The organism is Bradyrhizobium sp. Pha-3, assembly GCF_042258325.1.
Classification (GTDB): domain Bacteria; phylum Pseudomonadota; class Alphaproteobacteria; order Rhizobiales; family Xanthobacteraceae; genus Bradyrhizobium; species Bradyrhizobium elkanii.
Window position 1 is genome coordinate 3,469,963 of record NZ_CP170151.1, and the last position, 112,533, is coordinate 3,582,495.

Below are 112,533 nucleotides of genomic sequence, written 5' to 3' on the forward strand. Positions count from 1 at the left end.
CTGCACCAGATAGGTTTCTTCATTGGTGCAGCGTGACGAGGTGATGCCGCCGACCGCGTCGCGGCCGTATTTCTGCTGGATGCCCTTGAATTTCGCGGCGGCGAAATTCAGCGCCTCGTCCCACGACACTTCCTGCCAGGGATCCTCGATCCGCTCGCGGATCATCGGCTTCAGGATGCGCTCTTTGTGGGTGGTGTAGCCCCAGGCGAAGCGGCCCTTGACGCAAGAATGGCCGCGATTGGCCTTGCCGTCCTTCCACGGCACCATGCGCACCACTTCCTCGCCGCGCATCTCGGCCTTGAAGGCGCAGCCGACGCCGCAATAGGCGCAGGTGGTGACGACCGAGTGTTCGGGCTGCCCGATCTCGATCACGGATTTCTCGGTCAGCGTCGCGGTCGGGCAGGCCTGCACGCAGGCGCCGCAGGACACGCATTCCGAGCCGAGGAAGCTTTCGTTCATGCCGGGCGAGACGCGGCTGTCGAAGCCGCGGCCGGAGATCGTCAGCGCGAAGGTGCCTTGTACCTCCTCGCAGGCGCGGACGCAGCGCGAGCAGACGATGCACTTCGAGGGATCGTAGGTGAAGTACGGATTGGACTCGTCCTTCGGCATCCAGTTGTCGTTTTCGCAGCCGTGCGATTTGGCGAAGACGTGGTTCTCACCTTCATAACCGTAGCGCACGTCGCGCAGGCCGACCGCGCCCGCCATGTCCTGCAATTCGCAGTCGCCATTCGCGGCGCAGGTCAGGCAGTCCAGCGGGTGGTCGGAGATGTAGAGCTCCATCACGCCCTTGCGCAGCTTCTTCAGCCGCTCGCTCTGGGTGTGCACGACGAGGCCGGGCATGACCGGCGTCGTGCAGGAGGCGGGCGTGCCGGCGCGGCCCTCGATCTCGACGAGGCAGAGCCGGCAGGAGCCGAAGGCGTCGACCATGTCGGTCGCGCAGAGCTTTGGAATCTGGGTGCCGGCTTCCATCGCCGCGCGCATGATCGAGGTGCCCTCGGGCACCGTGATCTGATTGCCGTCGATGGTCAGCGTGACCATCGTCTCGGATTTGGATTTGGGCGTGCCGAAATCGGTTTCCTGGATCAGCGACATCGTGATTTCCTTGCTATTCCGCGGCCTGCAGGTGGGCCGGTGCGGGACCTACATCTCCGCCGAAATCTTCCCGGAAGTGTTTCAGTGCGCTCATCACGGGGTAGGGCGTGAAGCCGCCGAGTGCGCACAGCGAGCCGAATTTCATGGTGTTGCAGAGGTCTTCGACGACAGCGAGGTTTTCCGCCACGCGCTCGCCATTGATGATCTTGTTGATGGTCTCGACGCCGCGGGTCGAGCCGATCCGGCACGGCGTGCACTTGCCGCAGGATTCGACCGCGCAGAATTCCATCGCAAAGCGGGCCTGCTTCGCCATGTCGACGCTGTCGTCGAACACCACGATCCCGCCATGGCCGATCAGGCCGTCGCGTGCGGCGAATGCCTCGTAGTCGAACGGCGTGTCGAACAGCGCGCGGGGGAAATAGGCGCCGAGCGGACCGCCAACCTGCACCGCGCGCACCTCGCGTCCGGTGAAGGTGCCGCCGCCGATCTCGTCGACGAGATCGCCGAGCGTGACGCCGAACGCGGTCTCGAACAGCCCGCCATATTTGATATTGCCGGCGAGCTGGATCGGCATCGTGCCGCGTGAGCGGCCCATGCCGAAATCGGCGTAGGCCTCGGCGCCGTTGTCGAGGATGAAGGGGATCGCCGCGAACGACAGCACGTTGTTGATCACGCTCGGGCGGCCGAACAGGCCCTTATGCGCCGGCAGCGGCGGCTTGGCCCGCACGATGCCGCGGCGGCCCTCGAGGCTTTCCAGCAGCGAGGTTTCTTCGCCGCAGACATAGGCGCCGGCGCCGACGCGCACCTCGAGATCGAACTCATGGGCGGAGCCGCCGATGCGCTTGCCGAGCAAGCCGGCGCGGCGGGCGGCCACGATCGCCGCGTTCATCGCCTCGACCGCGTGCGGATATTCCGAGCGGATGTAGATGTAGCCCTTGGTGGCGCCTACCGTGATACCTGCGATCGTCATGCCCTCGATCACGACGAAGGGGTCGCCTTCCATGATCATGCGATCGGCGAAGGTGCCGCTGTCGCCTTCGTCGGCGTTGCAGACGATGTATTTGCGGTCCGCGCTGGCCTGCGCCACGGTCTTCCACTTGATGCCGGTGGGAAAGCCGGCGCCGCCGCGGCCGCGCAGACCGGACGTCGTGACGTCGGCGAGGATCTGGTCGGAGGTCAGCGTCAGCGCCCGCTCCAGGCCCTTGTAGCCGCCATGGGCGCGGTAGTCGTCGACCGAGCGCGGATCGATCACGCCGCAGCGGGCGAAGGTCAGCCGGGTCTGGCGCTTCAGCCAGGGAATCTGGTCCGTGGCACCAAGCCGCAGCGCGTGCTGGCCGCTGCCGGCCATCGCGTCGAGCAGGGACGGGACGTCGGCCGGGCTGATCGGACCGAACGCGACGCGGCCTTGTGCGGTCGCCAGTTCGACCATCGGCTCCAGCCAATAGAGGCCGCGCGAACCGGTTCTGACGATCTCGATCGGCATGCCGCGTCCTGCTGCGGCCTGCTCGAAGGCGAGGGCGACATCGTCGGCGCCGACGGCGACCGCGCCGGCGTCGCGGGCGATGAAGATTCGCATCGTCATCGCTGTGCCTCCGCGACCAGCGCGTCGATCCGCGCTTCATCGAGTCGGCCGACCACGCGGCCGTCCAGCATCGCCGAGGGCGCGGTGGCGCACAGCCCGAGGCAGTAGATCGGCTCCAGCGTCACGCGATCATCCGCCGTGGTATGCCCCAGGGCAACGCCGAGCCTGGCTTCCGCGCGCGCCGCCAGCGCGTCGCCGCCGGCGGCCTGGCAGGCCTCGGCGCGGCACAGCTTGAGGACGTGGCGTCCGGCAGGCTGCTTCCGGAAATCATGGTAGAAGGTGAAGACGCCGTGCACCTCGGCGCGCGACAAATTGAGCGCTTCCGCCACCATCGGGATCGCCGGCTCCGGCACGTAGCCGAAGGCTTCCTGCAGCGCGTGCAGGATCACCAGCGTGGCGCCTTCGAGCCCGGCATGCTCGGCGATGATTTCAGCGCCGCGCGCCTTGTCCCAAGGTTCGTATCCCACCGTCATCAGCGCTTCTCACGATCAGTTCTTGCTTCGCACATGAGAGTTGGAATCCTTCGAAACATCAATAAAGCTGTCTCATGCGGCGATTGCGAAACGCGATTAATAGCGTTGCCGAATGGGCCGATCCCGGATCGTAATAATGTTCTGGAATCACGCACTTCCGGGGCGCTTTGGATTTCGGGATCGCACCCCGATCGTGCTACCTATGGACGTGTTGGGCTGCCGCTCGGGGCGCCGTTTTCCGAAGGGATTTGAACCTTGATCGACAAGCTGGAACTTCTGCTGGCGCTGGCCAAGGAGCGGCATTTCGGCCGGGCCGCGGAGGCGTGCGGCGTCACCCAGCCGACGATGTCGACCAGTCTCAAGCAGCTCGAGGAAATCCTCGGCGTCATGCTGGTGCAGCGCGGATCCCGCTTCCAGGGCTTCACGCCGGAAGGGGAGCGGACGCTGGACTGGGCGCGGCGCATCGTCGGCGATACGCGCGCGATGAAGCAGGAGATCAACAGTCTCAAGGACAAGCTGTCGGGCGAGATCCGGATCGCGGCGATCCCGACCGCGCTCGGCATGGTGGCCTCGCTGACCACGCCGTTCCGGGCGCGCCATCCCGACGTGCGTTTCCGGATCCAGTCGTGCACGTCGGCCGACGTGCTCGGCCTGCTCGAGAATCTCGAGGTCGATGCCGGGCTGACCTACATCGAGAACGAGCCGATCGGCAAGGTCCGCACCATCCCGCTCTACAATGAGAGCTATCGCTTGCTGACGGCGCCGGATGCGATGTTCGGCGACCGCAAGCAGGTGACGTGGAAGGAAGTCGGCACCGTGCCGCTCTGTCTGCTGACGCCCGACATGCAGAATCGCCGCATCATCGATCGCGCGCTGACCTCGGTCGGCGCGGAGGCGACGCCGACGCTGACGTCGAACTCGCTGCTCGTGCTCTACACCCATGTGAAGACCGGCCGCTGGGCCAGCGTGATGCCGGCCAAGCTCGCCGAGACGCTCGGCCTTGCGGATGCCGTGCGCAGCATTCCGATCATCGATCCGGTCGTGGACTACAGCATTGGCCTCGTGATCCCGCAGCGCGATCCGATGACGCCGCTGATCGCAGCCTTGGTGCAGGTCGCACGCGAGGTCGCGCCGACGCTCGAGAGCGCGTAGCTCCGGCATTCCCCCGCGGCCGTTCCGCCACGGTTCCGGCACAGCAGCAAGCGACCACGCGTTGTGTGGTTGCGTTGAAGCAAGTCCTGGTGTTCAGCCGGCGGACAATCTTCGCTTGCTCGCAGCAAGGATGGAACTCAGCGCCGGCTCGGCGGTTGCATTGCGGCGTCCCGGTCAGCGAGCAGGAGCTGCTTTGAATCGTCGCCAGTTACTCCACGGATCGGCCGTGTTGCCGACACTCATGTTCTTGCCAAAGCGCCAGGCCGCCGCAGCGAGCGCGACGGACGCACCCTTCAACCCCGCCATGGTCAGGGAGCTTGCGCGCAATCTCGCCAGCAAGTCGTTCGAGGCGCCGGACGAGAAGTTGCCGAACGGCCTGACGGACCTGAACTACGACCAGTACCGCACGATCCGCTTCGCGTCCGAGCGCGCACTGTGGCGCGGCGCGAAGCTGCCGTTCGAAGCGCAGTTCTTCCACCGCGGCTTCTTCTACAAGAACAAGGTCAATATCTTCGAGGTCGCCGACGGCAAGGTCAGCGAAGTCAAATACAGCAAGGACATGTTTTCGTTCGGCGAGACCGTGCCTGACTTCACCGAGACCGACCTCGGCTTTGCCGGATTTCGGATCCATGCGCCGATCAACAAGCCGGACTATTACGACGAGGTCTGCGTCTTCCTCGGCGCGAGCTATTTCCGCGCCGTCGCCAAGGACGAGACCTACGGCCTGTCGGCGCGCGGCCTGTCGATCGATACCGGCGAGGCCAAGGGCGAGGAGTTTCCGTTCTTCAAGGCGTTCTGGCTCGAGCGCCCGGTGCCCAACGCGACCTCGCTGGTCATTCACGCCTTGCTCGACAGCAAGAGCTGCGCGGCGAGCTATCGGTTCACGATCAGGCCCGGAGCCACCACGGTGTTCGATGTCGAGGCATCGCTCTATCCGCGCGCCGATCTCGAGCATGCCGGCCTTGCGCCGATGACGAGCATGTTCTTCTTCGGGCCCAACGATCGCAACGAGGTCGACGACTTCAGGCCGTCCGTGCACGATTCCGACGGGCTTGCGATCTACAACGGCAAGGGCGAGAGCCTGTGGCGCCCGCTGAGCAATCCGCGCGACCTCCAGATCAGCACGTTCCAGGACGTCAATCCGCATGGCTTCGGGCTGATGCAGCGCGAGAAGAATTTCTTCGCCTATCAGGACATCGAATCGCGCTTCGAGAAGCGTCCGAGCCTGTGGGTCGAGCCGATCGGCGACTGGGGCGAGGGCGCAGTCATCCTGTTCGAGATCCCGACCAAGGAAGAGATCCACGACAACATCGCCGCGTTCTGGCGGCCGAAGGCGCCGCCCAAGGCCAAGAGCGAGACCAATTTCACCTATCGCCTGCATTGGGGGCCGGATGCGCCGAAGCCGCATTCGCTCGCGCGCTTCACGCGCAGCGGCATCGGCGCCCACGGCGAGAACAGCAAGCTGTTCGTGCTCGACCTGTTCGGGGACAATCTGAAGGGGATCGATCCCAATAGCGTCAAGGGCGTCGTGACGGCCGAGAAGTCCGAGATCACGAACGTCGTCACGCAGCCGAATCCGAATACCGGCGGATGGCGGCTCAGCTTCCAGTGCGCCGTCAAGAAGGACCCGATCGAGCTGCGCGCGCATCTGGCGCAAGATGACAAGCCGCTCTCCGAGATCTGGGTCTATCGATGGGCGCCATAATCACGTCTCCTCAGTCCGACGTCGCCACGGCGGCCGACGGCTTCCTGCCGCAAGAGAGCCCGCTTGCGATGTCGGCGGCCGACCTCGGCCGGCCGCCGCATGCGGTAAGCAAGCCGGTGTCGGTCGGCGCGGGCATGTTCATGCGCCGCGCGTTTATCCTGGTGCTGACGGCGGCGCTGACCGGTGCCGGCGCCTACGAGATGTATATGGTGGTCCAGGTCGGCGGCGTGACGATCATGGAAGGCATGGTGCTGGTGCTGTTCGTTGCGCTGCTCGCCTGGATCGCGTTTTCGTTCGCTTCGGCGCTCGCCGGCTTCTTCGCTCTGCTTCGGCGCAACGGCAATGCCCTGCCGGTCCGCGACGATGGTCCCTTGCCGCAGCTCGCGAGCCGGACCGCGGTGCTGCTCCCGACCTACAACGAGAATCCGCATCAATTGATGGCGCGTTTGCACGCTATCTACGAGTCCGTCGAGGCGACCGGGCAGGGCGAGAGCTTCGACTGGTTCGTGCTCAGCGACACCCGCGATCCCGATATCTGGATCGCCGAGGAACGGGCGTTCCTCGAACTGTGCGAGGCCTGCGGCACGCAGCGGCTGTTCTACCGGCATCGCGCCGACAATACGGCGCGCAAGTCCGGCAATGTCGGCGAGTGGATCACGCGGTTCGGCGGCGCCTACCGGTTCATGATCGTGCTCGACGCCGACAGCCTGATGTCCGGCGACACCATGGTGCGGATGGTTCACGCCATGGAGACCAATCCGCAGGCGGCGCTGCTGCAGACGCTGCCCGTCATCGTCAACGCGCGCAGCCTGTTCAGCCGCCTGCAGCAGTTTGCCGGCCGGCTCTACGGACCGATGGTCGCCGCCGGCGTTGCGTGGTGGCACGGCTCCGAGGGCAATTATTGGGGGCACAATGCCATCATCAGGATCGAGGCATTTGCGCAGCAGGCGGGCCTGCCCGAACTGTCCGGACGCAAGCCGTTCGGCGGACATATCCTGAGCCACGATTTTGTCGAGGCGGCGCTGATGCGGCGCGCCGGCTGGGGCATCTACATGGCGCCGATGCTCGGCGGCAGCTTTGAGGAGGTGCCGCCGTCGCTATTGGATTTTGCCGCGCGCGACCGGCGCTGGTGCCAGGGCAATCTGCAGCATCTCGCCGTGCTGAGGACGCGCCGGCTGCACTGGATCTCGCGGCTGCATTTCATGACCGGGATCGGCTCCTACATCACCGCGCCGCTCTGGCTGTCGTTCCTGCTGCTCGGTATCCTGATCTCGTTGCAGGCGCGCTTCATTCGCCCCGAATATTTTCCGAAGGGTTTTTCGCTGTTCCCGAACTGGCCGGCGCAGGATCCGGTGCTCGCCGCCTGGGTGTTTGGCCTCACCATGGCGCTGCTGATCGTGCCGAAGCTGCTCGGCTTCATCCTGTTGCTGACACGGTCGGACGTGCGCCGGCAATTCGGCGGCGGCTTCCGGGCGTTGACGGGCGTGATCGCCGAAGTGCTGATCTCGGCGATGATCGCGCCGGTCATGATGGTGTTCCAGTCGATCGCCGTCGTCGAGATCCTGCTCGGCCGGGACGCGGGCTGGCAGACACAGCGGCGCGACGACGGCGCGGTCGAACGGCGGGAGCTGTATCGGAAGTACGGCGTCCCGACCGCCTGCGGCGTCGCAATGGCGATCAGCGCCTGGGCGGTGTCATTGCCGCTGCTGCTGTGGATGTCGCCGGTCATCGTCGGCCTGTTGTTTGCGATTCCGATCGGCGCCTGGACCGCGAGGCCCGCGATGCACGCGCTGTTCGTGACGCCGGAGGAGGTGAAGCCGCCGCGCGTCCTGGTCCGCGCCAACGAGCTGGCGGCGTCGCCGGCGCACGCATCGGCCCCTGCGCTCGCGACGTTGCGGCAGGATTCCGGGCTGCTGCATCGCCATCTCTCGTCGCTGCCGCCGGCACGGCGCGGCGGTCCGGGCGAGATCGATCTTCACCTCGCGGTGGCGCGTGCGCGGATCGAGGCAAGCGACAGCTTCGACCAGGCGGTCCGCCATCTCACGCCTCGCGAGACGCTGGCCGTGCTCGGTGATGCCGCGCTGCTGGAAGGAGTGCTGGCGAAGTAGCGTGGGGTGTCAGGCCGCTTCCGGCAGCTTCGTCTGCAGGGACCGCGGATCGCGCGGCAGCGTGACGCGCACGACGGTGCCGACGCCGAGCTTGGAGCGCAGCCGCATCGAGCCGCCGTGCAGATTGGTGAGCGAGCGCGCGATCGCAAGTCCGAGACCGGAGCCCTGGTAGCTCTTGGTGAGCTGGCTCTCGACCTGTTCGAACGGCTTGCCGAGCCGGCGCAGCGATTCCGGCGCGATGCCGATGCCGCTGTCGGCGATCAACAGCACGATCGAGTCGTCCAGCATCTGGCCGCGCACCAGCACGCGGCCGTGGTCGGGCGTGAACTTCACGGCATTGGAGAGCAGGTTGACGATGATCTGCTTGACCGCGCGGCGGTCTGCGACGACCGAGATCGTGCTTTCGATATCCGATTCCAGCGACAGCCCCTTGTGCTCGGCGCGGCCGGAGACCACCCGCAGCGACTCCGCGAGGATGCCGGAGAGGTCGAGCGGCTCCATGTCGAACTTCATGCGGCCGGCCTCGATCTTCGACATGTCGAGAATGTCGTTGATCACCTCGAGCAGGTATTTCCCCGACGTCAGGATGTCGTGGCAGTACTCCGCGTACTTGTCCGAGCCGAGCGTGCCGAACAGGCCAGAGCCCATGATCTCGGAGAAGCCGATGATGGCGTTGAGCGGCGTGCGCAGCTCATGGCTCATATTGGCGAGGAATTTCGACTTCGCGGCGTTGGCGTCCTCGGCGCGGGTTTTTTCCTGCGAATATTTTTCGGCGAGGTCGGCGAGCTCGACGGCCTGCCGCTCCAGCTCGGCTTGCGAGCGCTGCAGGTCGATCACGGTGGCGCGCAGGCGCAGGTCGTTGTCGACCAGCTTCTGCTCGTGCGCCTTGATGCGGGTGATGTCGGTGCCGACGGAGACGTAGCCGCCGTCCTTGGTGCGGCGCTCGCTGATGTGCAGCCAGCTGCCGTCGTCGAGCTGGGCCTCGAAGGTGCGGGCGCCGGGCGCCGGCACGCCGCTCTCGTGCAGGCGGGTGCGAACCTCGGGCATGCTGCCGACCTCGATCACGGTCTCGTAGGAGGTGCCGGGGCTGACGGCGGAATCGGGCAGCTTGTGCAGCCGCTGGAAGTGCGAGTTGCAGAGCACGAGGCGGTCGTCGGCATCCCAGAGCACGAAGGCCTCGGGAATGGTCTCGATCGCGTCGCGCAGCCGGAGGTCGGCTTCCACCGACTTCTCGGCGAGGCTCTTCTGCTCGGTGACGTCGATGGCGATGCCGATCAAATGCAGGCCGCTGTCGGCCGCGGCGTGGCTGAGCTCGCAGCGCACCCGCAGCCAGATCCAGTGGCCGCCGACATGACGCATGCGGAAGCTCTGGTCGATGTGATCGATCTTGCCCGAGATCAGCTGCTCGGCGATGTCGAACAGGTTGATGTCGTCGGAGTTGACCAGCGCGTTGACCTCGCCGAAGGTGAGGAGGTCGTTGCGGGTGTCGAGGCCGAGCAGGGTGAACATCGACTGCGACCAGAAGATCCTGCCGCGTGACAGGTCCCAGTCCCACAATCCGCAGCGGCCGCGGTTGAGCGCGGTGTCGATCCGGCCGCGCACGGCGTCGTTGATCAGGTCGCCCTCGCGGGCGCGGGTCGATTGCCAGTGGAACGCGAAGCCGAGGATCAGCACCACGAAGCTCGTGGTCGCCGACAGCGTCACCGAGAGCGCGGCGTCCGATCCCCAGATCGGCTCGTTCATCTCCTGGATGACGACGACCTGGCCGGGCAGCGACTTGACGAGCTGCGAGATCGCCAGCGCGCCGGTGCCGCCGGGCAGCGTCATGTCGCTGACCGTGCCCTGCTGGCCGGGCGCGACGAGCAGCTGCGCGGTGGAGACGATGTCGAGGATGCGGTCGTTCTCGCCGGCGCCATCGACCGGCACGCGCGCCAGCACGCGGTGATCGGCACTGGTGATGATGACGTGGCGGCCGTAGGCGATGCCCCAGGACGGGATCAGGTCCGGCAGCAGCTCCTGCATCCGCTCGATGTTGGCGAGCCGGTCGCGCCGCACCGAGGTCAGGCGATCGAGACGTTCGGCGAGGATGTCGGACAGCGCGGCGAGGTCGCGCTTCATCGCGCCGCGCTTCTGCCGGTTCTGGTCGATCACCTGGACGAAGGCGCCGAGGCAGATCGTGATGAGGAAGGCGATGATGAGGGTAGGGACAGCGCGGCGCAGTGCAGGCTCGGCCGTCAAGAGCCTGTGATAGGCCGGTTTCGCGATCGACTGCGCCAATCCCTTGATCGAATCGGATTGGACGCACGCGTTCGCTGCATGCGCGCGCGCCATGCCTTAGACCCCCGCTCTAAGCTGATTTTTTACCCGGTTCGGATGCTCCCCACGATGCATCCGAATCATGATCATTTGAATCCAGATTTCCGGGACTGTCGAGAGTCAACGATTCGTTAATGCGAAAAAATTCTTGTCCCGGAGAGAATCATGCAGCGCAAAGTGAGTCCGAAACAGGAACGGCTCCGTAGAATTACGCGCGCGTCGGCTCTGCGTGACTGATCACTCGCTTCACGGTGGGGAACGCACGGCGCAGTTTGCGTTCGATCTCGTCGACGCTTTCGTGCACCTTGATCACACTCATCGAAGGCCGGGCGCGGCAATGGAAGTTGACGATCTCGCCGGCGTCGGTGTTGCGGACCCGCACATTGTGGATGTCATGGATCGCGCCGCCATCGGCAAAGCCGGTCAGCGCCGCCTTGATGGCTTCGACGCGGTCCGGCGCGGCGTCGGTTCCCCACGGCAGTTCCGGCTCGAGTGGCTCGATATGGGTGTCGACCTCGACGTCCTCGCCGAAATCCTCGCGGATCGCGCGCTCGAGCTCGTGGGCGATGTCGTGCGCCGCGTCCAGCGCCATGTCGCCGTCGACCTCGAGGTCGATGCCGACGATCAGCTTGCCGCCGATGTCGTGCACGGTGACGTGGTGGATGGCGAGGCCGGAATTGCGCGCGATCACCATGATGCGCTCGCGCACGCTCTCATTATCGCGCGCCACCGGCACCGCGGTGAAGGTGAGGTCGGCGTCGCCGAACGTCTTGGTCACCGCCGCCTGCGCCCTGCGCTTGATGTCCTCGACGCGGTCGATCGGGTAGGTGCGCGGCACCTTGGCGATGGCATCGATGAAATGCGTCGCACCGACCATACGGACGCGCAACCGGTCGACATCGACCACCCCCGGCACGGCCTTGATGGCGGCGGTGGCCTTTTCCTGCGCGCCTTCGGGCGCGCGGTCGAGCAGGGTCTCGACCGTCTCCCGCGCCATGCGCAGGCCGAGCAGCGCGATCATCACCGCGACCGCGATCGCCGCTGCGGCGTCGCCCCACCAGAAGCCGAAGCCGGCCAGCACCAGGCCGACAATGACGGCGGTCGAGCCCATCACGTCGGAGGCGAAATGCAGTGCGTCTGCCGCCAGCGCCTGGCTCTTGGTGTCGCGCGCGGCGCGGTGCAGCGCGCGGGCCCGCCACAGATTGACGCCGATATCGATGACCAGAACGACAAAGGGAATGGCCGATATCGACGGCGGCGGCGCGCCCTCGCGCAGATGGCTGTAGGCCTGGACCAGGATGCCGCCGGCCAGCACATAGAGCAGCGCGATGATGCCGAGCGCCGAGACGCTCTCGAACTTGCCGTGGCCGTAATGATGCTCGGCATCGGCCGGCTGGTCGGACACCCGCACCACCGCCCAGGTGATGATGGTGGCGACCAGGTCGATCGACGAGTGCAGTGCCTCCGAGATCAGCGCCAGCGATCCGATCGCGATGCCGACGACGAACTTCGCCACCGCCATGCTGCCGCTGGCGAGGATCGAGATCGCGGCGACCGATGTCTTGCTGGAGGGGGCGCTGGTCTTTGAAGAGCTCATGGGCGGCGGTGTAGCAGGGAGTTGGTGAACATCAAGTGTCATTCGCCACGCGCAATCGCCACTCAGTTGCAATTGCATCCTTGCGCCAAAATCATGCCGTCGTCCTGGCGAAAGCCAGGACCCATCACCACAGGGTTGTGTTGTTGAAGTGAGCTGGTGCAATTGCATCGCCTCATGACTCGCATTCGGGGTGATGGGTCCTGGCTTTCGCCAGGACGACACTGGATGCGTTGCGCCGCGAAACCCATCAGTTGTTTCCGCGCGGTAACGTGAAGTTTCGCTTCGCTCTACCCATCCTACGGACCCGCCGGTTTTTTATCCGAAGCCGGCACTTGCTATTTAAAGACCAATCAGTCTATATATCGGTAATGAACAGCCAAACCCCAGTGCACTCGCCCCGTGGGCGCCCGCGAAGCTTCGGCATGGAGGCCGCTGTCGAGCGCGCCATGAATGTGTTCTGGTCGCGCGGCTATCACGCCACGGCGCTGCCGGACCTGCTGCGTGCGACGAAGCTCTCGCGCGGCAGCCTTTACGCCGCTTTCGGCGACAAGCACTCGCTGTTCCTGCGGGCACTCGATCGCTACATTGCCGATGCCCTGACGCGGATGGATGATGAACTCGACCCCCGCAGAGATCCGGTCGACGGCCTGCGAGCCTACCTTGCCGGCTACGTTGAACGCGCGTGCGGGGCCAATGGCCGGCGCGGCTGCCTGTTGGTGGCGACGGCGATGGAACTGGCTGGCCAGGATGCCGAGGTTGGCCGTCGCTTCGCGAGCTTCTTCAAGATCATGGAGGCCAGGGTGGCGGACGCATTTTCCCGTGCGGAGACCGCGGGCAGATTGGCCGATGGCGTCGAGCCTTCGAGTGCCGCCCGAATTCTGATCTGTTTCCTTTGGGGGTTGCGAGTGGTCGCCAAAACGGCGGCGGCGCGCACCACGTCGCAAGCCACTGCCGACGCGCTGCTCGATCGCTTCATCAAATAAGCAACTGTTGGAATGACCCTTGATGTCCTCTGGACGTCTGCGCGATCGGCGTGCCGATATATGGACCGATCGGTCTTGAAAGGAAAGATGCGATGTCTGCCATCCAGATCGTCTGCGCGGTGGCCGTTCCCTTGCTCTGGGGCTATCAGTTCGTGGTCATCAAGGTCGGCGTCACCGAGTTTCCGCCGCTGTTCTTCCTCGCACTGCGCTTCCTGGCCATCGCGCTGCTGCTTGTTCCGTTCGTCAGAAGGCCGACACGCCAACAGTTCGGCCCTGTCGCGGCTATTTCGGTCTTCCTTGGCGGACTGAACTTCGGCCTGTTCTATGTCGGCCTTGGGCTCGGCTCGGGAAGCATGTCGGCCGTCGCCTATCAACTCGCGCCGCCTTTCACCGTGCTGCTCGCCTGGCCGCTGCTCGCGGAGCGGCCGTCCCTCATCACATCCGCCGGCGTGGTACTGGCGTTCGTCGGCGTGGTGGTGCTGGCGGCGGGGCCGGGGCTGTCGGCAAACGCGCTTCCGCTGTTGCTCGTGGTTGCTGCCGCCTTCGCATTCGCGGTGTCCACCGTCCTGACGAAACGCTACGGTCCGTTTGATCCCCTGATGCTGATGGGGTGGTCGTCGCTGCTCACGGTGCCGCAGGTCATGCTGATGTCGCTGCTGCTTGAATATGGACAAGCGGCGAGCCTTGTCGCGGCTGATCGACGTGGCTGGCTGGCACTGGCCTACACCGTTTTCATCGGAGGCATCGCCGGGTTCGGCCTGTGGTTCTGGCTGATCGCCCGCTGCTCCATGGCCCGCGTCGCACCGTTCGGGCTGCTGCTGCCGGTGTTCGCGTTGATCTCGAGCGTGCTGTTCCTTGGCGACCAGGTGACGCCGAAACTGGTTGTCGGCGGACTGCTCGCGATCTCCGGCGTCGCCATCACGCAGGTGAGACCGAGCACGTAGCGCGGACCAACGCGGTAGCTGTAGGATGGGTAGAGCGCAGCGAAACCCATCGTCTCGCTGCACGGATACATCGATGGGTTTCGCTTCGCTCTACCCATCCTACGCAGCCGTGCGTGCCGACTACAGCGTCGCCACGATCTTGCCGAGGTGACTGTTTGCTTCCGTGTGTTCGAACGCTTTGCCGATGTCGGCGAATTTGTAGACCTGATCGATCGGCAGCTGCAGCTTGCGCGCCTCGATCGCGGGCCAGATGTCCTTGCGCACCTCGTCGAAGATCGCGCGGATCTGCTCGATCGAGCAAGTGCGGAAGTTGACGCTGATATGCTGGTCATGCGCTGTCGAAGACAGCTCCATTCAGTCATTTTGCTGACGCATTCTCTGTCTTAGTCGGGCGAGAAACTGAAAACGCTGTGTGAGGACCGCCTCGGTTCTCACAACGGTTCCGTCGCCGGAATTGGCACGAATCCGCAAAGAATTGGCACGCGTTAGCGCCTCCGCGTTCGCTTGACCATGTTTTGCGGCATCGGGAACCGGAAGATCGAAGAAAATCAATCAAGGAGTTATGATGCTGTTCGGCTCGAGCGCCGCGATTTGCGGCGCCCTGGTTGCGCTCGCCTTTTCTGGCACCGCTGCTCGAAGTGAAATCGCTGCGGTTCATTCAAGCGCCGTCGTCAATGCCGCGTGTGGGGACGCAATCGTTGGCGCGGCATCCATGTACAATCCGTTCAAGCCCGGCAAGGAGGAGGGCGGTCCGAGCACAGCCTCCGGCGAGCGCTATGATCACTCGGTCTGGGCGGCTGCCATCAAAACGAGTTTGCGTGGGAAGTTTGGTGGGGTCCAATTTGGCGCGAGGCCGAAATATGCCCTCGTCGAGGCTGTCGGCAAGAAGGTCATCGTGAAGATAAATGACGTGGGGCCGTTACGGCCTGGCCGCATCATCGACCTCAATGAGCGGACGATGCGCTATTTCGATCCAAGCCTGGAGCTTGGAGTCATTGGTGGCGTCAAGGTCAGCCCGCTTGCGGGGGACTATTGGATTCCCGGACCGGTCGGTTGAACACCGCACGCGAAAGAGCCAGGGCGTAGCACGTAGCAGGCGCGGATCAGTCCACCGGGTCCGCGCGAAGCGCGGTCCGATGACAGGCTCCGGCATCATCCGCCGTTGCATCCGGCGAATGATGGCGGATTGCGCTTCGCTGATCCGTCCTTCGCTCGCAATGACGATGATAATCGCCGGAGCCTGCTGCTACAGCGTCACCACGATCTTGCCGAGATGCTTGTTGGCTTCCATGTGCTCGAACGCCTTGCCGATGTCGGCGAATTTGTAGACCTGGTCGATCGGCAGCTGCAGCTTGCGTGCCTCGACCGCCGGCCAGATGTCCTTGCGCACCTCGTCGAAGATCGCGCGGATCTCCTCGATCGAGCGGGTGCGGAAGGTGACGCCGATATACTGGATGCGGCGCGCCGCATGCAGGTCGAAGTTGAAGTCGCCATGGGTGCCGCCGAGCCGGCCGACATTGACGATGTGGCCCTTGACCTTGGTCGCCTTGAGGTTCTGGTTCGCGACGGGCCCCGAGATCTGATCGACGATCAGATCGACGCCTTCGCCATTGGTCGCCTGCAGCACCTGATCGACCCAGCCGGGATCCTTCGAGTCCACCGCGAGATCGGCGCCGAATTCCTTCAGCCGGCCGCGGCGCATCGGGTCGGTCGATGAGCCCACCACGAGCCTGGCGCCCTTCAGCTTGGCGATCTGCATCGCCATCAGCCCGACGCCGGAGCTCGCGCCCTGGATCAGCACCGTCTGGCCCGGCTGCAGCGCGCCATTGGTGACAACGGCGTTGTGCATGGTGGCGAGCGCGACGGGCAGGGTTGCGGCCTCGTCGAAATTCATGTTCGAGGGCGCGCGGAACAGCCGGCCGTGATCGGCCAGCGTGTATTCGGCGAATGCCGCGCCGCCGGAGCCCATGATCTTGTCGCCGACCTTGACGCCTTTGGCATCGGGGCCGAGCTCGGCGACCTCGCCGGCCCATTCCATGCCGAGCACGGTGCCGAGACCGCCGGCCGCGCCGTGGACATGGCCCTTGGTCATGCCGAGATCGGCGCGGTTCAGCCCGCAGGCATGGACCTTGACCAGCACCTGGGTGCCCTTCGGCACGGGCTTCGCAACGTCGGTGATTTCTGGGCCGTTGGCTCCGTACACATAGGCTTTCATGGGGGTATTCCCTTCGGTCTGAATCCTCATGGTGAGGAGCGCGTCTTCGCGCGTCTCGAACCATGAGGCCCGACTGTGGCCTCATCCTTCGAGACGCTTGCTTCGTAAGCTCCTCAGGATGAGGAGATAGAGCCGCGCGCGATCAAATCGCTTATTCCGCGGCCTGGCGCTTGGCGCCGGACATCATGGCTTCCAGCCGCTCGCGGATGATCGCTTCCGCTTCGTGGACGATGCGCGACACCAGCTCGGCGCAGGACGGAATGTCGTGGATCAGGCCCTGCACCTGGCCGGCCGACCAGATGCCTTCGTCGGCATCGCCTGACGCGTAGACCATCTTGCCGCGAGCGCCGGCGACCAGCTCGCGCACGTCCTCGAACTTGGCGCCCTCCTTTTCCATCTGCACGACCTTGGTCGAGATCGCGTTCTTGGCGACGCGCGAGGTGTTGCGCATGGTGCGGAAGATCAGCTCGGTCTCGCGCTCGTCATTGGCGACGATGCGTTCCTTCACGAGCCGGTGGATCGGGCTCTCCCTGGTGCACATGAAGCGCGTGCCCATGTTGATGCCTTCGGCGCCGAGCGCGAGCGCAGCGACCAGGCCGCGCGCATCGCCGAAGCCGCCCGAGGCGATCATCGGGATCTTCACCTTGTCGGCGGCGGCGGGGATCAGGATCAGGCCGGGGGTGTCGTCCTCGCCGGGATGGCCGGCGCATTCAAAGCCGTCGATCGAGATCGCGTCGGCGCCCATCCGCTCGGCGGAGAGCGCATGGCGCACGCTGGTGCATTTGTGCAGCACCTTGATGCCGTGCTTCTTGAACTCGTCGACATGTTCCTGCGGCTTGTTGCCGGCGGTCTCGACGATCTTGATGCCGCTCTCGATGATGGCCTGGCGATATTCGGCGTAGGGCGGCGGCTTGATCGCGGGCAGGATGGTCAGGTTGACGCCGAACGGCTTGTCGGTCAGCTCGCGGCAGCGCGCGATTTCCTTGCGCAGATCGTCCGGCGTCGGCTGCGTCAGTGCGGTGATCATGCCGAGTGCGCCGGCATTGGCGACGGCCGCAACCAATTCGGCGCGCCCGACCCATTGCATGCCGCCCTGCACGATCGGGTGGTCGACGCCAAACATCTCGGTGAAACGTGTCTTGATCATTCTGCCCTCGTTTCCATCGGAATTTTCCGTGACGCGGACGGTGGCGCACGGTGTTGTTATGGGATGTCGAGGGAAGGATGCAGTCCTGTCGGGCAATTGTCTACCGGCGAGCTGCGGCGCGCCCATGCGGAAATGACGGGCCGCGGCGGTCAGGCGAGGGCGGGACGGAAATCTTTCGTCATCTGTTCAGGCGCTCGTGATCGAACACGCAGCGCCTGGCTGAGAGCAAGGCAAAGCAGGCGCTAGTTACGCCGGCACGGCGTCTTTCTTCGACGCGGCGGTCTCCTCGTCGAACGCGGCCGCGATGTCGCGCATGCTGACGACGCCGATCAGGCTGTAATTGTCGATGACCGGCACGTGACGAATGTGGTGCTTGGTCATGAGATGACGGATGTGCTCGAGCGTGTCGCTCGATGTGCAGGAGACGAGTTGCTGCACCGAGACGAATTGCGACACCTTCATGCTCGCGCCGGCCGCACCGTGCTCGGCGATCGCGCGCACCACGTCGCGCTCGGTGAACATGCCGACGGCGGTGTTGCCCTCGGTGCGAACGACATCCTTGACCACGAGCGCGCTGATATTGCTGGCGCGCATCAGTTGCGCGGCAATCGCGACGGTCTCGTTCATGCGCACCGTGGCGACGCGGGGGGTCTTCTTGCGCAGGATATCTCCGACTTGCATGGCAACCTCCTTGGTTATCGTTGACTGGAGTCTGGTATACAAAATACCAATTGTCAACGTGGCTGTCGCAGGAATCTACCATCAGGAAACGTCTTAAATAGGCAGGTTTGCTGACGTTTCCGACGATTGTGAGCGACGAGGGCGATCTGCTGCGATAAGCGTTCTGGTATCTGGCATCCCTGTCTTTGGCAAAAGACCTTGGCAAAAGAAAAGAGGCGCACCGAAATGCGCCTCCATCAGTCTCCGGGGAAATGTCGGGACCAAGCGGTCCTGATCGGATGGTCTTTGGCCAAGCCGTCTTCTTAAGCCGTCTTGTTAAGCCGTTTTGGCGCTCGTCGCGGTCTCTTCCGCGGCGGCAACCTCGTTACCGTTGATGAAGGCGCGGCGCATCGGCTTGATCACGAACAGCGCCATTAGCGCCGCGGTGGCGTTGAGCGCGACCGCGATCACGAATACCGCCTGCCAGCCATAGCTGGCGGCAACGATGCTGGCGGCAGGCACCAAGAGCGCTGCGGTGCCCTTCGCGGTGTAGAGCATGCCGTTGTTGGTGGTCGCGAACTTCGAGCCGAAGGTGTCGCCGCAGGTCGCCGGAAACAGTGAGTAGATCTCGCCGAACACGCCGAAATAGACCGCGGTCGCCAGCACGAACACCACCGGGTTGTGACCCCAGGTGGACAGCGTGAGCAGCATCAGCGCGCCGGTGCCGAACGCGATGAACATGGTGTGCTCGCGGCCGATGTTGTCGGAGACCCAGCCGAAGAACGGCCGTCCGAAACCGTCGAAGATGCGGTCGAGCGAGATCGCGAAGGTCAGCGCGGCCATCTGGAAGCCGGCGAGCGTGACCGGCGTGTTCGCGATCTTGTAGTCGTGCGCGATCGGCGCGATCTGCGCCGCCGCCATCAGGCCGCCGGCGGCGACCATCACGAACACCAGATACATCACCCAGAAGATCGGGCTGCGCAGCACCTGCGGCGGCGTGAAGTCGACCTTGGTCTGCGGCAGATTGAGCTGCTTCTTCTTCGGCGGGATCGAGACCGCGGGCGGCTGGATGAAGAAGGCGAGCAGGAAGACGATCAATCCCTGTCCGATGCCGAAATCGAAGAACGCCGTCTGATAGCCGCTCGCGGCGATCATCTTTGCAATCGGCACCACGGTGAGCGCGGCGCCGGCGCCGAAGCCGGCCGCGGTTGCGCCGGCGGCGAGGCCGCGGCGATCGGGAAACCACTTCAGCGCGTTGCCGACGCAGGTGCCGTACACCGCGCCGGCGCCGATGCCGCCGAACACCGCGGCGGTGTAGAGCAAGGCGAGCGAGTCGGCATAGGAGTTCAACACCCAGGCGAGCGCGATCATGATGCCGCCGAACATGATGACGAGCCGCGGGCCGTATTTGTCGACGAACCACGCCTCGACCGGCACCAGCCAGGTCTCCGTCACCACGAAGATCGTGAAGGCGAACTGGATCGCCGCGCGGCCCCAGTGGTGCGCGCCGTCGATCGGATCGACGAACAGCGTCCAGCCGTATTGCAGGTTCGCGATCATCGCCATGCAGACGATGCCCATGACGAGCTGCAGCCAGCGGAAGCCGCTGGACGAAGGTTGAGCTTGTGTGACGGCAGTATTGCTGGAAACCATCAAGTCCTCCCGAGCGCGCTGGTCTTGTGACCGAGTGTCGCAATTATTGTGGCGGATCGTCGTAAGCGCTCGGCGGAAGTTGGTATACTATATTCCAGAATGCAAGCCCTTCATTCTGCTGCAACGCAGCAAATCTGCCCTCCGACGCGCCGCTCCGAATGGCCTCCTCCTAACGGCAAAACGAAAAGCGCCCGGCTTTTGACCGGGCGCTTCGCAAGCGATGGTGGAGGGCGGTTGCTTAAGCCGTAGCCGAGGACTTCGCGACCACGATTTTTCGCCAGGGCTTGAGCAGCGCGATCGCGAGCAGCGAGGCGAGGATGTTGGCGCCTGCCGCGATGATGAACACCTTGTCCCAGTTACCCGACGATTGCTGCATGTAGTTGGCGATCGGCACCAGCAGCGCCGCGGTGCCCTTCGCGGTGTAGAGCAGGCCCGCATTCGTGGTGGCGAACTTGGCGCCGAACGTATCGGTGCAGGTCGAGGGGAACAGCGAGTAGATCTCGCCCCAGGCAAAGAACACGAAACCCGAGAGCAGCACGAACCAAACCGGGTCGTGTCCCCAGAGGTAGAGCATCCAGATGCCGATGCCTTCCATGCCGAAGGCGATGAACATCGTGTTCTCGCGGCCGATCATGTCGGAGATCCAGCCGAAGAACGGACGCGTCAGACCGTTGAGGACGCGGTCGATGGTCGCCGCGAAGGTCACGGCCGTCATCGTCACCGCCATCAGCGTGACCGGCACGCTGTCGACCTTCCAGTCGACCGCGATCGGCTTCAGGTTCGCCGTCACCATCAGGCCGCCCGCGCCGACGATCACGAACATGAAGTACATCAGCCAGAAAATCGGCTGCCGCAGCACTTCGGTCGGCTGATAGTTGCGTCGGGTCTGGATGATATTGGCATTCGCCACGACGGCCGGCACCTGTCCGGCCTTCGGCGCCAGCAGGAAGAAGGAGAGCAGCACGATGATGATGCCCTGGCCGAGACCGAAATAGAGGAAGGTGGTCTGGAAGCCGGAGTCCTTGATCATCGCCTGGATCGGCGCGACCGTGAGCGCCGAGCCTGCGCCGAAGCCGGCAGCGGTGATGCCCGCGGCAAGTCCGCGTTTATCCGGAAACCATTTCAGCGCATTGCCGACGCAGGTGCCGTAGACGCCGCCGGCGCCGATGCCGGCGATGATCATGCCGAGATAGTAGCCGTTCAGTGTCGTCGCCTGCGCGTTGATCACCCAGCCGAGCGCGCAGAGGATGCCGCCGACCAGCACGACGATGCGCGGACCGTATTTGTCGACGAACCAGCCTTCGACCGGCACCAGCCAAGTCTCGAACAGCACGAACAGCGTGAAGGCCCATTGGATCGATGCGCGATCCCATCCGAATTTCTTCTGGATGTCGGGGACGAAGAATGTCCACCCGTATTGATAATTTGCGATCATCACCATCGCGGCGACGCCGATCGCGAGTTGCGTCCAGCGATAGGTGTCGCTGACACGCGCGGCCGCAGGGGCCGCAGTTGCCTGAACCATGTCCGACATAGATCCTCCCAGTGCGCCCCTTGTCGTTGCTTATGAGCGCGCGACGGCCATCTTGGTATCCGATATGCCAAGGTTCAAGCTGTCGCAGGGGCAGCGCGCGCTTATGCCGCACAGGACTCAGCCCCGGCACCCCGGGAGACTAGTTCAGCGCACAAGGAAATGGCCCCGAAAATCGGGGCCATTGGTCGAAGGTTCAATGTCAGGTCGCATCTCGCGACGAAAGCTGCATCCGGCGGAGAGCGCCGGAAATCCCTTGGCTTAGAGGCCGAAGCGCGGCAGGTCGCCGTTGCGATTCGAGATCTCCGCGCTCTTCATCAGCAGGCGGTCGATCGAGGCCAGCAGGCGGCCGAACAGGGTGGAGGAGGGCGCGAGCGTCAGTGCAGTGGTCTTGGACATTGGTGTCCCCTTTCATTGGAGGCCAGCAATGGGCCGGCTCATCATCTGCAGCCAAACTATGTATACCAGATGCCAGATACAACGAACTTGTTTGCATAGCAGCATTCACGACTGTGCAATGCAGCAAAATCGGCTGATCGGCATCCCGGATTGGCGTGGAAGGGGGAGCAGCCCGGCGGCGCCGCCGGGTCAGAATTTCCAGCTAAAACTGGCCTTTACCGAGTGATCCTGGACCCGGTCGGCAAGCTGGCCGACATAAGGCGATGCCGATGCTGGCCTGCGGCGTGACCCGCAGGTCGAGCCCGCCTTCGACCAGCGCCGCGTTCCGCGCCAGCGGGACGCCGGCCACGGGTGAATCCGGTTCCCAGGCTCTGGAACGCGAGCGCCGCCGTCGGGGTGACGTCGCCGAAGGCGTAGTGCCAGGCCACCGAGGCGCGCGGCGTCAGCTGCATGCCGTTGGTGAGGGCGAAGCTGGTGGCAATGCGGGCGCCGAGCGAGGAGTAGCCGACATCCTGTCCGAGATGTTGCCGCCGAAGGTGTAAGTGTCGGAGCGGTTGACGGCGAGCGTGCCGTTGTTGGTGGTCACGGTTGTCGGCCATCGCGTGGTGGGACGGCCGGCGTTCAGCGACGAGGAGCGCGACCGGATGCAAGGTTTTCGTCCGCACATCCTACGCGGCTACCGCCAGGCGCAGGAGCGAACGCTGGCGGCGCTGACGCCGAGCGATCGCCTGCGGCTGGCATTTCCCGCGCTGACGCCGCGCCAGATCGAGGTGGCGTCTTGGATCGCCCAGGGCAAGTCGAACGAGGAGATCGCTGCTATCCTCGGCGTCGGGCTCGATGCCGTGAAGGCGCACGTCAAGGCGATCAACAGCAAGATCGATTCCGACAGCCGGCGCGCCGCGATCGTCATCGCCCACACCACGCCGCCCTTCGCCGATCTGCCGCCGCTGTGGAAGCTCGGCGTGGAAGGCTGAGGGCGGGCGGCTAGTGTCCCGAATCCGAAGTTCGCATCATTTGCCGCACTTTCGGAGCGAGCTTCGGATTCGATAAGGACACTAGCAAACTTATGATTCTAGTGTGCTTTATGAATGCGAAGTTCGTGAAAGTGGCTGCCGCGAAATCGCACGAACTTCGCATTCAGCACACGAGTTCATAAAAGAAGGCCGCCCAAATGCGGCGGCCTCGAGTGAGCGGGTTTGCTTTTCTTCTTGGCCGATGAAGGGTCGGGGCCAAGTCCCTTCACCGCATTCGCTTCACCGCGTCCAGTCTTCGCCGGCGCACAGCGTTCCCATGCAGCCGCGCACGTTCAGCGTGCCCGGCGAGACCAGCGTCACCGAGCTCTCATAGGTCTTGCCGTCATCGGCGTTGTAGATCCGGCCGGCCCATTTGTTCGGTCCGGCGGACTGCATGTTGATGAACAGCGACATGCCCATCACCGGCCGGGTGCGCTGGCCGGGATCGGCGTTCTTGTCGTCGAGCTGCGGCTTGCCGGTGGCTTTATCCCTCGGCTCCTTCAACCAGACGACGCGGCCGCACAGCGCGCTGCCGCAGCGGTGGACCTTGATCCTGGCGTCGCCGGACTGGGTCAGCCAGACGCCGGCCGGATCGTTGGCCTTGTCGCTCGCCTTGGCGGCATCGGCGGGGCTGCCGAGCAGCGGGATGTGGAACGCGGCCACGATCAGGCGGCGCGTGAGGTGAGCGTGGATCAATTGCTTCAAAGCCTTGCGCAGGCCGTTTTGGTCTGGGATTACCGTCATCATCCACCTTCTTCATGAAAAATTTCATGATAAACATGAAGTAAATCACGTTTAAGGTTGAGTCAATGACATTGCCTAGGCATGATGCAATCCGGCCGTAACGGCTTTTTTGGCAAAGAATTTTTCGGATGGGTGCGATGGGGAAATCGGTTCGTGAGCAGCGCCAGCTCTGGTTTCGCAGGCTCGATCGGGCGTTCTGGTTGATCTGGGCGGCGCTGCCGGTGGTGTTGTGGCTGGCCTATTACCGCACCACCACGGCGTCGGCGACGATCGCCGAGAGCCTGATCGGCGAGCAGGCGAAGTGCGCGGCCATCGTCGCCAACCCGCTCACCATGTCGGCCAAGGGCCAGGTGCTGTTCTGGTCGCTGTTCGCGCTTGGGGTATCGTTTTACGCCGTGCTGATCGGCATCCTACATCGCATGGTCAACCGATTCGCCAACGGGCGGATCTTCGTGTCCGAAACGCTGCAGGGTGTCTGGTGGATGGGGATCTTCCTGGTGGTCTGGCCGTTTGTGGATACGATCACGACCGTTGCGGTGACCTATGCGCTGTATCAACTCGGCGACATCAAGTTCTTCCTGCCGAGCTACGGCGTCGACGTCGGCAACGTCGCGGGCGGCGTGTTTCTGATGGCGCTGAAATTCGTGATCGAGCAGGCCATCCTGTTGCAGTCCGAAAACGATCTGACGATCTGAGGGTGATGCTTGTGCCCATCGTGGTGAACCTCGATGTCATGCTCGCAAAGCGCAAGCGCCGCCTCGGAGACCTCGCGGACGCGATCGGCATTTCGATCCAGAACCTGTCGATCCTGAAGACCGGCAAGGCCAAGGCGATGCGCTTCTCGACGCTGTCGGCAATCTGCCGCGAGCTGGACTGCCGGCCGGGGGATATTCTGGAATATGTGCCGGGCGATGAGGGCGGCGACGACGGCGGCGAGGGCGGTTGATCGGGGAGGAGGATTGATTACGGATCATCAGCCGCGTCCCTGGCCGAGCCGATGGACGCTCTGGTGGCGTTGTTGGACATGTCCGGCTCGCGCGTCGTCGATCGGCTATGGGATTGTCTGAAGGCGCTGGTGAGGCTGATGCGCTAATGGCCGGTATTCCGGAGGGCCTCCAAATTATTCGATATGAGCAACGCAGCAGCGTCTCCGTTGCTGTGGGCTAGATGGTTTCTGCAGGACACATAGATGCCAACGAATTTGGAAATGCCGCGCCCAGATGAATGGACGGGCGACCTGTTTGAGTTCATCGAAGATTGCTGGAACAACTCGATAGCTGTAGTCGGCAATAACAATGTCATTGCTGCCCGTATGTCGGCTATCGACATTATCTTCCATCAGGTAGTGCAGGGGCTGAAGCCAAAGCAAGCTGAGCTTCTCGTACCAGTGATGCTGCTCTTGCGGTCTTTCAGCGCTTTTAGAGCTGCCGTTATGATCGGGCTATCGCTTCCCGCTGAAAGCTTCGCTCTACAGCGCTCGTGCTTGGAGCATGCAGGGTACGCGAAGTTGATCGCGACGGATATCAAGCTGTCCCGCCTATGGGTGCAGCGAGACGAAAATCTTGCGGAAATCCGCAAGCAGTTTACTAACCGAGCGGTTCGGGACGCTATCGAGAAGGACGACAGGGAAGTCGCCAAGGTCTACCAGGAACTCTACGAACGAAGCATCGACTTCGGGGCACATCCAAACGAAAAGGCTGTCCTGGGGAGCGTGGTGCCAGGCACGCTCGACACGGGCAACCTGATGATCACCATGCTTGGAGGCGAGAGTGTGCAGCTGTACCACAGCTTACGCAGCTGCGCTCAAGTTGGCATCTGCAGCCTAAAAATATTCAATCTCGTATTCCCGGCGCATTTCGCGACGCACGATTTCGCCAACAAGATCGTTGCTGCTTCACGGTCCTTCTAGCTTGCACCAATCCGGTGTCGGACTGCGCAGCAGTGTCTCGTCAATCAAACGCAAAAATGGCCGCGGTTTCCCGCGGCCATTTGTGTCTTGCTTGAGTGCGAGCCTTTACTCGGCCGCCTGCTTGCGCGGCGGGTCGAGCGCGCCGGAGTCGTGGATCTCGGCGACCTGGTGATCGCTGAAGCCGAGCACCTCGCGCAGGATCTCGTCGGTGTGCTCGCCGAGCAGCGGCGAGCGCTGAACGTCGCTCGGCGAATCCGACAGCTTGATCGGGTTGCCGACCGAGACGTACTTGCCGCGGGTCGGGTGATCGACCTCGACCACGGTGCCGGTCGCGCGCAGCGACTGATCTTCCGCGATCTCCTTCATCGACAGGATCGGGCCGCACGGGATGTCGTCCTTGTTGAGGATCTCCATCGCCTCGAACTTGGTCTTGGTCATCGTCCACTGCTCGATGCGGCCGAAGATCTCGTTGAGGCGCGGCAGGCGGGCCGGCGGTTTGGCGTAGTTCGGATCGGTCTTCCAGGTCGGCTCGCCGATCACGTCGCAGATCTTCTCCCAGACCGGGGCCTGGGTGATGAAGTAGATGTAGGCGTTCGGATCGGTCTCCCAGCCCTTGCACTTCAGGATGCGGCCGGGCTGGCCGCCGCCGGAATCGTTGCCGGCGCGCGGCACGGCATCGCCGAACGGAATGCCTTCGCCGAACTGGCTGTATTCCTTCAGCGGACCGTGGGCGAGGCGCTGCTGGTCGCGCAGCTTGACGCGGGCGAGGTTGAGCACGCCGTCCTGCATCGCGGCGGTGACACGCTGGCCCTTGCCGGAGTGGGTGCGCTGGTACAGCGCGGTGACGATGCCGAGCGCGAGATGCAGACCGGTGCCGCTGTCGCCGATCTGCGCGCCGGTGACCAGCGGCAGGCCGTCGCGGAAGCCGGTGGTCGAGGCGGCGCCGCCGGTGCACTGCGCGACGTTCTCGTAGACCTTGCAGTCTTCATACGGGCCCGGGCCGAAGCCCTTGATCGAGGCGACGATCATCTTCGGGTTGATGGCCTGGATCTTCTCCCAGGGGAAGCCCATGCGATCGAGCACGCCGGGGCCGAAATTCTCGACCAGCACGTCGCACTGCTTGATCAGCGCGGTCAACACTTCCTTGCCCTTCGGGTTCTTGGTGTCGAGCGTGATCGAGCGCTTGTTGTGGTTCAGCATGGTGAAATACAGGCTGTCCACGTTCGGGATGTCCTGCAGCTGGCCGCGCGTGATGTCGCCGACGCCGGGACGCTCGACCTTGATCACGTCGGCGCCGAACCAGGCCAGCAATTGCGTGCAGGTCGGACCCGACTGGACGTGGGTGAAATCGAGAATGCGAACGCCCTTCAGCGCCTTGGTCATAATGTGTGCTCCGTACTCTGTCTGCCCCTGCACCCGCAGGGAGTGATGGGGTTAGGGGTTACTTCTTCTTCTGCAGAACGCTCTGCGGATTGAGGTTGCCGATGCGGCCGCTCTCCGAGCCCGCCGCCGGATCGATCACCGCGTTGATCAGCGTCGGCTTGCCGGAATCCAGCGCCGCATTGACCGCGCGCTTCAACTCGTCCGGCGAGGTGGCGTTGACGCCGACGCCGCCGAAGGCTTCCATCATCTTGTCGTAGCGCGAGCCCCTGACGAACACGGTGGTCGCCGGATCGTCGCCGGCACTGTTGACGTCGGTGCCGCGATAGATGCCGTCATTGTTGAAGATCACGACGCAGATCGGCAGCTTGTAGCGGCAGATGGTCTCGACCTCCATGCCGGAGAAGCCGAACGCGCTGTCGCCTTCGACCGCGAGCACGGGCAGGCCGGTCTCGACCGCAGCGGCGATCGAATAGCCCATGCCGATGCCCATCACGCCCCAGGTGCCGACGTCGAGCCGCTTGCGCGGCTTGTGCATGTCGACGACACCGCGGGCGAGGTCGAGCGTGTTGGCGCCCTCGTTGACGAAGATGGTGTCCGGACGTTCCGCGATGATGGCGCGCAGCGCGCCGAGTGCGCCGTGGTAGTCCATCGGCGAAGCGTTGCTCATCAGCTTCGGCGCCATCTTGGCGACGTTTTCGTCGCGCTTCTTGGCGATGGTCGAGAGCCAGTCGGAGGGCGCCGCGGTCCAGTTCGCGCCCATGGCGTCGAGGAACGCCGACACGCAGGAGCCGATATCGCCGACCACGGGCGCGACGATCTCGACGTTGGAATCCATTTCCTTCGGCTCGATGTCGACCTGGATGAACTTCTTCGGAGCTTCACCCCAGGTCTTGCCCTTGCCATGCGAGAGCAGCCAGTTGAGGCGGGCGCCGATCAGCATGACGACGTCGGCTTCCTTCAGCACGGTCGAGCGCGCCGCACCGGCGCATTGCGGATGCAGATCGGGCAGCAGGCCCTTGGCCATGCTCATCGGCAGGAACGGCACGCCGCTCTTCTCGACGAAATTCTTGATCGCCTCGTCGGCCTGCGCATAGGCCGCGCCCTTGCCGAGGATGATGAGCGGGCGTTTTGCGCTCTTCAGGACGTCCAGTGCGCGCTTGACCGAAGACGGGGAGGGGATCTGCTCGGGCGCGGCGTCGATCACCTTGACCAGCGACTTCTGACCGGCGTCGGCGTTCATCACCTGCGAGAACAGCTTTGCGGGCAGGTCGAGATAGACGCCGCCCGGACGGCCCGACACCGCGGCGCGGATCGCGCGCGCGAGGCCGATGCCGATGTCCTGGGCGTGCAGCACGCGGAACGCGGCCTTGCACAGCGGCTTGGCGATCGCGAGCTGATCCATCTCTTCATAGTCGCCCTGCTGCAGGTCGACGATCTCGCGCTCGGACGAGCCCGAGACCAGGATCATCGGGAAGCAGTTGGTGGTGGCGTGGGCGAGCGCGGTGAGGCCGTTGAGGAAGCCGGGCGCCGACACCGTGAGGCAGACGCCGGGCCGCTTGGTCAGGAAGCCGGCGATCGACGCCGCATAGCCGGCATTCTGCTCGTGGCGGAACGAGAGCACGCGAATGCCCGCCGCCTGGGCCATGCGGCCCAGGTCCGTGATCGGGATACCCGGCACACCATAGATGGTGTCGATGCCGTTGAGCTTGAGCGCATCGATGACGAGATGGAAGCCATCGGTCAGTTCTTGCTCGGTGCCCGGTGCCTCGGACTTCGTAGCGGTATTCAGCATCGGCATCGTCTCCCTGATCGTTCTTTGTTCGGACGATCTGATTGTCGTCTGAAGCGTGTGGACTCTAAGTGGTTAGGTGAACAGTTCCTGGCCGTGCGCCTCGACATAGGCGGCAAGCCCAAGCGTGTGGTCGCGCGCGCGCTTCTCGGCAAGCTCGGTATCGCGCGCTTCCAGCGCCTCGATGATCCCGAGATGCTCGGGCAGCGAGGTCGCGGTGCGGTCCTTGCGGCCGATCGTGAGCTGGCGATAGCCGCGCACATGCAGCAGCAGGTCGTTGGTGAGGTCGACCAGAACGGGCGATTCCGACAGCGAGATCAGCGCCTGGTGGAAGGCGATGTTGGCCTTGGAATATTCCTCGACGTGATCCTGCGGCAGGCGATCGTCGCTGAAGTCCTTGAAGAAGTCGCGCAGCGCCGAGATGTCCTTCTTGCGCGCGGTGGTCGTGATCAGGCGCGCCGCCATGCTCTCCAGCGCCGCCCAGGCGCGGATCATGTCGACGATCTCCGCCTTGGTGCGGCGGACCACGACGATGCCGCGGCGCGGCACGGTCCTCACGAAGCCGTCCTGCTCGAGCATCGCGATCGCTTCGCGGATCGGCGTGCGGCTGACGCCGAGGCGCTCGGACAGTGCGCGCTCGTCGAGCATCACCGGCTCCGGCGTCGCGTAGATGTCCATCTTCAGGATCGCTTCCTTCAAGGCTTCATAGGCCTTGTTCTTGAAGCTCGTCTCCGGCGCGATCCGGACGATGGCGATATCTGTGTCAGCCATGGTGGGCGACGCCTTGGTCTGTTTCGGTTCTGGCACGACTCGTCTCCTCCTCTTGGAGACGTCTTCTTAGCAGAAGAAATTACCTTAGATTTTTGGCATGCCAAATACCAGAATGTCAAGCTACCTATATTTTTCGATCTTTTTGGACCTCGACCGACCTTGACAATTGCGTTTTTGGCATACCAAATGCCACGAAATCTGTCCCAGGAGGAAGCCAATGTCAAATTCGAAGGATGCGGTCCGCAAAATTCTCGATGCGGTCAAGGCCGACAAGCGCACGAGCCTCACCGCGCCCGAAGGTAAGGTTGTGTGCGACGCCTACGGCATTCCGGTGCCGAAGGAGGGCGTCGCCAAGTCGGCGGCCGAGGCCGCCCGCATCGCCTCCGACATGGGCTTCCCGGTCGTGATGAAGATCGTCTCGCCCGACATCCTCCACAAGACCGAGGCCGGCGGCGTGGTGGTCGGCGTCAAGAGCGCCGCCGAGGCCGAGAAGAGCTACGAGACCATTCTGGCCAACGCCAGGAAGTACAAGGCCGACGCCAAGATCGAGGGCATCCAGGTCCAGCAGATGCTGGGCGGCGGCACCGAGGTGATCGTCGGTTCCATCACCGACGGCTCGTTCGGCAAGCTGGTCGCCTTCGGCCTCGGCGGCGTGCTGGTCGAGATCCTCAAGGACATCACCTTCCGCCTCGCGCCCGCGACCAAGGACGACGCGCTGTCGATGCTCGACGGCATCCAGGCGCATGAGATGCTGAAGGGCGTGCGCGGCGGCGATCCGGTCAATCGCGAGGCGCTCGCCGACGTCATCGTCAAGGTGTCGCAGCTGGTCAGCGACTTCCCCGAGATCGTTGAGCTCGACCTCAACCCGGTGTTCGCCACCAGCAAGAACGCGATCGCCGCCGACGTCCGCATCGTCGTCGACTTCAACTACAAGCCGCGTCCGGCGCCGCGTCCGACCGAGGAAATCGTCGCCGCGATGAACCGCATCATGCAGCCGAAGGGCGTTGCGGTGATCGGCGCTTCCGCCGAGGACGGCAAGATCGGCAACTCCGTGATGAAGAACCTCATCAACGGCGGCTACAAGGGCGAGATCTATCCGATCCACCCCAAGGCCGACGAAATCCTCGGCTACAAGGCCTACAAGAGCGTCAAGGACGTGCCCGGCGTGATCGACACGGCGGTGTTCGCGATCCCGGCGAAGTTCGTCGCCGGCGCGCTCGCCGAATGCGGCGAGAAGAAAATCCCCGGTGCGGTGCTGATTCCCTCGGGCTTTGCCGAGGCCGGCGCGCCCGAGTTGCAGGCCGAGATCGTCGAGGTCGGCAAGAAGTACAATATCCGCCTGATGGGGCCGAACATCTACGGCTTCTATTATACCCCGGCCAATCTCTGCGCCACGTTCTGCACCGCCTATGACGTCAAGGGCCACGCCGCGCTGTCGTCGCAGTCGGGCGGCATCGGCATGGCGATCATCGGCTTCTCGCGCTCCGCCAAGATGGGCGTGTCGGCGATCGTCGGCCTCGGCAACAAGTCCGACATCGACGAGGACGATCTGCTCGCCTTCTTCGAGCAGGATCCCAACACCAACCTGATCGCGCAGCATTGCGAGGACCTGAAGGACGGCCGCGCCTTCGCGGAGGCCGCCAAGCGCGTCTCCAAGAAGAAGCCGGTGGTCGTGCTCAAGGCCGGCCGCACCTCGGCCGGTGCGAAGGCGGCCTCGTCGCACACCGGCGCGCTCGCCGGCAACGACAAGATCTACGAGGACGTGTTCAAGCAGTCGGGCGTGATCCGCGCCCGCAGCCTGCGGCAGCTGCTCGAATTCGCCCGCGGCGTGCCGGTGCTGCCGACGCCGAAGGGCGAGAACGTGCTGATCATCACCGGCGCCGGCGGCTCCGGCGTGCTGCTGTCGGACTCCGTGGTCGACAACGGCCTGTCGCTGATGCAGATGCCGCCGGATCTGGATGCGGCGTTCCGCAAGTTCATCCCGCCGTTCGGCGCGGCCGGAAATCCTGTGGATATCACCGGCGGCGAGCCGCCGATCACCTACGTCAACACCGTGAAGCTCGGCCTGTCGGACGAGCGCATCCACGCGCTGATCCTCGGCTACTGGCACACCATCGTGACGCCGCCGATGGTGTTCGCGCGCAACATGGTCGAGGTGAAGAAGGAGATGGAGGCCAAGGGCTTCGTCAAGCCGATCGTCGCCTCGCTCGCCGGCGACGTCGAGGTCGAGGAAGCCGCCGAATATCTCTACCAGCACGGCATCCCGGCCTACGCCTATTCGACCGAACTCCCGGTCGAGGTGCTCGGCGCCAAGTACAAGTGGGCGCGCGGGGCGGGCTTGCTCTGATCTTCTGATCTGTCGAATACCACAGGCCGCCTCGGACACCGTCCGGGGCGGCCTTTTCTTTGGGCTGCCCCCATCTGCAACGTGCCGCCGAGATGAGCGGGAAGGGCGCGATCAGCCCGATCGCGCGAAACCGAGCCAGGCTTTCCTGACCCTCCCGCGGGTTCCGTGCACCAATCTTCTTTTTCCGGAACCACCCGCGACCGCCGAAGGCAGCTTGCCTTCCGCATCTGATGTGCTACTGATATGTCAGTTAACGCGCGATGGAGGACCCACGATGGAGTTGGCTGCAACAGGGATGACTGACCGCCAGCGCAAATATCGCGCGACCTATCGCGAGCGCGTGGTGGGCTGGTACAATGGCTGGCTGCATGTCGTGCTGATCTACACGATCGGCTTCACGGCGCTGTACGTCTATCTCGCCAATGTGCACGACGTGCGGTGGTGGGAATACCTCACCATTCCCGTGGTCTTCCTGATCGCAAACTTCTTCGAATGGGCGGTGCACCGCTTCGTCATGCACCGGCCCTCGAATGTGCCCTTGCTGCGCGCGGTCTACAGCCGTCACACGCTGATGCACCATCAATTCTTCACCGAGGAGGAGATGCGCTTTGCCGATCATCACGACTGGCGCGTCACTTTCTTTCCGCCCTATGCGCTGGTGGTGTTTACCCTGATGTCGATCCTGCCGGCGATCGTCGCGGGCCTTGTGATCTCGGCCAACACCGGCTGGCTGCTGATCACCACGACGACCTCGATGTACCTGATCTACGAATTCATGCACTTCTGCTGCCACGTCGAGGAAAATGCCTTCGTGCGCAACATGCCCTTCGTCAACACCATCCGTCGGCATCATACCGCCCATCACAACCAGTCGATCATGATGGAGCGGAACATGAACCTGACCTTCCCGGTGATGGACTATGTGTTCGGCACCTCCGACCTCAATCGCGGCCTGCTTGGCCACATCTTCAACGGCTACAGCACGCGCTACGTGAAGACGGACATGCGCCGGACGGCGCGGACGCCGCGGGTCGTGGCGAAGGAGCAATCGGTGCCGCATGCCGCAGCTTGAACCCAATCTCGCAGGTCTCGCCTGGTTCGGCCTGTTGTGGAGCGTGTGCTGCATCGGCTTCCTGCAACTGGCCGGGATGTACCCGCTGCGCGGGCGTGCCGTTCTGCCGGTGACGATGACGACCATCGTGTGGGTGATGTTGCTCGCCGGCACGCTGGCGTTCGCGCTGGCCGAATTGCGCTGGACTACCGTCGTTGTCGTCGGCGGCGTGCTGTTTTTGTTTCTGCCCGGGCTGTTTCAGTCGCTGCCGGAATGGTGGCGCGACGGACGCGCGGGATTGCGGCTGTCCTGTTGCGCCATGATCGCCGCGCTCGCGCTGCTGGTCCGCGTGGCGGCGCCGTCGCTGTACACGTGGATGATCTGAAGGGAGGTCTCGATGCCAAGTCACATCAAGCTCATGCTGTCGCTGGCGTGCCTCGCCACGGCGGCCTGCGGATACTTTTTCATGGTCTATCTGGGCCAGCAGGGACCGAGCTATGCGGTCGCCTTCCTCGGCGTGTTCGCCACGGTCGCGATGTGGATCTTCCCCGAGGTCGTCAAGAAGGACCTCAAGATGCGACCGCCGGGATCGTGACATGATGCTGCAGCACAGGGAGGATCGCGATGGCGAGCTATACCGGGGACCGCACCATCGACGGCATTTCGGTGCTGGTCGACGGCAAGCCGCTGTCACCGCATTACGACCAGCTTCGTCTCACCGAACACGGTTTTGAATGGAGCTACGAGGGGCCCGAGCCGGCACAACTGGCCTTCGCGCTGCTCTATGATCATCTGCACGATGCCGCTGCCGCGAAATCGCTGCACGAGAGCTTCATGCGGCGCGTCGTCGCCAATTTCGACAATGAATGGGAACTCACCTCGGCTGATCTCGACGAGGCGGTCGCGGCGCTGCGGTCCGGACAGAGGGCCTGAGCCCGTGCTGATGTCTCCGGCAAAGAATTCTTGAGATGACCCTGACCTGCCGCGCCGCGGTGCTGCATGAAAGCGGAACGCCGCTCTCCATCGAGCGCGTATCGTTTGCGCCGCCCATGCCGACCGATGTCGTGGTGAAGGTGCGCGCCGCGGGGCTCTGCCACACCGATCTGGAGGTGATCGACGGGTCGTTGCGCTATCCCTTGCCGATGATCCTCGGGCACGACGCGGCCGGCGTGGTCGAGGAAATCGGCAGCGCGGTCCGCGACATCAGCGTCGGCGATCGTGTCATCCTGTCCTGGAATCCGCATTGCGGGCACTGCTTCCACTGCGACCGCGCGCAGCCGATCCTGTGCGAGACCTATCTCGCGCGGGGCGCGGAAGGCGTGCATTTCGACGGCGCGTCGAAGGCGCAGCTCGCGGACGGCCGCAACCTGGCGCACCTGATGTTCCTCGGCGCGTTCTCGGAATATGTCGTGCTGCCGGCGCAGCAGGCAATCGTCGTGCCGAACGACATTCCGTTCGACCGCGCGTGCCTGATCGGCTGCGGCGTCATGACCGGCGTCGGCGCCGCGCTGAACGTCGCCGCCATCGGCCACGGCGATACCGTGATGGTCACCGGCTGCGGCGCGGTCGGGCTGGCAGCGGTGCAGGGCACACGGCTTGCCGGCGCCGGTGCTGTTATCGCGGTCGACCTCGATGATGCAAAGCTGGCGCTGGCGCGGCAGCTCGGCGCCACGCACGTCGTCAACGCGGCCCGCGAGGACCCGGTCCATTTCGCAAAAGAGGCGACGCGCGGCCGGGGCGCCGACGTCATCCTCGAAGCGGCGGGCCATCCCAACGCGTTTCGGCAGACCGCCGAGGCGGTGCGGCCGGGCGGTGAGGTGATCTGGCTCGGCAAGATCGACGTCACACGTGAGCTTTCGCTGGGGCGCGTTGATGGGCGAGAAGCGATTTCGCCGCTCGAGCTACGGCGGCGCGCGGCCACGGCGCGACTTTCCCTTGCTGGCGCAGGCCTATCTCGACGGCCGGCTCAAGCTCGACGAACTGATCACCGGCCGCTGCAGCCTCGACGGCATCAATGACGGCTTCGAGGCGCTGCGGCGCGGACGTTCGATCCGCACGGTCGTCGAGCTCTGAGAGCCGTTACAGCGTCGAACGCGCAAAACTTTCGATGTAGTCGATCAGGCCGTCGGAGGCCGCGCCCGCGGCGTCGACGCGGCGCTCGGCGATGGCTTCGGCGACGTCGGCATGCAGCCGCGCCGCGAGCGGCAGATCGGCCGCTTCCTTGTAATGCTGGTACCAGAACCGGCGCGACAAGCCATGCATCAGGCCCATCGCGCGGGAGGCGAACTCGTTGCGCGACGCCGTGGAGATCAGTGTGTTGAACTGGTGATCCAGCCGCATGAACAGCAGATCGTCGGATTCCTCCGCCGCGCGCCGCATGCCGGCGGCGATCTCGGAGAACTGCGTGCGCTGCTCGCTGGTGGCGCGCTCGGCGGCGCCGCGCGCCATCAGCCGTTCCAGCTCGCGCCGGACCTCGAGCAGGCGCAGCTGGGCCCTGAGGTCGATCTCGGACACCAGCACACCGCGGCGGGCCAGGATGTTGACGAGACCGTCGCGCGACAGGCGCTGCAAGGCTTCGCGGATCGGGGTTCGGCCGATGTCGAGCCGCTTGGCGAGTACGAGCTCGGAGAGCGCGGTGCCCGGCGGCAGTTGCAGCGTCACGATCAGCTCTTCCAGCTCGGCATAGGCGCGATCGGTGAGCGTGACGTCGCTTTGCGGGAGAGGGGCCGGCGCGGAACCGCGCGGCTTGTCGCCGGCGGCGGACGATTGCCGTGCCGGCCGGCGGCTTCCTGCTGTGCGCGCGCGCACCGTGCTGGATCGTTTGTTCGAATGTGCCATCAGGATCGTGAGTGCTGCTGTACAGCAGATATCTCACACGGCTGATGGCAATGACAAGGCCGGTCGATCGGCCTAAGCCGAATCGGACGGCGCGCAGCGCGCCCATCAGTGCGAAATGCTTTCCAGCGTCCGGCCGCGGGTTTCCTCGCCGAGCAACAGCACCGCGAGCGCCGCCACCACGAATGCGCCGGCACCGAGCGCAAATACGCCGCCTTGTCCGGCCGCCGGCAGGATCACGCCGATCACGTAGGGGCCGATCAGCGAACCGATTCGGCCGACCGCGGAAGCAAAGCCCGTTCCGGTCGCGCGGACATGGGTCGGGTACAGTTCGGGCGTATAGGCGTAAAGCGCCGACCACATGCCGAACAGGAAGAACTGCATGCAGAGGCCGGCAATGATGAGCTGGGTCTGGTCCGCCGCCGAGCCGTAGAAATGGCAGGCGATCGCGCCGCAGAGCAGGTTCATCACCAGCGTCGCCTTTCGGCCCCAGGATTCGACGAGCCAGGCCGAGACCAGGAAGCCGGGGATACCCGCGAGCGAGATCAGGATGGTGTAGAACACCGATTTGGTGATCGGGAATCCCTTGGCCTGCAGCAGCGCGCCGAGCCACGTGGTCAGGCCGTAGAAGCCGAGCAGCGCGAAGAACCACAGGGTCCACAACATCGTGGTCCGCTTGGCGTAGATGCCCGAAAACAGCGTCCTCAGGCCGGTCACTTCGGAGGCTGGGGCGGCGGCCTGGCGCACCACCGGCGGCAGGTCCTTGCCGCCGAGACGATCGCGGACCCTGGATTCGATGTCGCGCACGGTCGCTTCGGCCCGCTCCGAATAACCGTGGGACGCAAGCCAGCGCGGCGATTCCGGAACGAAGCGGCGCACCACCAGCACGAAGACGGCCGGGATCGCCTGCAGGATGAAGACCCAGCGCCAGTCGGCGACCTGCAGCACGAAGTAAGTCAGCAGGCCCGACGCGATGAAGCCAAGCGGCCAGAATCCTTCGAGGAACGCGATGTAGCGGCCGCGGTTGCGCGCCGGCATGATCTCCGAGACCATCGACTGCGCGACCGGAAACTCCATGCCCATTCCAAAGCCGAGCAGCAGGCGGGACGCGCCGAGCGCGGTCGCCGTCGTCGAGAGACCGCAGCACAGGCTGCCCAAGCCCCAGAAGATCATGCTGACCTGGAAGACGCGGGCGCGGCCGAAACGGTCGGCGAGCAGGCCGGCGGACGCGGCGCCCACGAACATGCCGAGGAAGCTCATGCTGGACAGCAGCCCGGCTTCCGCCGTCGACAGGCCGAAGGTCTGGCGGATCGAGCCGAGCACAAAGGTCAGCGCGGCCAGGTCCATGCTGTCGAAAAACCACGCGGTCGCGATGATTCCGAAGATCCAGCGCTGATAGGAGGTCAGCGGCAGGCGTTCGAGCCGTGCCGCGATGTCGGCGACCTGCTGCGCCTGCGCGGTTCGCGCAACGGCCGGAGCCCGGCTTCCGGCTGCTGCGGTGACGTCGGAAATGGTCATTGCTGCCTCCCCAAGTGGATGCTGACGGGCTCTTTTCGGCCTTTTCATAAAATGTCACACGAATAGCAGTGATATGTCAATTGGTGATCACGCGTGAATTGACGGCGCGGCCCGGGCTGCGGCGCCGGATGGGGGGCGGACAAATCGGCGCGTAGCGCGGTTCTCCCGTGGTCCGGTCGACCATCCTTGCCGTTTCGGGCATCCTGCGAAGCGGAATCAAGAGCCGGTTAACGGCATCCGAGAAATCGGGGGCTAACGGATAATCCGGCTTTAATGGGGAGCCGACTAAACGTCACGTGGTTGCAAGGTACCGGATGCCTGGAGGTATCCGATGTTGCGTCGGGCGGAGGCGTTTTCCCCATATGTCAGTTCAGGCCGATTTGGATTTTGCGAGCGACGATCGCGCGAGGGCGCAGATCGGCGCGGCGGTGAGCTATCTGCTCAGGGACGCGACCGGCGTCACGCGTGAGCATGCCGTCGAGACGATTGTCGAGATGGTGCGCGACATCGCAAGCCGGCCGCCCACTGTCGAAGCGGTATCGATTCAGCCGCTGATGAGCGGCGTCACCTATCGCGATTTTGTGATCGACGCCTATCGGCGCGATGTCGATCGCTGGCGCGCGACCATCCGCCGTTCGAACGGCAAGAAGATCCGGATCGCTTCGCCGCCGTCGGTGCGCGACGAGGCGACGACCACAGCGGACGCGATCACCGCCGAGAAGGCCATCGAGTTCGCGAGGCGGGCGATCGACCTGGGCGAGGTGATCTGACCTCGCCGCCTCAAGGCTTGCCATCGCCGCGAAAGTCCGGCGATGCACTGAGCCTATGCTTGGGACGCGCGATGTGCTCCGATACGACGTCGCGCCGGTTCCGCAGCTGTCTGCGGAATTGTCCATTCATCCCGTCCCAGCCGAGAAATGCCATGCCTTCCGAACTCCGTTCGCCGCGTCTGGCTGTCCTGATCGACGCCGACAATGCATCTGCAAAGATCGCCGATGGGCTGTTCGAGGAGATCGCCAAGATCGGCGAGGCCAGCGTGCGCCGCATCTACGGCGACTTCTCCAATCCCAGGTCCAAGGGCTGGGCCGACATCCTGTCGAAGCACGCCATTATCCCGCAGCAGCAATTTGCCTATACGACCGGGAAGAACGCATCCGACATCACCCTGGTGATCGACGCCATGGACCTGCTGCACAGCGGCCGGTTCGATGGCTTCTGCCTGGTGTCGTCGGACAGCGATTTCACCCGGCTTGCCGCCCGCATCCGTGAACACGGCATCGACGTGTTCGGGTTCGGCGAGCAGAAGACGCCGGAGAGTTTTCGGCAGGCCTGCCGCCGGTTCGTCTATACTGAGAATCTGCGCGGCGGCGCGCCGAGTAATCAGGATGCCGCCGTGCGGGCCCAGCCGTTACAGCCGCCGGAGGCCGCCACGCCCATCCTCAAGAAGATGATCGGCCAGATGGCAAGCGAGGACGGCTGGGTAACGCTTGGCGAGGTCGGACGGCAGTTGGCCAATTTCGCGTCGGATTTCGATCAGCGGACCTACGGCTTCCGCACCCTCGGCGAGCTGGTGCGCAGGACCAACGCTTTCGAGATCGAGTCGAAGGGCGGGACGATGCGAATCCGCATCAAGCCTTCAGCTGCACCGCCGCCAAGACGAAGAGCTCCAAGACGGCGAGCCGATCAAAAACCGCCGGAATGAACGGCGCGCAGCGCGCTCCTGTTCTGAACGATCCCTCAATCTGAACGCAGGATGAATGCTGCTTCGGACATTGTCCGGAGCAGCATTTTCATTCGTGCTGGAATCAAGCGAATTGCGCGCGGAACTGGAGTTGCGCGGGTTGCAGCATTGGAACTGGAACGTTCTCGTTGCTTGCGATGTTGAGGGGGCATCGATCAATTCGGAGGAGGAGAATCATGAACAAGCGTTTTGCTGTGTCCCTTGTCGCTGCTGCGTCGCTGCTCGCGTCCGGTTCAGCCTTCGCGCAGTCCACGACTGCGGCGGGCGCCGCGAACGGCGCGCGGGCCGGTGGCGAAATCGCGGGACCGGTCGGCGAGATCGTCGGCGGCACGGTGGGTGCCGCGGTCGGCGCCGGCCTCGAGATTCCGAATGCGGTGATCACGTCGATCCCGCGCAACGAGCCGTCGGTGGTGGTGCGTGAACGCGTCGTGGTCGGCGAGCCGCTGCCCGACACCGTCGTGCTGCGCCCGGTGCCGCGCTACACCGAGTATCGCTACGCCGTCGTCAACGACCGCCGCGTGATCGTCGAGCCGCGCACCCGCCGGATCGTCAAGATCATCGACTGATCGCATCGAGACTTCTGACTACGAAGATCCTCGCGGGCCCGTCGCCCGCGGGGATTTTCGTGGGCCCCATGAATACCGGCATGGCACAGGCCCGTTTTTTCATGAAGCGGCCGGTTGGCCTGACGGCCCGATCCCCTAGACTGGTCGGCAATGGACGGACGCAGCAAGCGTCTGCCTTGGTCAAAAGCAGGGGATGGAAGCATGGCTCGGAAGATCGCGATCGTCGGCGCGGGTGCGGTCGGCGGCTACGCCGGTGCGCACATGGTGCAGGCTGGAGAGGATGTCACCTTCATCGATCCCTGGCCCGCGCATGTCGAGCACATGCGCAAGCACGGGCTGCGCGTCACGCACGCGATGGACGTCGCGGAATTCTCGGTGCCGGTGCGCGCGCTTGATGTCACCGACGCGCAGCAACTGGCAAAGGAAAAACCGGTCGACATCGCCTTCGTCTGCATGAAGTCCTACGACACCGCCTGGGCCACCATGCTGATCCGGCAATATCTGGCGGCGGATGGCTACGTCGTCTCGCTGCAGAACTGCATGAACGAGGAAACCATCGCCGGCATCGTCGGTTGGGGCAAGACGCTCGGCTGCATCGCGAGCAGCATCACCGTCAATCTGCCGGCGCCCGGCCATATCCACCGCGGCGCCGGCAAGGGCGGCGCGGCGCACACCGTGTTTCGCGCCGGCGAGGTTCATGGCCGCATTACCGCGCGGGCCGAAGAGGTGTGCCGCCTGGTCGGTTATTCCGACAGCGCCAAGGTCACCTCCAATCTCTGGGGCGAGCGTTGGTCCAAGCTCGTCGCCAACGTGATGGGCAACGGGCTCTCGGCCTGCACTGGTCTGGCGGGCGGCGAGGTGCTGCAAAGCGAACCGCTGCGCCGCTTCTCGACGCGGCTCGGCAGCGAGGCGATCCGCGTCGGTCAGGCGCAGGGCTATCAGCTGGAGGAGATCCTGCATCTGCCGCCCGAGGCCATCGCGCGGGCCGGCGAGGGCGACGAAGCCGCGACGCGCGCCTGCGACGAGCAGCGCTTCAAGGATGCCAAGCGCACCTCGTCCGCGCAGCGTCCCTCGATGGGCCAGGACATGCAGAAGGGCCGCCGCACCGAGATCGAATTCCTCAACGGCCTCGTGGTCCGCGAAGGCGAGAAGCTCGGCATCGCCTGCGCGGCGAATGCCGCGCTGACCGACATCGTCAAGCGCGTCGAACGCGGCGAGCTGGCGCCGGATCCCCGGCATATCACGGAGCTGAGGTTGAATTGAGCCGACTCACGCGAGGGCCCGACTGCCGTCATTGCGAGCGCACGAAGCAATCCATCCAACCGCATGCACGGATGCATGGATTGCTTCGTCGCTTCAGCGCAAAATTGCTCCGCAATTTTGTCGCGAGCTCCTCGCAATGACGGATGCGCGGCCGCCGGGTCTTGCCCTACAGCAGCTGCCTGACCCCCATCCCATGCATGAACCGCTCGCGGATCTGCACCGGATCGCGGCGGGTGGTGCCGGTGCCGGGCTTGTCGTCGATGCGGACGCCGATCAGGGTCGGACCGGAGGCCTGTTTCGACTGTTCGATCAGCCGCTCGAAATCGTCCTCGTCGGCGGCCCAGGAGCTGTTGACGATCCCGCTCGCGAGGGCAATTGCCACGATATCGGTATGGCCCGCCGCCGGCGTCGGCTGCGCGCCCGTGATCTGGTAGATGCCGTTGTCCATCACCACCATGGTGAGATTCTTCGGCGCCAGCGTCGCGATGGTCGAGAGGCAGCCGAGCTGCATCAGCAGCGAGCCGTCGCCTTCCAGCGCGAACACGCGCCGGTTCGGCTGCGCCAGTGCGACGCCGAGCGCGATCGGGAAGGCGAGGCCCATGCTGCCCAGCATGTAAAAATTCTGCGGGCGATGGCCGGCGGCCCAGAGGTCGAAATTGGTGTTGCCGATGCCGCCGATCACGGCCTCGTCCTTGAGCCCGGCGACGAGGCGTTGGGTGAGCTCGAAGCGGTTCATCACCTTGGTGTTGCGCGCGTGGGTGCTGGTCATGGCTGATCTCACTTGTCGAAGGTCTTGCCGCCGGTCAGCAGCGGCGAGAGGATCAGCGCCACCGGCGCCTGGGTGGTGACGGCCTGCTTGATCGAGCGGTCGGCGATGAATTCGAGCTCGTCGAGCCGCGTGATCGTGTGATGTTCCATGGCCAGCGAATCCAGCACCGGGCGCATGGTGCGGCAGACCAGCGCCTGGCCGTAGTTGAACTCTCCGAGCGTGCCACGCTCGGAGACGAACATGATCAGCGGGATCTGGTAGGGCACCGCGAGCGAGGCCAGCACGTTGGCGAGCGTGGCAAAGCCCGAGGTTTGCATCAGCACCGCGCCGCGCGTTCCCGCCATCCAGGCACCGGAGACGATGCCCACCGCTTCTTCCTCGCGCGCGGTCGGAAACGTCGTGAAATAGGGATCGACGTGCAGGTCCTTGATCAGCGTGGTCAGCACCCGGTCGGGCACATAGGGCACGAGCTTGATCTCGTTCCGCTTCAGCGTCTGCAGCACGATGCCGTGCCAGGTCGTCGCCGCATCCTGGGACTTGTCCTTGGCTTTATCTTTGGACGAGGCTTGTTCCGCGGCCGCCATCCTGTTCTCCCTGCTCGCGCGACGCTGGTGGCCGCTTGCCGCACGAAACTTGACGCGGTGCCTGCGATTGTCAACATGTCGCGGCCGCAACGCGATCTGCGGAATTCGGCCATCGCAGCGCCGAACCAACGTGCGATACAGGCGTAACGAAAAAGGGACGGTAGCGATCAAGGGACGGGAGGCGTCGATGGCCGGATGGGTCTGGCGGACCGCCATTGCGGCAGCGGCCATGATTGTGGCCGGCCTTGTGTCCGCGCAACCGTTCCCGGCCAAGGCCGTTCACATTCTCGTTCCATATCCGCCGGGCGGCGGCGTCGATGTGCTGACGCGGACGCTCGCCGAAGCGGTGTCGAAGACCTGGACGCAATCGATCGTGGTCGAGAACCGGCCCGGCGCCGGCGGGGTGATCGCCTCGCAGGCGATCGCGACCTCCGCGCCCGACGGTTACAATCTGATCATGGTGGCGAGCGGCCACGCCACCAATCCGTTTCTCTATCCAAAGCTGTCCTACGACACGTTCAGGGATTTTTCACCGATCTCGCTCTTGGCGTCGTCGCCGAACGTGCTGCTGGTGCGCGCGGATTCGCCGTTCAAATCGGTCGGCGACGTCATCGCCGCGGCGAAGGCGAAGCCGGGCAGCCTGTCCTTCGCCCATGCCGGCAACGGCACCTCGACCCATCTGGCCGGCGAGCTGCTCAAGAGCCTCGCCAAGATCGATCTCGACGCGATCCCCTACAAGGGCGGTGCGCCCGCGATCAACGATCTGCTCGGCGGGCAAATTCCGCTGTCGTTCAACAACGGACCGGAATCGGTCGGGCAGTTGCAGGCCGGCACGGTTCGCGCGCTGGCGGTGACGACGGGCTCGCGCGCGCCGTTCCTGCCTGACGTGCCCAGCATGTCTGAAACCGTGCCGGGCTACGACACCGAGGTGTGGTGGGGCTTGCTTGGACCCGGCGGTATGCCCGCCGACCTCGTGGCCAAGATCTCGCATGATTTCGTCGCGGCGGTGAACACCGATGTTGTGAAGGAGCGGCTCGGCAAGCTCGGTGCAATCCCGATCGGCTCCACGCCGGACAAGTTCGCCGCCAAGATCAAGGCCGACTACGACAAATGGGGGCCGATCATCAAGGCCGCCGGCATGAAGGCGGAATAGAACATGGCTGCGTCGGAAATTCCCGCCTGCCTGCCGCCGCGTGCGGTGACGCCGCCAAAGGACAAGCTGCCGCCGAAGGCCTGCGACACGCATGCGCATGTATTCGGTCCGGCCGACCGCTTTCCCTATGCCGGCGATCGCAGCTACACGCCGCCGGACGCGCCGCTCGCGACCTACCTCGGCATGCTCGATGCGCTTGGTTTCGCCCGCGGCGTGCTGGTGCAGGGCAGCGCGCATGGCCACGACAATTCGGCGATGCTGGATGCGCTGCAGCGCGAGCCCGCGCGTCTGCGCGGCGTCGCGGTGGCCGATGCCGATGTGGCGGCGGGCACGCTGCGGCAATGGCACGTGCTCGGCGTCCGCGGCCTGCGCTTCAACCATTTCTTCCGCGGGGGTCAGCTGCACTATCGCGGCGGCATTCCCTTGAACGTTGCCGAAACCCACGCGGGCGTGATGGCCGAACTCGGCTGGCATCTGCAGCTCTGGATCGATGTGAAGGATTTGCCCGACACGATCCCGACGCTGAAGGCGCTGGGGTTGCCGGTCGTGGTCGATCACATGGGCCGCACCGACGCCGGCGCCGGCATCAACACCGCGGGCTTTCAGAGCTTGCTGCGTGCGGTGGACGAAGGCTGGTGCTGGACCAAACTGTCAGGCGCGCATCGCCTGAGCCAGCGGGCCCCTGATTATCCCGATGCGCGGCTGTTCCACGAAGCACTGGTGTCGGCCAATCCTGAAAGGCTGGTGTGGGGCGGCGACTGGCCGCATCCGCGGGTCGAGGGCGAAATGCCCGACGCCGGCCATCTGCTCGACCTGTTTCACGAATGGACGCCGGACGCGGCGACACGGCACCGCATCCTCGTCGACAATCCCGCACGACTCTATGGCTTCCCAAACTGAAAGCTGCTCGAAGACATGACCGTCAACAACAAGCGCGTGTTCTACGTCAAATACCTCGCCCACGAGATCTACGTCGATATCCTGAAGAAGCGGCCGGACGTCCGGCTCGATCGTTTGGAGAACGAGACGCCGGAGGCGACGTTCGGGCCGGTTCTCGCCGACGCGCATGCCTATCAGATCGGCGCGGCGCGCGACGAGCTGGCGCCGCATTTTCATGCCCATGCCGAGCTGTTGAAGCGTGCGCCGAATCTTCTCATCGTGTCGTCGAACGGCGCCGGCTTCGATCCCGTCGACGTCGATGCCTGCACCGCGGCGGGCGTGCTTGTCGTCAACCAGTCCGGCGGCAATGCCAATTCGGTCGCCGAACACGCGCTCGGCATGATGCTGACGCTGTCGAAGCGGATCATCCAGTCCGACCGCAGGCTGCGGCGCGAGGCCAATGTCAACCGCAACGATCTGATCGGCAATGAGCTGAAGGAGAAGACTGTCGGCATCGTCGGTCTCGGCAATGTCGGCCGCCGCATCGCCGAGCTGTGCAAGGGCCTCCTGCACATGAAGGTGATCGCCTACGATCCCTATCTCACGGCGGATGAGATGGCGAAGCGGGGCGGGGAGAAGGTCGAGCTCGACGATCTCTTGCGCCGCGCGGACTTTGTTTCGATCTCGTGCCCGCTGGACAAGAACAGCCGCGGCATGATCGGCGCGCGCCAGTTCGCGCTGATGCAGCCGCACGCCTATTTCGTCACTACCGCGCGCGGCTTCATCCACGACGAGAAGGCGCTGGAGGAAGCGCTGCGTGACAAACGTATCGCCGGCGCCGGGCTCGACGTCTGGGACAAGGAGCCGCCGCCGCCGGATCATCCGCTGCTGCAGTTCGACAATGTGCTGGCGAGCCCGCACACCGCCGGCGTCACCCGCGAGGCGCGCATCAACATGGGCCGGATCGCCGCCGAGCAGATCCTCGACGCCCTCGACGGCAAGCGCCCGCCGCGCATCATCAATCCCGAGGTGTGGCCGGTCTACGCAAGACGGTTCGAGAAGGCGTTCGGGTTCATGCCGGGGTAGGGTCAGCCCTGCCCTTGCGGGGCCGCGGCTGCGCGCGGCCAAAATATCGAAAACAACCCCATGCAAAGGAGCTGGCGGCTTGCCGGCGTTCGAGCAGGGCAACTTGACGCGTCGGGCAACTCAGGGGTACATTTCCAATATTCCGAAATCGTGTAAGCGCCGCCTTGCGGGAGAGATATACCGCAAGGGCGGAGGGAACCCTTCCGCCGGTGCGCGCCTCGCACAAGCGGCCAGCCGTGCGAGCGTTGTTGCGCGCCCCAAAAACACCGGAGAAAATCTCCTTCGTCGTAGCCTCGATCGAGGCAATAAACCCACTGCCAAACGACCGCCTCACAACGCGTCCGTTGTTATTTTCCCTGAGATATCGACGGCTTAGCCCGAAATCGCCATTTTCCCTCCGTGCCCGTCCATTCCGGGCACGGAAGGAAGACGTTCATGCGACAGGTCCAGTCATTGCTCCGCAACGCGCCCGCGAAAATCGGCCGCCGTCTTGCGCAGATCGTCGCGATCGCTGCCGCCAGCCTGCCGCAGGCCGGCGCGTAGTTTTCCCCGCTGCGAAAGTCGCACACGTGTCAGCCGAATTAACTCACGACCCTTTCGTGTTAGTGCTAGCGTGGTACCCCCGGGCTCTGCCGGTGCAGCAGGGAGGGTTCCATGTCACGCTTCGTCGTTCATTTCATGAAGGACGTGCTCGGCGGCAATGGCCGCGAGCGCGAGGTTTGCCAGGGCGCGCTTGAGATCGACGCCTCGAGCGAGGGCCAGGCCACCGAGATGGCCAAGGTCAAGTTTTGCCAGGAACAATCGCTGTGCGACTGGTCACTGCATGCCGACCGCATCCGGATCGAGGCGGCCGACTTGCACGTGACCTAGCACTTGTCGCCGATCACTCCGGCAGGATGCGAACCGCACCCTTGGCCGCGCTGCTGGCGAATGCCGCATAGGCCTTCAGCGCGGTCGAGACGGCGCGCTTGCGTGGCGCTGCCGGCTTCCATGCCGCGTTGCCCTTGGCTTCCATCGCTGCGCGACGGCGCTTCAGCTCGGCATCGTCGACCTTGAGGTTGACCTTGCGGTTCGGGATGTCGAACTCGATGATGTCGCCTTCCTCGACGAGGCCGATCAGGCCGCCTTCGGCGGCTTCCGGCGAGACGTGGCCGATCGACAGGCCCGACGATCCGCCGGAGAAGCGGCCATCGGTGATCAGCGCGCAGGCCTTTCCGAGGCCTTTCGACTTCAGATAGCTGGTCGGGTACAGCATCTCCTGCATGCCGGGGCCGCCGCGCGGACCCTCATAGCGGATCAGCACGACGTCGCCGGCCTTCACCTTGTTGGTGAGGATGGCGTCGACCGATGCGTCCTGGCTCTCGAAGATCCGGGCCGGGCCTGAGAACTTCAGAATGCTCTGGTCGACGCCGGCGGTCTTCACGATGCAGCCGTCCTCGGCGAGGTTGCCGAACAGCACGGCGAGGCCGCCGTCCTTGGAATAGGCGTGCGCGGCGTCGCGGATGACGCCCTTTTCGCGATCGAGATCGACCTCGTCGAAGCGGCGGTCCTGGCTGAAGGCTTCCTGGGTCGGTACGCCGCCCGGCGCAGCGCGGTAGAAGTCGCGCACCTTGTCGCTTGATGTCCGCACCACGTCCCAGCGGTTCAGCGCATCATCCAGCGTCGCGGCGTGCACGGTCGGCCCGTCGGTCGTCAGCAGCTTGGCGCGGTCGAGCTCGCCGAGGATCGCCATGATGCCGCCGGCGTGATGCACGTCCTCCATGTGGACGTCCTGCACCGAGGGCGCGACCTTGCAAAGTACCGGCACCTTGCGCGACAGGCGGTCGATATCGGTCATCGTGAACGGCACTTCGCCCTCGCGCGCGGCAGCGAGCAGATGCAGCACGGTGTTGGTCGAGCCGCCCATCGCGATATCGAGCGTCATCGCGTTCTCGAACGACTTGAAGTTCGCGATATTGCGCGGCAGCACCTTGGCGTCGTCCTGCTCGTAGTAGCGGCGGGCGAGGTCGACGATCAGATGGCCGGCCTCGACGAACAGGCTCTTGCGGTCGGCGTGGGTCGCCAGCACCGAGCCGTTGCCGGGCAGCGCGAGGCCGAGCGCCTCGGTCAGGCAGTTCATCGAGTTCGCGGTGAACATGCCGGAGCAGGAGCCGCAGGTCGGGCAGGCCGAGCGCTCGATCACCTCGACCTCTTCGTCCGACACGTTGGAGTCGGCGGCCGCGACCATCGCGTCGATCAGGTCGACCGCGCGCTTCTTGCCCTTGAGCAGGATCTTGCCCGACTCCATCGGTCCGCCCGAGACGAACACGGTCGGGATGTTGAGCCGCAGCGTCGCCATCAGCATGCCGGGCGTGATCTTGTCGCAGTTGGAGATGCAGACCATCGCGTCGGCGCAATGCGCATTGACCATGTATTCGACGCTGTCGGCGATCAGCTCGCGCGAGGGCAGGCTGTACAGCATGCCGTCATGACCCATCGCGATGCCGTCATCGACCGCAATGGTGTTGAACTCCTTGGCGACGCCGCCCGCCTTCTCGATCTCGCGAGCCACGAGCTGGCCGAGATTCTGCAGATGGACGTGGCCGGGCACGAACTGGGTGAAGGAATTGACCACCGCGATGATCGGCTTGCCGAAATCCTCGTTCTTCATGCCGGTGGCGCGCCAGAGGCCGCGTGCACCCGCCATGTTGCGGCCGTGAGTGGTGGTGCGGGAGCGATAGGCGGGCATCGTAAATCCTTCTCAAATCCTTGGGCTAAGGGCATTTTTTAGGGGAGTTGGCGCTCCTTATGCCTGCCCGTGGATGCGGATTCAAGCGCGGAACCGCATGGCTGAACCCCGCAATTCGGGCAATGTCGAACGGTCGGCTTGATCTCGGCCGGCCCGGTGCATTAGCTGGGCGCATCGACGGCAAGAACAACGAACAAGCAAAAAAAGGGAGAGACGCGTGGCAAGGCTGCCCCTGATTGATCCGGACACGACGGGCGGCGATATCCGCGCCGCGTTCGACCGCATGCCGGTCAAGCTCAACATCTTCCGCATGATGGCCCATGCCGAGGCCAATGCCATTCCGCTGATGCGGCTCGGCAATTCGATCCTGCACAAGCAGAAGCTGTCGGCGGTCAACCGCGAGCTCTTGATCCTGCAGGCCGCGCAGCTCGAGGGCGGCGCCTATGAATGGCGCCAGCACGTGCCGATTGCGCTCGGTGTCGGCGTCACCCAGGCGCAGATCGATGCCGTCGAGCGCGGCAACTACGACGATGCGGCGCTGAACGCAGCCGAGCGCGCGCTGCTCGGCTTCGGCCGCGAGGTGGTCGAGAAGGTTCGCGTCGGCGATGCCGCCTTCGCCGGCATGCGCGAGCATTTCAGCGATCAGGAGATCGTCGAGGCGATCGTCGCGCTCGGCTTCTACATGATGATGGCGCGCCTGACGGAGGCAACCGAGACCGATCTCGATCCGGCCGCCGGCATGGCGGTCTACGAGGGCGGCAGGAATCGGAGCTGACGGGATGTCGGAGACTTCGCAAGAGGCCAGGCAAGACACGAAGCCGGAGCGCTATGTCCGTCCGCTGAGCGCGGAATCCTCGGGTACCGCGCCGGGCAGGGGACGCCTCAACGGCCGCCGCATCCTGGTGGTCGGCGGCGGCCAGCGGGTGTTCGATGCCGCCACCGATCCGATCGGCAACGGCCGCGCCATGAGCCTGCTGTTCGCGCGCGAGGGCGCGCATGTCGCGGTCGCCGACCTCAACCGTGCCTCGGCCGAGGACACGGTTGCGCGTACTGCTGATGACGGCGGCCGCGCTTTCGCGATCGCCGCCGATGTCACTAAAGAGGCCGACGTCATCAAGATGGTCGACGAGGCGCATCGCACGATGGGCGGGCTCGACGGCATGGTGCTGAACATCGGTACCTTCGGCAAGACCGGGCTCGACAATGTCAGCGCGGAGGAGTGGAACAGGATCTACGACGTCAATGTCCGCGGCCCGATGCTGTGCTGCCGCGCGGCCTTGCCGAAATTCGAAGACGGCGGCTCGATCGTCTTCATCTCCTCGATCGCGGCGCTGAAGGCGGGATCGCAGATGGCGGTCTATGATTCCATATCCCGTTCGGCCGTCAGGCGACGGCCTGGGAGATCGCCTATGCCGTGCTGTTCTTCATGTCGGATGAAAGCGTCTATGTTACCGCGCAGACGCTCGCGGTCGACAGCGGGCTCAGCGGTTTGTGAGCGGCGGGGAGGGCGCATGAGTGCATTGTTCGGCAAGGTCTGTCAGAACGGCTACGTCGTTCGCGACATCGATGCGGCGCTGAAGTTCTGGACCGAGACACTGCGGGTCGGGCCGTTCTTCCTGATCCCCTCGGTCAAGGTCGATTGGTTCCGTTATCGCGGCGTGGACTCCGCGGTCGAGATGTCGATCGCGCTGGCCAATTCCGGCGATCTGCAGATCGAGTTGATCCAACAGCGCAACGACGCGCCGTCGATGTATCTGGATTTTCTGGCGCGCCACGGCGAGGGCCCGCAGCACATGTCGTACTGGAGCACGGACTACCAGTCGCTCTACGACCGCGCCATCGCTGCAGGCTTCACGGTCGGTCATGAAGGCCAGATCGGCGGCCCCAAGGGACGCTTCGCCTATTTCGACACCGCCGGCCATGCCGGCACCGTAATCGAGATCTCAGACATCTCGGGATCGAAGGGGCGGTTCTTCGAGAAGATCAGGACCGTGGCCGCGACTTGGGACGGCTCGGACCCGATCCGCGTGGTGGGCTGACGCGGCTATTCGGCGGCGATGCTGGCCGGCGCCGGATATCCCACGCGGGGGCGCATCTTCGCGCGCCCGTTCCTGCGGCCGAACTGGCTGCCGGCCAGCAGCGCCGCGGCCGCGCGCAGCTGCTCGCGCAGCCATTGGTTGGTGGTGTCGTCCTCGGCGGTGGCGTGCCAGTAGAGATAATTGACGTGCGGACTGATCGGGAACGGGCAGGGGAAGCATTGCAGCAGCCCGGGATCTTCCAGTACGGAGGCGGCGCTCTCCGAGGCGGTCAGCAGCATGTTGCTGCGGCTCACGACGTGGCAGGCGGTTGCGAAATTCTGGCAGGTCAGGCGAACAGTGCGGGTCAGGCCGAGGCGCTGGAGCTGAAAATCCTCGAACGACAGGCCGCTGCGCCGCGACGTCACGCAGACATGCTCCATGCGCAAATAAGCCTTCTTGTCGAGCCGGGTGCCGAGCTCGGGATGGCCGCGCCGCGCGAACACCGCGATATGCTCGGTCAGGATCTGCTCGCGCCGCACCTCCGCCGAGAGCGGCAATAGTGTATCGATCGCGACGTCGAGGGTGCCGGCGGCCAGCTCGCGCTCGAGATTGTTGCGCTCACTGCGCACGGTGGCGATCTCGACCAGCGGCGCCACCGTGCTGATCCGGTTGACCAGCGCGCTCAGCATCGGCGCCTCCAGATTGTTGCGCAGCCCGATCACGAACCGCTTCGGCGTCTGCGCCGGATCGAACCGGTGGGTGTGGGTCAGCGTCGTCTCGAGGCCGTTGAGCGCCTGGCGCACCGTGGTGATGATCTGCCGGGCCAGCGGGGTCGGTGTCATCACGTGGTTGCGGCGCACGAACAGCGGATCGTTGAACATCGCGCGCAGCCGGCTCAGCGCATGGCTGACCGCGGGCTGCGTCAGGTTGAGGCGGAAGCAGGCGCGGCTGACGCCGCCCTCGGAATAGATCGCGTCGAACACGACGAACAGGTTCAGATCGACGTCGCGTACATGCATGAAAATGATCAATCCGTATCCGCCGAATGCATTTGACGAATACTAATCGGCACTCTTAAAGTCTCAAGCAAAATAATACCTGGAGGAAACGATGAGCGTGCAATCGCCATCGCGCGGCGTTGCTGTCCCTGCGGCATCATCTCGCCTGGGCGCAATGTTTGCGAAGCCGAGCCAGGAGCAGATCGTGCTCCTGATCACCATCGCGCTCCTGATCGTGTTCGGCCTGACGCTGAACGGCTTCGCCACCGTCTCCAACCTCCTGAATTTGTTGCGGAGTATTTCCATCCTCGGCGTGCTCGGCCTCGGCATGGGGCTGATCGTGATCAGCCGCGGCATCGACCTCTCCGAGGTCGCGATCATGGCGGGTTCCTGGGCGATCGCGCTGATCTACATGCAGAACGGCATGCCCGTTTTCACGGCAGTGCTGCTGGCGCTGGCGATCGCGGTGTTGATCGGCGTCGTCAACGGCGTGATGGTCGCTTTCGTCGAGGCGCCGGCGCTGTTCGTGACGCTGGCTGCCGGTTTCGTGATCTATGGCCTCGCCTTCTGGATCGCGCCGGCCTGGGTGGTCTATGCGCCGAAGGATGCGCCGGGCCTGATGTATCTCGGCGCCGGACGGTTGTTCGGCATCCCGGTTCCGATCCTGGTGTTCGCGGCCTGTGCAATCGCGATGCATTTGTTCCTGTCGCGCACCTCGATCGGCCGCTTCATCTATTCGCAGGGCGACAATCCGGAGGCCGCGCGGCTGACCGGCGTCGCGCTGAGACCGCTGATCGTGCTCGAGCACGTGCTGGTTGCACTGCTCGCCTGGATTGCGGGCCTGGTCTGGGTCGGCACCACGGGCAGCATGCAGATGGCGATCACCCAGGGCACCATGATCTTCGATGTCGTGCTCGTCGTCGTGATCGGAGGCATCAGCCTGATCGGCGGCCGCGGCAGCGTGTTCAGCGTCGTGGTCGGCTGCATCCTGATTGGCACGCTGCTCAACGCCTTCACCATCATGGACGTCAACAGCGAGGTGCAGAACATCATCAAGGGCGTGGTGTTGCTGGCCGCCATCGTGCTCGACAACTGGCTGCATCCCCGCGACGAGGAGACCGCGCGGCAAGGGGATTGAAACAGGGCGACCGAGCCGGCCGCCGCGCCAAATGAATCAATCAAAAGAAATTGCTTTGTGGAGGGAGACGATGAAGACGACGACGAAATTCTGGACGATCCTGCTGGCCGGCGTGACGCTGGCCGCGATGCCGTTTGCGGCATCGGCGCAGGAGGAAGGCACCAAGACCGCGCGCGAGCTGCGTGCCGTCTACGACAAGGCGCTGCAGGGCAAGACAATCGCCTATCTGCCGATCGCGCTCGGCGTGCCGCTGTCCGACGAATGGGGCCGGGTGGTGCAGGAGGAAGCCGAGTGGCGCGGCATGAAATATGTCGTGCGCGATCCCAACAACAACCCCTCGGCAATGCAGCAGGCCCTGACCGCGCTGGTCGACCAGAAGCCCGACGTGCTGATCGTGCAGAATCCGAGCGTCACGCTGCTGATGAAGGATCTGAAGCGCGCCGAAAGCCAGGGCACGCACGTGATCCAGATCAACATGTCCTCGAACTACAAATCCGGCGCCTTTGTCGGCGCCGACTGGCGCGAGATCGGCAAGATGCTGGCGAACGAAGCCGTCAAGGCTTGCGGCACCGGCTCGGGCAAGTCGGGCAAGGTCCAGATCGTGCAGGGCGAACTGACCGCGGCCGCCAGCGTCGACCAGGTCGGCGGCATCATGGAGGTCTTGAACAAGGATCCGAACATCAAGGTGGTCTCGAACCAGGCGGCGAACTGGGACGCCAACACCGCGCTCAACGTCACCGCGACGGTGATCCAGCAGCACCCCGACCTCTGCGCCTCGATCGGGTTCTGGGGCATCATGGAGTCGGGCGCGGCGCAGGCGATCCGCAATGCCGGCAAGATCGACGATGTGAAGGTGTTCGCCTCCGGTGAAGGCTCGCAGCTCGATTGCGACCAGGTCAATTCGGGCAATTTCTACAAGTTCCTGAGCTACAAGGCGACCGAGCAGGGCCACGACCTGATGTTCGCCGCCGAAACCCTGCTGGTGTCCGGCGAGAAGCCGGGCAGCCGCAATCTCGTCTACTACACGCGGCCGATCTGGCTCGATAAGTCGAACGCCTCGGGCGCCAACTGCTTCGCGCTACCCAAGAAAAATTAACAAGGCGCGGACAGCCGGCGCGGGGGGGCATTCCCGCGCCGGCTGTATCAAAGAGCACGATCCGGCAAGGTGGAGCCGGTTTTTCTCCGACCGACGCGCAGCGTTTGCGGAGAGCGTGTTCATCAAGGGACGAGGTCGCGATGCGATGGCCGATCGCATCATGACCAGGAGCATGATCCGGGACGTGCAAGCCGGCTCTCCGCAAGATCGTGCGCGATCACGAGCACGATCCGGAAAAGTGGAAGCCGGTTTTCCGCAAGATCGTGCTCAATCACGAGCACGATCCGGAAAAGTGGAAGCCGGTTTTCCGCAAGATCGTGCTCAATCAAGAGGATGCTTTGGCGATGTCGATGGCCGTTGATTCCTTTGCCGCATCGGTGCGGCGATTTTCACCCCGGCTCCTGCTGTCGGAGCTGCTGCTGAAACAGTGGTTCGAGCCGGTGGTTCCCTTCACCGTGATGATCGGGCTGTGGACCTATTTCGCGCTCACCATTCCCGACTACGCCTCGGTGCAGAGCTCGGTGTCGCTGCTGCGGCTGTTCGCCGAATTCGGTTTCGTCGTGCTCGCGATGGGCTTCTGCCTCGTCACCGGCGGCATCGACCTCTCGGTCGGCGCGATCTTCGCGCTGTGCAATTTCGCGGCGCTGTACTTCCTCTTGGTGCGCGAATGGCCGGTCGGCCTCGCCGTGCCGGCGACGCTTCTGGTCGGCGCGCTGCTCGGCAGCATCAACGGCTTCCTGATCGGCTTCCTGAAGACGCGGCCGTTCCTGACCACGCTGGTGACGCTGATCATCCTGCGCGCCTCGGTCAATCTGCTCAATACCAGCTACGCCCAGGTGTTCGCGACCAACTCGGTCGAGAGCGACGCCTGGGATTTCATCGGCGGCGGCAGCGTGCTCGGCATTCCCGTCAATGCGGCGACGCTGTTCGTGGTGCTGTTGATCTGCCACATCTTCCTGTCGCGCTCGCGCTACGGCTGGCATCTCACCGCGATCGGCGCCAGCCGCAAGGCGGCGCGCCACGCCGGCATCCGCGTCCGCGTGATGCTGTTCATGACCTATGTGCTGTCGGGAACGCTGTGCGCGGCGAGCGGCATCTTCTACGCCGCGCGGCAATCCTCGACAGACTCCACCACCGGCGTGGGGTGGGAATTCCAGGCGCTCACCGCCGTCGTGCTCGGCGGCGTGTCGCTCGCGGGCGGCAAGGGCACGGTGTGGCGGGCGATGATCGGCGCGCTGATCATCTTCCTGTTGATCAACGGCCTCGTGCGGATGGGCATCCCGGGCTACGTCACCTCGGCGGTGACGGGCATGATCCTGCTCGCCGCCGTCGGCATCGACGTCAAGTGGTCGAAGAACCGCGGCAAGGCGATCCAGAAGATCTATGTCAATCCGGCCTTCGTGCCGCTCGCCTCGGCGCCCGCGGTGCAGCCCGGCGCGGCCTCGCCCTACGCGCAGAACGACCGGCTGATCAACGCGCAGGCGATCGGCGTTGATCAGGTCGAGGGGCCCGAGGACGTCATCCTCGACCGCCAGGGCCGGCTCTACGGCTCGACCCGCGACGGCAATGTGATCCGTTTCTCCGGGCCGAATTTCGAGACGCGCGAGGTGTTCGCCCATATCGGCGGCCGGCCGCTCGGCATGCAGTTCGATCGCGACGAGAATCTGATCGTTGCCGTCGCCGGCATGGGCGTCTACGGCGTCGCGCCCGATGGCGGCATCTTCAAGGTCACCGACGAGACCAACCGCACCTGGTACAAGCTGAACGACGATTCCCGCCTGCGCATGGCCGACGACCTCGACATCGCGCCCGACGGCAAGATCTATTTCAGCGACTGCACCACGCGCTACGAGATGACCACCAACACCCTCGACATCCTCGAGGGCCGGCCGAACGGCCGCGTGGTCTGCTACGATCCGGCGACCAGGACCACGCGCACGGTGATCAACCACTTCTATTTCCCGAACGGGATCTGCGTCTCGCATGACGGCAAGTCGATCCTGATCGCGTCGACCTCGCTGTGCAAGGTGTTCCGGCACTGGATCGCGGGGCCGAACAAGGGCAAGACCGAGGTGTTGATGGACGAACTGCCGGGCAACCCCGACAACATCAACCGCGCTTCCGACGGCACCTACTGGCTGGCGCTGGTCGGCATCCGCACACCGACATTCGACCTTGCCGCGCGAAAGCCCGGCTTCCGCCTGCGCATGGTGAAGCAGGTGCCGACCGACGAGTGGCTGGCGCCGGCGCTCAACCATGGCTGCGTGCTGAAATTCAACGAGGAGGGCGAGGCGCTGGAATCCTGGTGGGACCCGACCGGCATCTCGCATTCGACCCTGACCTCGATGCGCGAGCACCAGGGCTATCTCTATCTCGGCGGGCTCGAGAACAACCGGATCGGCCGCATCAAGCTCGACGGCGTCGACGACAGCTGGACCGGCTACGACGCCTATTGGGGCGCGAAAAGCAGGGTGACGACGTAATGGGATTCTTCGATCATCTGCTGCGCGACATCCGCAGCGTCATCGACCGCGACGGCGGCCAGAACGCGATCCCGCCGCTCGACGGCGCGCTGAGCCCGAACGACCGGCTCGACAGCGCCACCCCGATCGGCGAGCTGCTGCCCGGCATCGACGACGTGATCGCCACCGGCGACGGCGCGGTCTATGTTTCCGCAGGACGCCGGGTGCTGAAGCTCGGCGGCAATGACTTGTCGACGCGTACAGTCGTCGCCGAGTTCGAGGATGATGCCGGCGGGCTCGCGCTGCATCCGGACGGCCGCCTCCTGGTCTGCGTCGCGGGCAGGGGCCTTGCCGCGATCGATCCGGCAAAGCCCGATCCGCGCTGGCTGGAGTCCGTCGGCGGCAGCGCGCTCACCGGGCTGTTGTCGGTGACGGCGGCGCCCGATGGCCGCATCTATGCCGTTGAAGGCAGCGCCGGCCGACGCCCGGGCGAATGGCGGCACGACCTGATGGAGAAGCGCGCCAATGGCCGGCTCATCAGCTGCGGCGCCGGCCTCGACAATCCGCAGGTGCTGCTGCGCGATCTGCCCTATCCCTATGGCATCAGTGTTTCGGCCGACGGCAACAGCCTTTGGCTCACCGAAAGCTGGGCGCATTGTCTCAGCCGGTTCGCGCTCGGCGGCAACGGGCTTGGTCCGCGCGAGACCGTCGCCGCCAACATGCCGGGCTATCCGGCGCGGCTGCATCCGGACGGCCGTGGTGGCTTCCTGCTCGGCATCTTCGCCCGCCGCACCCATCTGATCGAGTTCGTGCTCAAGGAAGACGATTTCCGCGAGGAGATGATGGCGACGATGCCGCCCGATTACTGGGTCGCGCCGGCGCTCGCCGGCGGCAGCGATTGCCTCGAGCCGATGCAGATCGGCAGCGTCAAGGCGCTCGGCATCCAGAAGCCATGGGCGCCGCCGCGCTCCTACGGTCTGCTGGTGCATCTCGATGCCGAGGGCGATGCGACCGACAGCCTGCACAGCCGCGCCGGCGGCCGCTTCCACGGCATCACCGCTGCCTGCGCCACGCCATCGGGCGTCGTGATCGCGGCGCGCGGCGCCGGACGCCTGCTGCGCACTACGGGAGAGCTGCGATGAATGACGGTGTGATGCAGGCGGCCCCCGGCGCCAAGACGGCAGAGACCCCCGCAGCCCGCGAGCCGGTGCTGCGGATCACCAACGGTTCGAAAATCTACGGCGGCGTCCACGCCATCGAGGGCGTCAATTTCGACCTCTATCCCGGCGAGGTGCATGCGCTGGTCGGCGAGAACGGCGCCGGCAAATCGACGCTTTGCAAGGCGATCGCGGGCGCGATCCAGCTCACCTCCGGCGACTATCAGCTCGACGGCAAGCCGACCGGTTTCGAGCAGCCGCGCGACGCGCTCAATGCCGGCATCTGCATGGTCTATCAGGAGACCAGCCTGGTGCCGACCATGACTGCCGCGCAGAATATCGAGCTCGGCAACGAAAAGCTGCTGACGCGGTTCCGCACCCTGAACATCCAGGCCCAGCAGCTGTTGCAGTCGCTCAACTTCCACGTCGATCCGGCAACGCCGGTGGCGCTGCTCGGCACCGCCAAGAAGCAGATGGTGGAGATCGCGCGCGCGATCTACAACAAGGCGCGCATCATCATCTTCGACGAGCCGACCGCGTCGCTGACGCCGGAGGAGATCGTCCACTTCTTCCATCTGGTGCGCGACCTGCGCACCCGCGGCGTCTCGATCATCTACATCTCGCATGCGCTGGAGGAATCGCTGCAGATCGCCGACCGCATCACGGTGCTGCGGGACGGCAAGCTGGTGATCACTGCGCCGGCCAGGCAGCTGACCCGTGATGCGCTAGTGCAGCATATGGTCGGCCGCGAGGTGGCGCAGGCGGTCTATGGCGGAAGAGAGAAGACCCATCAGCGCCGCGAGAAGGTGCTGACGGTCGAGAACGTCACCATGGGCATGGCGGTCAAGAACATGTCGTTCTCGGTCTATGCCGGCGAGGTGGTCGGCATCGCCGGCCTGATCGGCTCCGGCCGCACCGAGATCGCCAAGATCATCTACGGCGCGCTGAAGCGCAATCTGGTCAATGGCGGCACCATCCGGCTGCGCGGCAAGCCGATCCGCTACCGCGTGCCGCGACAGGCGATCAATGACGGCATCGCCTACATCACCGAGGACCGCAAGGCCAACGGCTTCTTCGAGACCATGGTGGTCGACGACAACGTCTATATCGGCAGCCTCGCCACCGGAAAGGGCTGGAGCTTCCTGCTGTCGCGCGCGCGGCGCAGCAAGCTCGCCAGCTACTGGGTCGATCGGCTCAAGATCAGCGCATTGCAGCGCAAGGCCAGGATCATCGAGCTGTCCGGAGGCAACCAGCAGAAGGTGGTGCTGGCCAAGACGCTGGTGCAGGATCCGTCGATCATCATCTTCGACGAGCCGACGCGCGGCGTCGACGTCGGCACCATCCCGCACATCCACGGCGAAATCCGCCGTCTTGCCGACGAGGGCAAGGCGGTGGTGGTGATCTCGTCCTACCTGCCGGAGATCCTCGCGGTGTCCGACCGCATCCTGGTCGCCCGCACCGGGCGCATCGTCGCCGAGTTCGACGCGGCGGATGCGACGCAGGACAAGATCCTGTACGCCGCGGTGCATTGAGGGCGCGCAGCGCGGCCTGGCATCGGCGTCATTGCGAGGAGCGACAGCGACGCAGCAATCCACGTCTGCGCTTGCCGCAGCGTGCCGCGAGTAGCAATGCGTGGTCACCGGTCGTGCACCAAATTTGGTGTCGTCCCTGCGAAAGCAGGGACCCATAGCCGCCGATCGCTTTTGGTTCGCAGCGCCGGGGCCACAGCTTATTTCACCAAAAAGGGCCTGGGGTTATGGGTCCCTGCTTCGCAGGGACGACAGTTGCACATGTGCGAGCCCGCCCTTGACATTTTAAGTATAAAATAATATCCCCCATCGGCGCCGGTGGGGAAATGCCCCCGGTCGCCGAAGCCAGAGCATGACCCGGAAAAGTGGCACCCGGTTTTCCGAGGCGATCATGCTCAAACGGAAAGGCGAGAACGCCATGCGTATCGTTTGCATTGGAGGCGGGCCGGCCGGGCTTTATTTCGGCATCCTGATGAAGATGCTGGATCCGGCGCACGTCATTTCCGTGGTCGAGCGCAACCGGCCCTACGACACCTTCGGCTTCGGCGTGGTGTTCTCGGATGCGACCATGGACAACATGCGCAAATGGGATCCCGTCACCGCTGATACGATCGAGCAGGCCTTCAACCACTGGGACGACATCGAGGTCCTGATCAAGGGCCGCCGCATGCGCACCACCGGCCACGGCTTCGTCGGCATCGGCCGCAAGCGGCTGCTCAACATCCTGCAGGCGCGCGCCGAGGAACTCGGCGTCGAATTGATCTTCGAGCGCGAGGTGAATTCCGATCTCGAATTTCCCGACGCCGACCTGATCGTGGCATGCGACGGCGTCAACTCGAAGATCCGCACCAAATACACCGAGGCCTTCCAGCCCGACATGCTGATGCGGCCGAACCGCTATATCTGGCTCGGGACCAACCGTCCGTTCGACGCCTTCACCTTCGATTTCCGCAAGACCGAGCACGGCTGGTTCCAGGCGCACATCTACAAGTTCGAGGAGGGCGCGGCGACCTTCATCGTCGAGACCACCGAGGAGGCCTATCTCGCCCACGGTCTCGACAAGATGGAGCAGGGCGATTCCATCTCGTTCTGCGAGAACGTGTTCAGCGAGATCCTCGAGGGGCATCATCTGGTCTCCAACGCGCGGCATCTGCGCGGCTCGGCCTGGCTGTCATTCCCCAGGCTGATCTGCGGCAAATGGACCGCGTTCAACGGCAACGGCCATGTCGTGCTGATGGGCGATGCCGCCCACACCGCGCATTTCGCGATCGGCTCGGGAACCAAGCTCGCGCTGGAGGATGCGATCGAGCTCACCAACCAGTTCAAGATCCACGGCGCGGCGCGGGACAGTATTCCCGCGGTGCTCAAGGCATACGAGGAGCTGCGCCGGGTCGATGTGGCGCGGATCCAGAATGCCGCGCGCAATGCGATGGAATGGTTCGAGGTGGTCGGCTCGCGCTATGCCGACACGCTGGAGCCGGAACAGTTCATGTATTCGCTGCTGACCCGCTCGCAGCGCATCAGCCACGAGAATCTGCGGCTGCGCGACAAGACCTGGCTCGAGGGCTATGAACGCTGGTTCGCGGAGCGCAGCGGTGTGGCCGCGACCAACGACCGCGTCACGCCGCCGATGCTGACGCCGTTCCAGATCCGCGGCCTGTCGCTTCACAACCGGATCATCGTCTCGCCGATGGCGATGTATTCGGCGGAGGAGGGCGTGCCGACCGACTTCCATTTGGTGCATTTCGGCTCCCGCGCGCTCGGCGGCGCCGGCCTCTTGTTCACCGAGATGACCTGCGTCTCGCCGGAGGCGCGGATCACGCCCGGCTGCTGCGGCCTGTGGAATGACGCGCAGGCGGCGGCCTACAAGCGCATCGTCGACTTCGTGCATCAGAATTCGCAAGCCAGGATCGGCATCCAGCTCGGCCATGCCGGCCGCAAGGGTTCAACGCGCGTCGCCTGGGAAGGCATGGACGAAGCGCTGCCGGATCATAACTGGCCGCTGGTGTCGGCTTCGTCAGTGCCTTATCTGCCCGACGGCCAGATCCCGGAGCCGATGAGCCGCGCCGAGATGGACGAGGTGCGCGATCAGTTCGTCGCCGCAGCCAGGCGCGCTGCGGCCGCGGGCTTCGATATCCTGGAGCTGCACTGCGCGCACGGCTATTTGCTGTCGAGCTTCCTCTCGCCGCTGACCAACCGCCGCACCGACGCGTATGGCGGATCGATCGAGAACCGCGCGCGTTATCCGCTGGAGGTGTTCCGCGCCATCCGCGCGGTGTGGCCGGAGGACAAGCCGATGTCGGTCCGCCTGTCCTGTCACGACTGGGCCGAGGGCGGTAATACGCCCGAGGATGCGCTCGCCTTCGCGAAATTGTTCAAGCAGGCGGGTGCCGACCTGATCGACTGCTCCTCGGGGCAGGTCTGGGCCGACGACCATCCGGTCTATGGCCGGCTCTACCAGACGCCGTTCGCCGACAAGATCCGCAACGAGGTCGGCATCGCCACCATCGCGGTCGGTGCGATCTCGGAGGCGGATCACGCCAACTCGATCATCGCCGCCGGCCGCGCCGATCTCTGCGCCATCGCGCGGCCGCATCTCGCCGATCCGGCCTGGACGCTGCATGAGGCCGCCAAGATCGGCGTCAAGCAGGTCGCCTGGCCGAAGCAGTACCTGTCGGGCAAGTCGCAATACGAGGCCAATCTCGAACGCGCGGCTGCGGGAGTGAAGGCATGATGAGGTTCTGGCCCCACGCACATGCGCTGGTGACCGGTGCCGGTTCCGGCATCGGCGCCGCGACGGCGATCGCTCTGGCAAAAGCCGGCGTGCGCGTCAGCATCGCCGGGCGGCGGATCGACGCGCTGAAAGCGACGGCGGCATCGCTCGACAAGCAGGCCGGCATCGCTGTTTCGATCGACGTGACCGATCAAGCTGCGGTCGCCAAAGGTATCGCGCAGATCGAGGCTGAGGCGGGGCCGATCGATATTCTCGTCAACAATGCCGGCAAGGCCGCGAGCGCGCCGTTCGACAAGACCGGCGCGGCGCTCTGGGCGGACATGCTGGCGAGCAACCTCTCCAGCGTGTTCCTGGTGACTCACGCCGTGTTGCCCGGCATGGCGCAGCGCGGCCGCGGGCGGGTGATCAATGTCGCCTCGACCGCGGGTCTCACCGGCTATGCCTACGTCTCGGCCTATGTCGCGGCCAAGCACGGCGTCATCGGCCTCACGCGCTCGCTGGCGCTGGAATATGCACGGCGCGGCGTCACCGTGAATGCGGTCTGCCCCGGCTACACCGATACGCCGCTGGTGGCGGATGCCGCCGCGAACATCGTCGCCAAGACCGGCCGCAGTGAACAGGAAGCGCGCGCAGCGTTGGCAAAAGTCAATCCGATGCAGCGGCTGGTCACGCCCGAGGAGGTCGCCGACGCCGTCCTCTGGCTTGCCTCCGAGACTGCATCGTCAATCAACGGACAAGCTGTCGCGGTCGCCGGCGGCGAAGTCTTTACCGGGTGAAGGAATACGTCATGTCCGAGATGAAAGCAAAGCTCCGGCCGTTCAAGGACTATCCCGCAAAGCACTTCCGCTGGCAGGTCGATGCGAGCGGCCGTGTCGCGACCATCACGCTGAACCGGCCGGACAAGAAGAACCCGCTGACTTTCGAGTCCTATGAGGAGCTGCGCGATCTCTTCACCAATCTCAAATACGCCTCCGATGTCCGCGCGATCGTGCTGACCGGCGCCGAGGGCAACTTCTGCTCCGGCGGCGACGTGTTCGAGATCATCGAGCCGTTGACGCGGATGGCGATGCCGGACCTGCTCGCCTTCACGCGGATGACCGGCGAGGTCGTGCGGGCGATGCGCAAATGCCCGCAGATCATCGTCGCCGCGATCGACGGCATTTGCGCCGGGGCCGGTGCGATGCTGGCGCTGGCGTCCGACCTGCGGCTGGCGACGCCGCAAGCCAAGACCGCGTTCCTGTTCACCCGCGTCGGCCTCGCCGGTGCCGACATGGGTGCGTGCGGGTTGTTGCCGCGCGTGATCGGGCAGGGCCATGCGGCCGATCTGCTCTACACCGGGCGTGCGATGAGCGCCGAGGAAGGCTTTGCGTGGGGCTTCCACAACCGCCTGGTGCCGCCGGCGGAGCTCGCCGGTGCCGCGCAGGAGCTGGCGCGTTCGCTCGCCGATGGGCCGTGGTTCGCGCATGGCGTGACCAAGACGATGTTCAACCAGGAATGGGCGATGGGCGTCGACGAGATGATCGAGTCGGAAGCGCAGGCGCAGGCGATCTGCATGGTCACCGGCGATTTCCGCCGCGCCTTCGAGGCGTTCGCCGCCAAGCAGAAGCCAGCCTTCGAGGGCAATTGAGATGATCGAGATCCTGCAACCCCAGGGATGGGCCAAGCCGATCGGCTACGCCAACGGCATGGCCGCGCGCGGCAAACAGCTCTTCATCGCCGGCCAGATCGGCTGGAACGGGCAGTGCGTGTTCGAGACCGACGATCTCGTGGCGCAGATCGGCCAGACCCTGCGCAACATCGTCGCAGTCGCCGCCGCCGGCGGCGCCGGGCCCGAGCACATCGTGTCGATGACCTGGTACTTGCTCGACCGCAAGGAATATTCCGCGCGGCTGAAGGAGATCGGCACGGTCTATCGCGACATCATTGGCCGGCGCTTTCCGGCGATGACCGCGATCCAGGTTGCCGGCCTGATCGAGGACCGCGCCAAGGTGGAAATCCAGGCAATTGCGGTGGTGCCGGATTGATGGGAACGCGCCATTGGAAGACCCGTCACCCTGAGGTGCGAGCGGAGCGAGCCTCGAAGGGTGAAGGGCCCCGCCGGTGGCCGTCGACCCTTCGAGACGCCGCTACGCGGCTCCTCAGGGTGACGGGGATAGATTGGAGTTCGCTGAAGCAATGTTAAGCCTAAGCCCAATCGTCGTGGGCCAGTCCTCGTCTCGGGCCGCAAACCCGCTTGCGGCCGGACAACTGGGCATGCGACCCTAGGCCAAAGCGTAAAAGCGTCCTGTTGTGAGTGGAGGTGAGGACGATGAAGGCGATTATCGTCGGAGGCGGAATCGGAGGCCTCACCACTGCGCTGATGCTGCGCTCGCGCGGCATCAGTTGCGAGCTGTACGAGCAGTCCGAGACGATCCGCGAGCTCGGCGTCGGCATCAACACGCTGCCGCATGCGATCCGCGAGCTGGCGGGGCTTGGCCTGCTCGACAAGCTCGACGAGGTCGCGATCCGCACCCATGAGCTGTTCTATCTGACGCGACATGGCCAGCAGGTCTGGCACGAGAAGCGCGGGCTCGATGCCGGCCACGACGTGCCGCAATTCTCGATCCATCGCGGCCGCCTGCAAAGCGTGATCCATCAGGCCGTGATCGACCGGCTTGGCGCGGATGCGATCCACACCGGCTGCCGGCTCGGCTCCTTCACCCAGGATGAGGGCGGCGTCTCGGCCTATTTCTTCGACCGCAGTGGCGCCCATGTGCACACGGCGCGCGGCGACATCCTGATCGGTGCCGACGGCATCCACTCGAAAGTGCGGCAGACGCTGTTTCCGGATGAGGGCGGGCCATGCTGGAACGGCCTGATGCTGTGGCGCGGCGCCACCGATTGGCCGGCCTTCCTGACCGGACGCTCGATGATCATCGCCGGCGGGCTGAACGCCAAGGCCGTGATCTATCCGATCGCGCCGGGCTCGAGCCCGGCAAGCCGCCTCACCAACTGGGCGGTGCTGGTGCGGATCGGCGACGGCACCTCGCCGCCGCCGCGCCGCGAGGGCTGGTCCAATCTCGGCCGGCGCGACGAGATGATGCCCTATGTCACGAGCTTCACGATCCCGCAGGTCGACTTCACCGGCCTGATCAACGCGACGCCGGAGTTCTGGGAGTATCCGTGCTGCGACCGCGATCCGCTGCCATACTGGTCGAGCGGCCGCGTCACGCTGCTCGGTGACGCCGCGCATCCGATGTATCCGGTCGGCTCGAACGGCGCATCGCAGGCCATCCTCGATGCGCGCTGTCTGGCCGACATGCTGGCGCGGTCGGAGCATCCGCGGCAGGCGCTGGCGGCCTATGAGCGGCAGCGGCTGCCGATGACCGCCGACATCGTCGCCTCCAACCGCCGCGGCGGGCCGGAAGGCGTGATCGACGCCGTCGAGCAACTCGCGCCGCAGGGCTTTACCGACGTCGACACCATTCTCAATTACGAGGCGCGCGAGGCGATCGTGCGTGGTTATGCCGCGAAAGCCGGCTTTGCCGCGCGCGTGGTGGCGCGGCAGTAGCCTGGAAAGGAGCGGACGTCTCGCAAAGTCGGTTCGCTTCGTTACCCCCTCATGGTGAGGAGGCGCGCATGCGCCGTCTCGAACCATGAGGCCCGACCTGCGGCCTCATCCCTCGAGACGCGCGTTCGCGCTCCTCGGGATGAGGGGACAGAGCTGGTGATGCTGTTACGCCGGAGGCGGCGGCAGGAAGTGGATGTTGTGCTCGGCGGCGAGCCGCACCACGTCATCCGGGTTCTGCTCCTTCATGTTGTGGATCGCCCAGAACAGGTCGTAGAGCCTCCGCGTCGGCGACACCCAGAACAGCGTCTTGGCCGGCTGCTGCGACTTGTTGAAGATGCCGTGCGGCTTGCCCATCGGCAGGCGCACCAGATCGCCAGGAGTTGCGGATTCATCGGCACCGTCGAGCATGAAGTCGAGCTTGCCCTCGAGGATGTAGAGGTGCTCGTCCTGGTCGGGATGGATATGCGGAGGAACGAAGGTGCCCGGCGGGAAGGTGGCGTGCCAGGAGAACGAATGCTCGGTGCGGCTCTTCGGCACGTAGGTCTGGCCGAGGATGCTCCAGGAAATACCCTGGATGCCTTCATTGGCGCGGGTGATACCGGCGATCTCGTCTTTCATGCTCATGCTTGCTCCATGTTTCCATTTGACGCGTTTTCTTCACGCGAACCGGTATCCACTTCGCTCGAAAACGCTTTGAACGCCTTACTTTGCCGCGCAGTCCTTGGCGTAGCGGTCGCCATAATTCGAAAACACCTTTTCGACGATCTCGGTCTGGAATTTGCCGTCCGGACGCTTCGCGACCTTGGTGAGGTAGAAATCCTGGATCGGATAGCCGTTGTTGCTGAACTTGAAGTTACCGCGCAGCGAGGTGAAGTCGGCCTTCTTCAGCGCGGCCGCGACCGCGTCCTTGTTGGAGAGGTCGCCCTTCACGGCCTTGACCGCACTGTCGATCAACAGCGCGGCGTCATAGGCCTGCATGGCGTAGGTGCCGGGCACGCCGTTGTAGGCCGCCTCATAGGCGGCGACGAACTTCTTGCTTTGGGGATTGTCGAGGTTGGGCGCCCAGTTCGCCCCGCCGAACATGCCGACCGCTGCGTCCTGCTGCGCGGGCAGGGTGGATTCGTCGACGGTGAAGGCGGAGAGCACCGGCACGCTGGCGCCGGCCTGCTTGTATTGCTTCACGAGGTTCACGCCCATGCCGCCCGGCATGAAGGTGAACAGCGCGTCCGGCTTCAGCGCGGCGATCTTGGACAGCTCGGGCTGGAAATCCAGCGTGTTCAGCGGCGTGTAGGATTCCTCGACGATCTCGCCCTTGTAGTCGAGCTTGAAGCCGGCGACGGAGTCGCGGCCGGCCTGATAGTTCGGCACCAGCAGGTAGACGCGCTTGTAGCCGCGGTCCTGCGCCACCTTGCCGAGGATCTCGTGCACCTGGTCGTTCTGGTACGACGTCACGTAGAAGAACGGGTTGCACTCCTTTCCGGCATAGCTGGAAGGGCCTGCGTTCGGGCTGATCAGGAAGGTCTTGCTGTCGGTGACCGGGCGGTGGATCGCCTGCAGGATGTTGGAGAAGATCGGGCCGACCACGAAATCGACCTTGTCGCGCTCGAGCAGGCCGCGCACCTTGACCACCGCGCCGTCGGGCTTCAGTTCGTCGTCGGCGTTGACGATCTCGACATCGCGGCCGGCCATCTTGCCGCCGACGTCCTTGATTGCGAGCGCAAAGCCGTCGCGGACCTGCTGGCCGAGCGCCGCGGCCGGGCCGGAGGTCGTGACCAGCACGCCGATCTTGATCTTCTCCTGCGCGGTCGCCGGGGTGACCGCGACACCGAGCAGCGCCGCCAATCCCGCGAGCTTCGTCAATTGTTTCATCTCACTCCCCCAACCATTGGCTTGATGCTTTGGCTGCCGATTTGGCCGCAGCTTAGTCTGACGCGCGCGACCGCTGCAAGCGATGTGGCATTGCGTCGGGATGATCGCCGCGGACCATGCAGGCGTCGCACATGCAAGCGCCGCGCCAATTGCTTGAAGTTTAAAGAAATTGCAGGATCGCCCGGGCGTATCGGGCCCGATTCGCAATTGTCCTTGCGGGACGCCGCGAATTGCTTGAAGCTCAAAACAATTGGTCCGACCGGAACCCGCCGCGGAGGCACGATCGCCGCATGATCCTCGATTCCGAAACCAAAGCCGTCGAACTGCCCGACGATCACGGCACCGAGCTGCGGCTGTGGCTGCGCCTGTTGACCTGCACCACGCTGATCGAGGGCGAGGTGCGTAGCAGGCTGCGCGAGAAGTTCGACGTCACGCTGCCGCGCTTCGACCTGATGGCCCAGCTCGACAAAGTGTCTGACGGCATGACGCTGTCGGACCTGTCGAAGCGGATGATGGTATCCAATGGCAACGTCACCGGGCTGGTCGAGCGCCTGGTTGAATCAGGCCATCTCGACCGCCGCACCTCGGAGACGGACCGCCGCGTGCAGTTCATCCGGCTCACAAAACTCGGCCGCGCCGAATTCCGCAAGATGGCCGCCGAGCACGAGAAGTGGATCGCCGATATCTTCGGCGATCTCTCGCCGAAGGATATCCGCGAACTGATGCGGCTGCTCGCCAAGGCCAAGGGCTCGGCGCAGCGCTCCGCCAAGGCGAGGACAGCCTGAGCCGTGACCGAGGTCGATTACGAGGTCGAATACAACAATCGGGCGCGGGTGCCGGAAAATCCGGCGCTGATGGCCGGCTGGGCGAGGGACTCCGCGGCGTATCGCGAGCAGCACCCGCCGCGGCGGCTGACCTATGGTCCGGGCAGCCGCAACGTCATCGACCTGTTCGAAGGCGATCGTGACGGGCCGCTCGTGGTCTTCATCCATGGCGGCTACTGGCAGGCGCTCGACGGCTCGTCGTCGAGCCACTGCGCGCGCGGGCTCAACGGCCACGGCATCAGCGTTGCGGTGCCGAGCTACGATCTCTGCCCCAATGTCACGGTCGGCGACATCATCGGCGAGATGCGTGCGGCGTGCCGCGAACTGGCCAGGCTCGGCCGGCCGCTGGTCGTGTCGGGACACTCCGCAGGCGGACATCTTGCCGCATGCATGCTCGCGACAGACTGGCCGGCCTATGATGCGTCGCTGCCGAAGGACCTGGTCAGGGCTGCTTACGCCATCTCCGGCCTGTTCGAGCTTGAGCCATTGGTCGGCACCTCCATCAACAAGGCGCTTGGCCTCGACCGCGCCACAGCACGGGCGGCGAGCCCGCTGTCCTGGACGCCACCTGCGGGCGCGACGCTCGATGCCGTCGTCGGCGGCACCGAGAGCGCGGAATATCACCGGCAGAGCCGGACCATCGTTGAGGTCTGGGGCAAAGCGGGCGTTGCAACGCAGTTCGGCGTTGTGCCCGACGCCAATCATTTCACCGCGATCGCGCCGCTCGCCGACCCGGGCTCGGCGATGGTCGCGAGGCTGAAGCAGCTTACGCAAATCTGAGGTTCTGAAGAGCCGGCCAGCGATTGCCCCGCGATTTCCACCCTTGCGCCGAACTATTTTAAGTATAAAATGATTGGCGATTGGAGCGCTGCCGGGCGTCCTCGATATTGATGTTGGTCTTCTCGATATTGGTCTTGGCCTTTCTGGACGGAAAGCGAGGGGCGATCGAATGTCAGGTGAATTTCCCGGGCTCGGCCCATCCGGGCATGTCGACGATTTCGCACGGCGCAACCTGCCGCCATCAGCGCAATGGCCGCAGCTGCTGCTCGACCGGCCGGAATTTCAATATCCCGATTATCTCAACGCCGCGGTCGAACTGACCGATCGCATCGTCGAGCAGGGGATGGGCGATCGCATCGCGCTGATCGGCAACGGCCGCCAGCGCACCTACAAGGAACTGCTTGATTGGTCGAACCGCCTGGCGCACGCCCTGGTGGAGAACTACGGCGTCAAGCCCGGCAATCGCGTCCTGATCCGCTCGGGCAACAACCCTGCGCTGGTCGCGGCCTGGCTCGCGGCGACCAAGGCCGGTGCCGTCGTCGTCAACACCATGCCGATGCTGCGCGCCGGCGAACTGGCCAAGATCGTCGACAAGGCCGAGATCTCGCTGGCGCTGACCGACAGCCGCATCGCGGATGAACTGGTGGCCTGCGCCAAGACCAGCAAATTCCTCAAGCAGGTCGTCAATTTCGACGGCACGCAGAACCACGATGCCGAGCTCGACCGGATCGCGCTGAACAAGCCGGTCAAGTTCGATGCGGTGAAGACCGGCCGCGACGACGTCGCGTTGCTCGGCTTCACGTCGGGCACGACGGGCGAGCCCAAGGCAACCATGCACTTCCACCGCGATCTCCTGATCGTCGCCGACGGTTACGCGAAGGAAGTGCTCAAGGTCACACCCGACGACGTGTTCGTCGGCTCACCGCCGCTTGCTTTCACCTTCGGCCTTGGCGGGCTCGCGATCTTCCCGCTGCGCTTCGGGGCTACGGCGACGCTGCTGGAGAACGCGGCGCCGAGCGAAATGATCCGGATCATCGAAACTTACAAGGCGACGATCTGCTTCACCGCGCCGACCGCCTATCGGGCGATGATGGCGGCGATGGACAAGGGCGCCGATCTGTCTTCGCTGCGGCTGGCGGTCTCGGCCGGCGAGACGCTGCCGGCGCCGGTGTTCGAGAGCTGGACGAAGAAGACCGGCAAGCCGATCCTCGACGGCATCGGCAGCACCGAGCTGCTGCACATCTTCATCACCAACCGCACCGGCAGCGCCGTCGGCGGCACCACGGGCACGCCAGTCTCCGGCTACGAGGCCAAAATCGTCGACGAGGACATGAACGAGCTGCCGGCGGGGCAGGTCGGCAAGCTGGCGGTGCGCGGTCCGACCGGCTGTCGTTACCTCGCGGATTCCAGGCAGACCAAATATGTCCGCGACGGCTGGAACATCACCGGCGATGCCTTTGTCAGCGACGAGAACGGCCGGCTGTCGTTCGTGGCGCGTGCCGACGACATGATCATCTCGGCGGGCTACAACATCGCCGGCCCTGAGGTCGAGGCGGCGCTGCTCGGCCATCCCGATGTCGCGGAGTGCGCTGTGATCGGCGCACCGGACGAGGAGCGGGGACAGATCGTCTCGGCGTTCATCGTGCTGAAGCAAGGCGCGCGCTGCGACGATGTCGAGATCAAGCTGCTGCAGGATCACGTCAAGGCGACGATCGCGCCGTATAAATATCCCCGCGCGATCGCCTTCGTCGAGGCGCTGCCGAAGACCCAGACCGGGAAGATCCAGCGCTTCAAGCTGCGCGAGGCAAGCTGACAAGCAAAAAGGGAGGGCGACGGCCCGCGGCCGCCGCCCGACAAATCAATGCGCCGCGCCGCCGCCGGCCGCGTTCTTCGGCTTGCCGGTCAGGAGGATCGCGATCGCGGCAAACACCAGCACGATGCCGATCACGGCAAAGGTGTCGCTGAAACCAAGCACCAGGGCCTGACGCTTCACGATATTGCCGAGCGCCACGATCGCCTGGTGGTGCGCGGTCGCCGGATCGGAGATGCCGTGACTGAGGAAGTAGTTGGTCACCTCGGCGATCCGGGTGCGCACTTCCTCGCGGCCGAGGTCGACCGACTGGCCGATGATGTTGGAGTGGAATTGCTCGCGCTTGGTGACGATGGTGGCGAGCAAGGCCGTGCCGATCGCGCCGCCGAGATTGCGCATCATGTTGGAGATGCCGGAGGCCGCCGCCGCGTCCTGCGGCGCGACGCTGCCGAGGCTGACGGCCGATAGCGGCGCCAGCATGATCGCCTGGCCGATCGCACGGACGATGTTCGGGACGAAGAACTGGTCGCCGGAGTAATCGAGCGACATCGCGATGTTCATGAAGGAGGAGACCGCGAACAGGATCATGCCGGTGAAGGCGATGAAGCGCGGATCGAAACGCTGCATCAGCTTCGGCACCAGCGGGATCAGGATCAGCTGCGGCAGGCCGGTCCAGGCCAGCACCTGGCCGATCTGCTCGGCGTTGTAGCGCTGCACCTGGCCGAGATAGGCCGGCAGCAGGTAGACCGAGCCGAACAGCGCGAAGCCGACGAACACCGCCGAGATGGTGCCGAAGCCGAAGCTGCGCTGGGTCAGGAGGCGCAACCGGATCAGCGGCTTTTCCACGACGAGCTCGATCCAGACGAACAGAGTGAGGCTGACGGCGGCGATCACCGCGAGCTTGACGATGAAGGGCGAGCCGAACCAGTCGTTCTTGTTGCCTTCCTCGAGCACGGCCTGCAGCGACGACAGGCCGATCGCCATCGTGACGATGCCGAGCCAATCGCCCTCGCGCAGCAGATGCAACTGCATCGGCTGGCGTTCCAGCGTGAAATAGAGGGTGATGACCATCACCGCGGTCGGGATCACATTGACGAAGAAGATGGTCTGCCAGCCGTAATTCTCGGTGAGGTAGCCGCCGATGGTCGGTCCGATCGCGGGGGCAAAGGTCACCGCGAGCGCGAACATGGCAAGGCCGACCGGCTGCTGGGCCTTCGGCAGCTTGGTGAAAACCAGCGTGAAGGCCATCGGGATCAGCACGCCGCCGAAGAAGCCCTGCAAGCCGCGCATTGCGATCATCGAAGGCAGGTCGTGGGTGAAGGCACAGGCGACCGAGAAGATCGCAAACAGGGTGGCGAAGCCGATGATGATTTTGCGGAAGGAAAACACCCGGCTGAGATAGTCGGTCAGCGGGATCACCACGATCTCGCCGATCAGATAGGAGGTCGAGATCCAGGAGCCGTTGTCGACGCCAGTTCCGATGCCGCCCTCGATGTTGAGCAGCGAGGCGTTGGTGATCTGGATGTTGAGGATCGCCATGAAGGCGCCGATCATGGCGGCGACGATGGAGATCCAGACCGCCATGCTGGCACGGTTGGGATCGGCCGCTACAGCTGCCGCGCGGGGCGCAGCAGAAGGGGAGGAGAGCGCGAGATCGGACATGACATCACCTATTTGAAGGAGGCGACAGCGAGCTTGGGAGAGGCGCTGGAGCGCGGCGCCTCGCCGGGTTGCGACAAGGTTGCGATGGTCGGGATGACCGACATGCCGGGCCGCAATTCGACCGCCGTCGCGTCGAGCTTGATCTTCACCGGAATGCGCTGCACCACCTTGGTGAAGTTGCCGGTCGCATTGTCAGGCGGCAGCAGCGCGAATTCCTGGCCGCTGGCGGGCGCGAGACTGTCGACATGGCCGCGCACGACCTGTCCGGGGAACATGTCGACGGCGATCTCAACCGGCTGACCCTGGCGGACATTGGTGAGCTGCGTCTCCTTGTAGTTCGCGATCACATAGGCGCCGGTGGCGGGCACCAGCGACATCAATTGCGTGCCGGCCTGGACGAACTGGCCGGTGCGGAGCGTGCGGTTGCCGACCACGCCGTCGATCGGGGCTGATATGGTGGTGTAGCCGAGGTTCAACTCGGCCTGATGCTGGAGCGCGGTTGCGCGCGCCTGTGACGCGACGGCCTGGGCAATGTCGGCCTTGAGCAACTCGACCTGGCGGAGCGCGGAGGCGAGGTTCGCGGTATCGCGGGCGACGGCGGCCTGTGCGCTGGCGTAGCGCGACTGCGCCTGCTGTGCGTTCTGCACGCTGCCGAAGCCGGTGCCGGCGAGATCGGTGTAGCGCTTGTTCTCCTGCTCGGCGAAGGTCTGCGTCGCGGTGTCCACGGCGAGGGTCGCGCGTGCCGCTTCGATCACGGAATGCTGCACATCGAGCTGCGCATGCTTGCTGGCGATCGCGGCCTCGGCGGCGGCGACGTCGGCCTTGGCCTGATCCAGCGCGACCCTGAAATCGCGATCGTCGATCCGCGCCAGCATCTGGCCGGCGCGCACGTGCTCATTGTCGCCCACCAGCACCGCGCTGAGATAGCCGGAGACTTTTGGCGCGATCGTCGTGTTGTCGGCCTTCACATAGGCGTCGTCGGTCGAGACCTGAAAGCGGCCGACCGTCCAGTAGTCCCAGCCGTACCAGGCCCCGCCCGCGAGCACGGCGAGCGCCGCGCCGGCCAGCAGCAGGCGGCGAAGCCTGCCCTTGGCGGCTTGCGGCTTGGCGGCCTCCGGATTTGCGATCAATTGCCTGGCGGTCTCGGCCGGAACCTGGCTCTCGGCCTTGAATGATGTCTCATGCTGGCTCATGGCGGCGCTCCTGATCCGTCTATCCCGTTGGAAAATCGTGCCAATTTCGGCCGATGCCCGTGGGATTAATTAGGAAACTTGATGTTTTCCAAAATAGAGCCCATATTGGGAGTGTCAATAGAATGACAGGCATCATTTAAAAGCATGGCTCGCGGATGAACCGGAATGACAAGGATCAGACTGAGCAAGGCGCACCGGCGCGGCGCGGCCGCGGGCGGCCGCAGCTACGTTCCGACGACGAGACGCGTGCGCTGATCTATGACGCCGCGCGGCGCGAGTTCTCCGAGCGCGGCTTCGCTGCGGCCAACATCGCCGACGTGGCTTGCCGCGCCGGCGTCTCCACGAAGACACTTTATCGGCTGATCCCGACCAAGCTGGCGCTGTTCGAGGGCACGGTGACGGACCGGATGGACCGATTCATATCTGCCGTAAATCTCGGCGCCTGCGACGGCCGCGATATCGCGGCGGCATTGGAGGCGGCGCTCTCGAGGTGTGGCGAGCTGATACTTGATGCCGAGGTCATCGCGCTCCAGCGCATCATCCTGGCCGACAGCGACAAATTCCCCGACATTGCCGAGATGTTCTACGAGAAGGCAATGCAGCGGACCCTTGGCGCGCTGGCTGCGTGGCTGGGCGTGCAGCAGCGGCGGGGACGGATCGCGGTGGACGACGCGCAGGCCGCTGCGGGCATGCTGCTCGGCATGCTGGTGTTCCAGCCGCAACGCGACGTGATGTACGGCCATAGGCCGCCGCCGTCGCGGGCGCAGATCGAGGCCCGCGCCAAGGCCTGCGCGGCACTGTTTTTGTCCGGATGCGCCGTGCCGGCCAACCAGATCAAGAAGCAGAACGGAGACGCGTGACGCCCCGCGTCACTTGCCCATTGCCGCCGCCGGCGGCTGGGCCAGCACCTGCCGTATCATCCGCGCGAGATCGGATTTGCGGTAGGGCTTCGGCAGCAGCGTCACATCCGGGTCGAGACGGCCGTGGTGGATGATCGCGTCCTCGGTGTAGCCGGAGGTGAAGAGCACGCGCACCGAGGGCAGTTTGGCCATCACGGCATCGGCGACCTGCCGGCCGTTCATGCCGCCGGACATGATGACGTCGGTGAACAGCACGTCGCAGACGAACCCGTTGTCGACCGCAGCCAATGCTTCCGGGCCGTTGGCGGTGACCATGGTGCGATAGCCGAGCTGCTCGAGCTGGGCGCTGACGTAATTGCGCACCAGCGGATCGTCCTCGACGACCAGGATGGATTCATTGCCGCCGCGCGTGTCGACCGGAGGAGGCGGCTCGACGTCGATCATGTCGCCGCTGCTGCGCGGCAGATAGAGCTTGATCGAGGTGCCGTGGCCCTCTTCGGAATAGATCTTGAGGTGTCCGTTGGACTGTTTGATGAAGCCGTACACCATGCTGAGCCCGAGGCCGGTGCCCTTGCCGGTGTCCTTGGTCGTGAAGAACGGCTCGAACACCTTGTCGCGGATCCCCGCCGGGATGCCACCGCCGGTGTCGCTGACCGCGACCATCACATATTCACCCGCCCGCACGTCGGGGTTGGCGACGGCATAAACCTCGTCGAGGATGACGTTGCTGGTCTCCAGCATCAGCTTGCCGCCATCGGGCATCGCATCGCGGGCATTGACCGCGAGATTGAGCAGCGCGGTCGCCATGTGGTTCGGATCGATGAAGGCCGACCAGGCATCGGGCTCGAGCGCGGTATCGATCTCGATCTGCTCGCCGAGCGAGGGGCGCAGCAGCCGCGCGGTGTCCTGCACCAGGGTGTTGAGATTGGCTTCACGCGGTTGCAGCGGCTGCAGCCGCGAGAAGGCCAGCAGGTGCTTGGTCACTTCTGCACCGCGAAACGCCGCGTCGGTGATCATCTTGGCGACAGACGACAGCGCGGGATCATGTTCAACGGCTTCCGCGAGGATGTCGATCAGGCCGGTGATGACGGTCAGGATGTTGTTGAAATCATGCGCGATGCCGCCGGAGAGGTGCCCGACGGCCTCCATCTTCTGCACCTGGCGCAGCTTTTGTTCGGCTTCGAGCTGTTCGCGGGCGGCCTCGACTTCGCGGGCGCGCATGAAGATTTCCGCTTCCATCTGCTCGGTGCGCTCGCGCAGCCGGTCGGTCAGCTGGTCCTGCTCGGCGCCGCGCTGCTTCAGCTGAATGAAGCTGGTGACGTCCTCGACCCGATGGATGATGTAGTTGAACTGCCCGTTCGGCCCCAACACCGGCGAATTGCGCGGGCTCCAGTAGCGTTCCTCGAAGCCGCCGCCCTCCGACTCGGGCTTGCGGATATCGTATTTCTGCACCGTCATGGTGTCGGGGCGGCGGAACTGGACCACGCGCTCGAGCGAGGCGCGCAGGTTCCGCACGCCGTCGGCAGCCGGATCGTCCGGATTGTCGGGAAACACCTCGAACAGCCCACGCCCAAGGATCGCGGCGCGCTCGGTCCTGGTGGCGCGCAGATAGGCGTCGCTCACTGCCACGATGCGGAAGTCGGGCTGCGTCAGCACCAGATAAAGGCCGGGCGCCGCCTCGAATAACGCCTTGAAGTCGGGCGTCGGCGGGGACTGGTTCTGCAGTTCAACCTCCCTCGCAGGGTGCGGTCCGCCGGGTGACCGCAGTCAAGATGTGACATGCGTTTCGTGGAACTTCAATGCCTAACATACGGCACTGGCTCGATTTTCTCGGCCGATCGGGCGTCGTGGCGGCTCCCGGCCGCTAGTGCGAATTCGGCAGATAGCGCCAGCCCTCCTTGCCGAGGAAGTCCAGCATGGCCTGCGCGGGCGGCAGCAGGATCTTGTCGGTCCGCCTGATCGCGTGCCACTGCCGGACGATCGGCAGGCCCTTCACCTTGAGCACCACCAGCCGGCCGTCCTCCAGCTCATGGAACACCGTGTGCTGGGAGATGAAGGCGATGCCGAGCCCGGCCATGACAGCCTGCTTGATGGTCTCGTTGCTGTCCATCGCCATGCCGAGCTTCGGCTCCAGCCCGACCCGCTCGAAATACTGCTGCATCAGCATCCGCGTGCCTGATCCTTGCTCGCGGGTGATGAAGGTTTCGTTGGCAAGCTCCGAGGGGGCGACGTGCCGCCGCCGCGCCAGCCGATGATCGGGCGCGGCGATGATGAAGTGCGGATGCCGGCCGAGCGGCTTCATCTCCACCTCGACATCGGCCGGCGGCCGGCCCATCACCGCGATGTCGAGATCATAGCCGCGCAGCGCGTCGCGAATCTCCTCGCGGTTGCCGATCCGCAGCGTGACCTCGATCTTGGGAAAGCGGCGCGAGAACGCCGCGATCGCAAACGGCACGAAGTATTTGGCGGTCGAGACCGCGCCCATCGCGACGCGGCCGCCGCTGCGGCCGGCGATCATGTCGAGCGATTGCTCGCAGTCCTTCAGCGCCGCCTCGATCCGCTCGACCAGCGTCAGCACATGCGCGCCGGCATCCGTCAGCGCCATGCCGTCGCCGGTGCGCTGGATCAGCGGCAACCCCGCGAGCGCCTGCAAATTGCGGAGCTGCAGCGTTACCGCGGGCTGAGTCAGGTTCAACCGGTTGGCGGCGGACGTGATCGAACCAGCCTCGTGCAAGGTCGACAGTGCCCGCAGCTGGCGGATGGTGAGATCCCGCGAGAAGTTGCCGGCCATGACAAGCTCCATAAGAAATACTTTGCCCGGACCAAAGATAATAAAATTTCCCTAATTGGGCAATTCGCGCGTTGATAGGGCGAAGGCGACTCCCCTGAGGTCGCCTCTCGAAGCCTCGGGACAGAGGGCGCGATCATAGGGAGAGGCCGGTGGAGATTCGTCCTGCATTGCATGCCCATCTGGAGTGGCCGACGCAACACAACCCGCTGCGTGCCGCGACCGTTGTGGTGATCGAGGCCCTTGCGGGCGCCGCGATCGAGCTCTCGCGCATCATTGCCGCCGGGCCGCTCGCCGGCGTCGGCGGCGAGAGCGGCGGGGTCAATCCCGACGGCGATCGCCAGAAGACCATCGACATCGTCGCCGACGACCTGATGCGGAACGCGCTGCGCACCGCGCCGGTCGCCGCAGTGCTGTCGGAGGAGGTCGAACTGCCCGAGACGCTCGATCCCGACGCGCCGCTCTGCGTCGCGATCGATCCGCTCGATGGATCCGCCAATCTCGAAAACAATATCTCGATCGGCACGATCTTCTCGATCCGGCCGAAAGGAAACGACGTCATCTCGACCTTCTTCGAGCCCGGCACGGCGCAATGTGCCGCTGGCTGCTTCATCTACGGTCCGCAGACCGTGCTGGTGCTGGCGCTCGACCAGCATGTCGACTGCTTTACGCTGGACCCGCGAACCGGCGAGTTCGTCCTGACCGCGCGTGACCTGCGCGTGCAGCAGGATGCATCGGAATTCGCCATCAATGCCTCGAACCGGCGGCACTGGAGCGGCCCGGTGCGCAGCTACATCGACGAGTGTCTCGCCGGGGTGAACGGCGAGCGCGGGCAGGACTTCAACATGCGCTGGATCGGCTCGCTGGTGGCGGAGGCCTACCGCATCCTGATGCGCGGCGGCGTGTTCCTGTATCCGGCGGATGCGCGCCAGGGCTACCGCGAAGGCCGGCTGCGCCTGCTGTACGAGGCGCATCCCATCGCATTGATCATGGAATGGGCGGGCGGCGCCGCCTCGAACGGCCGGTCGCGCATTCTCGAACTGTCGGCACGTACGCCGCATCAGCGCGTGCCGCTGATCATGGGATCGACGCGCGCCGTGCGCGACGTCGATGCGATCCACCTGACCGTCGAGCCGTTGTTCGAAAGCAGCGATGCCCCGCTGTTCGCGCGGCGCGGCCTGTTCCGCTGAGGAGGACCGCATGTCACGCCGGCATCCCATCATCTCGATCACCGGCTCCTCCGGGGCCGGCACCACCTCGGTGAAGAAGACGTTCGAAAACATCTTCCGCCGCGAGAACGTGGTCGCCGCCTATATCGAGGGCGACGCGTTCCACCGCTACGACCGCGCCGAGATGCGCAGCCTGATGGCGGAGAGAGCCGAGCGCGGCAACAAGCACTTCAGCCATTTCAGCCCCGAGACCAATTTGTTCGAGGAGCTGGAGAAGCTGTTCAGCGACTACGCCGAGACCGGCACCGGAACCACGCGGCACTATGTGCACGACGAGGAGGAGGCGCGGCTCTACGGCGCCAAGCCCGGCACCTTCACCGCCTGGGAGGCGCTGCCGGAGAATTCCGACCTCCTGTTCTACGAGGGCCTGCACGGTGCCGTCGTCACCGACAAGGTGAATGTCGCGCAGCATGCCGACCTCAAGATCGGCGTCGTGCCGGTCATCAACCTCGAATGGATCCAGAAGCTGCATCGCGACCGCAGCCATCGCGGCTACTCCACCGAGGCGGTGACCGACACCATCCTGCGCCGCATGCCGGACTATGTGAATTACATCTGCCCGCAGTTCACCGAGACCGACATCAACTTCCAGCGCGTGCCGACCGTCGATACGTCGAACCCGTTCATCGCGCGCTGGATCCCGACGCCGGATGAATCGATGGTCGTGATCCGGCTGAAGAACCCGCGCGGCATCGACTTCCCCTATCTGCTCTCGATGATCCCGAACAGCTTCATGTCGCGCGCCAATTCGATCGTGGTGCACGGCGCCAAGCTCGACCTCGCGATGCAGCTCATCCTGACCCCGCTGATCCTGCAACTGATCGAACGAAAGAGGCGAACGATATGACCGCACTTGCGTCCGTTGCCAGCCGCCCCGAAATCAGCCACGACGAGATGGCGAACGCCATCCGCTTCCTCGCCATCGACGCGGTGGAGCAGTCGAAATCCGGTCATCCCGGCATGCCGATGGGCATGGCCGATGTCGCGACCGTGCTGTTCACGGGCTTCCTGAAATTCGACCCGGCCGATCCGGCCTGGCCCGACCGCGATCGCTTCGTGCTGTCGGCCGGTCACGGCTCGATGTTGCTCTACGCGCTGCTCTATCTGACCGGTTACGAGAGCATGACGCTCGACCAGCTCAAGGCGTTCCGGCAGTGGGGATCGAAAACCCCGGGACATCCCGAGTATGGCCACACCCCGGGTGTCGAGACCACGACCGGGCCGCTCGGGCAGGGGATTGCGACCGCGGTTGGCATGGCGCTCGCCGAGCGGCTGATGAACGCGCGCTTCGGCGACGACCTCGTCGACCACTACACCTACGTGATCGCCGGCGATGGCTGCCTGATGGAAGGCATCAGCCATGAGGCGATCTCGCTCGCCGGCCATTTGCGGCTGAATCGTCTGATCGTGCTGTTCGACGACAATCATATCTCGATCGACGGCGCCACCTCGCTGTCCTGCTCGGACGACCAGACGGCGCGGTTCAAGGCCAGCGGCTGGAACGTCAACCGCATCGACGGCCACGATCCGCAGGCGATCACCGCGGCGATCAGGCAGGCGCGATCGAGCGATCGTCCGTCGTTGATCGCCTGTCGAACGGTGATCGGGTTCGGTGCGCCGAACCGGCAGGGCAGCGAAAAGGTGCATGGCGCGCCGCTCGGTGCCGATGAGGTGGCGAAGACCCGTGCCGCGCTGCGCTGGCCGTATCCGGCATTCGAAATTCCCGACGCGGTGCTGGCGGAGTGGCGCGAGCTCGGCGGCCGCGGCCGCGACGCGCGGCGGGCCTGGATCGAGCGTTCGCGCAGCGCCTGCAAGGGCGACAAGGCCGAGCGGTCTCCGTTCCACGATGCGCTGAACCGGAGATTGCCCTGCGCCTATGCCGAAGCGATGGCGAAGTTGGTGGCGCGGTTCGCGACCGAGCGGCCGAAGCTCGCCACGCGGCAGGCCTCGCAGCAGGTCATCGACGTGATCGCGGAGGCGTTGCCCAACCTGCTGGGCGGCTCGGCCGACCTCACGCATTCCAATCTGACGCTGGCGAAGTCGCAGGTTTCGGTGCGGCCGGAAACGCTCGACGGCAGCTATATCCATTACGGCATCCGCGAGCATGGCATGGCCGCGGCGATGAACGGCATCGCCCTGCACGGCGGGTTCATTCCCTATGGCGGCACCTTCCTCAGCTTCGCCGATTACAGTCGGCCGGCGATCCGCCTCGCGGCGCTGATGGGGATCCGCGTCATCCATGTGATGACCCACGATTCCATCGGACTCGGCGAGGACGGGCCGACGCATCAGCCGGTCGAGCATCTGGCGGCGCTGCGCGCGATCCCGAACGTCCTGGTGTTCCGCCCGGCCGATGCCGTCGAAACCGCGGAAGCGTGGGACTGCGCGCTGAAGGCAGAGACCTCGCCGTCGATCCTCTGCCTGTCGCGGCAGGCGCTGCCGACGGTTCGCGACGGCAGCAAGGACAACCAGGTCGCGCTCGGCGCCTACGTTCTCGTCGAGCCGGCCTTCGCGCGTGACGTCACCCTGATTGCAACGGGTTCGGAGGTGGCGATCGCGCTCGAAGCCGCAAAGCTGCTGGCGGAAGACGGGGTACAGGCCGCGGTCGTCTCGGCCCCGTGCTTCGACCTGTTCCGCCAGCAGCCGCGCGACTATCGCGCCCAGGTGCTGGGCAGCGCCCCGCGCGTCGGCGTGGAAGCTGCGGTCGAGGGCGACTGGGCGCGCTGGGTCGGCGAGGACGGTGCCTTCGTCGGCATGACCGGCTTCGGCGCTTCGGCGCCTGCCGACGTGCTCTACCGCGAATTCGGAATCACGCCCGCGGCAATCGCTGCTGCAGCAAAACAGCTCATTCAACGAGCGAATTGAAAGGAGGACGCACCATGGCGCGGATAACCCTGAGACAGTTGCTGGATCATGCCGCCGAACGCGGCTACGGCGTTCCGGCCTTCAACATCAACAACATGGAGCAAGGCCTTGCCATCATGGAGGCAGCGGCGGCCTGCGATGCGCCTGTCATCATCCAGGCTTCGCGTGGCGCGCGGTCCTATGCCAACGACATCATGCTGGCGAAGATGATCGACGCGCTCGAGGAGATGCATCCGCAGATTCCGCTCTGCCTGCATCTCGACCACGGCAACGAAGAGGCGACCTGCGCCACCGCGATCCGCTACGGCTTCACTTCCGTCATGATGGACGGCTCGCTCAAGGCCGACGCCAAGACCGCGGCCGACTATGATTACAATGTCGACATCACCCGCAGGGTCGTCGAGATGGCGCACTGGGTCGGCGCATCGGTCGAAGGCGAGCTCGGCGTGCTCGGCTCGCTGGAGCATGGCGGCGGCGAGCAGGAGGACGGTCACGGCGTCGAAGGCAAGCTGAGCCAGGACCAACTGCTCACCGACCCGGACCAGGCGGTCGATTTCGTTCGCGCCACCAAGGTCGATGCGCTCGCGATCGCGATGGGTACCTCGCATGGCGCCTACAAGTTCACGCGGCGGCCAGACGGCGAGATCCTGGCGATGCGCGTGGTCGAGGAGATCCACAGCCGCCTGCCGAACACGCATCTGGTGATGCACGGCTCATCCTCGGTGCCGCAGCCGCTGCAGGACATGTTCAACCAGTTCGGCGGCGAGATGCCGCAGACCTGGGGCGTCCCGGTCGAGGAGATCGTTCGCGGCATCAAGCACGGGGTGCGCAAGGTCAATATCGACACCGATTGCCGCCTGGCGATGGCGGCGGCCTTCCGCAAGGTCGCCGTTCAGTCGAAGAGCGAGTTCGATCCGCGCAAATTCCTGAAGCCTGCGATGGATGCGCTGCGCGAACTCTGCCGTGACCGCTTCGAGCAGTTCGGCACGGCCGGCAATGCCGCCAGGATCAAGGTGGTTGCACTGCCGGAAATGGCCCGTCGCTATCGCGCCGGCGCGCTCGATCCGCAAATTGGAAAGATGACCCAGGCCGCCTGAGCAAAGGGCGACGAACCACAGGAGATTTCGATGAATATGCAGCAGTCGATCACGGTGCGCGGCAAGGATCGCTACAAGTCCGGCGTGATGGAATACAAGCGGATGGGCTATTGGGAGCCGAACTACGAGCCCAAGGACACCGACGTCATCGCCTTGTTCCGCGTCACGCCGCAGGATGGTGTCGATCCGACCGAAGCCTGCGCGGCGGTGGCGGGCGAATCCTCGACCGCGACCTGGACCGTGGTGTGGACCGACCGGCTGACGGCGGCGGAGAAATACCGGGCGAAGTGCTACCGCGTCGATCCGGTGCCGAATTCGCCGGGCAGCTACTTCGCCTATATCGCCTATGACCTCGATCTGTTCGAGCCGGGCTCGATCTCGAACCTGACGGCCTCGATCATCGGCAATGTGTTCGGCTTCAAGCCGCTGAAGGCGTTGCGGCTCGAGGACATGCGGCTGCCGACCGCCTATGTGAAGACATTCCAGGGCCCGGCGACCGGCATCGTGGTGGAGCGCGAGCGGCTCGACAAGTTCGGCCGTCCGTTGCTCGGCGCCACTGTGAAGCCGAAGCTCGGCCTGTCCGGCCGCAACTATGGCCGCGTTGTTTATGAAGCTTTGAAAGGCGGGCTCGACTTCACCAAGGACGACGAGAACATCAACTCGCAGCCCTTCATGCACTGGCGCGAGCGCTTCCTCTACTGCATGGAGGCGGTGAACCGCGCGCAGGCCGCGACCGGCGAGATCAAGGGCACCTATCTCAACGTCACCGCGGCGACCATGGAGGACATGTACGAGCGCGCCGAGTTCGCCCATGAGCTCGGCTCCAACATCGTCATGATCGACCTTGTGATCGGCTACACCGCGATCCAGTCGATGGCGAAGTGGGCGCGCAAGAACAACATGATCCTGCATCTGCATCGCGCCGGCCACTCGACCTACACGCGGCAGCGCAGCCACGGCGTTTCGTTCCGCGTGATCGCGAAATGGATGCGGCTCGCCGGCGTCGATCACATCCATGCCGGCACGGTGGTCGGCAAGCTCGAGGGCGATCCGAACACCACCCGCGGCTATTACGACATCTGCCGCGAGGACTTCAATCCGCTGCACCTGGAGCACGGCGTGTTCTTCGACCAGAACTGGGCGAGCCTCAACAAGCTGATGCCGGTGGCCTCCGGCGGCATTCATGCCGGCCAGATGCATCAGCTGCTCGATCTGCTCGGCGAGGACGTCGTGCTGCAGTTCGGCGGCGGCACCATCGGCCATCCCCGCGGCATCCAGGCCGGCGCCACCGCCAACCGCGTCGCGCTGGAGGCCATGATCCTCGCCCGCAACGAGGGGCGCGACTACGTCCACGAGGGACCGGAGATCCTGGCCAAGGCGGCGCAGACCTGCACGCCGCTGCGCGAGGCGCTCGATGTCTGGAAGGACGTCACCTTCAACTACGAGTCGACGGACGCCCCCGATTTCGTTCCCACGCCGAGCATGGCGGTCTGAGAGGAGGTTCTCATGCGCGTTACCCAAGGCTGCTTCTCGTTCCTGCCCGATCTCACCGACGAGCAGATCGCCGCACAGGTGCAATATTGTCTCGACAAGGGCTGGGCGGTGAACATCGAGTTCACCGACGATCCGCATCCCCGCAACACCTATTGGGATATGTGGGGCCTGCCGATGTTCGACCTGCGCGATGCGGCCGGCATCATGAAGGAGCTCGCCGACTGCCGGCGGGTCTATGGCGACCGCTACATCCGGGTCTCCGGCTTTGATTCCAGCCCGGGCTGGGAGTCGGTTCGCATCTCCTTCATCGTCAACCGGCCGCAGGAGGAGCCAGGCTTCCGGCTCGACCGTCAGGAGGCCGCCGGACGCAATCTGCGTTACGCGACCCATTCTTATGCAGCGAGCCGCCCCGAAGGCGAACGCTACACCGATCATTGACCGCGTCCGGCTTGCAAACCAGGCGGGTTGCTCCCTCGACCGTCCTGGTCCGGATGCACTTCTCCGTCGTCGCCGCCGCGGCGACGGAGCTTTTCCAGGCGAGAGGATCATGACCCAGGCGCAAGAACAGATCAGCGAACAAATCCGCGAGACCCCGCTCGAGACCATCGACCTTCGCCATGAATTCGCCGACCTCGGCATCGGCGACGTGCTCGACCAGCTCGATTCCGAATTGATCGGCCTGAAGCCGGTGAAGACCCGCATCCGCGAGATCGCCTCGCTGCTGCTGGTCGAACGCATCAGGCAGAAGATGGCGCTGGCGACGACGTTTCCGACCCTGCATATGTCGTTCACCGGCAACCCCGGCACCGGCAAGACCACGGTCGCGCTGCGGATGGCCGGAATCCTGCACCGGCTCGGCTTCGTGCGCCGCGGCCACGTCATCAGCGTCACGCGCGACGACCTCGTCGGCCAATATATCGGCCACACCGCGCCGAAGACGAAAGAGATATTGAAGAAGGCGATGGGCGGCGTGCTGTTCATCGACGAGGCCTATTACCTCTATCGCCCGGAAAACGAGCGCGACTACGGGCAGGAGGCGATCGAGATCCTGCTGCAGGTGATGGAGCAGCAGCGCGAGGATCTGGTGGTGATCCTGGCCGGCTATGGCGACCGCATGGAGAAGTTCTTCCAGAGCAATCCGGGTTTTCGCTCCCGCATCGCGCATCACATCGATTTCCCGGACTATTCGGACGGCGAGTTGCTCTGGATCGCCGAGCTGATGTTGCAGCAGCAGAACTATCGGTTCTCCCCGGAAGCACGCGAGGCCTTCATCCGTTACATTGCCGTGCGCAAGGACCAGCCGCTGTTCTCCAATGCACGCTCGATCCGCAATGCGCTCGATCGCATCCGGCTGCGCCAGGCCAATCGGATCGTGGCGAAGCTCGACCGCACGCTGACCGCCGACGACATGATGTCGATCGAGGCCGGCGACGTCCTTGCCAGCCGGGTGTTCGTCAAAGGCGCCGGTGCGCCGGGCGAGGGACGATGAACGAGGCGCTCGCCGTGATCCGGTCCGCCGGGATGCGCGACATCATCGCGAGCGCCCGTGCCTTGATCTTCGATGTTGACGGCACGCTCGCCGAAACCGAGGAGGTGCATCGCCGCGCCTTCAATGAAGCCTTTGCCGGAGCCGGCCTCGATTGGTTCTGGGACCAGGTCACTTACGCGCGGCTGCTTCGGGTGGCCGGAGGCAAGGAGCGCATCCGCGCCTTCGACCAGCGCAACGCGGTCCCAATGCTGACATTCGCCGAGATCGCCGACCTGCACAGGATCAAGACCGCGCGCTACGCCGCGCTGATTGCCGCGGGCGGCTGCCCGTTGCGGCCGGGCATCAGGGCCTGGCTCGCCGGCGCGCGCAGCCGCGGCCAGCGCCTGGCGATCGCAACGACCACCTCGCATGGCAATATCGATGCGCTGCTCTCGGTTTCGCTCGGGCTGGACTGGGCCGATCAGTTCGAGGCGATCGTTGCCGGTGACGACGTGCCGCGGAAGAAGCCGGCGCCGGATGTCTATGTCGAGGTTCTGGCGCGGCTCGGGCTCGGGCCGGGAGATTGCGTCGCCGTTGAGGATTCCGGCAACGGCCTCGCCTCCGCGGCAGGCGCCGGCATCCCCGTGGTCATCACCCGCAGCACCTATTTCAGCGACGACGATTTTGCCGAGGCATTGCTGGTTGTTGACGATCTCTCTGACATCGACGCCTGAAGATCGCTGCCGCTGGCCGGCAGTTTGGCAAATTTATTCAGATGGTGAAATAAATGACGCTTGCATCCATAGCAGGGTGCGGGCACAATCCCACCAATGGTTGCCAGAAGTAGTGCCGCGCCACTTGGGGGGCTCTGAGGCTTGCTAGCGATTCCGGATCGTGTCCCAGGACCCTCCATGTCTCCGATCAATTTATTCGGATAGTTAAATAAATGGCCAGTCGGTGCTTGCGTCCGTATGGTAGGGGCAACATCAACCAAAGGGTGCAAGAAGCGGTGACGCATTGCCAGAAGTTCTGGCGGACGCTGGCGCTCGCCGACGATTCCGGGAGGCCGGCGCCTCATGATCCTCCACGTCGTTCCCGCGCCTCGTTCGTCCCACGGCATGACGCGCGGATGAACCGGGCCTTGCAGGATCGACATGGCCGATCGTGCGGAGCGAGCATTGGCGCTGTTGACGGGTTCAATCGACATTCCGCAATTTCGGTTCGTGACGGTCCCGGCGTCGATCCGACATCGCGGTAGAATCTGCGGTCCGCCCACGAACGATAGCCGTCGATTGACGCTGTCCACGGCAACGGGAATCCCAACTCAAAAAAACGAGGGAGTGAAGCATGTCCAAATTGAAGACCAGCTTGTTTGCGCTCGCGCTGGCCGGCCTTGCCGCGGCGGTGTCGGATCGCGACGCGCTCGCCCAGAGCAAGCCGACCATCGGCATCGCGATGCCGACCAAGTCCTCGGCACGCTGGATCGACGACGGCAACAACATGGTCAAGGTGCTGAAGGAGCGCGGCTACGGCACCGATCTGCAATACGCCGAAGACGACATTCCGAACCAGCTCTCCCAGGTCGAGAACATGGTGACCAAGGGTGCCAAGGTGCTGGTCATCGCCGCCATCGACGGCACCACCTTGTCCGATGTCCTGAAGCAGGCCAAGGCCCAGGGCATCACGGTGATCGCCTATGATCGCCTGATCCGCGACACCCCCAACGTCGACTATTACGCGACCTTCGACAATTTCCAGGTCGGCGTGCTGCAGGCCCAGTCGATCGAGAACGCGCTCGGGCTCAAGGATGGCAAGGGGCCTTTCAACATCGAGCTGTTCGGCGGCTCGCCCGACGACAACAATGCGTACTTCTTCTACGACGGCGCGATGTCGGTGCTGAAGCCCTATATCGACAGCGGCAAGCTCGTGGTCGGCAGCGGCCAGACGGGCATGAACAAGGTCGCGACGCTGCGCTGGGACGGCGCGACTGCGCAGGCGCGGATGGATAACCTGCTCAGTGCGTTCTACGGCAAGAAGCGCGTCGATGCGGTGCTGTCGCCCTATGATGGTCTGTCGATCGGCATCATCTCCTCGCTGAAGAGCGTTGGCTACGGCAGCAAGGACCAGCCGATGCCGTACATCAGCGGGCAGGATGCCGAAGTACCCTCGATCAAGGCGATGCTGCGCGGCGAGCAATATTCGACCATCTTCAAGGATACCCGCGACCTCGCCAAGGTGACGGCCGACATGGTCGACGCCGTGTTGAGCAAGAAGGAGGTCAGCGTCAATGACACCAAGACCTACAACAACGGGGTCAAGGTGGTTCCGTCCTATCTCCTCAAGCCGGTCGTGGTGGATAAGACCAATTGGGAGAAAGTCCTGATTGACAGCGGCTATTGCAAGCGCGCGCAATTCGACTAGAGCGTTTTCGAGCGAAGCGGCTACCGGTTCGCGTGAGGAAACGCGTCAAAACCAGAATCCAGAGCCCCGTTCCGATTTAATCGGAACGGAATAGGCTCTGGGGCGGATCGCCGGGCGAGCGGCGGCGAACCGCGCCGGGGACGATCGACGCTGCGGGACATGATCCGATGACGGCAATGCTTGAGATGCGCGGCGTCAGCAAGAGCTTTGCCGGCGTGCAGGCGTTGCGCGACGTCAGCTTCACCGTCGAGGCCGGGCAGATCCATGCGCTGGTCGGCGAAAACGGCGCCGGCAAGTCGACCTTGATGAAGGTCTTGAGCGGGGTCTATCCGGCCGGCAGCTACGACGGGTCGATCGTGTTCGACGGCGAGGAGCGGCGCTTCCGCGACATCAACGACAGCGAGGCGCTCGGGATCATCATCATCCATCAGGAGCTGGCGCTGATCCCGCTGATGTCGATTGCCGAGAACATCTTTCTGTCGCATCCGCCGTCGCGGTTCGGCGTCATCGACCGCAACGCGGTGCATAGGCGGACCGCCGAGCTGTTGGCGCAGGTCGGCTTGCGGGAGCCGCCGGACACGCTGATCACCGACCTCGGCGTCGGCAAGCAGCAGCTCGTCGAGATCGCCAAGGCGCTGTCCAAGCGGGTGCGCCTCCTGATCCTCGACGAGCCGACCGCCAGTCTGAATGAAGCCGACAGCGCCGCCTTGCTCGAGCGTCTCCTGGCCTTCCGCGAGCAGGGCATCGCCTCGATCCTGATCTCGCACAAGCTGAACGAGGTTGCGCGCGTCGCCGACCGCATCACGGTGCTGCGCGACGGCCGCACCGTCGACAGCATCGACTGCCGGACCGAGCGCATCGAGGAGGACCGCATCATCCGCAGCATGGTCGACCGAGATCTGGCGCACCGCTTCCCCGAGCGGAAGGCGGAGATCGGCGAACCCGTGATGACGGTGGAGAACTGGTCGGTGTATCACCCGCTGCATACCGAGCGGCAGGTGATCAAGAACGTCGACTTCACGCTGCGCCGCGGCGAGGTGGTCGGTATCGCCGGCCTGATGGGCGCCGGCCGTACCGAGTTCGCCATGAGCCTGTTCGGCCGCGCCTGGGGTTACAACGTCTCCGGCAAGGTCCGCCTCGATGGACGCGAGGCCGATCTGTCCAGCGTGCCGGCCGCGATTGATGCCGGCATCGCCTATGTCACGGAAGATCGCAAGCAGCTCGGGCTGATCCTTGCCGCCGACGTCCGCAAGAACGTGACGGTGGCGAGCCTGCGCCAGGTCTCGGAGCGCGGCGTGATCGACGATGTCGCCGAGCTGAAAGCCGCGAGTGACTACCGCACCCGGATGCGGATCCGCTGTTCCGACGTCTACCAGGCGACCGGCGATCTCTCGGGCGGCAACCAGCAGAAGGTCGTGCTGTCGAAATGGCTGATGACCGATCCGAGGGTGCTGCTGCTGGACGAGCCGACGCGCGGGATCGACGTCGGGGCGAAATATGAGATCTACTCCATCATCAACGAGCTGGCCGAGGCCGGCAGGGGCGTTGTGGTGATCTCCTCGGAGATGCCCGAACTGCTCGGCATCTGCGACCGGATCTGCGTGATGAATGACGGCGCCTTCGTCGGCGAGTTCGCAAGGCACGACGCGACGCAGGAGAAGATCATGCGCGCCATCATGCGCAATGTCAGAATGTCCGGACGCGGGGCCGGCGAAAGGGCGGCACGCGCCGGAGGAGGGGCACCATGACCGACAAGACGGTATCACTTCCCGAGACCCCCAGGCATTCCGGCTTCATCAAGAACAATCTGCGCAACTACGGCATGCTGCTGTCGCTGCTCGCGATCATGCTGTTCTTCGAGATCGTGACCGACGGCACGCTGTTGCAGCCGCTCAACCTCACCAATCTCGTGCTGCAGAACAGCTACATCGTCATCATGGCGCTCGGCATGCTGCTGGTGATCGTCACCGGGCATATCGATCTTTCGGTCGGCTCGGTCGCGGGCTTCGTCGGCGCCGTCGCGGCGGTGCTGATGGTGCGCTACCATGTCAGCTACCCGATCGCCTTCGTCGCCTGCCTCCTGGTCGGCGCCGCGATCGGTGCGGCCCAGGGCTATTGGGTGGCCTATTTCGGCATTCCGTCCTTCATCGTGACGCTGGCGGGCATGCTGGTGTTCAAGGGCCTCGCGCTTGCAGTCCTGCAGGGCCAGTCGGTCGGGCCGTTCCCGCCGACCTTCCAGAAGCTGTCGTCGGGCTTCATCCCCGAGCTGTTCCCGAGCGCCGGCACGCTCTATCCGACGTCGCTCGCGATCGGCATCGTCCTGGCGTTTGTCTTGGTGCTGGCGACTGCCAGGAGCCGGGCGCGCGAGCAGGCGCACGGCATCGCCGTCGAGCCCTACGCGTTTTTCATCGTCAAGAGCATCGCGCTGGCGGGCGCGGTGCTCTATTTCACCTATCTGATCGCCTCGCATCGCGGCCTGCCCAACGTGCTCGTGATCATGACCGTCCTGATCGCGCTCTATGGCTTCGTCACGCGGCGGACGGTGATCGGTCGGCAGATCTACGCGGTGGGCGGCAATGCCAAGGCGGCGAAACTGTCGGGCGTCAAGACCGAACGGCTCACCTTCTTCACCTTCGTCAACATGGGCGTGCTGGCCGCGCTCGCCGGGTTGGTGTTCGCAGCCCGGCTCAACACCGCGACACCGAAGGCCGGTCTCGGCTTCGAGCTCGACGTGATCGCCGCCTGCTTCATCGGCGGAGCGTCGGCCTATGGCGGCGTCGGCCGGGTCGGCGGCGCAGTGGTCGGTGCCATGATCATGGGCGTCATGAACAACGGCATGTCGATCCTCGGTATCGGCATCGATTATCAGCAGGTGATCAAGGGCCTCGTCCTGCTTGGCGCCGTCTGCATCGATGTCTACAACCAGCGCCGCTGACCGCCACGCAGTCACAATCCCACGGTAGGATGCCGGCGCAACGCAGGAGAATGCCGCGTGAAACTGTCCCATGCCGACGCGCTTGATATAGGAGCCATCCTCGCCGAAGTCGGCCGCAGCGAGATCATGCCGCGGTTCAGCCGCGTGCGGGAGATCGAGGTCCGCACCAAGACATCGGCATTCGACGTCGTCACCGAAGCCGATGAGCTTGCCGAGCAGGCGATATCGGCGGCGCTGCTGCGGGCGTTTCCGAATGCGGTCGTGATCGGCGAGGAGGGCACCGCGCGTGATCCGGCCGCGCTCGATCGGGTCGGAACCGCGGAGCTTGCCTTCATCATCGATCCGATCGACGGCACGCGGAACTTCACCTCGAGCCTGCCGCTATTCGGCACCATGGTGGCCGCCACCATGCGCGGCGAGATCGTGTTCGGCGCGATCCATGATCCGGTCAGCAACGACACCGCATTCGCGCTGCGCGGCGAGGGCGCGTGGCTCGCGATGCCGGATGGCCGGCGGCATGATCTGAAGGTGGCTCCCGCCGTGCCGGTCAGGCAGATGGATGCGATCGTCGGCGTCAACTTCCTGCCCGAGCCGCTGCGCACGATTGTCGCCGGCAATCTTTCCAGGCTCGGCGCCAGCGCCTGGCTCAGATGCGCCGCGCACGAGTATCGCATGGCGGCCTCCGGACATTGCCACCTGCTGTTCTACAACAAGCTGATGCCGTGGGATCATGCCGCGGGCTGGCTGCTGCATCGCGAGGCCGGCGGCTACAGCGCGCATTTCGACGGATCACCCTACCGGCCGGTCAATCTGACCGGCGGCTTGCTGTGCGCGCCCGACGAGGCGAGCTGGCACGCGGCGCGAGAGGCGATCCTGATGCCGGCGGGATAGAAGCAGGACGTGCGGTTCGTCGCATTGCGGCGGTTACGGGCCGACATTGGTTTGTCGGATTCAACTGTCAAACAGCTTGTTCGGTGTCGTCCCTGCGAAAGCAGGGACCCATACTCCGCAGCGGGTGTTGGGAACGGGACTCGTCGTCCCAACATCGTTCAACAATCAGCATTTGTGGTTATGGGTCCCGGCTTTCGCAGGGACGACACCCAATATGGGTCGTCGTTTGTGGGTCATACCTTCGCTTAGGGCGTCAGGCCTGCACGATTTCGCCGTCCGAGGGCGGCAGATGCCTGATGCGGCGCACGACAAGAATGGCAACGGCCGCAGCGGCGATCGGTGCCAGTTGCAGGCCGTTTGCGCCCGCGGGCACCATGGCGAATGGCGTCAAATAAAGCGCAGCGAGGGCGATGCGTTCGTAGGGCAGCCAGCCCTGCGCAAGCGCCTGTGCGATCAGCCACGCGCCCGGGATCGCCAGGATCACGACCTCGTAGTTACCGAGGGACGGCACGCAAAGGCCGGTCATCGCCACCATCAACGCGATCTCGGCGGCGCCGCCGGGACGTTTTCGCAGCACCAGGATCAGGACGACGATCGCGATCGCGGCCGCGGTCACCTGGACGAGCCAGGCCGTGCTGCTGGATCCGCCGGCCAGCCTGACCGCGGCGTAGGGACTGGCGAACTTCTCGAAACCGGGTCCGCCGCCGAGGCTCCAGGCGCTTGCCTCCGGCAGAACGGCAACGAATTTGATCCATGGGTCGATCCCGAAGAGGGCGGTGGCCGCCAGCACAAGCACGAGCGTCGTTGCGGCCGCCGCGGCGAGCGCGCGCCAGCGCCGCGCCAGGATCAGCACCAGCGGCGCAAGCAGGGCGATCTGCGGCTTGTAGCTGAAGCAGCCGAGCAGCACGCCGGCGATCACCGGATAGCGGTCCAGCGTGACGGCCGATCCGCCGAGCAGGGCCGCCGAGAACAGCGAATTCTGTCCGAACAGCGCGCACACCCACACGGCGGGAAAGGCGAGCGCGGGAACGACGGAGCCACGCTCGAGCATGGCTCTCACCGCGGCCGCATAGGCGGCGCCGGTCGCGACGATCCAGATGACGGCGGCCGTTGCAAAGGGAACCAGTGCGAAGGGCAGCCAGAACAGCAGCGACGTCGGCGGGTAGAAGAACGGTGCGTAGGTGTTCTGACCGAGCACGGCCGCTACGGCGGCGCGGCCTGCGTCGCCATAGCCGTCGCCGGCGCGGCCTTCGAGCGCGAGCTTTGCCGCCGTCCAGAACGCCGCGAAATCATGGCCGACATCCATCGTCGGCGCAGCCCATGGGATGATCGCGATGCAGGCGATGAACAGGACGAGAAATACGCGGGTGAAGGCGGTGACACGGTCAGCCGTGAGCCAGTCGGCCTCACGCAGCGCGGACACCAGCGCGCCCGCGCCGGACCGCGGTAAATGCACAATTGCCGCCTGTGGCTGACCTACGGGCGCACTCGAGGTTCGGCCGATGGTTGCGTGCGGCATCACAGTGCCACGATCCGCGTCATTCGCCGCGAGGTGACGCGCGGCGTCATCAGCGAAGGCCAGCCCGTGTCCCTCGAGGTCCGACTTCTGCGACATCGGCCGCTTCATCCCAATCGCGTCGTGCACGCGCAACATTTGGATCAAATCGTCTAAGGTTGCGTAAACCCGATCGTTGCAATTGGCCGCGGCGCAATCGGAACCGATGATCGACATTGCCCCTTGTCCGCGGCCTGTCACGCCGGGCATGGTAAATGAACCCGCAACGCCGGTGGAGCGTGCGGGGTTGGATGCGACGCCCGACGGTCAAGGTTCATCGCGAATGGCGGTATTGCAGCAGTTCGGCCACGACATCTGGATTGCCGGGGGCCGAACCTTGCGGTCGCCGGGTTTCACTATCCGACCCGGATGGCCGTCGTCAGATTATCGGACGGCGGCCTTTTCATCTGGTCGCCGGTCCGGTGGACGGAGGAATTGCAGGCCGGCGTGGCGGCGCTCGGTCAGGTCAGGCACATCGTGGCGCCCAACTCGCTGCACCATCTGTTCCTCGCCGAATGGAAGCAGGCCTGTCCGGCCACTGTGCTCCACGCCCCGCCGGGCCTGCGCAAGCGGCGCCGCGACCTCGGCTTCGATGCCGATCTCGCGGACGCGCCGAGCCTCGACTGGGCCGGACAGATCGATCAGGTGGTGATGCGCGGCAACCTGATCACCACGGAGGTGGTGTTCTTCCATGTCGAAAGCGGCACCGTGCTGTTCACCGACTTGCTGCAGCAGATCCCTCCCGAACTGCTCTCCGGCTGGCGGGCGACGATCGCGAAACTCGACCTGATGGTCGGGCCGGAGCCCTCGGTGCCGCGCAAGTTCCGCGTAGCCTTCACGGGCCGCCGCGCCGCGCGTGCGGCCTTGCAAAGGATTCTGGCGTGGCCCGCCGAAAAGGTGCTGATGGCCCACGGAACGCCAGTCGAAAAGGATGCGCCGGCATTCTTGCGCCGCGCCTTCGCGTGGCTCTCGGCGTGATGATTTCATCGCGGATGTGGCGTCGTTGCGGATCATCAGCCTGAGCGGAAGTGCCGCGGCGAATGCCGCGTTTCGCGCCGGATCAGCCGGCGGAGGGTCGATGGCTCGGCATAGCCAACCTTGCCCGCGATCTCTTCGACCGACAGGCGCGTGGTCTCGAGCAGCGACCGCGCCGTCTCGATCCTGATGCGTTGCACGAATTGAATGGGCGACATGCCGCAGATCGACTCGAGCCGTCTGGCAAATGTCCGCGGTGCCAGCGCCACCGCGGTGGCGACGTCCCCTATCGTGAAGTCGCGCGCGATGTTGCTGCGCACCCATTTCTCGGCCCTGGCGACCTTGGGGTCCTGGCCGGCAAGATAATTGATCGCCATGAAGGGCACCTGCGAATGCCGCTCGCCAAGCAGCAGGTAGTTGGCGCAGCCCTTGGCCAGCGCCGGGCTGCCGAAACGCGTAATCACCGCAAGCATCAGGTCCATCTGCGCCATCGCAGCGCCGGCGGTTGCGATCGGCCAGTCGGCGACCACCATCCGCTCCGTCATCAGCTCGACATTCGGATAGCGTTGCCGAAACAGCGGCGCGAACCACCATGTCGTGGTCGCGCGCTTGCCGTCGAGCAGGCCGGTCTCCGCCAGCAGGAAACTGCTGGCGCAGGACGCGGCGAGCATCGCGCCGTTCGCGAACGCCGTGACCAGCATGTCGCGGGCGTGCCGACATGCCGGTGTCGCCAGCTTCCGCTCCAGTTCGCCGGCCGATGCCGAGCCGAGTCCGGGAACGATGACGAGGTCGGCGCCGCGCAATCGGCCGGCGTGCCGCCTCGGCCCATAACGCAGCGTCGTCACCTCGAAGCGCGCGCGCTTCGTCGTGCTGATCCGGTTGGCGATGGCCAGCACGTCGTGGGTGATGGCGGCCGCCGACGCGAGGCAGCCGTCGATCTCGACAACCGCGATCCTGGTCATGTCATAAAATCCGCGATCAATGTCATTTTTGACACTAGCTGCCCGGCCGGAAAATCGCAACTCTGACGCCAAGACGCTGCCGATCTCGATCAGGAGGACCGCCGATGCCGAACCGGCCGATGACCCAGGACGATCCGCTCGAGGATTTCGAGCGCCGCCAGATTACGCTCGATGGGGCCGGCAAGAGCGTCCATGTTGGCGGCAAAGGTCCTGCGGTGATCGTGATGGCGGAGATGCCGGGCATCAGCCCGCATGTGGCGCGCTTCACCCGCTGGGTTCGCGATGCCGGCTTCACCGTCTATATGCCGTCGCTGTTCGGCCGCGACGGCGCCGTCGCGAGCGCGGAGGAGGGCGCCGCGGTGTTTCAACGCGCCTGTGTCAGCGCGGAGTTTCGCGCGATGGCCGCAAACCAGTCCAGTCCCGTGACGCAATGGCTGCGCGCGCTGGCGCGATTTGCCCATGGCGAATGCGGCGGTCCCGGTGTCGGGGCCATCGGGATGTGCTTTACCGGCAATTTCGCGCTTACCATGATGCTGGAGCCGTCGATGCTGGCGCCGGTGCTTTCGCAGCCGTCATTGCCATTGAACGATCCGGCGGGGGTCGAGATCGCACCGGAGCAAATCAAGGCGGTGCGCGAGCGGCTGGAGCGTGAAGACCTGACCGTGCTGGCCTATCGCTTTGAGGGTGACAAGTTCTGCATGGCGCAGCGCTTTGCGGCCTATCGCGAGGCGCTCGGCGACCGATTCATCGGGCGGGTGCTTCCCGACAGCGCGGCGAACCGCGATGTGCCGCCGTTCTTCCGGAATTTCGTCACGACACCGCACAGCGTCGTGACGGTGCATCTGATCGACGAGGCCGGCCAGCCGATCATCGCGGCTCGCGATGAGATCCTGGCGTTTTTCCGGCAGCGGCTGTCACCCGTGAGCGGATGAGCCCGGCCGATCGAAATAGGCGAACGCGGCGCTCGTCAGGCCGCCGAGCAGGGACCAGAACACCAGACTGGTCAGCGTGACGGCGACCACGAACTGATGCGACAGGGACGAAGGCACGCTGGTCTCGACATGCTCCAGCTCGGGCGCGCCAATCAGATGCGGCAGCATGATCAGGACCACGCCGGCGATGGCGGCCGGCATCGAGCGCCGGAACACGATCAGTCCGAGGCCGGCTGCGGTCGCCAGCACCGCCGTCACCCACCAGATCTGGCGCGACAGCAATGGAGCGGTAGGAACGCCCGGCAATTCAGGCGGCAGTCCGAGGCCCGGAGCAATGGTGAAGACGGCAAAACCGGCAAGGCCCCACATCAAGCCTTCATGCCACGAGATCTGCTCGCCGGTCGCGCCGCTGCGCACCGCGAGGAAGCCGCAGAGCAGAAGCGCAAAACCGATCGCGGTCAGGATGTTTGCCCCCGCGGTATAGACGTTGCGTTCCAAACCGTCGCGCGGCTCCCAAGCCTCCGCGCCATGATCATGCACGAGGATCGCCTGCGGTGGCGCCGAGGCCTCGTGCTTGTGCGCGGCCGCCCTCTCATAGACCTCGGCCCTGAGGATCAGGGGAACGGTGCCGAACTGCTGGACCGCGGTGACGATCAGGCCGACGATGAATCCGGCAATGACCGACGAGAAGACGATCGAGCGAAACGTGCTCATGCAAAGGCGGTCAGTGGCAGGGGAAGGCGTTGGAATGGCGCACGTCATGCGCGGCGTTGTGGATCACGTCGATGTGCGAGAAGCCGACGACGCCGACGATGAACAGGCCGAGCGTCATGGCCATCAACGATTGCGCAAGCCGTCCGACCTGTCGGGTAGCGATCGGCAGCGTGACCTGAGCTCGAGTAACCTGGGTTTGCGCGGTCTGGGACTGGCTCATGGTCGTTCTCCACATTCGATTTGATCGGCTTCTAGCAGCTTTCGGGTGATGTCGCGACTGGTAAGATGCAAATTTGTTCCAAGGGGAATGCGCTTGCGCTCGATCTTGGCGCGCGCGGCTGCCCTGAAGGCTTGTTCAAACCGCCTGAAATGGGCAAGACACGCGTCCACCGTCGGATCGGTGCCGAGCAGCGTGCGAAAGGCGCCCCGATGCACCGCGCAGATCGCGCGGTGCTCCGGCACGGGAAAGACCAGCGAGGCGATGTCGGCGCGCCAGTGAACGCCGCCATTCGCGGCGGCGTCTTCTGTCGGTGCGCCGTCAGCGTCGGATGGTGAATTCATCCGGACCTCGCCGCGATTCCCACTTGGCCTGTTCGAGCTCCGGACGGTCGCACTCGGTCTGGGGGTAACCGACGCAGAGATAGCCGATAAATTTCCAGGAGACCGGGATTTCCAGAACGTCATGAATGCGTTCCGGATTGAGGATCGACACCCAGCCGATGCCGATGCCTTCGGCGCGCGCGGCAAGCCACATCGAGCAGATCGCGGCCACCACGGAATATTCCGACGTCTCCGGCATCGTCGCGCGGCCGAGACCGGCCCCGATCCGGTCGGTCTTCTCGGCGAACACGGCGAGATGGCCCGGCGCTTCCTCCAGGCCTGATAATTTCAACGCGGCATATTTTGCGGCGCGCTCGCCCGAATAGGACCGCAACGCATCGGCGTTGCAGGCCTTGAAGTCGTCGATGACAGCGCGGCGGCGTGCCTCGTCGTCGACAATGACGAACCGCCAGGGCTGGCTCAGGCCGACCGAAGGCGACAGGCAGGCGATCTCGATCAGCCGCTCGATCGTGTTATCCGGCAGCGGATCGGCCCGGAACCGCCGCACGTCGCGCCGCCACACGAACAGTTCGTGCAGTTGGCGGCGAAACGTATCGTCGAATGAGACCATCGCGGGGCCTTTGGCAGGATCGATCTCGGACTTCATTTAAGCTTCATCGGCAGGCCCGCTACGACGAACTCGGCCTCGTCGGCGATGCCGGCGATAGTCTGGTTCATGATTCCCGCGGCGTCGCGGAAAGTCCGCGCCAATGCATTGTCCGGCACGATGCCGAGACCGACCTCATTGGTGACCAGCACCACCGGGCCGCGCTGGCGCGACAGCGCATCCGCCAACCGCGTTACTTCCTGCGACCAGTCGCGCCCGGCATGCAGCAGATTGGATAGCCAGAGCGTCAGGCAATCGACCAACCTTGCACCAGCGCCATCGGTCTCAGACAGCACTTCAACGAGATCGAGTGGCACCTCGCGCTCGATCCAGTCGCTGCCGCGCCGCGCGCGATGTTTGGCGATCCGCTCATCCATTTCCGCATCGAGCGCCTCGGCGGTCGCGATATAGACCGGTTGCCCCGGAAAGCTGCGCGCACGAAGTTCGGCGCGCCGGCTTTTGCCGGACCGGGCTCCCCCCGTGATCAGAATGACGGCCATATCATCTCCTGTGCGACCGGTACGCACCTCGTTCGGAAACGCTCTAACCACCAATCGCGGAGAAAGACAAAGCCGAAATCCGTCACAGAGGGCTTGCGCTCGGCCGATGTCTTGCGCATCAGGGGGATCGCGGCGAGGAGCGGGTTAAGTGGGTTTTGCGGGAGCGATGGCGGTGGCGATGGCGGTGGATGCCCTGATCGGCTGGCCGTCCGCGCTGTTTGCCCGCATCGGCCATCCCGTGACCTGGCTCGGCCGGCTGATCCATCTTGTCGATAGCGCCTGGAACCGCGCCTCCGATCCGCCGGCGTTTCGGCGCGTGGCTGGCGTCGCGGCTGCGATCTCGGTGATCGCGCTGGCGGTGGCGCTCGGTTGGGCCGTTCAGTTCGTGCTCGCATCCGGATGGGTTCGCGTTGTCCTCGTCGGTGTCCTGGCATGGCCGCTGGTTGCCGTGCGCTCGCTGCATGACCATGTCGCCGCGGTGGCAAGTCCTTTGGCAGCCGGCGACATCACGGCCGCGCGTTTGGCGGTCGCGCAGATTGTCGGGCGTGATCCGGCTACGCTCGACGATTCCGGCATCGCGCGCGCCACCATCGAGAGCCTTGCCGAGAATGCATCCGACGGCATCGTGGCGCCGGTGTTCTGGGGCGCGCTGTTCGGCCTGCCGGGGATCCTTGGCTACAAGGCGATCAACACGCTGGACTCGATGATCGGCCACCGCACCGAGCGGCACGAAGCCTTTGGCTGGGCGGCCGCCCGGATCGACGATCTCGCCAATCTCGTTCCGGCCCGGCTGACCGGGCTTCTGTTCGTGCTGCTCGCGCCGAACCGTTCGCAGGCGTGGTCATGCATGTTGCGCGATGCGCATCGACATCGCTCGCCGAATGCCGGCTGGCCGGAAGCGGCGATGGCCGGCGCGCTCGGCATCCGGCTCAGCGGTCCCCGCATCTATCACGGTCACGTCGCCGATGAGCCCTGGCTGAACGAGGGCGCGCGCGATCCGGCCGCCGCTGACGTCCTCATCGGGCTGAAGCTCTATCGCTACGCCATGGTGCTGTTGGCTGCGGCGTTCGCCGCCCTGGCGTTGACGTGAAGGAGCGGCGCATGCGTGAGCACGGCGGGAATCTTGATGTCGCCCAGCAGCGCTTCGGCGGCGCCGCGGACGACTGGATCGACTTGTCGACCGGGATCAATCGGGTGCCGTATCCCCTGGTCGATGTCGAACCGCGACAGTGGAGCGCGCTGCCGTCGCGATCCGATCTTGAATCGCTGCACGACGCCGCGCGGCAGGCCTATGCCACCGACGCGCCGATGATGGCGATGGGTGGTGCGCAGGCCGCCATTCAGTTGCTGCCGCATCTGGCGCTCAAGGGGCGGGCGCGGATCGTGGCGCCGACCTACAATGAGTATGCCGCGGTGTTGTCGGCCGCCGGCTGGGACGTCGCCGAGGTGTCTGATCTCGCCGCGCTCGCGGGAGCGGACATTGCGATCGTCGTCAATCCGAACAATCCCGATGGACGACGCCATGATCGGCAGGAGTTGCTGGCACTGCTGCCGCGCGTTGGCCGGCTCGTCGTCGACGAGAGTTTTGCGGACGCCGTTCCTGACCTGTCCCTTGCACCGGAAGCAGGACGCGCGGGGCTCTTGATCCTGCGCTCATTTGGCAAGTTTTACGGACTTGCCGGCCTGCGCCTCGGCTTCGCTCTCGGCAGCGAGGCTGATATCGCCGCGCTTGCCGCGATGGCGGGCCCATGGCCGGTTTCGGGCGCCGCGATTGCGATCGGACGGCGCGCGTTGCTTGATCGCGATTGGGCAGAGGCGACAACCGCGCGGCTCGCGGACGACTGCGTCAGGCTCGACGCGGCAGCGCGATCGCAGGGCTGGACGCTGCTCGGCGGCACGCCGCTGTTCCGGCTTTATGAGGTCGGCGATGCACTGGCCGCGCAGGCGAAGCTTGCCCGCGGCCAGATTTGGTCGCGTGCCTTCCGGCAAAAGCCGGGATGGTTGCGGCTCGGCTTGCCGGGCGGCGAGGCCGAATGGTCTCGCCTTTCCGCTGTGCTGTCGGTTTAACGCGCCAGCGCGAGCAGGCCTTCGATATCGAGATGGGTCTCGATGTGCTCGGCAAGCGCATCGAGTGCGCTCTCGACCCTGGCGCCGTAGGGCCGATCGGCCGCCGCGATGTCGAGTTGCGCGAGGAAAGCCTTGCGAAATTCGTCCGAGGCGAACAGGCCGTGCAGATAGCTGCCGTGAACGCGCCCGTCGCTCGAAATGGCGCCTTCCGGCGCGCCGCCAAGCGATGCAAAGGGCCGCGCGCGATCCGGCCCGTCGGTGCGCCCGATATGGATTTCGTAGGCGGAGATCGGCTGGTTGGTCGCAGCATGCACCGCACTGACGCGCGTCAGCGTCTTGTGTTCGGTCATCGTGGTCGTGACATCGAGCAGCCCGAGGCCGCGCGTTTCGCCGGCAGGACCCTCGATCCCATCGGGATCGGCGACGGTGTGCCCGAGCATCTGGTAGCCGCCGCACAGGCCGAGGACATGGCCGCCGCGGCGATGATGCGCCAAGAGATCGATGTCCCAGCCCTGCGCGCGCAGGAACGCGAGATCGCCGCGGGTCGATTTCGAGCCGGGCAGGATGACGAGCTTCGCATCACCCGGGATGGCTTCGCCTGGACGTACCATCACGATATCGACGCCGGGCTCGAGCTTCAGCGGATCGAGGTCGTCGAAATTGGCAATCCGCGACAGCGCAAGGAATGCGATCTTGCGCTGACCGGGCTTGCGCGCCTCGCCGAGCCCGAGCGCATCTTCGGCCGGAAGCTCGCCGGCGCGGACGAACCAGGGCAGCACGCCAAAGCCGCGCCACGCCGTGCGCTCTTCGATCAGCCGGTAGCCGTCATCGAACAATGTCGGATCGCCGCGGAATTTGTTGATGACGAAGCCCTGGATCATCGCGGCATCATCAGGATCGATCACGGTCTTGATGCCGACCAGCTGCGCGATCACGCCGCCGCGGTCGATGTCGCCGACCAGCACCACGGGCACATCGGCTTTGCGCGCAAACCCCATATTGGCGATATCGGACTTGCGTAAGTTGACCTCGGCGGGGCTGCCGGCACCCTCGACCAGCACCAGATCGGCGCGCGCCTTCAGGCGCGCAAAACTCTCCAGCACCGCGGCCATCAATGATGGTTTCATGCCGGCATATTCGCGCGCGCGTGCGGTGGCGATCCGTTTGCCGTGCACGATGATCTGGGCGCCGACATCGGTCTCGGGCTTGAGCAGCACCGGGTTCATGTCGGTGTGCGGCTCGACGCCGGCGGCGAGCGCCTGCAACGCCTGCGCGCGGCCGATCTCGCCGCCGTCGACGGTCACGGCGGCGTTGTTCGACATGTTCTGCGGCTTGAACGGCAGCACGCGCAGGCCGCGCCGTCTGGCCGCGCGGGCGAGGCCGGCGACGATGAGCGACTTGCCCACGTCCGAGCCGGCTCCCTGGATCATCAATGCGCGCGCCATGGTGATGTCTGTCAGAACTCGACGCCCGGCTGGGCCTTGATGCCGGAGCGGAACGGATGTTTCACCAGCGTCATCTCGGTGACGAGGTCGGCAATCTCGATCAGCTCCTCCTTGGCATTGCGTCCGGTGAGCACGACATGGGTCATCGGCGGCTTCGATGTGGTCAGGAAGTCGACGACATCGGCGATCGCGAGGTAATCGTAGCGTAGCGCGATGTTGATCTCGTCGAGCACGACCATGCGCAGGCTCGGGTCTGCGATCAGCTGCTTGGCCTTCTCCCAGCCGGCTTGCGCTGCCGCTATGTCGCGGGCGCGATCCTGCGTCTCCCAGGTAAAGCCTTCGCCCATGGCGTGGAATTGACAGAGATCGCCGAAATGCCCGGTGAGCAGGCGGCGCTCGCCGGTATCCCAGGCGCCCTTGATGAACTGCACCACGGCGCAGGGGAAGCCGTGCGCCACACAGCGCACGATCATGCCGAACGCGGAGGAGGATTTTCCTTTGCCGGCGCCGGTATGAACGATGATCAGGCCCTTTTCACCGCTCTTGGTCGCCATGATGCGGTCGCGGGCGGCCTTCTTTTTCGCCATCTTGTCCGCGTGGCGCGCATCCAGCGAAGAATCGGTGCCGACGGCGCCGTCCGCAGCGTCGTTTCCATCTGAAGTCATCACGTTCCTTCGGCTTGACAAGTGCGAGGCTTGGACGAATGGTGGGCTCGCGTTGGTTCCTGTCCTACGACAGGCGAAGAGGGAATGCGATAGGGCTATGACCGCAAGGTTTGCCCGAAGCGCAGCCGCCCCCGCGACCGTGACCGGAGAGATGCCCAAGCCACTGATTCCATACGGAGTCGGGAAGGTGGGCATCGAAGGGTAAAACCTGCTCCGCAAGCCGGGAGACCTGCCAACGCAGCATGTTGTGAGACCGGCGGACGGGGTGTTCCGCGACGGGGAACGAACCTGTCCAAAATCGGTTCGTGTGCCTCATCGCTTCCCGCTGTCAATCCAGGAAGGGCGATGAGCGTTACACTTCATGTCTGCATCACTTGCCGCGCCGGCCAGACACCGGCGGAAGGCGAGCTCGCGCCCGGTGCGCGCCTGCATGCCGCGCTTGTCGAGGCCGGCGTGCCCGACGACGTCAATCTGGTTCCCGTCGCGTGCCTGTCGGCCTGCAGCCAAGGTTGCTCGGTCGCGCTCAGCGCGCCGGGGCGGTGGTCCTATGTCTACGGCCGCTTGTCCGCCGACAATGCCGCGGATGTGATCGCCGGTGCCTCCGCCTATGCGGCGGCGCCTGACGGCATCGTGCCGTGGCGCAGCCGTCCGGAAATCTTCCGCAAGCAATCGCTCGCCCGCATTCCACCTCTTCCCGTCGTGCCGGAGGCCGCAGAATGACCACGCTCGCCAAAATTCCGGTCACCGTCGTGACCGGCTTTCTCGGCTCCGGCAAGACGACGCTGATCCAGCATCTGATCCGCAACGCCAACGGCAAGAAGCTCGCGGTGCTGGTCAACGAATTCGGCAGCGAAGGCGTCGACGGCGACATCCTGAAGTCGTGCGCCGACGCCAATTGTCCGGCCGAGAACATCGTCGAGCTCGCCAATGGCTGCATCTGCTGCACCGTCGCCGATGATTTCATCCCGGCGATGGAGCAGTTGCTGGCGCGGAATGTGAAGCCCGATCACATCGTGATCGAGACCTCAGGGCTCGCGCTGCCGAAGCCGCTGCTGAAAGCGTTCGACTGGCCGGAGATCCGCTCGCGGATCACGGTCGACGGCGTGATCGCGCTCGCCGACGCCGAGGCTGTCGCTGCCGGCCGTTTTGCGCCTGATCCGGTCGCGGTGGATGCGCAGCGTGCAGCGGACGACAATCTCGACCACGAGACGCCGCTGTCGGAGGTGTTCGAGGACCAGATCGCCTGCGCCGATCTCGTGTTGCTGACCAAGGCCGACCTTGCCGGGGCGGAGGGGATCAAGGCAGCGAAAGCGGTGATCGCGGCCGAGATGCCGCGCGAGGTGCCGATGCTGCCCGTCGTCGACGGCACGATCGACGCGCGCGTGATCCTCGGGCTCGAGGCGGCGGCGGAAAACGATCTCGCGGCGCGGCCGTCGCATCACGATGGCGAGAAGGAACACGAGCACGACGATTTCAATTCCGTGGTGATCGATCTTCCGGAAGTTTCGGATGTCGACGCGCTGGTCGCCTCGATCAAGGGATTGGCGCGCGAGCAGAATGTGCTGCGCGCCAAGGGCTACATCGCGGTCGAAGGCAAGCCGATGCGGCTGCTGGTGCAATCGGTCGGCGAGCGGGTGCGGCATCAGTTCGACATGCCCTGGGGCGCCCGGGTGCGGCAGTCGAAGCTCGTCGTGATCGGCGAACATGCCGACATCGACGAAGCCGCGATCAGGGCACGGCTTGGTGTCTGATGCACGTCGTCTTCCGCGAGAGCCGCGGCCTTGAGGAGACCGCGACGCCAAGGGACCTCGGCCAGGATCCGGCCGATCTCGTGGTGTTGTCGTTTTCCGACAGCGATCTTGCTGCCTTCGCGGCCGGCTGGCGGCGCGGCCGCGCTGCGTTGCCGTCGCTGCGGCTCGCCAATCTCGCGGAGCTGCGCCACCCGCTGTCGGTCGACACCTATATCGAGCGGACGCTCGCGCACGCGCGCGGCATCCTGGTGCGGCTGATCGGCGGCGAACCCTATTGGCCGTACGGGCTGGCCGCGGTGCATCGGCTGGCGAAGGAGCGCGGCATCGCCCTGGTGGTGCTGCCGGCCGATGGCCGCGACGATCTGCGGCTGGATGCATTCTCGACCTTGCCGGTCTCGACGCTGCGCCGTCTCAAGGCGCTGTGCGACAAGGGCGGCGCCGTTGCCGCGCAGGCCGTGATCGCGCAGCTGGCGCTGGCGTCCGGACTCTATGCCGGGCCTGTGGTCGGCGAAATCGATCTTCCCGAGATTGGCGTCTACGATTCCCGGCGCGGTGCCATCACGGCGTTGCCGGCACCGGACGGCCGGCCGCGGGTGCTGGTGACGTTTTATCGTTCTTATCTTGCGGCCGGTGATACGGCGCCGGTCGATGCATTGATCGATGCATTACGCGAGAGGGGCTTTGATGCCCACGGCGTGTTTGTCGCCTCATTGAAGGCGGCGGGCGTGGCAGATTGGCTGCGTATTCAGTTTGCGCAATGCGTTCCAGCGGCGATCGTCAATGCGACCGCGTTCTCCGCGGCCGGTGACGACGGCACGACGCCGTTCGACGTTGCATCATGCCCGGTGTTCCAGGTCGCTTTGTCGACCGCAAGGCGCGAGGATTGGGCCTTGTCGCTCCGCGGGCTCTCGCCCGGCGATCTCGCGATGCATGTGGTGCTGCCGGAGGTCGACGGCCGCCTGTTCACAGGCGTCGTCAGCTTCAAATCGCCTGGTGAGCACGATCCCGAGCTGCAGTTCACGCATCTTGCACATCGAGCGGACGCCGAGCGCGTCGCTGCAATTGCCGCACGCGTGGCTGCCTGGCATCGGCTTGCCGGCAAGCCGGCACAGGAGAAGCGGCTTGCGCTGGTGCTCTCGAATTATCCGGGCCGTCCGCATCAGATCGCGCATGCCGTCGGCCTCGATGCACTGGCCTCGGTCGAGGCGTTGCTGACGGATCTCGCAGCTTCCGGATTCGATCTTGAGTCGGTGGGATCGCTGGGCGACGTTCTGTTGCGCCGGAAGTTGATATGGGGCGTGGCCGAGTATCGCGCGGCAATCTCCAGCCTTCCGCAGCAACTCCAGGACGACCTTGTGCGCGCATGGGGCGCGCCGGAGGATGATCCCGATTGCCGTGACGGCGCATTTCATTTCGCGGCGATCTGCTGCGGCAAATCGGTCATTGCCGTTCAGCCGGAGCGCGGTGAGGTCGGTCAGCGCGACGCCGATTATCACGATCTGGCGCGCACGCCGCGCCATGCCTATGTCGCGTTCTATCTGTGGCTCAGGCGGCAAGGCATCGATGCCGTCGTCCACATGGGCGCGCATGGCACGCTGGAATGGCTGCCGGGCAAGTCGGTTGCGCTGTCATCCGCATGCTGGCCGGAGGCGCTGATCGGCGATCTGCCTGTTGTCTATCCCTTCATCGTCAACGATCCCGGCGAGGCCGCGCAGGCCAAGCGCCGGATCGGTGCCGTGACGATCGGTCATCTGCCGCCGCCGCTCGCGCCAGCGGCGCTGCCACAAGCCCTGCGCCGGCTTGAGCAGCTGCTTGATGAATACTCCACCGCCGATGGTCTCGATCCGGCGCGGCGGCAGCGCCTGATCGCCGCGATCCGTGAGGAAGCGCGGATCGCGGGCCTGGAGGACGATCTCGGTCTCGCGACGTCGGTCTCGGCGGCCGAGGCCATTCCGCAGATCGATCGTTTCGTCTGCGATCTCAAGGAAAGCCAGTTCGGCGACGGCCTGCATGTGTTCGGGCAGGGCGCCTGCGGCGAGGCGGAGAAGGCCGCGCTGCGCGATGCGCTCGCCGGCCGGTACATTGCGCCGGGGCCGTCGGGCTCGCCCTATCGCGGGCGCAGCGACGTGCTGCCGACTGGGCGCAATCTGTTTGCCGTCGATCCTCGGGCCGTGCCAACGCCGTCGGCGCATGCGCAGGGCGTGAAGCTCGCCGAGGAGCTGCTGCGCCGTCACTTGCAGGATCACGGCGACTGGCCGAAGGGACTCGTGGTCGACCTCTGGGGCTCCTCGACGATGCGCACCGCGGGCGAGGATTTTGCGATGGCCCTGCACCTCGCCGGCATCGCGCCGCGCTGGGATCACGGCTCGGGGCGGGTGTCGGGCTACGACATCATCGCGCCGGCGGAGCTCGGCCGGCCGCGCATCGACGTGACGCTGCGCGTGTCGGGGCTGTTCCGCGACGTCTTCTCAGGGCTGGCCCAGTTGTTCGAAGCCGCGGCGGAGACGTTGTCCGAACGCAGCGACGAGGCGGACGAGAATCCTTACCGAGAGCGCGTCTCGCGCGTGTTCGGTCCTCGTCCCGGACATTACGGCGTTGGCATTGCGTCGCTGTCAGATGTCTTCACCGAGGAGGCGCGCGAGGCGGCCGGCGAAGCCTGGCTGTCGGCATCGTCGTGGGCCCTCGCATCCGATGGCGAGATGCGGCCCGATCGCGCCGGCATCGAGGCGCGGCTCGCGGCTGCGGACAGCTTTGTTCACACCCAGGATTTGCCGGAGACCGATCTGTTGCTGGCGGCGGACTATGCCGCGCACGAGGCGGGTATCGCGGCGGCGGCCCGGCGCCTTGGCACAAAAGTTCCGTCGCTCTATCACCTCGATGCGACGCGGCCGGATCAGCCGCATGCCCGCGCGTTGACCGAAGAAATCTCACGCGTGGTGCGGGCGCGCGCGGCCAACCCTGCATGGATCGCGGGCATGATGCGCCATGGCTTCCGTGGCGCCGCCGAGATCTCGGCGACGCTGGAGCACATGGCTGCGTTCGCCCATCTCGCCGGCGCAGTGCCGGCGCATCTGTTCGATCTTTACTACGATGAGACGCTCGGCAATGACGAGGTTCGCGGCTTCATGGCACGCGAGAACCCGGCGGCGCTGGCGGCGATCGAGACCTGCTTCACGAGGTTGCATGAGGCGTCGCTGTGGCAGACGCGGCGCAATTCGATTGCGGCTGCGCTGCAGGAGGCCTCATGAGCGCGGTTGCCGTCAAGGGTTGGTGTCCCGGCGCGCTGCGGCCGATGCTATCGGGAGATGGTCTCGTGGTGCGCGTTCGCCCGCGCGCCGGATGGCTGGACGCGGCGCAGGGTGCGAGAATCGCCGAGCTGGCGGCGCGATACGGCAACGGCCTGATCGACCTGACCAGCCGCGCCAATCTCCAGATCCGCGGCGTCAGCGATGAAGCTTATCCGTCCCTGGTCGATGGGCTCGCTGAGCTCGGGTTGCTGGACACGGACTCGAATACCGAGGCGCGGCGCAACATTCTGGTGACGCCGTTCTGGACTGCCGCCGACGAGACGCGCTCGCTCGCGACCGAGCTTGAGCAGGTGCTTGCCAGTGCCTCGCTTGATCCTCCAACCAAGTTCGGCTTCGCAATCGATGATGGCGATGCGCGGATGCTGGCGCGCGCGTCCGCCGATATCAGGATCGAGCGCGATCGCAACGGCGGACTGCTGGTACGGGCCGATGGCGCACAGCGCGGGCTTTCGGTCAGGCGGAGCGAGGCTGTGCAGGCGGCGCTGGCGCTGGCCGAGTGGTTCGTTGCTTCCGGCGGAGCCAGGGGTGAGAAAAAGCGGATGGCGGCTCATCTGGTCGGCGGTGCGAGCATTCCCGAGACACTTCGCGGCGATGCCGAGCCCGTGGCCCGATCGGCGGACCCTGCGCCTGGCCTCTATCCGACGGGCGCGATGGTTGGCGTCGCCTTCGGGCAGATGCCGCACCAGACGCTCAGCGATCTTGCCGGGAGTGCACCAGCTCTTCGCATGACGCCGTGGCGGATGATGCTGGTGGAGGGGATGCGCGAGATGCCCCGTGGGGCGGACCTCGTGACTGATGCCGGTGATCCCAGGCTGCGCGTGGTCGCCTGCAGCGGTGCGCCGCGCTGCGGCGAGGCGCATGCCGATACGCGTATACTGGCGTCGGCGCTGGCGCGGCACATCCCACCCGATGCGCGGCTTCACGTCTCCGGCTGCGCCAAGGGCTGTGCCCATTCCGGTTCTACGGATGTCACCCTCGTTGCGACAGCCGACGGCTTTAACCTGATCCGCCGCGGCACGACGCGGGATGCGCCGGTCATCCGAGGGCTGACCAGTTCGTACCTCGTCGCAAATCCCTCCGTGCTGACGGGAGGCCATTGATGCCGCACGTCTACGAAACCGACGGCCCGACGATCTATCGCCAGTCCTTTGCCACCATCCGCTCCGAGGCCGACCTTGCCCGCTTCACTCCAGACGAAGAGCCGGTGGTCGTGCGCATGATCCATGCCGCCGGCATGGTGGGCCTGGAAGCGCATGTGCGCTTCACATCAGGCATGGCTGCGTGCGCGCGAGCCGCCTTGCAGGAGGGCGCGCCGATCCTCTGCGACGCGCGCATGGTGTCGGAAGGAATTACGCGCGCGCGGCTGCCGGCCGGCAATGCGGTCATCTGCACGCTTGGTGATGTCAAGGTACCTGCACTCGCGCAATCGATGCGCAACACGCGTTCCGCGGCGGCGCTCGAGCTGTGGCGGCCGCATCTGGGCGGCGCCATCGTCGCGATCGGCAATGCGCCGACGGCGCTGTTTCATCTGCTCAACATGCTGGAGGATGCCGATTGCCCAAGGCCGGCGGCGATCATCGGCTGTCCGGTCGGCTTTGTCGGCGCGGCGGAATCCAAGGCGGCATTGATGGCTGAGCCCCCGGTGCCGGCGCTGACTGTCGAGGGACGACTTGGTGGTTCGGCGATCACGGTTGCCGCCGTCAATGCGCTGGCGAGCCGGAGCGAATAGCGATGAGACGCATCATCTGCTGCGGCCTCGGCCCAGGCGATCCGGACCTGATGAGCGTGCGCGCCGACCGCGTTGTGCGTGCCGCGAAGCATGTCGCCTATTTCCGCAAGAAGGGCCAACCGGGGCAGGCGCGACGTATCGTCGAAGGCTTGCTCGCCGCCGACGTCAGCGAATATCCGATGGAATATCCGGTCACCACGGAAATCGCGTTCGACAGTCCGGACTACGCGCGGCTGCTGGCCGACTTCTATGACGAATGGGCCGAGCGCCTGGCGCGATTTGCGCGCGCGATCGACATCGTCGTGCTCTGCGAGGGCGATCCCTATTTCTATGGCTCGTTCATGCATCTGCATGCGCGGCTGCAGGGGCGTGTCGAGATCGAGGTGATCGCCGGCATTCCCGGCATGGTCGGTTGCTGGAATTCGGTGGGTCAGCCGATTGCGCTAGCCGACGATGTGACGACCGTTCTGATGGGGACGCTGCCGGAGCCAGAACTCGCCGAGCGGATGCGCAGCTCCGACGCGCTGGTCGTGATGAAGACCGGTCGCAATCTTCCGAAGATTCGCCGCGCGCTGGCGTCCGCGGGGCGCCTCGATGATGCGTGGCTCGTCGAACGCGGCACCATGCCGGATCAGCGCGTCGCCCGGCTCGCTGACATCGGCGAGGCCGAGTGTCCGTATTTTGCGATCGTGCTGGTGCACGGGCAGGGACGGCGCAGGGAGGCCGCGCAATGACCGGCACGCTGACCATCGCGGGGCTCGGACCGGGCGATGAGGCGCTGATCACGCCGGAGGTCTCTGCTGCGCTCGCAACCGCGACCGACATCGTCGGCTATGCGCCCTATGTGACGCGCGTGCCGCCGCGCGCCGGACTCACGCTGCATCCCTCGGACAATCGCGTGGAGCTGCAGCGTGCCGCTGCCGCGCTGCGGCTTGCATCGGAAGGCGGCCACGTCGTCGTGGTGTCCTCTGGCGATCCCGGTGTGTTTGCGATGGCATCCGCCGTGTTCGAAGCGCTGGAGGACGCGCCGCAATGGCACGACCTGCCGATTCGCGTTCTGCCCGGCGTGACGGCGATGCTGGCGGCGGCGGCAAGCGCCGGCGCGCCGCTCGGTCATGATTTCTGCGCGATCAACCTCTCCGACAATCTCAAGCCATGGCCGCTGATCGAGAAGCGCCTGCGGCTTGCGGCCGAAGCGGATTTCGCGATCGCGATGTACAATCCGCGCTCGGCCACCCGGCCGGAAGGCTTTGCACGAACGCTCGAGATTTTGAAAGAAGCGGGCTGTGACGAGCGGATCGTGATTTTCGCGCGCGCCGTCAGCACGCCCGAGCAGCGGATCGAGACGGTCGAACTGCGCGACGCAAGGCCGGAGATGGCCGACATGCGGACGCTCGTGATCGTCGGCAATTCGGCGACCCGGCGGGTCGGCCGCTGGGTCTACGCGCCGAGGCAGGTCCGATGACCGAGCCATTGCATCACCTCGCGCACGCTTTCCACCCGCGGCCTCTCGGGCAGCAGTGGCCGCGTGATCATGATGACGGGGAGGCCAAGCACGCGGGCGGCGTCGATCTTGGCGCGCGCGCCGGTTCCGCCGGAGTTGCGGGCGACGATCCACTCGATGCGACGCGCGCGCATCATCTCAAGCTCGCCCTCGAGCGTGAAGGGACCGCGCGACACAATGACGTCCGCGTTGGGCAACGAGAGCGTTTCGTCGGGCGGGTCGACGAAACGCAACGTATAGGCATGTTGCGGCCGGTTGCCGAACGGCGCGATATGCTGGCGGCCGATCGCAAGGAACACGCTGGCGCGGCTGTCCGGCAAGGCCGCGGCCGCGGAGACGACGTCCGCGACCTCGATCCAGCGATCACCGGAGGTTTTGTCCCAGGGCGCGCGCTCAAGCGCGATCAGGGGCGTTGTGGTTTGCGCACATGCGGCGATCGCGTTGCAGCTCATTTCGGCCGCGAAAGGATGCGTCGCATCGACCACATGCGTGATGGCTTCGCGACGCAGATAATCGGCAAGACCGCCGACGCCGCCGAAACCACCGCTGCGGACCGGCAACGGCTGGTCGGCTGGCGCACGGGTGCGGCCGCCATAGGAATAGACCGCGTCGATGCCCGCGCGAGCGATCGCAACGGCAAGCAAATTGGCGTCGGCCGTTCCGCCCAGGATCAGGGCGCGCATCATGGATAATCCCTGGTTGACCATCATCGGCATCGGCGAAGATGGCCTTGCCGGCCTCTCCGACGCAAGCCGAAACGCGCTTTCCGAAGCCGAAACGGTTTTCGGTGGCGAGCGGCACCTCGCGCTCGCCGGCATCGCCAACCGCGGCCGTGCGTGGCCGGTTCCGTTCGATGCGAACATCGTGCTTGAATGCCGGGGTCGTCCAACGGTGGTGTTCGCGTCGGGCGATCCGTTCTGGCATGGCGTCGGTGGAGGCCTTGTCGAGAAGCTGCGGCCCGGCGAATGGGTCGCGCACTCCGCGCCGTCAACGTTCTCACTGGCGGCGGCTCGTTTGGGTTGGCGTATCGAGCATGCTGTCTGTCTCGGTCTTCATGCCGCACCGTTCGAGCGACTGTTGCCGCATCTCGTGCGCGATGCACGGATCATCTGCCTGCTGCGCGACGGCAAGGCGGCGTCCGATCTCGCACGCTGGCTGACGGAGCGTGGCTGGGGGGCGTCGGCAATATGGACGCTTGCCGCGCTTGGCGGACCGCGTGAATCCATCACACAGCATCGCGCCGACAATTATGTGGAGGATTCGGGCGACAGCCTCGTCACGGTTGCGCTGGAGGCGAAGGGAGGACAAGGGATCGCACGCAGCTCGGGTCTTGCCGATGCGCTCTTTGTGCATGACGGGCAACTGACAAAGCGGCCGGTCCGCGCGCTTGCGCTGTCGGCGCTTGCGCCGCGGCCCGGTGAGCGGCTGTGGGATATCGGCGCGGGCTCGGGCTCGATCTCGATCGAATGGGCGTTGTGTGGAGGGATGGCGATCGCCGTCGAAGCCCGCAGCGAACGCGCCGGCAACATCCGAAGCAATGCGGCGAGCTTCGGCCTGGCGCATCGGATCACCGTCGTCGAAGGCGAGGCGCCCGGCGCTTTATCGGACCTCGCGAGGCCTGATGCCGTGTTCATCGGTGGGGGCCTCGACGCCGCGATGTTCGATGCGATCTGGTCACGGATTGCGCCGGGAACGCGGTTGGTCGCGCATGCGGTGACGCTGGAGACCGAGGCGCTGCTCTCCGATCTGCACCAACGTCATGGAGGCGAGTTGATGCGCCTCGAGATCGCGCAGGCCGAGCCATTGGGCCGCTATCGCGCCTGGAAAGCCGCGCGGTCGATCGTGCAATGGAGCGCGCTCCGATGAAGGTCGCTGGTCTCGGATTCAGACGCGATGCAAGCGTCGCGTCCTTGCGCGACGCACTCGACGCGGCCGGCGGGTCCGACGGCCTTGCGGCAATTGCAACGGTGAGTGACAAGGCCGACGCGGCGGCGTTGAAGGCGCTGGCCCAGGAACTGGGATTGCCGGTCCGCGGCATTTCTCCGGGGATATTGGCCGAGATACAAACCGCGACACAGGCCGAAATCATCAAGGCGAGATTCGGAACGGGCTCGGTCGCCGAAGCTGCGGCGATCGCTGCAGCAGGGCGCGGTGCGCGCCTGATCTCGGTCAGGACCGCGTCACAGGATCGGATGGCCGTTGCGGCGATCGCGGAAGGAGACGGCGAATGACGGTGCATTTCATCGGCGCAGGACCCGGCGCTGCCGATTTGCTGACCCTGCGCGGGCGCGATCTCATCGCCTCGTGCCCGGTTTGTCTCTATGCCGGATCGCTGGTGCCCGCAGGTGTTCTGGCGCATTGCCCGCCGGATGCGCGCATCGTCAACACCGCGCCGCTGTCGCTCGACGAAATCATCGCCGAGATCGCTGCCGCGCATGCGGAGGGCAAGGACGTCGCGCGGCTGCATTCGGGCGATCTCTCGATCTGGTCGGCGATGGGCGAGCAGCTGCGCCGGCTGCGCGCGCTGCAGATTCCCTATTCGGTCACGCCCGGGGTGCCGGCCTTCTCGGCGGCCGCGGCGGCGCTGGAGGCCGAGCTCACGCTGCCGGGCCTTGCGCAATCGGTGGTGCTGACACGCACGCCGGGCCGGGCGAGCGCGATGCCT

106 protein-coding genes, 1 pseudogene and 1 riboswitch (2 of these 108 cut by a window edge) are annotated in these 112,533 nt (G+C 65.1%); of the genes and pseudogenes, 67 read left to right on the forward strand and 40 right to left on the reverse strand.

The genetic code is table 11. The annotated features are described in order from the left end of the window. The 3 genes in view from fdhF to ACE10X_RS16075 are tightly spaced (at most 13 nt apart) and all read right to left on the reverse strand, a layout consistent with a single transcriptional unit that may run on beyond the window. Positions 1–1,092: the 5' portion of a formate dehydrogenase subunit alpha gene (gene fdhF / locus ACE10X_RS16065; protein WP_304556399.1), read on the reverse strand. Its footprint begins 1,788 nt before the window's first position; the window shows 1,092 of its 2,880 coding nt (coding positions 1–1,092); it begins with the start codon at positions 1,090–1,092; its stop codon lies off the left edge, out of view. A gap of 13 nt (positions 1,093–1,105) precedes the next feature. Further along, positions 1,106–2,674 (reverse strand): NADH-quinone oxidoreductase subunit NuoF, encoded by a 1,569-nt coding sequence (locus ACE10X_RS16070; RefSeq protein WP_038382183.1) that lies wholly within the window; start codon positions 2,672–2,674, stop codon positions 1,106–1,108. Beyond that, positions 2,671–3,147, reverse strand: coding sequence for a formate dehydrogenase subunit gamma (locus ACE10X_RS16075; RefSeq protein ID WP_038382182.1), 477 nt, complete (start codon positions 3,145–3,147; stop codon positions 2,671–2,673). The genes ACE10X_RS16070 and ACE10X_RS16075 overlap by 4 nt, the downstream gene beginning before the upstream one ends. A gap of 255 nt (positions 3,148–3,402) precedes the next feature. Between ACE10X_RS16075 and ACE10X_RS16080 the strand changes: the two genes are divergently transcribed. From ACE10X_RS16080 to mdoH, 3 genes are all read left to right on the forward strand, one after another. After that, complete coding sequence (locus ACE10X_RS16080; RefSeq protein WP_038382181.1) at positions 3,403–4,299, forward strand: LysR family transcriptional regulator; 897 nt, start codon at positions 3,403–3,405, stop codon at positions 4,297–4,299. A gap of 241 nt (positions 4,300–4,540) precedes the next feature. Further along, positions 4,541–6,004: a glucan biosynthesis protein G gene (locus ACE10X_RS16085; RefSeq protein WP_038382180.1), complete on the forward strand. Its 1,464-nt coding sequence runs from the start codon at positions 4,541–4,543 to the stop codon at positions 6,002–6,004. Further along, a complete protein-coding gene (gene mdoH / locus ACE10X_RS16090) occupies positions 5,992–8,112 on the forward strand; it encodes a glucans biosynthesis glucosyltransferase MdoH (protein ID WP_304556398.1) in 2,121 nt (706 codons plus the stop codon). Before ACE10X_RS16085 ends, mdoH begins: the two co-directional genes overlap by 13 nt. 9 nt (positions 8,113–8,121) lie before the next feature. On the opposite strand, the gene ACE10X_RS16095 is transcribed toward mdoH, so the two are convergent. Both ACE10X_RS16095 and ACE10X_RS16100 read right to left on the reverse strand, forming a co-directional pair. Next, positions 8,122–10,443: a PAS domain-containing sensor histidine kinase gene (locus ACE10X_RS16095; protein ID WP_038382174.1), complete on the reverse strand. Its 2,322-nt coding sequence runs from the start codon at positions 10,441–10,443 to the stop codon at positions 8,122–8,124. 193 nt (positions 10,444–10,636) lie between these two features. Further along, complete coding sequence (locus tag ACE10X_RS16100; protein ID WP_038382173.1) at positions 10,637–12,025, reverse strand: cation-efflux pump; 1,389 nt, start codon at positions 12,023–12,025, stop codon at positions 10,637–10,639. 422 nt (positions 12,026–12,447) lie between these two features. Here ACE10X_RS16100 and ACE10X_RS16105 point away from each other — a divergent pair, with 422 nt between their 5' ends. Both ACE10X_RS16105 and ACE10X_RS16110 read left to right on the forward strand, forming a co-directional pair. Then, positions 12,448–13,008, forward strand: a complete 561-nt coding sequence (locus ACE10X_RS16105; RefSeq protein WP_244435655.1) for a TetR/AcrR family transcriptional regulator — start codon at positions 12,448–12,450, stop codon at positions 13,006–13,008. 92 nt (positions 13,009–13,100) lie between these two features. Beyond that, positions 13,101–13,952, forward strand: coding sequence for a DMT family transporter (locus ACE10X_RS16110; protein WP_038382171.1), 852 nt, complete (start codon positions 13,101–13,103; stop codon positions 13,950–13,952). Positions 13,953–14,072: 120 nt separating this feature from the next. Here ACE10X_RS16110 and ACE10X_RS16115 read toward each other — a convergent pair whose 3' ends face one another. Continuing rightward, the gene (locus ACE10X_RS16115) at positions 14,073–14,306 is read right to left on the reverse strand and encodes a zinc-binding dehydrogenase (RefSeq protein WP_038382170.1); all 234 of its coding nucleotides are present in this window, start codon (positions 14,304–14,306) and stop codon (positions 14,073–14,075) included. Between the two features lie 208 nt (positions 14,307–14,514). Here ACE10X_RS16115 and ACE10X_RS16120 point away from each other — a divergent pair, with 208 nt between their 5' ends. Beyond that, entirely contained in the window at positions 14,515–15,009 is a 495-nt protein-coding gene (locus tag ACE10X_RS16120; protein WP_193375389.1) for a septal ring lytic transglycosylase RlpA family protein, read from the forward strand. 189 nt (positions 15,010–15,198) lie between these two features. On the opposite strand, the gene ACE10X_RS16125 is transcribed toward ACE10X_RS16120, so the two are convergent. The 7 genes from ACE10X_RS16125 to ACE10X_RS16155 all read right to left on the reverse strand — a co-directional run bounded on the left by ACE10X_RS16125 (position 15,199) and on the right by ACE10X_RS16155 (position 22,156). Further along, complete coding sequence (locus ACE10X_RS16125; RefSeq protein ID WP_038382169.1) at positions 15,199–16,167, reverse strand: zinc-binding dehydrogenase; 969 nt, start codon at positions 16,165–16,167, stop codon at positions 15,199–15,201. A gap of 151 nt (positions 16,168–16,318) precedes the next feature. After that, a complete protein-coding gene (locus ACE10X_RS16130; protein ID WP_038382168.1) occupies positions 16,319–17,314 on the reverse strand; it encodes a nitronate monooxygenase family protein in 996 nt (331 codons plus the stop codon). A 246-nt stretch (positions 17,315–17,560) separates the two neighbouring features. Next, the gene (locus ACE10X_RS16135; protein WP_028331534.1) at positions 17,561–17,995 is read right to left on the reverse strand and encodes a CBS domain-containing protein; all 435 of its coding nucleotides are present in this window, start codon (positions 17,993–17,995) and stop codon (positions 17,561–17,563) included. A 315-nt stretch (positions 17,996–18,310) separates the two neighbouring features. Further along, the gene (gene oxlT, locus ACE10X_RS16140) at positions 18,311–19,627 is read right to left on the reverse strand and encodes an oxalate/formate MFS antiporter (protein WP_028345244.1); all 1,317 of its coding nucleotides are present in this window, start codon (positions 19,625–19,627) and stop codon (positions 18,311–18,313) included. 238 nt (positions 19,628–19,865) lie between these two features. Then, on the reverse strand, positions 19,866–21,161 hold the full coding sequence (oxlT, locus tag ACE10X_RS16145) for an oxalate/formate MFS antiporter (RefSeq protein WP_038382167.1): 1,296 nt from the start codon (positions 21,159–21,161) through the stop codon (positions 19,866–19,868). A 258-nt stretch (positions 21,162–21,419) separates the two neighbouring features. Beyond that, the gene (locus tag ACE10X_RS16150) at positions 21,420–21,557 is read right to left on the reverse strand and encodes a hypothetical protein (protein ID WP_016848357.1); all 138 of its coding nucleotides are present in this window, start codon (positions 21,555–21,557) and stop codon (positions 21,420–21,422) included. Between the two features lie 215 nt (positions 21,558–21,772). Further along, entirely contained in the window at positions 21,773–22,156 is a 384-nt protein-coding gene (locus tag ACE10X_RS16155; RefSeq protein ID WP_157787847.1) for an autotransporter domain-containing protein, read from the reverse strand. Here ACE10X_RS16155 and ACE10X_RS16160 point away from each other — a divergent pair. Beyond that, positions 22,100–22,531 (forward strand): helix-turn-helix transcriptional regulator, encoded by a 432-nt coding sequence (locus ACE10X_RS16160; protein ID WP_244435654.1) that lies wholly within the window; start codon positions 22,100–22,102, stop codon positions 22,529–22,531. The two genes, ACE10X_RS16155 and ACE10X_RS16160, sit on opposite strands and share 57 nt — an antisense overlap. Positions 22,532–22,810: 279 nt before the next feature. Here the strand turns inward: ACE10X_RS16160 and ACE10X_RS16165 are convergent, their stop codons facing one another. After that, complete coding sequence (locus ACE10X_RS16165) at positions 22,811–23,317, reverse strand: DUF2147 domain-containing protein (protein ID WP_085970463.1); 507 nt, start codon at positions 23,315–23,317, stop codon at positions 22,811–22,813. Positions 23,318–23,451: 134 nt separating this feature from the next. On the opposite strand from ACE10X_RS16165, the gene ACE10X_RS16170 reads away from it, so the two are divergent. The 3 genes from ACE10X_RS16170 (at position 23,452) to ACE10X_RS16180 (ending at position 25,223) form a co-directional block, all read left to right on the forward strand. Next, complete coding sequence (locus tag ACE10X_RS16170) at positions 23,452–24,009, forward strand: DUF2975 domain-containing protein (RefSeq protein ID WP_038382165.1); 558 nt, start codon at positions 23,452–23,454, stop codon at positions 24,007–24,009. 5 nt (positions 24,010–24,014) lie between these two features. Continuing rightward, complete coding sequence (locus tag ACE10X_RS16175; protein ID WP_080583200.1) at positions 24,015–24,260, forward strand: helix-turn-helix transcriptional regulator; 246 nt, start codon at positions 24,015–24,017, stop codon at positions 24,258–24,260. Between the two features lie 243 nt (positions 24,261–24,503). Then, entirely contained in the window at positions 24,504–25,223 is a 720-nt protein-coding gene (locus ACE10X_RS16180) for a hypothetical protein (RefSeq protein WP_157787846.1), read from the forward strand. 105 nt (positions 25,224–25,328) lie between these two features. On the opposite strand, the gene frc is transcribed toward ACE10X_RS16180, so the two are convergent. The 3 genes from frc to ACE10X_RS16195 form a co-directional block, all read right to left on the reverse strand. Continuing rightward, entirely contained in the window at positions 25,329–26,606 is a 1,278-nt protein-coding gene (gene frc, locus ACE10X_RS16185; RefSeq protein ID WP_018270753.1) for a formyl-CoA transferase, read from the reverse strand. A 58-nt stretch (positions 26,607–26,664) separates the two neighbouring features. After that, positions 26,665–28,398, reverse strand: a complete 1,734-nt coding sequence (gene oxc / locus ACE10X_RS16190) for an oxalyl-CoA decarboxylase (RefSeq protein ID WP_038382162.1) — start codon at positions 28,396–28,398, stop codon at positions 26,665–26,667. 72 nt (positions 28,399–28,470) lie between these two features. Then, positions 28,471–29,166, reverse strand: coding sequence for a GntR family transcriptional regulator (locus ACE10X_RS16195; RefSeq protein WP_051002642.1), 696 nt, complete (start codon positions 29,164–29,166; stop codon positions 28,471–28,473). 217 nt (positions 29,167–29,383) lie between these two features. Between ACE10X_RS16195 and ACE10X_RS16200 the strand changes: the two genes are divergently transcribed. The 6 genes from ACE10X_RS16200 to ACE10X_RS16225 all read left to right on the forward strand — a co-directional run bounded on the left by ACE10X_RS16200 (position 29,384) and on the right by ACE10X_RS16225 (position 34,582). Continuing rightward, positions 29,384–31,513: an acetate--CoA ligase family protein gene (locus ACE10X_RS16200; protein ID WP_038382153.1), complete on the forward strand. Its 2,130-nt coding sequence runs from the start codon at positions 29,384–29,386 to the stop codon at positions 31,511–31,513. 274 nt (positions 31,514–31,787) lie between these two features. Continuing rightward, positions 31,788–32,585 carry a sterol desaturase family protein gene (locus ACE10X_RS16205; RefSeq protein WP_028345230.1) on the forward strand — a complete coding sequence of 266 codons (798 nt, stop codon included), beginning with the start codon at positions 31,788–31,790 and terminating at the stop codon, positions 32,583–32,585. Beyond that, positions 32,572–32,949 (forward strand): hypothetical protein, encoded by a 378-nt coding sequence (locus ACE10X_RS16210; RefSeq protein WP_038382152.1) that lies wholly within the window; start codon positions 32,572–32,574, stop codon positions 32,947–32,949. Before ACE10X_RS16205 ends, ACE10X_RS16210 begins: the two co-directional genes overlap by 14 nt. A gap of 12 nt (positions 32,950–32,961) precedes the next feature. Continuing rightward, positions 32,962–33,159 (forward strand): hypothetical protein, encoded by a 198-nt coding sequence (locus tag ACE10X_RS16215; RefSeq protein ID WP_024579640.1) that lies wholly within the window; start codon positions 32,962–32,964, stop codon positions 33,157–33,159. 29 nt (positions 33,160–33,188) lie between these two features. Further along, the gene (locus ACE10X_RS16220; RefSeq protein WP_038382151.1) at positions 33,189–33,497 is read left to right on the forward strand and encodes a DUF6166 domain-containing protein; all 309 of its coding nucleotides are present in this window, start codon (positions 33,189–33,191) and stop codon (positions 33,495–33,497) included. 35 nt (positions 33,498–33,532) lie between these two features. Beyond that, a complete protein-coding gene (locus ACE10X_RS16225) occupies positions 33,533–34,582 on the forward strand; it encodes an alcohol dehydrogenase catalytic domain-containing protein (protein ID WP_244435653.1) in 1,050 nt (349 codons plus the stop codon). Between the two features lie 61 nt (positions 34,583–34,643). On the opposite strand, the gene ACE10X_RS16230 is transcribed toward ACE10X_RS16225, so the two are convergent. After that, positions 34,644–35,402: a GntR family transcriptional regulator gene (locus ACE10X_RS16230; protein WP_038382150.1), complete on the reverse strand. Its 759-nt coding sequence runs from the start codon at positions 35,400–35,402 to the stop codon at positions 34,644–34,646. A gap of 105 nt (positions 35,403–35,507) precedes the next feature. Continuing rightward, positions 35,508–36,917: an MFS transporter gene (locus tag ACE10X_RS16235; protein WP_038382149.1), complete on the reverse strand. Its 1,410-nt coding sequence runs from the start codon at positions 36,915–36,917 to the stop codon at positions 35,508–35,510. A 362-nt stretch (positions 36,918–37,279) separates the two neighbouring features. Here ACE10X_RS16235 and ACE10X_RS16240 point away from each other — a divergent pair, with 362 nt between their 5' ends. After that, on the forward strand, positions 37,280–37,687 hold the full coding sequence (locus ACE10X_RS16240; RefSeq protein WP_038382148.1) for a hypothetical protein: 408 nt from the start codon (positions 37,280–37,282) through the stop codon (positions 37,685–37,687). Between the two features lie 10 nt (positions 37,688–37,697). Here ACE10X_RS16240 and ACE10X_RS16245 read toward each other — a convergent pair whose 3' ends face one another. Continuing rightward, on the reverse strand, positions 37,698–37,964 hold the full coding sequence (locus tag ACE10X_RS16245; protein ID WP_375764680.1) for a hypothetical protein: 267 nt from the start codon (positions 37,962–37,964) through the stop codon (positions 37,698–37,700). On the opposite strand from ACE10X_RS16245, the gene ACE10X_RS16250 reads away from it, so the two are divergent. From ACE10X_RS16250 to ACE10X_RS16260, 3 genes are all read left to right on the forward strand, one after another. After that, the gene (locus ACE10X_RS16250; protein WP_375764582.1) at positions 37,879–38,619 is read left to right on the forward strand and encodes an NYN domain-containing protein; all 741 of its coding nucleotides are present in this window, start codon (positions 37,879–37,881) and stop codon (positions 38,617–38,619) included. The two genes, ACE10X_RS16245 and ACE10X_RS16250, sit on opposite strands and share 86 nt — an antisense overlap. A gap of 215 nt (positions 38,620–38,834) precedes the next feature. Then, positions 38,835–39,224: a DUF1236 domain-containing protein gene (locus ACE10X_RS16255; protein ID WP_016842369.1), complete on the forward strand. Its 390-nt coding sequence runs from the start codon at positions 38,835–38,837 to the stop codon at positions 39,222–39,224. Between the two features lie 201 nt (positions 39,225–39,425). Beyond that, on the forward strand, positions 39,426–40,487 hold the full coding sequence (locus ACE10X_RS16260) for a ketopantoate reductase family protein (protein WP_038382146.1): 1,062 nt from the start codon (positions 39,426–39,428) through the stop codon (positions 40,485–40,487). 166 nt (positions 40,488–40,653) lie between these two features. Here the strand turns inward: ACE10X_RS16260 and ACE10X_RS16265 are convergent, their stop codons facing one another. Continuing rightward, entirely contained in the window at positions 40,654–41,256 is a 603-nt protein-coding gene (locus ACE10X_RS16265) for a thiamine pyrophosphate-dependent enzyme (RefSeq protein ID WP_038382145.1), read from the reverse strand. 8 nt (positions 41,257–41,264) lie between these two features. Beyond that, positions 41,265–41,840 (reverse strand): thiamine pyrophosphate-binding protein, encoded by a 576-nt coding sequence (locus ACE10X_RS16270; RefSeq protein WP_038382144.1) that lies wholly within the window; start codon positions 41,838–41,840, stop codon positions 41,265–41,267. Positions 41,841–42,027: 187 nt separating this feature from the next. Here ACE10X_RS16270 and ACE10X_RS16275 point away from each other — a divergent pair, with 187 nt between their 5' ends. The 4 genes from ACE10X_RS16275 (at position 42,028) to ACE10X_RS16290 (ending at position 45,828) form a co-directional block, all read left to right on the forward strand. Beyond that, positions 42,028–42,993 carry a tripartite tricarboxylate transporter substrate binding protein gene (locus tag ACE10X_RS16275; RefSeq protein ID WP_038382143.1) on the forward strand — a complete coding sequence of 322 codons (966 nt, stop codon included), beginning with the start codon at positions 42,028–42,030 and terminating at the stop codon, positions 42,991–42,993. Between the two features lie 3 nt (positions 42,994–42,996). Continuing rightward, complete coding sequence (locus ACE10X_RS16280; protein WP_051002639.1) at positions 42,997–43,893, forward strand: amidohydrolase; 897 nt, start codon at positions 42,997–42,999, stop codon at positions 43,891–43,893. Positions 43,894–43,908: 15 nt separating this feature from the next. Then, positions 43,909–44,958, forward strand: coding sequence for a hydroxyacid dehydrogenase (locus ACE10X_RS16285; protein ID WP_038382142.1), 1,050 nt, complete (start codon positions 43,909–43,911; stop codon positions 44,956–44,958). A 654-nt stretch (positions 44,959–45,612) separates the two neighbouring features. Further along, positions 45,613–45,828: a hypothetical protein gene (locus ACE10X_RS16290; protein ID WP_016840216.1), complete on the forward strand. Its 216-nt coding sequence runs from the start codon at positions 45,613–45,615 to the stop codon at positions 45,826–45,828. A gap of 13 nt (positions 45,829–45,841) precedes the next feature. Here ACE10X_RS16290 and ilvD read toward each other — a convergent pair whose 3' ends face one another. Then, on the reverse strand, positions 45,842–47,686 hold the full coding sequence (gene ilvD, locus ACE10X_RS16295; RefSeq protein ID WP_375764297.1) for a dihydroxy-acid dehydratase: 1,845 nt from the start codon (positions 47,684–47,686) through the stop codon (positions 45,842–45,844). A gap of 217 nt (positions 47,687–47,903) precedes the next feature. Between ilvD and ACE10X_RS16300 the strand changes: the two genes are divergently transcribed. The 3 genes and pseudogenes from ACE10X_RS16300 to ACE10X_RS16310 all read left to right on the forward strand — a co-directional run bounded on the left by ACE10X_RS16300 (position 47,904) and on the right by ACE10X_RS16310 (position 49,725). Next, entirely contained in the window at positions 47,904–48,461 is a 558-nt protein-coding gene (locus ACE10X_RS16300; protein WP_038382140.1) for a carboxymuconolactone decarboxylase family protein, read from the forward strand. Between the two features lie 4 nt (positions 48,462–48,465). Beyond that, positions 48,466–49,181: pseudogene (locus ACE10X_RS16305) on the forward strand (SDR family NAD(P)-dependent oxidoreductase). A gap of 16 nt (positions 49,182–49,197) precedes the next feature. Next, positions 49,198–49,725: a VOC family protein gene (locus ACE10X_RS16310; protein ID WP_038382139.1), complete on the forward strand. Its 528-nt coding sequence runs from the start codon at positions 49,198–49,200 to the stop codon at positions 49,723–49,725. A gap of 5 nt (positions 49,726–49,730) precedes the next feature. On the opposite strand, the gene ACE10X_RS16315 is transcribed toward ACE10X_RS16310, so the two are convergent. Further along, positions 49,731–50,735 (reverse strand): LysR family transcriptional regulator, encoded by a 1,005-nt coding sequence (locus ACE10X_RS16315; RefSeq protein WP_304556397.1) that lies wholly within the window; start codon positions 50,733–50,735, stop codon positions 49,731–49,733. Positions 50,736–50,907: 172 nt separating this feature from the next. On the opposite strand from ACE10X_RS16315, the gene ACE10X_RS16320 reads away from it, so the two are divergent. The 10 genes from ACE10X_RS16320 to ACE10X_RS16365 all read left to right on the forward strand — a co-directional run bounded on the left by ACE10X_RS16320 (position 50,908) and on the right by ACE10X_RS16365 (position 64,368). Then, a complete protein-coding gene (locus ACE10X_RS16320) occupies positions 50,908–51,840 on the forward strand; it encodes an ABC transporter permease (RefSeq protein WP_375764298.1) in 933 nt (310 codons plus the stop codon). A 70-nt stretch (positions 51,841–51,910) separates the two neighbouring features. Further along, entirely contained in the window at positions 51,911–52,936 is a 1,026-nt protein-coding gene (locus ACE10X_RS16325) for a sugar ABC transporter substrate-binding protein (RefSeq protein WP_038382137.1), read from the forward strand. A gap of 209 nt (positions 52,937–53,145) precedes the next feature. Further along, positions 53,146–55,419 carry an ABC transporter permease gene (locus ACE10X_RS16330; RefSeq protein ID WP_375764299.1) on the forward strand — a complete coding sequence of 758 codons (2,274 nt, stop codon included), beginning with the start codon at positions 53,146–53,148 and terminating at the stop codon, positions 55,417–55,419. Then, the gene (locus ACE10X_RS16335) at positions 55,419–56,540 is read left to right on the forward strand and encodes an SMP-30/gluconolactonase/LRE family protein (protein WP_051002637.1); all 1,122 of its coding nucleotides are present in this window, start codon (positions 55,419–55,421) and stop codon (positions 56,538–56,540) included. The genes ACE10X_RS16330 and ACE10X_RS16335 overlap by 1 nt, the downstream gene beginning before the upstream one ends. Before the next feature lie 11 nt (positions 56,541–56,551). Next, on the forward strand, positions 56,552–58,087 hold the full coding sequence (locus tag ACE10X_RS16340) for a sugar ABC transporter ATP-binding protein (RefSeq protein ID WP_051002644.1): 1,536 nt from the start codon (positions 56,552–56,554) through the stop codon (positions 58,085–58,087). Between the two features lie 415 nt (positions 58,088–58,502). Next, positions 58,503–60,818 carry a bifunctional salicylyl-CoA 5-hydroxylase/oxidoreductase gene (locus ACE10X_RS16345; protein ID WP_038382156.1) on the forward strand — a complete coding sequence of 772 codons (2,316 nt, stop codon included), beginning with the start codon at positions 58,503–58,505 and terminating at the stop codon, positions 60,816–60,818. Continuing rightward, entirely contained in the window at positions 60,815–61,594 is a 780-nt protein-coding gene (locus ACE10X_RS16350) for an SDR family NAD(P)-dependent oxidoreductase (protein WP_038382136.1), read from the forward strand. Before ACE10X_RS16345 ends, ACE10X_RS16350 begins: the two co-directional genes overlap by 4 nt. 11 nt (positions 61,595–61,605) lie before the next feature. Further along, entirely contained in the window at positions 61,606–62,445 is an 840-nt protein-coding gene (locus tag ACE10X_RS16355; protein WP_193375388.1) for an enoyl-CoA hydratase family protein, read from the forward strand. 1 nt (position 62,446) lies between these two features. Beyond that, the gene (locus ACE10X_RS16360; protein ID WP_038382134.1) at positions 62,447–62,842 is read left to right on the forward strand and encodes a RidA family protein; all 396 of its coding nucleotides are present in this window, start codon (positions 62,447–62,449) and stop codon (positions 62,840–62,842) included. 284 nt (positions 62,843–63,126) lie between these two features. Further along, positions 63,127–64,368, forward strand: a complete 1,242-nt coding sequence (locus ACE10X_RS16365; RefSeq protein ID WP_304556396.1) for a flavin-dependent oxidoreductase — start codon at positions 63,127–63,129, stop codon at positions 64,366–64,368. 165 nt (positions 64,369–64,533) lie between these two features. On the opposite strand, the gene ACE10X_RS16370 is transcribed toward ACE10X_RS16365, so the two are convergent. Continuing rightward, positions 64,534–64,986 carry a cupin domain-containing protein gene (locus tag ACE10X_RS16370; protein WP_375764583.1) on the reverse strand — a complete coding sequence of 151 codons (453 nt, stop codon included), beginning with the start codon at positions 64,984–64,986 and terminating at the stop codon, positions 64,534–64,536. Between the two features lie 84 nt (positions 64,987–65,070). After that, positions 65,071–66,237 (reverse strand): ABC transporter substrate-binding protein, encoded by a 1,167-nt coding sequence (locus ACE10X_RS16375; RefSeq protein WP_038382131.1) that lies wholly within the window; start codon positions 66,235–66,237, stop codon positions 65,071–65,073. A gap of 290 nt (positions 66,238–66,527) precedes the next feature. Here ACE10X_RS16375 and ACE10X_RS16380 point away from each other — a divergent pair, with 290 nt between their 5' ends. The 3 genes from ACE10X_RS16380 to ACE10X_RS16390 all read left to right on the forward strand — a co-directional run bounded on the left by ACE10X_RS16380 (position 66,528) and on the right by ACE10X_RS16390 (position 69,654). After that, positions 66,528–67,022, forward strand: a complete 495-nt coding sequence (locus ACE10X_RS16380; protein ID WP_024579672.1) for a MarR family winged helix-turn-helix transcriptional regulator — start codon at positions 66,528–66,530, stop codon at positions 67,020–67,022. Positions 67,023–67,025: 3 nt separating this feature from the next. Then, entirely contained in the window at positions 67,026–67,841 is an 816-nt protein-coding gene (locus ACE10X_RS16385; protein WP_304556395.1) for an alpha/beta hydrolase, read from the forward strand. A 169-nt stretch (positions 67,842–68,010) separates the two neighbouring features. Beyond that, on the forward strand, positions 68,011–69,654 hold the full coding sequence (locus ACE10X_RS16390) for a benzoate-CoA ligase family protein (protein ID WP_038382126.1): 1,644 nt from the start codon (positions 68,011–68,013) through the stop codon (positions 69,652–69,654). A 45-nt stretch (positions 69,655–69,699) separates the two neighbouring features. On the opposite strand, the gene ACE10X_RS16395 is transcribed toward ACE10X_RS16390, so the two are convergent. Both ACE10X_RS16395 and ACE10X_RS16400 read right to left on the reverse strand, forming a co-directional pair. Beyond that, the gene (locus ACE10X_RS16395) at positions 69,700–71,313 is read right to left on the reverse strand and encodes a DHA2 family efflux MFS transporter permease subunit (protein ID WP_028345199.1); all 1,614 of its coding nucleotides are present in this window, start codon (positions 71,311–71,313) and stop codon (positions 69,700–69,702) included. 8 nt (positions 71,314–71,321) lie between these two features. Continuing rightward, complete coding sequence (locus ACE10X_RS16400; RefSeq protein WP_038382125.1) at positions 71,322–72,506, reverse strand: HlyD family secretion protein; 1,185 nt, start codon at positions 72,504–72,506, stop codon at positions 71,322–71,324. 155 nt (positions 72,507–72,661) lie between these two features. Here ACE10X_RS16400 and ACE10X_RS16405 point away from each other — a divergent pair, with 155 nt between their 5' ends. Beyond that, complete coding sequence (locus ACE10X_RS16405; protein WP_038382124.1) at positions 72,662–73,366, forward strand: TetR/AcrR family transcriptional regulator; 705 nt, start codon at positions 72,662–72,664, stop codon at positions 73,364–73,366. A 9-nt stretch (positions 73,367–73,375) separates the two neighbouring features. Here the strand turns inward: ACE10X_RS16405 and ACE10X_RS16410 are convergent, their stop codons facing one another. Both ACE10X_RS16410 and ACE10X_RS16415 read right to left on the reverse strand, forming a co-directional pair. Beyond that, complete coding sequence (locus tag ACE10X_RS16410; RefSeq protein WP_038382123.1) at positions 73,376–75,022, reverse strand: ATP-binding protein; 1,647 nt, start codon at positions 75,020–75,022, stop codon at positions 73,376–73,378. Positions 75,023–75,230: 208 nt separating this feature from the next. Further along, positions 75,231–76,157 (reverse strand): LysR family transcriptional regulator, encoded by a 927-nt coding sequence (locus tag ACE10X_RS16415; protein WP_028345195.1) that lies wholly within the window; start codon positions 76,155–76,157, stop codon positions 75,231–75,233. 155 nt (positions 76,158–76,312) lie between these two features. Here ACE10X_RS16415 and ACE10X_RS16420 point away from each other — a divergent pair, with 155 nt between their 5' ends. The 12 genes from ACE10X_RS16420 (at position 76,313) to ACE10X_RS16475 (ending at position 90,554) form a co-directional block, all read left to right on the forward strand. Further along, a complete protein-coding gene (locus ACE10X_RS16420) occupies positions 76,313–77,344 on the forward strand; it encodes a class 1 fructose-bisphosphatase (RefSeq protein WP_375764584.1) in 1,032 nt (343 codons plus the stop codon). Between the two features lie 10 nt (positions 77,345–77,354). Further along, the gene (locus ACE10X_RS16425) at positions 77,355–78,230 is read left to right on the forward strand and encodes a phosphoribulokinase (protein WP_028331481.1); all 876 of its coding nucleotides are present in this window, start codon (positions 77,355–77,357) and stop codon (positions 78,228–78,230) included. Then, entirely contained in the window at positions 78,227–80,248 is a 2,022-nt protein-coding gene (gene tkt / locus ACE10X_RS16430) for a transketolase (RefSeq protein WP_038382121.1), read from the forward strand. The genes ACE10X_RS16425 and tkt overlap by 4 nt, the downstream gene beginning before the upstream one ends. 14 nt (positions 80,249–80,262) lie before the next feature. Beyond that, positions 80,263–81,345 (forward strand): class II fructose-bisphosphate aldolase, encoded by a 1,083-nt coding sequence (fba, locus tag ACE10X_RS16435; RefSeq protein ID WP_375764300.1) that lies wholly within the window; start codon positions 80,263–80,265, stop codon positions 81,343–81,345. A 36-nt stretch (positions 81,346–81,381) separates the two neighbouring features. Beyond that, a complete protein-coding gene (locus tag ACE10X_RS16440) occupies positions 81,382–82,839 on the forward strand; it encodes a form I ribulose bisphosphate carboxylase large subunit (RefSeq protein ID WP_038382128.1) in 1,458 nt (485 codons plus the stop codon). A gap of 12 nt (positions 82,840–82,851) precedes the next feature. Continuing rightward, on the forward strand, positions 82,852–83,277 hold the full coding sequence (locus tag ACE10X_RS16445) for a ribulose bisphosphate carboxylase small subunit (RefSeq protein WP_304499520.1): 426 nt from the start codon (positions 82,852–82,854) through the stop codon (positions 83,275–83,277). Between the two features lie 109 nt (positions 83,278–83,386). Next, positions 83,387–84,328 (forward strand): CbbX protein, encoded by a 942-nt coding sequence (cbbX, locus tag ACE10X_RS16450; protein ID WP_375764301.1) that lies wholly within the window; start codon positions 83,387–83,389, stop codon positions 84,326–84,328. After that, entirely contained in the window at positions 84,325–85,041 is a 717-nt protein-coding gene (locus tag ACE10X_RS16455; protein WP_038382118.1) for an HAD family hydrolase, read from the forward strand. Before cbbX ends, ACE10X_RS16455 begins: the two co-directional genes overlap by 4 nt. Positions 85,042–85,654: 613 nt before the next feature. Further along, positions 85,655–86,728 carry a multiple monosaccharide ABC transporter substrate-binding protein gene (gene chvE, locus ACE10X_RS16460; RefSeq protein ID WP_375764302.1) on the forward strand — a complete coding sequence of 358 codons (1,074 nt, stop codon included), beginning with the start codon at positions 85,655–85,657 and terminating at the stop codon, positions 86,726–86,728. 167 nt (positions 86,729–86,895) lie between these two features. After that, positions 86,896–88,476: a multiple monosaccharide ABC transporter ATP-binding protein gene (mmsA, locus tag ACE10X_RS16465; protein WP_375764303.1), complete on the forward strand. Its 1,581-nt coding sequence runs from the start codon at positions 86,896–86,898 to the stop codon at positions 88,474–88,476. After that, entirely contained in the window at positions 88,473–89,663 is a 1,191-nt protein-coding gene (gene mmsB / locus ACE10X_RS16470; protein ID WP_137476308.1) for a multiple monosaccharide ABC transporter permease, read from the forward strand. The genes mmsA and mmsB overlap by 4 nt, the downstream gene beginning before the upstream one ends. Positions 89,664–89,720: 57 nt before the next feature. Next, positions 89,721–90,554 (forward strand): inositol monophosphatase, encoded by an 834-nt coding sequence (locus ACE10X_RS16475; RefSeq protein ID WP_051002631.1) that lies wholly within the window; start codon positions 89,721–89,723, stop codon positions 90,552–90,554. A 253-nt stretch (positions 90,555–90,807) separates the two neighbouring features. Here the strand turns inward: ACE10X_RS16475 and ACE10X_RS16480 are convergent, their stop codons facing one another. Continuing rightward, positions 90,808–92,169, reverse strand: a complete 1,362-nt coding sequence (locus ACE10X_RS16480) for a glycosyltransferase family 87 protein (protein ID WP_375764304.1) — start codon at positions 92,167–92,169, stop codon at positions 90,808–90,810. Positions 92,170–92,478: 309 nt separating this feature from the next. Between ACE10X_RS16480 and ACE10X_RS16485 the strand changes: the two genes are divergently transcribed. Beyond that, positions 92,479–93,087, forward strand: coding sequence for a DUF4336 domain-containing protein (locus tag ACE10X_RS16485; protein ID WP_375764305.1), 609 nt, complete (start codon positions 92,479–92,481; stop codon positions 93,085–93,087). A gap of 35 nt (positions 93,088–93,122) precedes the next feature. Here the strand turns inward: ACE10X_RS16485 and ACE10X_RS16490 are convergent, their stop codons facing one another. After that, positions 93,123–94,046: a GlxA family transcriptional regulator gene (locus ACE10X_RS16490; RefSeq protein ID WP_038382108.1), complete on the reverse strand. Its 924-nt coding sequence runs from the start codon at positions 94,044–94,046 to the stop codon at positions 93,123–93,125. A 104-nt stretch (positions 94,047–94,150) separates the two neighbouring features. On the opposite strand from ACE10X_RS16490, the gene ACE10X_RS16495 reads away from it, so the two are divergent. Next, complete coding sequence (locus ACE10X_RS16495) at positions 94,151–94,978, forward strand: dienelactone hydrolase family protein (RefSeq protein WP_375764306.1); 828 nt, start codon at positions 94,151–94,153, stop codon at positions 94,976–94,978. Here ACE10X_RS16495 and ACE10X_RS16500 read toward each other — a convergent pair. Genes ACE10X_RS16500 through cobU form a run of 5 tightly spaced genes read right to left on the reverse strand, consistent with a single transcriptional unit; the run spans position 94,961 to position 97,399 of the window. After that, positions 94,961–95,692: a CbtA family protein gene (locus tag ACE10X_RS16500; RefSeq protein ID WP_038382106.1), complete on the reverse strand. Its 732-nt coding sequence runs from the start codon at positions 95,690–95,692 to the stop codon at positions 94,961–94,963. The genes ACE10X_RS16495 and ACE10X_RS16500 overlap by 18 nt on opposite strands. A 10-nt stretch (positions 95,693–95,702) precedes the next feature. Beyond that, positions 95,703–95,912, reverse strand: a complete 210-nt coding sequence (locus ACE10X_RS16505) for a CbtB domain-containing protein (protein ID WP_038382105.1) — start codon at positions 95,910–95,912, stop codon at positions 95,703–95,705. Continuing rightward, positions 95,909–96,253, reverse strand: coding sequence for a hypothetical protein (locus ACE10X_RS16510; RefSeq protein WP_244435651.1), 345 nt, complete (start codon positions 96,251–96,253; stop codon positions 95,909–95,911). Before ACE10X_RS16510 ends, ACE10X_RS16505 begins: the two co-directional genes overlap by 4 nt. Beyond that, complete coding sequence (gene bluB, locus ACE10X_RS16515; RefSeq protein WP_038382114.1) at positions 96,231–96,863, reverse strand: 5,6-dimethylbenzimidazole synthase; 633 nt, start codon at positions 96,861–96,863, stop codon at positions 96,231–96,233. The genes ACE10X_RS16510 and bluB overlap by 23 nt, the downstream gene beginning before the upstream one ends. 32 nt (positions 96,864–96,895) lie before the next feature. After that, the gene (cobU, locus tag ACE10X_RS16520; RefSeq protein WP_038382104.1) at positions 96,896–97,399 is read right to left on the reverse strand and encodes a bifunctional adenosylcobinamide kinase/adenosylcobinamide-phosphate guanylyltransferase; all 504 of its coding nucleotides are present in this window, start codon (positions 97,397–97,399) and stop codon (positions 96,896–96,898) included. 148 nt (positions 97,400–97,547) lie between these two features. Here cobU and cbiB point away from each other — a divergent pair, with 148 nt between their 5' ends. Both cbiB and cobD read left to right on the forward strand, forming a co-directional pair. Then, entirely contained in the window at positions 97,548–98,489 is a 942-nt protein-coding gene (cbiB, locus tag ACE10X_RS16525; protein WP_038382103.1) for an adenosylcobinamide-phosphate synthase CbiB, read from the forward strand. Between the two features lie 11 nt (positions 98,490–98,500). Further along, the gene (gene cobD / locus ACE10X_RS16530; RefSeq protein ID WP_038382113.1) at positions 98,501–99,466 is read left to right on the forward strand and encodes a threonine-phosphate decarboxylase CobD; all 966 of its coding nucleotides are present in this window, start codon (positions 98,501–98,503) and stop codon (positions 99,464–99,466) included. On the opposite strand, the gene ACE10X_RS16535 is transcribed toward cobD, so the two are convergent. Beyond that, a complete protein-coding gene (locus ACE10X_RS16535; RefSeq protein WP_038382102.1) occupies positions 99,463–100,911 on the reverse strand; it encodes a cobyric acid synthase in 1,449 nt (482 codons plus the stop codon). The two genes, cobD and ACE10X_RS16535, sit on opposite strands and share 4 nt — an antisense overlap. Before the next feature lie 11 nt (positions 100,912–100,922). Then, a complete protein-coding gene (cobO, locus tag ACE10X_RS16540; protein WP_038382101.1) occupies positions 100,923–101,576 on the reverse strand; it encodes a cob(I)yrinic acid a,c-diamide adenosyltransferase in 654 nt (217 codons plus the stop codon). Positions 101,577–101,612: 36 nt separating this feature from the next. After that, positions 101,613–101,828: riboswitch (cobalamin riboswitch) on the forward strand. A 93-nt stretch (positions 101,829–101,921) separates the two neighbouring features. On the opposite strand from cobO, the gene ACE10X_RS16545 reads away from it, so the two are divergent. From ACE10X_RS16545 to cobJ, 7 genes are read left to right on the forward strand one after another with little or no spacing between them, the layout of a single operon-like run. Then, positions 101,922–102,296, forward strand: a complete 375-nt coding sequence (locus ACE10X_RS16545; protein ID WP_028331460.1) for a DUF1636 domain-containing protein — start codon at positions 101,922–101,924, stop codon at positions 102,294–102,296. Beyond that, on the forward strand, positions 102,293–103,327 hold the full coding sequence (gene cobW, locus ACE10X_RS16550) for a cobalamin biosynthesis protein CobW (RefSeq protein ID WP_038382100.1): 1,035 nt from the start codon (positions 102,293–102,295) through the stop codon (positions 103,325–103,327). Before ACE10X_RS16545 ends, cobW begins: the two co-directional genes overlap by 4 nt. Next, a complete protein-coding gene (gene cobN / locus ACE10X_RS16555) occupies positions 103,327–106,575 on the forward strand; it encodes a cobaltochelatase subunit CobN (RefSeq protein ID WP_304556393.1) in 3,249 nt (1,082 codons plus the stop codon). The genes cobW and cobN overlap by 1 nt, the downstream gene beginning before the upstream one ends. Further along, positions 106,572–107,735, forward strand: coding sequence for a precorrin-3B synthase (cobG, locus tag ACE10X_RS16560; protein WP_375764307.1), 1,164 nt, complete (start codon positions 106,572–106,574; stop codon positions 107,733–107,735). The genes cobN and cobG overlap by 4 nt, the downstream gene beginning before the upstream one ends. After that, positions 107,735–108,364, forward strand: a complete 630-nt coding sequence (locus ACE10X_RS16565; RefSeq protein WP_038382096.1) for a precorrin-8X methylmutase — start codon at positions 107,735–107,737, stop codon at positions 108,362–108,364. The genes cobG and ACE10X_RS16565 overlap by 1 nt, the downstream gene beginning before the upstream one ends. Positions 108,365–108,366: 2 nt before the next feature. Next, positions 108,367–109,098, forward strand: coding sequence for a precorrin-2 C(20)-methyltransferase (locus tag ACE10X_RS16570; RefSeq protein WP_038382095.1), 732 nt, complete (start codon positions 108,367–108,369; stop codon positions 109,096–109,098). After that, positions 109,095–109,829: a precorrin-3B C(17)-methyltransferase gene (cobJ, locus tag ACE10X_RS16575; protein WP_038382094.1), complete on the forward strand. Its 735-nt coding sequence runs from the start codon at positions 109,095–109,097 to the stop codon at positions 109,827–109,829. The genes ACE10X_RS16570 and cobJ overlap by 4 nt, the downstream gene beginning before the upstream one ends. Here the strand turns inward: cobJ and ACE10X_RS16580 are convergent. Next, positions 109,805–110,554, reverse strand: a complete 750-nt coding sequence (locus tag ACE10X_RS16580) for a cobalt-precorrin-6A reductase (RefSeq protein ID WP_304556392.1) — start codon at positions 110,552–110,554, stop codon at positions 109,805–109,807. The genes cobJ and ACE10X_RS16580 overlap by 25 nt on opposite strands. Between ACE10X_RS16580 and ACE10X_RS16585 the strand changes: the two genes are divergently transcribed. The 3 genes in view from ACE10X_RS16585 to cobM are tightly spaced (each overlapping or abutting the next) and all read left to right on the forward strand, a layout consistent with a single transcriptional unit that may run on beyond the window. Next, entirely contained in the window at positions 110,553–111,734 is a 1,182-nt protein-coding gene (locus ACE10X_RS16585; RefSeq protein ID WP_038382091.1) for a bifunctional cobalt-precorrin-7 (C(5))-methyltransferase/cobalt-precorrin-6B (C(15))-methyltransferase, read from the forward strand. The two genes, ACE10X_RS16580 and ACE10X_RS16585, sit on opposite strands and share 2 nt — an antisense overlap. Beyond that, positions 111,731–112,099: a cobalamin biosynthesis protein gene (locus tag ACE10X_RS16590; protein WP_038382092.1), complete on the forward strand. Its 369-nt coding sequence runs from the start codon at positions 111,731–111,733 to the stop codon at positions 112,097–112,099. Before ACE10X_RS16585 ends, ACE10X_RS16590 begins: the two co-directional genes overlap by 4 nt. Further along, positions 112,096–112,533, forward strand: the 5' portion of a protein-coding gene (cobM, locus tag ACE10X_RS16595) for a precorrin-4 C(11)-methyltransferase (protein WP_038382090.1). It continues 360 nt past the right edge of the window; only the first 438 of its 798 coding nucleotides appear in the window; its start codon is at positions 112,096–112,098; the stop codon falls past the right edge of the window. The genes ACE10X_RS16590 and cobM overlap by 4 nt, the downstream gene beginning before the upstream one ends.

Bases quoted from the DNA above. Each gene is read 5' to 3' on its own strand.
- ACE10X_RS16400 (WP_038382125.1), bottom strand. From the start codon at position 72,506: ATGAGCCAGCATGAGACATCATTCAAGGCCGAGAGCCAGGTTCCGGCC.
- ACE10X_RS16455 (WP_038382118.1), top strand. From the start codon at position 84,325: ATGAACGAGGCGCTCGCCGTGATCCGGTCCGCCGGGATGCGCGACATC.
- ACE10X_RS16125 (WP_038382169.1), bottom strand. From the start codon at position 16,167: ATGAAAGCCTATGTGTACGGAGCCAACGGCCCAGAAATCACCGACGTT.
- oxc (WP_038382162.1), bottom strand. From the start codon at position 28,398: ATGCTGAATACCGCTACGAAGTCCGAGGCACCGGGCACCGAGCAAGAA.
- ACE10X_RS16480 (WP_375764304.1), bottom strand. From the start codon at position 92,169: ATGTCGCAGAAGTCGGACCTCGAGGGACACGGGCTGGCCTTCGCTGAT.
- ACE10X_RS16580 (WP_304556392.1), bottom strand. From the start codon at position 110,554: ATGATGCGCGCCCTGATCCTGGGCGGAACGGCCGACGCCAATTTGCTT.
- ACE10X_RS16375 (WP_038382131.1), bottom strand. From the start codon at position 66,237: ATGAAACAATTGACGAAGCTCGCGGGATTGGCGGCGCTGCTCGGTGTC.
- ACE10X_RS16280 (WP_051002639.1), top strand. From the start codon at position 42,997: ATGGCTGCGTCGGAAATTCCCGCCTGCCTGCCGCCGCGTGCGGTGACG.
- ACE10X_RS16360 (WP_038382134.1), top strand. From the start codon at position 62,447: ATGATCGAGATCCTGCAACCCCAGGGATGGGCCAAGCCGATCGGCTAC.
- ACE10X_RS16355 (WP_193375388.1), top strand. From the start codon at position 61,606: ATGTCCGAGATGAAAGCAAAGCTCCGGCCGTTCAAGGACTATCCCGCA.
- ACE10X_RS16395 (WP_028345199.1), bottom strand. From the start codon at position 71,313: ATGTCCGATCTCGCGCTCTCCTCCCCTTCTGCTGCGCCCCGCGCGGCA.
- cobU (WP_038382104.1), bottom strand. From the start codon at position 97,399: ATGGCCGTCATTCTGATCACGGGGGGAGCCCGGTCCGGCAAAAGCCGG.
- ACE10X_RS16425 (WP_028331481.1), top strand. From the start codon at position 77,355: ATGTCACGCCGGCATCCCATCATCTCGATCACCGGCTCCTCCGGGGCC.
- ACE10X_RS16210 (WP_038382152.1), top strand. From the start codon at position 32,572: ATGCCGCAGCTTGAACCCAATCTCGCAGGTCTCGCCTGGTTCGGCCTG.
- ACE10X_RS16135 (WP_028331534.1), bottom strand. From the start codon at position 17,995: ATGCAAGTCGGAGATATCCTGCGCAAGAAGACCCCCCGCGTCGCCACG.
- ACE10X_RS16175 (WP_080583200.1), top strand. From the start codon at position 24,015: ATGCTTGTGCCCATCGTGGTGAACCTCGATGTCATGCTCGCAAAGCGC.
- ACE10X_RS16445 (WP_304499520.1), top strand. From the start codon at position 82,852: ATGCGCGTTACCCAAGGCTGCTTCTCGTTCCTGCCCGATCTCACCGAC.
- ACE10X_RS16490 (WP_038382108.1), bottom strand. From the start codon at position 94,046: ATGACCAGGATCGCGGTTGTCGAGATCGACGGCTGCCTCGCGTCGGCG.
- ilvD (WP_375764297.1), bottom strand. From the start codon at position 47,686: ATGCCCGCCTATCGCTCCCGCACCACCACTCACGGCCGCAACATGGCG.
- ACE10X_RS16130 (WP_038382168.1), bottom strand. From the start codon at position 17,314: ATGATCAAGACACGTTTCACCGAGATGTTTGGCGTCGACCACCCGATC.
- ACE10X_RS16510 (WP_244435651.1), bottom strand. From the start codon at position 96,253: ATGAATTCACCATCCGACGCTGACGGCGCACCGACAGAAGACGCCGCC.
- ACE10X_RS16255 (WP_016842369.1), top strand. From the start codon at position 38,835: ATGAACAAGCGTTTTGCTGTGTCCCTTGTCGCTGCTGCGTCGCTGCTC.
- ACE10X_RS16585 (WP_038382091.1), top strand. From the start codon at position 110,553: ATGGATAATCCCTGGTTGACCATCATCGGCATCGGCGAAGATGGCCTT.
- ACE10X_RS16285 (WP_038382142.1), top strand. From the start codon at position 43,909: ATGACCGTCAACAACAAGCGCGTGTTCTACGTCAAATACCTCGCCCAC.
- ACE10X_RS16350 (WP_038382136.1), top strand. From the start codon at position 60,815: ATGATGAGGTTCTGGCCCCACGCACATGCGCTGGTGACCGGTGCCGGT.
- ACE10X_RS16405 (WP_038382124.1), top strand. From the start codon at position 72,662: ATGAACCGGAATGACAAGGATCAGACTGAGCAAGGCGCACCGGCGCGG.
- ACE10X_RS16500 (WP_038382106.1), bottom strand. From the start codon at position 95,692: ATGAGCACGTTTCGCTCGATCGTCTTCTCGTCGGTCATTGCCGGATTC.
- ACE10X_RS16270 (WP_038382144.1), bottom strand. From the start codon at position 41,840: ATGGCGGCCGCGGAACAAGCCTCGTCCAAAGATAAAGCCAAGGACAAG.
- ACE10X_RS16505 (WP_038382105.1), bottom strand. From the start codon at position 95,912: ATGAGCCAGTCCCAGACCGCGCAAACCCAGGTTACTCGAGCTCAGGTC.
- ACE10X_RS16365 (WP_304556396.1), top strand. From the start codon at position 63,127: ATGAAGGCGATTATCGTCGGAGGCGGAATCGGAGGCCTCACCACTGCG.
- ACE10X_RS16075 (WP_038382182.1), bottom strand. From the start codon at position 3,147: ATGACGGTGGGATACGAACCTTGGGACAAGGCGCGCGGCGCTGAAATC.
- ACE10X_RS16335 (WP_051002637.1), top strand. From the start codon at position 55,419: ATGGGATTCTTCGATCATCTGCTGCGCGACATCCGCAGCGTCATCGAC.
- ACE10X_RS16170 (WP_038382165.1), top strand. From the start codon at position 23,452: ATGGGGAAATCGGTTCGTGAGCAGCGCCAGCTCTGGTTTCGCAGGCTC.
- tkt (WP_038382121.1), top strand. From the start codon at position 78,227: ATGACCGCACTTGCGTCCGTTGCCAGCCGCCCCGAAATCAGCCACGAC.
- fba (WP_375764300.1), top strand. From the start codon at position 80,263: ATGGCGCGGATAACCCTGAGACAGTTGCTGGATCATGCCGCCGAACGC.
- ACE10X_RS16545 (WP_028331460.1), top strand. From the start codon at position 101,922: ATGAGCGTTACACTTCATGTCTGCATCACTTGCCGCGCCGGCCAGACA.
- ACE10X_RS16570 (WP_038382095.1), top strand. From the start codon at position 108,367: ATGAGACGCATCATCTGCTGCGGCCTCGGCCCAGGCGATCCGGACCTG.
- ACE10X_RS16095 (WP_038382174.1), bottom strand. From the start codon at position 10,443: ATGGCGCGCGCGCATGCAGCGAACGCGTGCGTCCAATCCGATTCGATC.
- cobN (WP_304556393.1), top strand. From the start codon at position 103,327: ATGCACGTCGTCTTCCGCGAGAGCCGCGGCCTTGAGGAGACCGCGACG.
- cbbX (WP_375764301.1), top strand. From the start codon at position 83,387: ATGACCCAGGCGCAAGAACAGATCAGCGAACAAATCCGCGAGACCCCG.
- ACE10X_RS16485 (WP_375764305.1), top strand. From the start codon at position 92,479: ATGGCCGTCGTCAGATTATCGGACGGCGGCCTTTTCATCTGGTCGCCG.
- bluB (WP_038382114.1), bottom strand. From the start codon at position 96,863: ATGGTCTCATTCGACGATACGTTTCGCCGCCAACTGCACGAACTGTTC.
- cobO (WP_038382101.1), bottom strand. From the start codon at position 101,576: ATGACTTCAGATGGAAACGACGCTGCGGACGGCGCCGTCGGCACCGAT.
- ACE10X_RS16240 (WP_038382148.1), top strand. From the start codon at position 37,280: ATGTCAGTTCAGGCCGATTTGGATTTTGCGAGCGACGATCGCGCGAGG.
- mdoH (WP_304556398.1), top strand. From the start codon at position 5,992: ATGGGCGCCATAATCACGTCTCCTCAGTCCGACGTCGCCACGGCGGCC.
- mmsB (WP_137476308.1), top strand. From the start codon at position 88,473: ATGACCGACAAGACGGTATCACTTCCCGAGACCCCCAGGCATTCCGGC.
- ACE10X_RS16115 (WP_038382170.1), bottom strand. From the start codon at position 14,306: ATGGAGCTGTCTTCGACAGCGCATGACCAGCATATCAGCGTCAACTTC.
- cobW (WP_038382100.1), top strand. From the start codon at position 102,293: ATGACCACGCTCGCCAAAATTCCGGTCACCGTCGTGACCGGCTTTCTC.
- ACE10X_RS16235 (WP_038382149.1), bottom strand. From the start codon at position 36,917: ATGACCATTTCCGACGTCACCGCAGCAGCCGGAAGCCGGGCTCCGGCC.
- ACE10X_RS16440 (WP_038382128.1), top strand. From the start codon at position 81,382: ATGCAGCAGTCGATCACGGTGCGCGGCAAGGATCGCTACAAGTCCGGC.
- mmsA (WP_375764303.1), top strand. From the start codon at position 86,896: ATGACGGCAATGCTTGAGATGCGCGGCGTCAGCAAGAGCTTTGCCGGC.
- ACE10X_RS16265 (WP_038382145.1), bottom strand. From the start codon at position 41,256: ATGACCAGCACCCACGCGCGCAACACCAAGGTGATGAACCGCTTCGAG.
- ACE10X_RS16205 (WP_028345230.1), top strand. From the start codon at position 31,788: ATGGAGTTGGCTGCAACAGGGATGACTGACCGCCAGCGCAAATATCGC.
- ACE10X_RS16590 (WP_038382092.1), top strand. From the start codon at position 111,731: ATGAAGGTCGCTGGTCTCGGATTCAGACGCGATGCAAGCGTCGCGTCC.
- cobJ (WP_038382094.1), top strand. From the start codon at position 109,095: ATGACCGGCACGCTGACCATCGCGGGGCTCGGACCGGGCGATGAGGCG.
- ACE10X_RS16245 (WP_375764680.1), bottom strand. From the start codon at position 37,964: ATGCGGCGCACGCTGGCCTCGCCGATCTTGGCGATCTCCTCGAACAGC.
- ACE10X_RS16325 (WP_038382137.1), top strand. From the start codon at position 51,911: ATGAAGACGACGACGAAATTCTGGACGATCCTGCTGGCCGGCGTGACG.
- oxlT (WP_038382167.1), bottom strand. From the start codon at position 21,161: ATGTCGGACATGGTTCAGGCAACTGCGGCCCCTGCGGCCGCGCGTGTC.
- ACE10X_RS16180 (WP_157787846.1), top strand. From the start codon at position 24,504: ATGCCAACGAATTTGGAAATGCCGCGCCCAGATGAATGGACGGGCGAC.
- ACE10X_RS16380 (WP_024579672.1), top strand. From the start codon at position 66,528: ATGATCCTCGATTCCGAAACCAAAGCCGTCGAACTGCCCGACGATCAC.
- ACE10X_RS16230 (WP_038382150.1), bottom strand. From the start codon at position 35,402: ATGGCACATTCGAACAAACGATCCAGCACGGTGCGCGCGCGCACAGCA.
- ACE10X_RS16070 (WP_038382183.1), bottom strand. From the start codon at position 2,674: ATGACGATGCGAATCTTCATCGCCCGCGACGCCGGCGCGGTCGCCGTC.
- ACE10X_RS16345 (WP_038382156.1), top strand. From the start codon at position 58,503: ATGCGTATCGTTTGCATTGGAGGCGGGCCGGCCGGGCTTTATTTCGGC.
- ACE10X_RS16340 (WP_051002644.1), top strand. From the start codon at position 56,552: ATGCAGGCGGCCCCCGGCGCCAAGACGGCAGAGACCCCCGCAGCCCGC.
- ACE10X_RS16215 (WP_024579640.1), top strand. From the start codon at position 32,962: ATGCCAAGTCACATCAAGCTCATGCTGTCGCTGGCGTGCCTCGCCACG.
- ACE10X_RS16310 (WP_038382139.1), top strand. From the start codon at position 49,198: ATGAGTGCATTGTTCGGCAAGGTCTGTCAGAACGGCTACGTCGTTCGC.
- ACE10X_RS16495 (WP_375764306.1), top strand. From the start codon at position 94,151: ATGCCGAACCGGCCGATGACCCAGGACGATCCGCTCGAGGATTTCGAG.
- cobD (WP_038382113.1), top strand. From the start codon at position 98,501: ATGCGTGAGCACGGCGGGAATCTTGATGTCGCCCAGCAGCGCTTCGGC.
- ACE10X_RS16225 (WP_244435653.1), top strand. From the start codon at position 33,533: ATGACCCTGACCTGCCGCGCCGCGGTGCTGCATGAAAGCGGAACGCCG.
- ACE10X_RS16200 (WP_038382153.1), top strand. From the start codon at position 29,384: ATGTCAAATTCGAAGGATGCGGTCCGCAAAATTCTCGATGCGGTCAAG.
- ACE10X_RS16535 (WP_038382102.1), bottom strand. From the start codon at position 100,911: ATGGCGCGCGCATTGATGATCCAGGGAGCCGGCTCGGACGTGGGCAAG.
- ACE10X_RS16565 (WP_038382096.1), top strand. From the start codon at position 107,735: ATGCCGCACGTCTACGAAACCGACGGCCCGACGATCTATCGCCAGTCC.
- ACE10X_RS16220 (WP_038382151.1), top strand. From the start codon at position 33,189: ATGGCGAGCTATACCGGGGACCGCACCATCGACGGCATTTCGGTGCTG.
- ACE10X_RS16085 (WP_038382180.1), top strand. From the start codon at position 4,541: ATGTTCTTGCCAAAGCGCCAGGCCGCCGCAGCGAGCGCGACGGACGCA.
- ACE10X_RS16100 (WP_038382173.1), bottom strand. From the start codon at position 12,025: ATGAGCTCTTCAAAGACCAGCGCCCCCTCCAGCAAGACATCGGTCGCC.
- cobG (WP_375764307.1), top strand. From the start codon at position 106,572: ATGAGCGCGGTTGCCGTCAAGGGTTGGTGTCCCGGCGCGCTGCGGCCG.
- ACE10X_RS16150 (WP_016848357.1), bottom strand. From the start codon at position 21,557: ATGTCCAAGACCACTGCACTGACGCTCGCGCCCTCCTCCACCCTGTTC.
- ACE10X_RS16275 (WP_038382143.1), top strand. From the start codon at position 42,028: ATGGCCGGATGGGTCTGGCGGACCGCCATTGCGGCAGCGGCCATGATT.
- frc (WP_018270753.1), bottom strand. From the start codon at position 26,606: ATGACCAAGGCGCTGAAGGGCGTTCGCATTCTCGATTTCACCCACGTC.
- ACE10X_RS16120 (WP_193375389.1), top strand. From the start codon at position 14,515: ATGATGCTGTTCGGCTCGAGCGCCGCGATTTGCGGCGCCCTGGTTGCG.
- ACE10X_RS16370 (WP_375764583.1), bottom strand. From the start codon at position 64,986: ATGAAAGACGAGATCGCCGGTATCACCCGCGCCAATGAAGGCATCCAG.
- ACE10X_RS16105 (WP_244435655.1), top strand. From the start codon at position 12,448: ATGGAGGCCGCTGTCGAGCGCGCCATGAATGTGTTCTGGTCGCGCGGC.
- ACE10X_RS16195 (WP_051002642.1), bottom strand. From the start codon at position 29,166: ATGGCTGACACAGATATCGCCATCGTCCGGATCGCGCCGGAGACGAGC.
- ACE10X_RS16290 (WP_016840216.1), top strand. From the start codon at position 45,613: ATGTCACGCTTCGTCGTTCATTTCATGAAGGACGTGCTCGGCGGCAAT.
- ACE10X_RS16415 (WP_028345195.1), bottom strand. From the start codon at position 76,157: ATGGCCGGCAACTTCTCGCGGGATCTCACCATCCGCCAGCTGCGGGCA.
- ACE10X_RS16260 (WP_038382146.1), top strand. From the start codon at position 39,426: ATGGCTCGGAAGATCGCGATCGTCGGCGCGGGTGCGGTCGGCGGCTAC.
- ACE10X_RS16165 (WP_085970463.1), bottom strand. From the start codon at position 23,317: ATGATGACGGTAATCCCAGACCAAAACGGCCTGCGCAAGGCTTTGAAG.
- chvE (WP_375764302.1), top strand. From the start codon at position 85,655: ATGTCCAAATTGAAGACCAGCTTGTTTGCGCTCGCGCTGGCCGGCCTT.
- oxlT (WP_028345244.1), bottom strand. From the start codon at position 19,627: ATGGTTTCCAGCAATACTGCCGTCACACAAGCTCAACCTTCGTCCAGC.
- ACE10X_RS16390 (WP_038382126.1), top strand. From the start codon at position 68,011: ATGTCAGGTGAATTTCCCGGGCTCGGCCCATCCGGGCATGTCGACGAT.
- ACE10X_RS16110 (WP_038382171.1), top strand. From the start codon at position 13,101: ATGTCTGCCATCCAGATCGTCTGCGCGGTGGCCGTTCCCTTGCTCTGG.
- ACE10X_RS16155 (WP_157787847.1), bottom strand. From the start codon at position 22,156: ATGGCCGACAACCGTGACCACCAACAACGGCACGCTCGCCGTCAACCG.